Annotated in this window: 95 protein-coding genes and 12 pseudogenes (2 of these 107 cut by a window edge); 60 read left to right on the forward strand and 47 right to left on the reverse strand. The window is 63.5% G+C overall.

Annotation, left to right across the window (positions count from 1 at the left end; genetic code table 11):
* Together AC0V8S_RS30475 and AC0V8S_RS30480 are read right to left on the reverse strand one after the other, a co-directional pair.
* Window positions 1-743, reverse strand: the 5' portion of a protein-coding gene (locus tag AC0V8S_RS30475) for an FAD-binding oxidoreductase (protein ID WP_475435170.1). Its footprint begins 688 nt before the window's first position; the window shows 743 of its 1,431 coding nt (coding positions 1-743); it begins with the start codon at window positions 741-743; its stop codon lies beyond the left edge, outside the window.
* A gap of 9 nt (window positions 744-752) precedes the next feature.
* Window positions 753-1,727 (reverse strand): L-threonylcarbamoyladenylate synthase, encoded by a 975-nt coding sequence (locus tag AC0V8S_RS30480; protein WP_475435172.1) that lies wholly within the window; start codon window positions 1,725-1,727, stop codon window positions 753-755.
* A gap of 177 nt (window positions 1,728-1,904) precedes the next feature.
* Between AC0V8S_RS30480 and AC0V8S_RS30485 the strand changes: the two genes are divergently transcribed.
* Window positions 1,905-2,339, forward strand: coding sequence for a hypothetical protein (locus tag AC0V8S_RS30485; protein WP_475435174.1), 435 nt, complete (start codon window positions 1,905-1,907; stop codon window positions 2,337-2,339).
* 179 nt (window positions 2,340-2,518) lie between these two features.
* Window positions 2,519-2,908 (forward strand): hypothetical protein, encoded by a 390-nt coding sequence (locus AC0V8S_RS30490; protein ID WP_475435176.1) that lies wholly within the window; start codon window positions 2,519-2,521, stop codon window positions 2,906-2,908.
* A gap of 82 nt (window positions 2,909-2,990) precedes the next feature.
* Here AC0V8S_RS30490 and AC0V8S_RS30495 read toward each other — a convergent pair whose 3' ends face one another.
* Both AC0V8S_RS30495 and glyS read right to left on the reverse strand, forming a co-directional pair.
* Complete coding sequence (locus AC0V8S_RS30495; RefSeq protein WP_475435178.1) at window positions 2,991-3,317, reverse strand: ATPase; 327 nt, start codon at window positions 3,315-3,317, stop codon at window positions 2,991-2,993.
* Between the two features lie 190 nt (window positions 3,318-3,507).
* Window positions 3,508-5,664: a glycine--tRNA ligase subunit beta gene (gene glyS / locus AC0V8S_RS30500; protein WP_475435180.1), complete on the reverse strand. Its 2,157-nt coding sequence runs from the start codon at window positions 5,662-5,664 to the stop codon at window positions 3,508-3,510.
* A 195-nt stretch (window positions 5,665-5,859) separates the two neighbouring features.
* On the opposite strand from glyS, the gene AC0V8S_RS30505 reads away from it, so the two are divergent.
* Window positions 5,860-6,039 carry a hypothetical protein gene (locus tag AC0V8S_RS30505; protein WP_475435181.1) on the forward strand — a complete coding sequence of 60 codons (180 nt, stop codon included), beginning with the start codon at window positions 5,860-5,862 and terminating at the stop codon, window positions 6,037-6,039.
* Here the strand turns inward: AC0V8S_RS30505 and AC0V8S_RS30510 are convergent.
* Window positions 6,036-6,956, reverse strand: a complete 921-nt coding sequence (locus tag AC0V8S_RS30510) for a glycine--tRNA ligase subunit alpha (RefSeq protein ID WP_183465198.1) — start codon at window positions 6,954-6,956, stop codon at window positions 6,036-6,038. The genes AC0V8S_RS30505 and AC0V8S_RS30510 overlap by 4 nt on opposite strands.
* Before the next feature lie 276 nt (window positions 6,957-7,232).
* Here AC0V8S_RS30510 and AC0V8S_RS30515 point away from each other — a divergent pair, with 276 nt between their 5' ends.
* Window positions 7,233-7,694 (forward strand): N-acetyltransferase family protein, encoded by a 462-nt coding sequence (locus tag AC0V8S_RS30515; protein WP_475435183.1) that lies wholly within the window; start codon window positions 7,233-7,235, stop codon window positions 7,692-7,694.
* Window positions 7,695-7,761: 67 nt separating this feature from the next.
* On the opposite strand, the gene AC0V8S_RS30520 is transcribed toward AC0V8S_RS30515, so the two are convergent.
* The 5 genes from AC0V8S_RS30520 to AC0V8S_RS30540 form a co-directional block, all read right to left on the reverse strand.
* On the reverse strand, window positions 7,762-9,537 hold the full coding sequence (locus AC0V8S_RS30520; RefSeq protein ID WP_183457369.1) for a tetratricopeptide repeat protein: 1,776 nt from the start codon (window positions 9,535-9,537) through the stop codon (window positions 7,762-7,764).
* A 177-nt stretch (window positions 9,538-9,714) separates the two neighbouring features.
* Complete coding sequence (locus tag AC0V8S_RS30525; protein WP_183457367.1) at window positions 9,715-10,164, reverse strand: DUF1284 domain-containing protein; 450 nt, start codon at window positions 10,162-10,164, stop codon at window positions 9,715-9,717.
* Window positions 10,161-10,754, reverse strand: a complete 594-nt coding sequence (locus AC0V8S_RS30530) for a biotin transporter BioY (protein WP_183457365.1) — start codon at window positions 10,752-10,754, stop codon at window positions 10,161-10,163. Before AC0V8S_RS30530 ends, AC0V8S_RS30525 begins: the two co-directional genes overlap by 4 nt.
* A 192-nt stretch (window positions 10,755-10,946) precedes the next feature.
* Entirely contained in the window at window positions 10,947-11,615 is a 669-nt protein-coding gene (locus AC0V8S_RS30535) for a GntR family transcriptional regulator (RefSeq protein ID WP_475435186.1), read from the reverse strand.
* 84 nt (window positions 11,616-11,699) lie between these two features.
* Window positions 11,700-12,305 carry a TetR/AcrR family transcriptional regulator gene (locus AC0V8S_RS30540; protein WP_475435188.1) on the reverse strand — a complete coding sequence of 202 codons (606 nt, stop codon included), beginning with the start codon at window positions 12,303-12,305 and terminating at the stop codon, window positions 11,700-11,702.
* Between the two features lie 103 nt (window positions 12,306-12,408).
* On the opposite strand from AC0V8S_RS30540, the gene AC0V8S_RS30545 reads away from it, so the two are divergent.
* Window positions 12,409-13,845 carry an MFS transporter gene (locus AC0V8S_RS30545; RefSeq protein WP_475435190.1) on the forward strand — a complete coding sequence of 479 codons (1,437 nt, stop codon included), beginning with the start codon at window positions 12,409-12,411 and terminating at the stop codon, window positions 13,843-13,845.
* Between the two features lie 21 nt (window positions 13,846-13,866).
* Here the strand turns inward: AC0V8S_RS30545 and AC0V8S_RS30550 are convergent, their stop codons facing one another.
* The gene (locus AC0V8S_RS30550; RefSeq protein WP_019856937.1) at window positions 13,867-14,883 is read right to left on the reverse strand and encodes a polyprenyl synthetase family protein; all 1,017 of its coding nucleotides are present in this window, start codon (window positions 14,881-14,883) and stop codon (window positions 13,867-13,869) included.
* Window positions 14,884-15,086: 203 nt separating this feature from the next.
* On the opposite strand from AC0V8S_RS30550, the gene AC0V8S_RS30555 reads away from it, so the two are divergent.
* The 6 genes from AC0V8S_RS30555 (at window position 15,087) to moaB (ending at window position 18,838) form a co-directional block, all read left to right on the forward strand.
* Window positions 15,087-15,311, forward strand: a complete 225-nt coding sequence (locus AC0V8S_RS30555) for a putative signal transducing protein (RefSeq protein WP_027041409.1) — start codon at window positions 15,087-15,089, stop codon at window positions 15,309-15,311.
* Window positions 15,311-16,111 carry a tRNA1(Val) (adenine(37)-N6)-methyltransferase gene (locus tag AC0V8S_RS30560; RefSeq protein ID WP_475435192.1) on the forward strand — a complete coding sequence of 267 codons (801 nt, stop codon included), beginning with the start codon at window positions 15,311-15,313 and terminating at the stop codon, window positions 16,109-16,111. Before AC0V8S_RS30555 ends, AC0V8S_RS30560 begins: the two co-directional genes overlap by 1 nt.
* Window positions 16,112-16,190: 79 nt before the next feature.
* Window positions 16,191-17,051 (forward strand): S49 family peptidase, encoded by an 861-nt coding sequence (locus AC0V8S_RS30565; protein ID WP_475435194.1) that lies wholly within the window; start codon window positions 16,191-16,193, stop codon window positions 17,049-17,051.
* 140 nt (window positions 17,052-17,191) lie between these two features.
* Window positions 17,192-17,377 carry a membrane protein gene (locus AC0V8S_RS30570; protein WP_013896713.1) on the forward strand — a complete coding sequence of 62 codons (186 nt, stop codon included), beginning with the start codon at window positions 17,192-17,194 and terminating at the stop codon, window positions 17,375-17,377.
* Window positions 17,378-17,403: 26 nt separating this feature from the next.
* Window positions 17,404-18,291, forward strand: coding sequence for a 4-(cytidine 5'-diphospho)-2-C-methyl-D-erythritol kinase (locus AC0V8S_RS30575; RefSeq protein WP_475435196.1), 888 nt, complete (start codon window positions 17,404-17,406; stop codon window positions 18,289-18,291).
* Window position 18,292: 1 nt separating this feature from the next.
* The gene (gene moaB, locus AC0V8S_RS30580; protein WP_183457353.1) at window positions 18,293-18,838 is read left to right on the forward strand and encodes a molybdenum cofactor biosynthesis protein B; all 546 of its coding nucleotides are present in this window, start codon (window positions 18,293-18,295) and stop codon (window positions 18,836-18,838) included.
* Between the two features lie 31 nt (window positions 18,839-18,869).
* Here moaB and AC0V8S_RS30585 read toward each other — a convergent pair whose 3' ends face one another.
* Together AC0V8S_RS30585 and AC0V8S_RS30590 are read right to left on the reverse strand one after the other, a co-directional pair.
* Window positions 18,870-19,844, reverse strand: coding sequence for a hypothetical protein (locus AC0V8S_RS30585; protein WP_475435198.1), 975 nt, complete (start codon window positions 19,842-19,844; stop codon window positions 18,870-18,872).
* 146 nt (window positions 19,845-19,990) lie between these two features.
* Window positions 19,991-20,517: pseudogene (locus AC0V8S_RS30590) on the reverse strand (glycosyltransferase).
* 150 nt (window positions 20,518-20,667) lie between these two features.
* Between AC0V8S_RS30590 and AC0V8S_RS30595 the strand changes: the two are divergent.
* A pseudogene (locus AC0V8S_RS30595) lies at window positions 20,668-21,821 on the forward strand (PA0069 family radical SAM protein).
* Window positions 21,822-21,972: 151 nt separating this feature from the next.
* Entirely contained in the window at window positions 21,973-22,668 is a 696-nt protein-coding gene (locus tag AC0V8S_RS30600) for a ribonuclease HII (protein WP_475435199.1), read from the forward strand.
* 326 nt (window positions 22,669-22,994) lie between these two features.
* Here the strand turns inward: AC0V8S_RS30600 and AC0V8S_RS30605 are convergent, their stop codons facing one another.
* The 6 genes from AC0V8S_RS30605 to AC0V8S_RS30630 form a co-directional block, all read right to left on the reverse strand.
* Window positions 22,995-23,486, reverse strand: coding sequence for a F0F1 ATP synthase subunit B (locus AC0V8S_RS30605; protein WP_475435201.1), 492 nt, complete (start codon window positions 23,484-23,486; stop codon window positions 22,995-22,997).
* A gap of 10 nt (window positions 23,487-23,496) precedes the next feature.
* Window positions 23,497-24,078 (reverse strand): F0F1 ATP synthase subunit B, encoded by a 582-nt coding sequence (locus tag AC0V8S_RS30610; RefSeq protein ID WP_475435203.1) that lies wholly within the window; start codon window positions 24,076-24,078, stop codon window positions 23,497-23,499.
* 62 nt (window positions 24,079-24,140) lie between these two features.
* Window positions 24,141-24,365 (reverse strand): F0F1 ATP synthase subunit C, encoded by a 225-nt coding sequence (locus AC0V8S_RS30615; RefSeq protein WP_010914827.1) that lies wholly within the window; start codon window positions 24,363-24,365, stop codon window positions 24,141-24,143.
* A 64-nt stretch (window positions 24,366-24,429) separates the two neighbouring features.
* A complete protein-coding gene (locus AC0V8S_RS30620; protein WP_096455849.1) occupies window positions 24,430-25,188 on the reverse strand; it encodes a F0F1 ATP synthase subunit A in 759 nt (252 codons plus the stop codon).
* Window positions 25,189-25,277: 89 nt separating this feature from the next.
* The gene (locus AC0V8S_RS30625; RefSeq protein ID WP_183457343.1) at window positions 25,278-25,685 is read right to left on the reverse strand and encodes an AtpZ/AtpI family protein; all 408 of its coding nucleotides are present in this window, start codon (window positions 25,683-25,685) and stop codon (window positions 25,278-25,280) included.
* A gap of 256 nt (window positions 25,686-25,941) precedes the next feature.
* Window positions 25,942-27,126, reverse strand: a complete 1,185-nt coding sequence (locus tag AC0V8S_RS30630; protein WP_475435206.1) for a cell wall hydrolase — start codon at window positions 27,124-27,126, stop codon at window positions 25,942-25,944.
* A 284-nt stretch (window positions 27,127-27,410) separates the two neighbouring features.
* Here AC0V8S_RS30630 and AC0V8S_RS30635 point away from each other — a divergent pair.
* Window positions 27,411-28,615 (forward strand): annotated as a pseudogene (locus tag AC0V8S_RS30635) (acyltransferase family protein).
* Here AC0V8S_RS30635 and AC0V8S_RS30640 read toward each other — a convergent pair.
* Window positions 28,580-29,914, reverse strand: coding sequence for an MFS transporter (locus AC0V8S_RS30640; protein ID WP_475435208.1), 1,335 nt, complete (start codon window positions 29,912-29,914; stop codon window positions 28,580-28,582). The pseudogene AC0V8S_RS30635 and the gene AC0V8S_RS30640 sit on opposite strands and share 36 nt — an antisense overlap.
* Window positions 29,915-30,033: 119 nt before the next feature.
* Between AC0V8S_RS30640 and AC0V8S_RS30645 the strand changes: the two genes are divergently transcribed.
* A complete protein-coding gene (locus tag AC0V8S_RS30645) occupies window positions 30,034-30,951 on the forward strand; it encodes a LysR substrate-binding domain-containing protein (RefSeq protein ID WP_475435210.1) in 918 nt (305 codons plus the stop codon).
* 18 nt (window positions 30,952-30,969) lie between these two features.
* On the opposite strand, the gene der is transcribed toward AC0V8S_RS30645, so the two are convergent.
* Window positions 30,970-32,409: a ribosome biogenesis GTPase Der gene (der, locus tag AC0V8S_RS30650; RefSeq protein ID WP_475435212.1), complete on the reverse strand. Its 1,440-nt coding sequence runs from the start codon at window positions 32,407-32,409 to the stop codon at window positions 30,970-30,972.
* 63 nt (window positions 32,410-32,472) lie between these two features.
* Window positions 32,473-33,138: a tetratricopeptide repeat protein gene (locus AC0V8S_RS30655; RefSeq protein ID WP_475435214.1), complete on the reverse strand. Its 666-nt coding sequence runs from the start codon at window positions 33,136-33,138 to the stop codon at window positions 32,473-32,475.
* A 214-nt stretch (window positions 33,139-33,352) separates the two neighbouring features.
* Here AC0V8S_RS30655 and AC0V8S_RS30660 point away from each other — a divergent pair.
* Window positions 33,353-34,353 (forward strand): annotated as a pseudogene (locus AC0V8S_RS30660) (polysaccharide deacetylase family protein).
* Between the two features lie 30 nt (window positions 34,354-34,383).
* Here AC0V8S_RS30660 and sbmA read toward each other — a convergent pair.
* The 3 genes from sbmA to AC0V8S_RS30675 form a co-directional block, all read right to left on the reverse strand.
* Entirely contained in the window at window positions 34,384-35,643 is a 1,260-nt protein-coding gene (sbmA, locus tag AC0V8S_RS30665; protein WP_095199138.1) for a peptide antibiotic transporter SbmA, read from the reverse strand.
* A gap of 114 nt (window positions 35,644-35,757) precedes the next feature.
* Window positions 35,758-36,915 carry a YbfB/YjiJ family MFS transporter gene (locus tag AC0V8S_RS30670; protein ID WP_183457325.1) on the reverse strand — a complete coding sequence of 386 codons (1,158 nt, stop codon included), beginning with the start codon at window positions 36,913-36,915 and terminating at the stop codon, window positions 35,758-35,760.
* Window positions 36,916-37,031: 116 nt separating this feature from the next.
* Entirely contained in the window at window positions 37,032-37,256 is a 225-nt protein-coding gene (locus AC0V8S_RS30675; RefSeq protein ID WP_095198747.1) for a hypothetical protein, read from the reverse strand.
* Between the two features lie 95 nt (window positions 37,257-37,351).
* Between AC0V8S_RS30675 and AC0V8S_RS30680 the strand changes: the two genes are divergently transcribed.
* From AC0V8S_RS30680 to AC0V8S_RS30690, 3 genes are all read left to right on the forward strand, one after another.
* Complete coding sequence (locus AC0V8S_RS30680; RefSeq protein ID WP_475435217.1) at window positions 37,352-38,266, forward strand: LysR substrate-binding domain-containing protein; 915 nt, start codon at window positions 37,352-37,354, stop codon at window positions 38,264-38,266.
* A gap of 183 nt (window positions 38,267-38,449) precedes the next feature.
* Entirely contained in the window at window positions 38,450-39,706 is a 1,257-nt protein-coding gene (locus tag AC0V8S_RS30685) for an aminopeptidase (RefSeq protein ID WP_475435219.1), read from the forward strand.
* A 30-nt stretch (window positions 39,707-39,736) separates the two neighbouring features.
* The gene (locus tag AC0V8S_RS30690; RefSeq protein WP_475435221.1) at window positions 39,737-40,111 is read left to right on the forward strand and encodes a DUF488 domain-containing protein; all 375 of its coding nucleotides are present in this window, start codon (window positions 39,737-39,739) and stop codon (window positions 40,109-40,111) included.
* 201 nt (window positions 40,112-40,312) lie between these two features.
* Here the strand turns inward: AC0V8S_RS30690 and AC0V8S_RS30695 are convergent, their stop codons facing one another.
* The 9 genes and pseudogenes from AC0V8S_RS30695 to AC0V8S_RS30735 all read right to left on the reverse strand — a co-directional run bounded on the left by AC0V8S_RS30695 (window position 40,313) and on the right by AC0V8S_RS30735 (window position 48,329).
* Window positions 40,313-40,663: an ArsC family reductase gene (locus AC0V8S_RS30695; RefSeq protein WP_183457317.1), complete on the reverse strand. Its 351-nt coding sequence runs from the start codon at window positions 40,661-40,663 to the stop codon at window positions 40,313-40,315.
* A 258-nt stretch (window positions 40,664-40,921) separates the two neighbouring features.
* On the reverse strand, window positions 40,922-41,275 hold the full coding sequence (locus AC0V8S_RS30700; protein WP_475435223.1) for a SnoaL-like domain-containing protein: 354 nt from the start codon (window positions 41,273-41,275) through the stop codon (window positions 40,922-40,924).
* Window positions 41,276-41,404: 129 nt separating this feature from the next.
* Window positions 41,405-41,782 (reverse strand): 2'-5' RNA ligase family protein, encoded by a 378-nt coding sequence (locus AC0V8S_RS30705; RefSeq protein ID WP_475435225.1) that lies wholly within the window; start codon window positions 41,780-41,782, stop codon window positions 41,405-41,407.
* A gap of 391 nt (window positions 41,783-42,173) precedes the next feature.
* Window positions 42,174-43,601 carry an aldehyde dehydrogenase family protein gene (locus AC0V8S_RS30710; RefSeq protein ID WP_475435227.1) on the reverse strand — a complete coding sequence of 476 codons (1,428 nt, stop codon included), beginning with the start codon at window positions 43,599-43,601 and terminating at the stop codon, window positions 42,174-42,176.
* A 38-nt stretch (window positions 43,602-43,639) separates the two neighbouring features.
* Window positions 43,640-44,725 carry an ABC transporter ATP-binding protein gene (locus AC0V8S_RS30715; RefSeq protein WP_475435229.1) on the reverse strand — a complete coding sequence of 362 codons (1,086 nt, stop codon included), beginning with the start codon at window positions 44,723-44,725 and terminating at the stop codon, window positions 43,640-43,642.
* Window positions 44,715-45,323 carry a cupin domain-containing protein gene (locus tag AC0V8S_RS30720; RefSeq protein ID WP_475435231.1) on the reverse strand — a complete coding sequence of 203 codons (609 nt, stop codon included), beginning with the start codon at window positions 45,321-45,323 and terminating at the stop codon, window positions 44,715-44,717. The genes AC0V8S_RS30715 and AC0V8S_RS30720 overlap by 11 nt, the downstream gene beginning before the upstream one ends.
* Before the next feature lie 204 nt (window positions 45,324-45,527).
* Window positions 45,528-46,598 carry an ABC transporter substrate-binding protein gene (locus AC0V8S_RS30725; RefSeq protein ID WP_475435233.1) on the reverse strand — a complete coding sequence of 357 codons (1,071 nt, stop codon included), beginning with the start codon at window positions 46,596-46,598 and terminating at the stop codon, window positions 45,528-45,530.
* A 26-nt stretch (window positions 46,599-46,624) separates the two neighbouring features.
* Window positions 46,625-47,445 (reverse strand): annotated as a pseudogene (locus AC0V8S_RS30730) (ABC transporter permease).
* Entirely contained in the window at window positions 47,442-48,329 is an 888-nt protein-coding gene (locus AC0V8S_RS30735; protein ID WP_475435235.1) for an ABC transporter permease, read from the reverse strand. Before AC0V8S_RS30735 ends, AC0V8S_RS30730 begins: the two are co-directional and overlap by 4 nt.
* A 351-nt stretch (window positions 48,330-48,680) precedes the next feature.
* Here AC0V8S_RS30735 and AC0V8S_RS30740 point away from each other — a divergent pair, with 351 nt between their 5' ends.
* The 7 genes from AC0V8S_RS30740 (at window position 48,681) to AC0V8S_RS30770 (ending at window position 56,731) form a co-directional block, all read left to right on the forward strand.
* On the forward strand, window positions 48,681-49,838 hold the full coding sequence (locus tag AC0V8S_RS30740; RefSeq protein WP_475435237.1) for a fumarylacetoacetate hydrolase family protein: 1,158 nt from the start codon (window positions 48,681-48,683) through the stop codon (window positions 49,836-49,838).
* Between the two features lie 103 nt (window positions 49,839-49,941).
* Complete coding sequence (locus tag AC0V8S_RS30745; RefSeq protein WP_475435239.1) at window positions 49,942-51,474, forward strand: sugar ABC transporter ATP-binding protein; 1,533 nt, start codon at window positions 49,942-49,944, stop codon at window positions 51,472-51,474.
* Window positions 51,471-52,505, forward strand: a complete 1,035-nt coding sequence (locus tag AC0V8S_RS30750) for an ABC transporter permease (RefSeq protein WP_475435240.1) — start codon at window positions 51,471-51,473, stop codon at window positions 52,503-52,505. The genes AC0V8S_RS30745 and AC0V8S_RS30750 overlap by 4 nt, the downstream gene beginning before the upstream one ends.
* Window positions 52,506-52,733: 228 nt before the next feature.
* Window positions 52,734-53,669 (forward strand): substrate-binding domain-containing protein, encoded by a 936-nt coding sequence (locus AC0V8S_RS30755; protein WP_032929324.1) that lies wholly within the window; start codon window positions 52,734-52,736, stop codon window positions 53,667-53,669.
* Between the two features lie 120 nt (window positions 53,670-53,789).
* Window positions 53,790-54,776: an ABC transporter permease gene (locus tag AC0V8S_RS30760; RefSeq protein ID WP_095198765.1), complete on the forward strand. Its 987-nt coding sequence runs from the start codon at window positions 53,790-53,792 to the stop codon at window positions 54,774-54,776.
* A gap of 3 nt (window positions 54,777-54,779) precedes the next feature.
* Complete coding sequence (locus AC0V8S_RS30765) at window positions 54,780-55,571, forward strand: ATP-binding cassette domain-containing protein (RefSeq protein ID WP_095198766.1); 792 nt, start codon at window positions 54,780-54,782, stop codon at window positions 55,569-55,571.
* 137 nt (window positions 55,572-55,708) lie between these two features.
* A complete protein-coding gene (locus AC0V8S_RS30770) occupies window positions 55,709-56,731 on the forward strand; it encodes a LacI family DNA-binding transcriptional regulator (RefSeq protein WP_475435243.1) in 1,023 nt (340 codons plus the stop codon).
* 333 nt (window positions 56,732-57,064) lie between these two features.
* Here the strand turns inward: AC0V8S_RS30770 and AC0V8S_RS30775 are convergent, their stop codons facing one another.
* Both AC0V8S_RS30775 and AC0V8S_RS30780 read right to left on the reverse strand, forming a co-directional pair.
* Entirely contained in the window at window positions 57,065-57,655 is a 591-nt protein-coding gene (locus AC0V8S_RS30775) for a TetR/AcrR family transcriptional regulator (RefSeq protein ID WP_475435245.1), read from the reverse strand.
* 76 nt (window positions 57,656-57,731) lie between these two features.
* Window positions 57,732-58,055 carry a hypothetical protein gene (locus AC0V8S_RS30780; RefSeq protein ID WP_475435247.1) on the reverse strand — a complete coding sequence of 108 codons (324 nt, stop codon included), beginning with the start codon at window positions 58,053-58,055 and terminating at the stop codon, window positions 57,732-57,734.
* An 88-nt stretch (window positions 58,056-58,143) separates the two neighbouring features.
* Here AC0V8S_RS30780 and AC0V8S_RS30785 point away from each other — a divergent pair.
* Window positions 58,144-61,321 (forward strand): annotated as a pseudogene (locus tag AC0V8S_RS30785) (efflux RND transporter permease subunit).
* A gap of 15 nt (window positions 61,322-61,336) precedes the next feature.
* Window positions 61,337-62,488 carry an efflux RND transporter periplasmic adaptor subunit gene (locus AC0V8S_RS30790; RefSeq protein ID WP_475435249.1) on the forward strand — a complete coding sequence of 384 codons (1,152 nt, stop codon included), beginning with the start codon at window positions 61,337-61,339 and terminating at the stop codon, window positions 62,486-62,488.
* 64 nt (window positions 62,489-62,552) lie between these two features.
* Here the strand turns inward: AC0V8S_RS30790 and AC0V8S_RS30795 are convergent, their stop codons facing one another.
* On the reverse strand, window positions 62,553-63,461 hold the full coding sequence (locus AC0V8S_RS30795) for a LysR substrate-binding domain-containing protein (protein ID WP_475435250.1): 909 nt from the start codon (window positions 63,459-63,461) through the stop codon (window positions 62,553-62,555).
* 101 nt (window positions 63,462-63,562) lie between these two features.
* Between AC0V8S_RS30795 and AC0V8S_RS30800 the strand changes: the two genes are divergently transcribed.
* From AC0V8S_RS30800 to AC0V8S_RS30840, 9 genes and pseudogenes are all read left to right on the forward strand, one after another.
* Window positions 63,563-64,351, forward strand: coding sequence for a HalD/BesD family halogenase (locus tag AC0V8S_RS30800; protein ID WP_475435252.1), 789 nt, complete (start codon window positions 63,563-63,565; stop codon window positions 64,349-64,351).
* Window positions 64,352-64,471: 120 nt separating this feature from the next.
* Complete coding sequence (locus tag AC0V8S_RS30805; RefSeq protein WP_095198773.1) at window positions 64,472-65,164, forward strand: GntR family transcriptional regulator; 693 nt, start codon at window positions 64,472-64,474, stop codon at window positions 65,162-65,164.
* Between the two features lie 35 nt (window positions 65,165-65,199).
* Window positions 65,200-66,302, forward strand: a pseudogene (locus AC0V8S_RS30810) (mandelate racemase/muconate lactonizing enzyme family protein).
* A 1-nt stretch (window position 66,303) separates the two neighbouring features.
* Complete coding sequence (locus tag AC0V8S_RS30815; RefSeq protein WP_475435254.1) at window positions 66,304-67,488, forward strand: mandelate racemase/muconate lactonizing enzyme family protein; 1,185 nt, start codon at window positions 66,304-66,306, stop codon at window positions 67,486-67,488.
* A 261-nt stretch (window positions 67,489-67,749) separates the two neighbouring features.
* Window positions 67,750-69,414: an ABC transporter substrate-binding protein gene (locus AC0V8S_RS30820; RefSeq protein ID WP_475435256.1), complete on the forward strand. Its 1,665-nt coding sequence runs from the start codon at window positions 67,750-67,752 to the stop codon at window positions 69,412-69,414.
* Window positions 69,415-69,549: 135 nt separating this feature from the next.
* Window positions 69,550-71,909: pseudogene (locus AC0V8S_RS30825) on the forward strand (molybdopterin guanine dinucleotide-containing S/N-oxide reductase).
* A 65-nt stretch (window positions 71,910-71,974) separates the two neighbouring features.
* On the forward strand, window positions 71,975-72,865 hold the full coding sequence (locus AC0V8S_RS30830) for an ABC transporter permease (protein ID WP_475438728.1): 891 nt from the start codon (window positions 71,975-71,977) through the stop codon (window positions 72,863-72,865).
* On the forward strand, window positions 72,862-73,740 hold the full coding sequence (locus tag AC0V8S_RS30835; RefSeq protein WP_475435258.1) for an ABC transporter permease: 879 nt from the start codon (window positions 72,862-72,864) through the stop codon (window positions 73,738-73,740). The genes AC0V8S_RS30830 and AC0V8S_RS30835 overlap by 4 nt, the downstream gene beginning before the upstream one ends.
* Entirely contained in the window at window positions 73,733-75,790 is a 2,058-nt protein-coding gene (locus AC0V8S_RS30840; RefSeq protein ID WP_475435259.1) for an ABC transporter ATP-binding protein, read from the forward strand. The genes AC0V8S_RS30835 and AC0V8S_RS30840 overlap by 8 nt, the downstream gene beginning before the upstream one ends.
* A gap of 18 nt (window positions 75,791-75,808) precedes the next feature.
* Here the strand turns inward: AC0V8S_RS30840 and AC0V8S_RS30845 are convergent, their stop codons facing one another.
* Complete coding sequence (locus tag AC0V8S_RS30845; RefSeq protein ID WP_475435261.1) at window positions 75,809-76,711, reverse strand: LysR family transcriptional regulator; 903 nt, start codon at window positions 76,709-76,711, stop codon at window positions 75,809-75,811.
* 116 nt (window positions 76,712-76,827) lie between these two features.
* On the opposite strand from AC0V8S_RS30845, the gene AC0V8S_RS30850 reads away from it, so the two are divergent.
* From AC0V8S_RS30850 to AC0V8S_RS30875, 6 genes are all read left to right on the forward strand, one after another.
* Complete coding sequence (locus AC0V8S_RS30850) at window positions 76,828-78,474, forward strand: ABC transporter substrate-binding protein (RefSeq protein ID WP_475435263.1); 1,647 nt, start codon at window positions 76,828-76,830, stop codon at window positions 78,472-78,474.
* A gap of 246 nt (window positions 78,475-78,720) precedes the next feature.
* Complete coding sequence (locus tag AC0V8S_RS30855) at window positions 78,721-79,518, forward strand: DUF427 domain-containing protein (RefSeq protein ID WP_475435265.1); 798 nt, start codon at window positions 78,721-78,723, stop codon at window positions 79,516-79,518.
* 91 nt (window positions 79,519-79,609) lie between these two features.
* On the forward strand, window positions 79,610-80,374 hold the full coding sequence (locus tag AC0V8S_RS30860) for an SDR family oxidoreductase (RefSeq protein WP_475435267.1): 765 nt from the start codon (window positions 79,610-79,612) through the stop codon (window positions 80,372-80,374).
* Window positions 80,375-80,795: 421 nt separating this feature from the next.
* Complete coding sequence (locus tag AC0V8S_RS30865; RefSeq protein WP_475435268.1) at window positions 80,796-81,770, forward strand: ABC transporter substrate-binding protein; 975 nt, start codon at window positions 80,796-80,798, stop codon at window positions 81,768-81,770.
* A gap of 77 nt (window positions 81,771-81,847) precedes the next feature.
* Complete coding sequence (locus AC0V8S_RS30870) at window positions 81,848-82,921, forward strand: quaternary amine ABC transporter ATP-binding protein (protein ID WP_183457256.1); 1,074 nt, start codon at window positions 81,848-81,850, stop codon at window positions 82,919-82,921.
* Entirely contained in the window at window positions 82,918-84,897 is a 1,980-nt protein-coding gene (locus AC0V8S_RS30875; RefSeq protein WP_475435270.1) for an ABC transporter permease, read from the forward strand. The genes AC0V8S_RS30870 and AC0V8S_RS30875 overlap by 4 nt, the downstream gene beginning before the upstream one ends.
* Before the next feature lie 19 nt (window positions 84,898-84,916).
* Here AC0V8S_RS30875 and AC0V8S_RS30880 read toward each other — a convergent pair whose 3' ends face one another.
* Window positions 84,917-86,275, reverse strand: a complete 1,359-nt coding sequence (locus AC0V8S_RS30880; protein WP_475435272.1) for an NAD(P)-binding domain-containing protein — start codon at window positions 86,273-86,275, stop codon at window positions 84,917-84,919.
* A gap of 262 nt (window positions 86,276-86,537) precedes the next feature.
* Between AC0V8S_RS30880 and AC0V8S_RS30885 the strand changes: the two genes are divergently transcribed.
* The gene (locus tag AC0V8S_RS30885; protein WP_475435273.1) at window positions 86,538-87,251 is read left to right on the forward strand and encodes a helix-turn-helix domain-containing protein; all 714 of its coding nucleotides are present in this window, start codon (window positions 86,538-86,540) and stop codon (window positions 87,249-87,251) included.
* A gap of 217 nt (window positions 87,252-87,468) precedes the next feature.
* Here AC0V8S_RS30885 and AC0V8S_RS30890 read toward each other — a convergent pair whose 3' ends face one another.
* The 4 genes and pseudogenes from AC0V8S_RS30890 to AC0V8S_RS30905 all read right to left on the reverse strand — a co-directional run bounded on the left by AC0V8S_RS30890 (window position 87,469) and on the right by AC0V8S_RS30905 (window position 91,311).
* Window positions 87,469-88,509: a heme-dependent oxidative N-demethylase family protein gene (locus tag AC0V8S_RS30890; RefSeq protein WP_475435275.1), complete on the reverse strand. Its 1,041-nt coding sequence runs from the start codon at window positions 88,507-88,509 to the stop codon at window positions 87,469-87,471.
* 9 nt (window positions 88,510-88,518) lie between these two features.
* Window positions 88,519-89,484 carry a PDR/VanB family oxidoreductase gene (locus AC0V8S_RS30895; protein ID WP_475435277.1) on the reverse strand — a complete coding sequence of 322 codons (966 nt, stop codon included), beginning with the start codon at window positions 89,482-89,484 and terminating at the stop codon, window positions 88,519-88,521.
* Window positions 89,481-90,077: a dimethylamine monooxygenase subunit DmmA family protein gene (locus AC0V8S_RS30900; RefSeq protein ID WP_475435279.1), complete on the reverse strand. Its 597-nt coding sequence runs from the start codon at window positions 90,075-90,077 to the stop codon at window positions 89,481-89,483. Before AC0V8S_RS30900 ends, AC0V8S_RS30895 begins: the two co-directional genes overlap by 4 nt.
* Before the next feature lie 101 nt (window positions 90,078-90,178).
* Window positions 90,179-91,311, reverse strand: a pseudogene (locus tag AC0V8S_RS30905) (aminomethyl transferase family protein).
* Window positions 91,312-91,598: 287 nt separating this feature from the next.
* Between AC0V8S_RS30905 and AC0V8S_RS30910 the strand changes: the two are divergent.
* The 14 genes and pseudogenes from AC0V8S_RS30910 (at window position 91,599) to AC0V8S_RS30975 (ending at window position 104,603) form a co-directional block, all read left to right on the forward strand.
* Entirely contained in the window at window positions 91,599-91,886 is a 288-nt protein-coding gene (locus AC0V8S_RS30910) for a hypothetical protein (RefSeq protein ID WP_183457243.1), read from the forward strand.
* Between the two features lie 12 nt (window positions 91,887-91,898).
* Window positions 91,899-92,276, forward strand: coding sequence for a hypothetical protein (locus AC0V8S_RS30915; RefSeq protein WP_475435281.1), 378 nt, complete (start codon window positions 91,899-91,901; stop codon window positions 92,274-92,276).
* Window positions 92,277-92,309: 33 nt separating this feature from the next.
* Window positions 92,310-92,471: a hypothetical protein gene (locus AC0V8S_RS30920; RefSeq protein WP_095198794.1), complete on the forward strand. Its 162-nt coding sequence runs from the start codon at window positions 92,310-92,312 to the stop codon at window positions 92,469-92,471.
* A gap of 14 nt (window positions 92,472-92,485) precedes the next feature.
* Window positions 92,486-93,889 (forward strand): APC family permease, encoded by a 1,404-nt coding sequence (locus tag AC0V8S_RS30925; RefSeq protein ID WP_183457242.1) that lies wholly within the window; start codon window positions 92,486-92,488, stop codon window positions 93,887-93,889.
* 47 nt (window positions 93,890-93,936) lie between these two features.
* Window positions 93,937-94,626 (forward strand): hypothetical protein, encoded by a 690-nt coding sequence (locus AC0V8S_RS30930; RefSeq protein ID WP_183465195.1) that lies wholly within the window; start codon window positions 93,937-93,939, stop codon window positions 94,624-94,626.
* Entirely contained in the window at window positions 94,623-94,952 is a 330-nt protein-coding gene (locus AC0V8S_RS30935) for a hypothetical protein (RefSeq protein WP_475435283.1), read from the forward strand. Before AC0V8S_RS30930 ends, AC0V8S_RS30935 begins: the two co-directional genes overlap by 4 nt.
* Before the next feature lie 85 nt (window positions 94,953-95,037).
* Window positions 95,038-95,934 (forward strand): class II glutamine amidotransferase, encoded by an 897-nt coding sequence (locus AC0V8S_RS30940; protein ID WP_475435285.1) that lies wholly within the window; start codon window positions 95,038-95,040, stop codon window positions 95,932-95,934.
* A 4-nt stretch (window positions 95,935-95,938) separates the two neighbouring features.
* Window positions 95,939-96,670 (forward strand): GltB/FmdC/FwdC-like GXGXG domain-containing protein, encoded by a 732-nt coding sequence (locus AC0V8S_RS30945; protein ID WP_475435287.1) that lies wholly within the window; start codon window positions 95,939-95,941, stop codon window positions 96,668-96,670.
* A 6-nt stretch (window positions 96,671-96,676) separates the two neighbouring features.
* Window positions 96,677-98,004 (forward strand): annotated as a pseudogene (locus AC0V8S_RS30950) (FMN-binding glutamate synthase family protein).
* 62 nt (window positions 98,005-98,066) lie between these two features.
* Entirely contained in the window at window positions 98,067-99,374 is a 1,308-nt protein-coding gene (glnT, locus tag AC0V8S_RS30955; protein ID WP_183457237.1) for a type III glutamate--ammonia ligase, read from the forward strand.
* Window positions 99,375-99,466: 92 nt separating this feature from the next.
* The gene (locus tag AC0V8S_RS30960) at window positions 99,467-100,720 is read left to right on the forward strand and encodes a sarcosine oxidase subunit beta family protein (protein WP_183457235.1); all 1,254 of its coding nucleotides are present in this window, start codon (window positions 99,467-99,469) and stop codon (window positions 100,718-100,720) included.
* Window positions 100,721-100,730: 10 nt separating this feature from the next.
* The gene (locus tag AC0V8S_RS30965) at window positions 100,731-101,006 is read left to right on the forward strand and encodes a sarcosine oxidase subunit delta (RefSeq protein WP_183457233.1); all 276 of its coding nucleotides are present in this window, start codon (window positions 100,731-100,733) and stop codon (window positions 101,004-101,006) included.
* On the forward strand, window positions 101,006-103,987 hold the full coding sequence (locus AC0V8S_RS30970; protein WP_475435289.1) for a sarcosine oxidase subunit alpha: 2,982 nt from the start codon (window positions 101,006-101,008) through the stop codon (window positions 103,985-103,987). Before AC0V8S_RS30965 ends, AC0V8S_RS30970 begins: the two co-directional genes overlap by 1 nt.
* Window positions 103,980-104,603: a sarcosine oxidase subunit gamma gene (locus AC0V8S_RS30975; protein ID WP_183457228.1), complete on the forward strand. Its 624-nt coding sequence runs from the start codon at window positions 103,980-103,982 to the stop codon at window positions 104,601-104,603. Before AC0V8S_RS30970 ends, AC0V8S_RS30975 begins: the two co-directional genes overlap by 8 nt.
* Before the next feature lie 166 nt (window positions 104,604-104,769).
* On the opposite strand, the pseudogene AC0V8S_RS30980 reads toward AC0V8S_RS30975, so the two are convergent.
* Window positions 104,770-105,725 (reverse strand): annotated as a pseudogene (locus tag AC0V8S_RS30980) (IS5 family transposase).
* 301 nt (window positions 105,726-106,026) lie between these two features.
* On the opposite strand from AC0V8S_RS30980, the gene AC0V8S_RS30985 reads away from it, so the two are divergent.
* Entirely contained in the window at window positions 106,027-108,396 is a 2,370-nt protein-coding gene (locus AC0V8S_RS30985; RefSeq protein ID WP_475435292.1) for a DUF1989 domain-containing protein, read from the forward strand.
* Between the two features lie 238 nt (window positions 108,397-108,634).
* The gene (locus AC0V8S_RS30990) at window positions 108,635-110,344 is read left to right on the forward strand and encodes an APC family permease (protein ID WP_183457224.1); all 1,710 of its coding nucleotides are present in this window, start codon (window positions 108,635-108,637) and stop codon (window positions 110,342-110,344) included.
* Between the two features lie 73 nt (window positions 110,345-110,417).
* Here AC0V8S_RS30990 and AC0V8S_RS30995 read toward each other — a convergent pair whose 3' ends face one another.
* The 3 genes and pseudogenes from AC0V8S_RS30995 to AC0V8S_RS31005 all read right to left on the reverse strand — a co-directional run.
* On the reverse strand, window positions 110,418-111,773 hold the full coding sequence (locus AC0V8S_RS30995) for an LLM class flavin-dependent oxidoreductase (protein ID WP_475435294.1): 1,356 nt from the start codon (window positions 111,771-111,773) through the stop codon (window positions 110,418-110,420).
* 188 nt (window positions 111,774-111,961) lie between these two features.
* Window positions 111,962-115,101 (reverse strand): annotated as a pseudogene (locus tag AC0V8S_RS31000) (efflux RND transporter permease subunit).
* A 240-nt stretch (window positions 115,102-115,341) separates the two neighbouring features.
* Window positions 115,342-115,343 carry a 2-nt sliver of an efflux RND transporter periplasmic adaptor subunit gene (locus AC0V8S_RS31005; RefSeq protein WP_183457218.1) on the reverse strand. 1,141 nt of this gene lie beyond the right edge of the window, so just 2 of its 1,143 coding nucleotides fall inside the window; its start codon lies off the right edge, out of view — the gene reads right to left on this strand; the stop codon is cut by the window's right edge — 2 of its three bases fall inside, at window positions 115,342-115,343.

Below are 115,343 nucleotides of genomic sequence, written 5' to 3' on the forward strand. Positions count from 1 at the left end.
GCCAAGGTAAAGAGCGACAGCGCCGCCTTGGGCGACGACATGCCGGCAAAGGCGACCTCCCTGCCCTTCGGCCTCGGGAAAAGCTTCAAGACAGCGGCGGTGATGATGCCGAGCGTGCCTTCGGCGCCGACGAACAGGTTCTTCAGATCGTAGCCGGTGTTGTCCTTCTTCAGCTTGCGCAGATCGTCGAACACCTCGCCCGTCGGCAGCACCACTTCTACGCCGAGGCAGAGTTCGCGGGCGTTGCCATAGGCCAGCACGCCGGTGCCGCCGGCATTGGAGGAGAGGTTGCCGCCGATCTGGCAGGAGCCTTGCGCGGCGAGCGACAGCGGAAACAGCCGGTCGGCGGCATCGGCCGCCTCCTGCAGCGTCTGCAGGATGACCCCGGCCTCGACCGTCACCGTATTCGACAGGACATCGATCTCGCGGATGCGGTTCAGCCGCGACAGCGACAGGATGATCTCGCGGCCGGATTTGTCCGGCACCTGGGCGCCGACCAGACCGGTGTTGCCGCTTTGCGGCACGATCGGCGTTCCCGTCTCGGTCGCCAGGCGCATGATGCGGCTGACCTCGTCAACGCTGCCCGGCCGCAGCACCAGCGATGTCACGCCATGCCAGAGCCCGCGCCGCTCGATGAGGTAGGGCGCGATGTCCTGTTCGTCGCGCAGCGCGTATTTGTCGCCGACAATCGCCGCGAAGCGATCGATGAGAGCGGGGTCAAGTTTTGCTGAAATTTCGGTCATGCGGGAAAACTACGGTGTGGGCTCAGCGTTGTCACGGGGTGCGGCGGCGCGCGCGAGCCGGTCGTTGATGGCCTCGCCGAGACCGTCGAAAGGAATATTCTCCACCGCGATGGTGCGCGCACCACTGCGGTCGAGTTCCTGCATATAGGCGAAAAGATTGCTCGCCGCTTCGCGCAGATCGCCTGATACGGACAAATTGAGGAAGGCTGCTGCATGACGCCAGCCTTCAGCCCGCTGGCCGCCAAAGCCAAGCAGGGCTTCGTCCTTGCCAACCGCTCCGGCATTCAGGCGCATCGCGGCACCTGGTGCATAGTGCGAGGCAAGCATGCCGGGCGCCTCGATGCCCGCCCCTCCGCCACGCAACAGTTCCATGCCGATGGCCGCCTCGATCTCTCCGGCGGCGATGCCGCCAGGCCGGAGCAGGCGCAACCTTCCCCCTTCGGCCTTGACGATGGTCGATTCCAGCCCGACGGGCGTCGCGCCGCCATCGACCACCAGCTTGATGCGCGCGCCGAGATCGGCCGCCACCGCTTGCGCCGTCGTCGCGCTGATCTTGCCGGAGGAATTGGCGCTGGGTGCGGCAAGCGGCCGGCCGAGTTTTGCGATGAGGTCGCCGCCAAAGCCCCTCGGCATGCGCAAGGCGATCGTGTCGAGCCCGGCCGTGACCAGCGGATGGATGCCGTTGCCAGGCCGCTGCGGCAGCACCAGCGTCAGCGGACCAGGCCAGAACGCCTGTGCCAGTTTCCTTGACAGCGGATCGAACACAGCGATGCGCTCGGCCATCGCCATGTCGGCGACATGCGCGATCAGCGGATTGAAGCGCGGCCGACCCTTGGCTTCGAAGATGCGCGCCACGCCGATGCCGTTGGTGGCGTCGCCGGCAAGCCCATAGACAGTCTCCGTCGGGATGGCGACGACATCGCCGCTTTCGAGCAGCGCCAGTGCCCGCTCCAACGCCTCGCCGGCGGCAAGTATCTCAGCCACTCTCGTCACCTCGCAGATGCCGGCTGCGTAGTACGATGGCGGCTGTTGGGCAAGCCGGCTGTTCGGCAACCGAGCGCCTTGGCGATTTATCAATCCCTAAAATGCTACGTTTCCGCGAAAGCCGGCATCAATTCCGGTCGACTACCATTCGGGCTTGGGCGAAGGGGAGTGGTCATCGTGTCTGTGCGTATCCTGCTGGGTATCATCACCCTGGCGGCGTTGAGCGGCGAAGCTCAGGCCTCGTCCCTGGTCTTTCCCGGGGCGCCGGCCACGACGCCCTCCATCCTGACCCTGAAGGCGGGCGACACGAAGGCAAGCGATGTGGTGTCCGTCGTTGCGCTCGGCGAGCCCGATGTCACCTATGAGAAGGTGGCGGCGATCCCCAACGCGCCCGAGGCACGGCACGGTTTCATGCCAGGCCCGATGATCATTCGCGGCGGCGTCGTCGGCGGCGACTTCTCGACACCGGTGCAAGGCAAGGCACCAGCCGCGGCCACCACCCCTGCCCCCACTCCAGCCAAGGCGACCGCCTCGGCCGCTCCGGCATCGAACACGCAGAAGAAACCGGCCGCATCGACCATGCCCGCTTCCGGGGTCGGCAAGGTCAAGTAGCGGCCGGCAAACGGCCGGACCGGCCAGATTGTTGACAGCTTGACGGCGCTCGGCGCACCATTGCCGCGCGGGGTCGTGCGGCACATCTCGCTGGACGCCGCCGCCTGAATTTGGCCAAGTGATTCAGGCAAAGGGGCGGCTCTGGCAGACGAGCTTCGTCGTTTCAAAGGGGGTTGATCATGAGACTATCCAAGACCGTTACCGTGGCCGGGCTTCTGCTGGCATCGCTGCTGGGCGCCAGTGCGGCGCAAGCCGATGACATGCTGGGATCCTATGTCGCGCGCATTTCCGATAGGGATCATCAGGCGAGCGACGGCTATGCGCTGGACAGCGCCGCGCAGATGGTGCGGCAGGACCGCGCCAACTGGCACAAATTCCATCGCCGCGACAGAGACGACCAGGGCGATGAGTGGTTCACGACCAACGACGCGCGCGCCGACCTGCAGCGCATGCTTGAGCGTCCCGGCGCGATGAGTTCCTCGACCAAGCGCGCCATCGTCAATGGCGAACCGCTGATCCAGGTCGATGTCTACGAAAACAGCGTGCGCGTCAGCATCCTGGAGGACTGACAAAGTCAGCATCCGGGACGATGGACAAAAAGGGCGGCGCTGATGCGCCGCCCCTTCTTCTCGACAGAACCGGATTGAAATCTCAGGCCGCTTCTTCCTTGTCGTCGTCTTCTTCGGACTCGCCGTCTTCGGATTCTTCTTCGCCTTCGGCATCGTCGCCCTCGGCCTTCACGGCGTCATCTTCGTCCTCATCTTCGTCGTCACCCGAGGCCGTGGCGGCTTCGGCGTCTTCGTCAGACTCTTCGCCGTCTTCGTCGTCGCCTTCTTCTTCGTCGCCGTCCTCGTCGTCAGAGTGATCGGCGGCTTCGACCGCGGCAGCGGCGTCGTGATCGGTTTCGGAAGCGGTTTCAAGCGCCTCGGCGGCGGCCGAGGTTTCTTCAGTCACTTCGATTTCGTGATCGGAATTCATGGAAGCCTCCGTTGGGTTGGGGAACATGTCCCTTTTGCCACGGAGAGATCATCGTCATATGACTGTAAGCCGGCTCGAATGGTCGGCTCGCAGATATTTTTCCTGGGCCTTTGCCCTGCCCTATTCGAGCGTGATCTGGCTCGAAAAACCGGCGCCTGTTTTTCACCGATAGGGTCTTCAGCCGGCCTTCTTAACCGGCGATTTTCGAGAAATCCGCGACCTGACCTGTGGCCGCGCGAATGCGCGTGAGAAGCGCCAGACGGTTGGCTCGCACCGCCAGGTCTTCATCATTCACGAGAACACCTTCAAAGAATGAATCAACGGGTTCGCGCAATGCGCTAAGCGCCAGCATGGCGGCGGAAAAGTCTTCGTTTTGAATCGCTTCGCCGGCTTGCTTCTCGGCCTGATTCACCGCCACAAACAGCGCCTTCTCGGCATTCTCCTTGAACAAAGCCGGCTCAACGGTTTCGGCGACCGCCGTTTTCTTCTTCTCTTCCGCAGCCAGGATGTTGGCCGCACGCTTGGTGCCGGCAAGCAGGTTCCTGCCGTCCTCGGTATCGAGGAAGGAGCCCAGCGCTTCGACGCGGCGGACGATCTGCAGGAGGTCGTCGGACTGCGGCGTGATGACGGCGTCGATGAGATCGTGACGGGCGCCCTGGTCACGGAGATAGACTTTGAGGCGATCGTGGAAGAAGGCAAGGAGGTCTCGTATCTGGTCCGCACCACTGCCTGCATAACGCGCGCCGGCGCTCGCGAAGAGCGAAGACAGCTGCAATTGAATTCGGTCTTCAACCAGGATTCTCACCACACCCAGCGCTGCGCGACGCAACGCATACGGGTCCTTTGATCCCGTCGGCTTTTCATCGATGGCCCAGAAGCCGACCAGCGTATCCAGCTTGTCGGCGAGCGCGACGGCGACCGAAACGGGATCGCTCGGCACATAATCGGACGGGCCTTGCGGCTTATAATGCTCCTCGATGGCCGCGGCCACCGATGGGTGTTCGCCCTGCAGCAGCGCGTATTTGCGGCCCATGGCGCCCTGCAATTCCGGAAACTCGCCAACCACTTCGGTCTGCAGATCGGCCTTGGCGAGAACAGCGGCGCGGCGCGCCAGCGTAGGATCGGCGCCGACGATCGGCGCCAATTCCTCCGCCAGTCGCTGAATCCGCTCCACCCGCTCGCCTTGTGTGCCGAGCTTGGCATGGAACGTCACATTGAGATGGTCGAGCCGGGCCATGCGCTGGTCGAGCGGCTTTTTCAGATCGAGGCCGAACTTCTCAGCCGATGCTTCGAGCTGGTCGAGATCAGGCAGATCGCCCTGGTCGGTCGTCCAGAAATAGAGCGCGTCGGAGAGGCGCGCGCGCACCACCTTGCCGTTGCCGTGCGCGATCTCCTTGCCGCCGTCCTTGGCTTCGATGTTGGCGGTGAGGATGAAGCGGTTTGACAGCGCCTCGCTTTCGCCTTGCGGGCGCGTGACAAAGCACTTCTGGTTGGCGCGGATGGTCAGCCGGATCACTTCGGCCGGAATGGCGAGGAAATCCTGCTCGAACTCGCCCATCAGCACGACGGGCCATTCGACCAGCCCGGACACTTCCTCCAGCAAGCCTTCGTCCTCGACGAGGTCGAGCCCGTTGGCAAAGGCGAGGTTGCGCGCGTCGGCAAGGATGATCTCCTTGCGCCGGTCGGCGTCGAGCACGACCTTGGCAGCCTCCAGCTTGCTCACATAATCGTCGAAGCGGCGCACGCTGATTTCGCCGGGCGCGAGGAAACGGTGGCCGTAGGTGATGTTGCCGGAGCGGATGCCGTCGATCTCGAAATCGACCACGACAGGCTCCTCGGTCTCCGGGCCGAAGGTGCACAGGATGGATTGCAGCGGCCGCACCCAGCGCAGCGAGCCCGGCTTGGCCGAGGCCGGCCCCCAGCGCATCGATTTCGGCCAGGGGAAATTGCGGATGATATCAGGCACCAGTCCAGCGATGATCTCTTCGGCCGCCCTGCCCGGCTTCGAAATATGGGCGACATAGAAGTCGCCCTTCTTCGGGTCGGAATGGACATGCGCCTCGGCGACCGAAGACAGGCCTGCCTTGCGAAGGAAACCCTGGACTGCCTGCTCGGGGGCTGATGTCGACGGCCCCTTGATCTCTTCACGGATATCCTTCGAGCGTGCGGTCAGCCCCCTGATGTCGAGTGTCAGGCGCCGCGGCGTCCAGTACTCGCGCGCCGCCTCATAGGTCAGACCCGCCTCGACCAGACCGTCGGTCAGCATCTTCTTGAGATCGCCCGCCGCCTTGCGCTGCATGCGCGCGGGGATTTCCTCGGAGCGAAGTTCTAGAAGCAAGTCAGGCATTGGGGTCAGCTCGTGCGGGAGAGTGGTCCGGGCGGGGCATAGCAACTCGGCTGGCCGCTGTCACCCTTTCCAGAAATTTTGGCCGCTCTGTCGGGTCGAGACGATCCGGCCCGTCCTTGGATCAGAGATTTCCATGAACCAAACGCAGCGCTGAAGCGACCCACGCTCAGGCAGGGAACACTTGGCTGAACGACCATGAAAACGGCATCCAGACTTCTTCAGATCCTCGCGCTCAGCGCCTGTTTCACCGCGCAGGTCCACGGCGCCTTCTCGATGCCGGGCGTACGGCAGGCAATGCGGACTATCGACGGTGCCAGCGGTCAGAGCGCGCCGCCGGTCAGCACAGTCACCACACTCGCGAAAACAGTTGGCTAGGCCGCCAATCCGCCAGCCTGTGTCTTCAAAAACGCCTCGCCGCAGGCCTTCGCCAGATTACGCACCCGCAGGATATAGCTTTGCCGCTCGGTGACCGAGATCACGCCGCGGGCGTCGAGCAGGTTGAAGACATGGCTGGCCTTGATGCACTGATCATAGGCCGGGAAGACCATCTTGTGCATCGGCAGATTGTCGTTCGATGCCGGCGCGCCGGCATCGAGCAGCGCCTTGCACTCGGCCTCGGCATCCTCGAAATGCCTGAGCAGCATCGCCGTGTTGGCGTATTCGAAATTGTGGCGCGAATATTCCTGCTCGGCCTGCAGGAAGACGTCGCCATAGGTCACCTTGTCAGCGCCCTCACGGCCGTTGAAGTTGAGGTCGTAGACATTGTCAACGCCCTGCACATACATGGCCAGCCGCTCCAGCCCATAGGTCAACTCACCCGCCACCGGCGCGCATTCGATGCCGCAGACCTGCTGGAAATAGGTGAACTGCGACACTTCCATGCCGTCGCACCAGCATTCCCAGCCAAGCCCCCAGGCGCCGAGCGTCGGGCTTTCCCAATCGTCCTCGACAAAGCGGATATCGTGCAGTAGCGGGTCGACGCCGATCGCCGCCAGCGAGCCGAGATAAAGCTCCTGCAGGTTCGGCGGGTTCGGCTTCAGGATCACCTGGTACTGGTAATAATGCTGCAGCCGGTTCGGGTTCTCGCCATAGCGGCCATCCTTGGGGCGGCGCGAGGGCTGGACATAGGCGGCGTCCCAGCGCCGAGGCCCGAGCGCGCGCAGCGTCGTTGCCGGATGAAACGTGCCGGCGCCGACCTCCATGTCGTAAGGTTGGAGGATGACGCAGCCATAGGCCGCCCAGTAATTGTGCAAGGTCAGGATCAGCCCCTGGAACGAGCGGCTGGGGTGCATATGGGCGGGGATTTCAATCGTCACGGGTGGCCTCGACAGCAAAGGCTAGAGCCTGTCCTCGAGCATGATCTTTTCCGAAAACCGGTACCCACTTTTCGGGATCATGCTCTTGCCGGCACGTCCTAGAGACACGGCGGCGAAGCGTCAAGCAAGGCGCACGGTTCGCTGCCATCGTGCTGATCCATGTGGAGTGCTTTGCAAGTGCCTGGCCCATTGCTTGCCGCCCGAGCCTGCGATCAGTTCGATGCATCATCCCTGGCAACGATAGGTTCCGCCATGCCCAGCCCGATCGCCATCCGTCCCGTCTCCCGGCAGGATTACGAGCAATGGCTGCCGCTGTGGGACGGCTACAACGCGTTCTACGGCCGCTCGGGCGAGACGGCGCTGGCGAGCGAGATCACCGCGATGACGTGGTCGCGCTTCTTCGATGCCTATGAGCCGGTCCATGCCCTGGTGGCCGAAAGCGAGGGACAGCTCCTCGGCCTCGTGCACTATCTCTTTCACCGCAGCACGACGGCGATCGCGCCGAACTGTTACTTGCAGGACCTGTTCACCACGCAGGCCTCGCGCGGCAATGGCATCGGCCGGGCACTGATCGAAGGCGTCTACGAGCGCGCCCAGGCAGCCGGTTCCGGCCGGGTGTACTGGCTGACGCACGAAACCAACCAAACCGCGATGAAGCTCTATGACAAGATCGGCGAACGCTCCGGCTTCGTCGTCTATCGGAAGCTTTTCTGAAACTTCGCGCCGCTCCAAACGAAAACGGGGCTCCGAAGGAGCCCCATTCGCATTCAAAAAGCCTACTTCACCCCTTCGGGGCGGGCACCGGCTCGGGCTTGACCTTGGGGGTCTCCTGCGCCGTGTTGGACTCAATCGGCGGCAGGCCCTTCATCAGCTTCTGCTGCAAGGTGGCCAGCACATCGGGATCGGGCTTCAGGTCGCGGGCCTGATTCCACTGGAAGGTGGCTTCCAGCTTGCGGCCGACGCGCCAGTAGGCATCGCCGAGATGGTCGTTGAGAACCGGATCTTCCGGCTTCAGCGATACGGCGCGTTCCATCTCGCGCACCGCGTCGTCGAACCTGCCAAGGCGGAAATAGGCCCAACCCAGCGAATCGACGATGTAACCGTCGCTCGGCCTGAGATCGACGGCCTTCTGGATCATCGCCAGGCCTTCCTTCAGGTTGGTGTTCATGTCGACCCAGGAATAGCCGAGATAGTTCAGCACCTGCGGTTGGTCGGGCTGCAGTTCCAGCGCCCTGCGGAAATTCGGCTCGGCCTTCGGCCATTCCTTCAGCCGCTCATAGGCGATGCCGCGCTGGTAGAAGATGTTCCAATTGGCCGCGGTCGGCGTCTTCAGCACCTCCACGGCCTTGTCGTAGAGATTGGCGGCCGAGCGGAAATCATCCTTCGAGGAATAGACCCCGCCAAGCGCCAGATAGGCGCGCATGTCGTTGGGATGCGCGTCGACGAAGGCCTTCAGATGGGTGATCGCCTCGTCATGGCGGTCGAGATCGGCAAGGTTGAGGCCAAGCTGCAGGTCCGAAAGCTCCTTCAGCGGCGACGAATCGGGGATCCGCCGATAGAGCGCGATGGCCCCCTCGCCGTCCTTCAACTGTTCGGCGACGGCGGCGAGCTGCACGAGGGCCGCGTCGCTGTCAGGCCTCAGGGCGAGCGCATATTGCAGGTAAAGGCGGACAAACGGCTCGCCGCCGCCACGGTTGAGCGCGGTGGCGAGATCGAGCAGGATTTCGGAAGCGCCGTCGGACGGGCCGGAAACGAAGGGCGCGATCTTGTCGCCCTTGGCAATCCTGTCGCGCAAGGCGACGATTTCCAGCTTGCCCGGCGAAAACGCCTCGGCCTGGTCGAGCACCGAGATCGCCTTGGCCTTGTCGCCCTTGCGGGACAGGAACGAGGCATAGGCCTGTGCATTGCGCATCCAGGTTTCGGGCGCGGCGCCGCCGGCGGTCGTGTCCTGCAGCGTTGCGGCGTAGATCGCCTCGGCCTTTTCGGGCATGCCGGATGCATCGGCGATCAGGGCGCGGTGGAAGGCTTTGAACAGGCCGAACCAGTCCGGCCCCTGCAGCTTGTCGATGGAAGCCATCGCATCCGTGGCTTCACCGGCACCTTGCTGCGCCCAACCGGACATGACGCCGGAGATCAACCGGTCGAGATCGGATTCCAGCGACAGCTTGAGCCAGTATTGCGCCTTGGTGAAATCCTTCTTGTGGAAGGAATCGACGGCCAGCGCCAGGCGTGAGAAGCGCTCGACATCGGGCACCTCCTTGAGCTTGTCGGCATAGACCAGGGATTCGTCAAAGCGGCCTTGCGCGATCAGCGACAGCATCAGGCTCTGCTGCAGCCCGGTGTCACCCGGATCGAAGGCCAGGGCCTGCTTGTAGTAGGCGATGGCGCTGTCGAGGTCGTTGTCGCCTTCGGCGATCCGGGCGGCCAGATAGGCGCCCGAGAACGACGAAATTTTGACCGGTTCGGTGGATTGCTTGGCATAGGCCGGCAAAGCCGAAATCGCCATGCCCGTCACAATTGCCAGCCTTGTCAGCCAGCGCGCACGTCCTTGCTGCATCGTATCCCTTTCAGCCAGGCGCCATCTCCGCGTCAGCGGGATCGACGTAGACTCGATCTTTCCGGGCAAAGCATGGCCTTTTTGGGGTCGCGCTTCAATCCGCCTGAAATTCACAATCGGGTCAGCCGATTAACAAACCATGGCTGAAGGGGATTTTCGACTGCGGAAAGGCCCGCGTCAAGGTCCACGCTCTCCCGGCGCGACGGATCGCTGCACCTTCGTATCGGCGAAGCCGCCAGACGCTATCGCGCTGCACAGCTCGTTCCATTCGCAGCCGTCGCAAGCCTTGCGCACGCCACCGGCAGAAAACACCTGTCGCATCCGCGCCAGGATTGCCGCGTCGAGATCGAGGCGCACACCCGCCTGGATTGGCCGGGCCAGCAGATCCCCGACATCGCGTGCGGCAAGCCGGTCCCGTTCGATGACGCTCTCGTTGAGACAATGCGGTTCCGGCTCATCGAGCAAAGGCGCGCAGATGTCGTCCGGGCCGGAAACGAGGAGGATGTCCTCGCCCCGCCTCAGGCGCTCCGCGACCGCGTCGTAATTGGCGGTGAAAGCGGGGCTGTATCCCTTGCCCACATAGGTGAGCAGGCAAAGGAGGTGGTGGGCGCGCAGCCTGATCGTCACGAATTGGCCGGCTTCGCCTTGCCGCCGCGAAGCGCCATCAGCGTCGCGGCTCCAAGCGCCGACTTGAGCAATCCGCCGACGATGAACGGCAGGAAGCCGAAGGTGATGGCCTTCTCAGTGCCGATCATGACGGCAAGCCACGCCGTGCCGAGCACCAGACAGGCTAGATTGCCGAGCAGCATGGCGGCGAAGGCAAGCAGCACCCTGTTGCCGTTCCAGCCGCGTTCGGCCAGCCAGCCGACCAGCGCGCCGGTGACCGGGAAGGCGAAGAGATAGCCGCCGGTCGGGCCGACGAAATGCGCCACGCCGGCAGCGCCGCCGGCCAACACCGGAAAGCCGGCAGCACCTTCGACAAGCCACGCCGCGATGGTGACCGCGCCAAGCCGCCAGCCATAGAGCGCGCCAATGAGCGTCACGGCGAAGGTCTGCATGGTCACGGGGACAGGCACCATCGGCACTTCAATGTAGGACGACAGCGCCAGGAACAGCGTGCCGAGCACGACGGCTCCGACCTGCCAGGCGAGCGAGCGATCCTGGAGCCGGAGCGGGCTGAAGGACGGCTTACTGGACGTGAATGCGATGTCTGTCATGAGGATTCCTTCGCTCGATTTGAAATTATAGATAATTTTGGTTTTCGATCTATTATCGAATCCACATTTTCGCTGTGATAGCAAGCCTTCCCACGACAAAGACCGTCTGACCTGCGTCGCGACGCGCTTCCGATCATTACTTTATGCATGTCGTTCTCCCAAAACCGGTGGGCCACTTTTGGGCGACGTGCATCAACCCACGATCGCGAAGGCTTCGCGCGTCGTTCCGGAAGCCGTCCGGACTGGCTTGCGGCCAATCCATTGGACATGCCGGCCCAGCGTCGCGGCGGCCGATTCGGTGTTTCCTTGTCGCAAGGCGGTCAGGATCGCCCGGTGGTCCTGGTCGGTGCGTATCTCCCACTCCGAGCGCCATGCCGCGAACAGGAAGCGGGCGCTGGCCGCATGCAGATCGTCGATGGTGGCGAGCAGGCGCGGCATGGCGCATGGCGCCAGGATCAGCCGGTGAAACGCGCGGTTGGCTTCCTCCCAAGACCTGACGTCGCGGGACTTGTCGCCGGCCTTGGTGGCTTCCTCGGCAAGATCAAGAATGGCTGACGTCAGATGCGGCGCGGCGTGACGCAGCGCCAGCACTTCGAGGGCTGCCCGCATTTCAGCCACTTCCTTGACTTCGCCGAGATCGAAAGCCGCGACGCGCACGCCGCGGCGCGGCTCGCTGACGGCAAGGCCTTGCGCTTCCAGCCGGCGGAACGCCTCGCGCACCGGAACGTGGCTGGTGTGGAACTCCTCGGCGACATGATCCTGGCGCAACCGGGCGCCAGGCTCGATCGCGCCCGAGATGATGCGGTCCGCCAGCACCTTGCTGATGCGCACCGCGATGGTGTCGTCCGTGCCCTTTGCCATGTTTTATAGATAATTTGCGGAAGGGCCGCTTGTCGAGACGGCGAGACCGGCTTCCACAACTGCCTGGCGAAACGATGCCGGCATTCAGAGGCGCCCTGCCAACCTTGAGTCCAACGCCTGCATGGCAACAGTGACGAGATCGTGCAGGCGCTTGTTTGGTACGCCGTCACGCGCCTGTACCGAAAGTCCGTGCATGAGCGTGGCGTAGTAATCGCCCAGCGCCTCGGCATCCGTACCCGGTTTCAGTTCGCCGTCCCGAACAGCCTCGTTCAGCCGCTCGACGATCGATACGGTGCGCGCCCGGCGGTGCTGTGCCAGCCACTCCTGCACACGGTCATTCTCGACGGCGCAGTTGGTGGCGGCCGATACCACCATGCAGCCCTGCGGCCGTCCCGGCTTTGTGTAGGTTTCGACGGCCTCACGCAGCATTCGCTCGATGGCACGCCGGGCGGTCGGCTCTTCCGCCAGCGCCCGCGCGGCAAATCCGCCTTCATGGGCCTCATAGAGGCCGACCGCTTCCCGAAACAGATCCTCCTTCGACCCAAAGGCCGCGTAGATGCGCGCCGAGGCGATGCCGAGTACCGAGACGAGGTCGGCCATCGAGGTGCCTTCGTAACCGCGTGTCCAGAAGGCATCCTGCGCCTTCTCAAGCGCCTCATCACGATCGAACTCCCTCGGCCTGCCCGCCATCGCCAACTCCATTTTTTATCGATCAACAAATAATCCGCTTGACTCCGGATTGCAAATTCCAATTCTTTGTCAATCGATAAAGAATCGTAGACCGGAGACTGACATGAGTTCACTCAATCAAGACGCGGCGCTCGATGTCGCGCCGACTCAAGCGGCGGCCGGCAGCGGGCGCGGCGCCACGCTGGCGTTGCTCGCCTTCGCCCAGCTCATCATCGCGCTCGACCTCAACATCGTCTTCGTGGCGCTGCCGGAAATCGGCTCGGGCCTCGGCTTTTCCGGCCAGACATTGCAATGGGTGGTGAGCGCCTACACCGTCTTCACCGGCGGCTTCCTGCTTTTTGGCGGCCGCGCCGCCGATCTTGTCGGCCAGCGCCGCGTCTTCATCTTCGCGCTCTGGCTCTATGCGCTCTCATCGCTGCTTGGCGGCCTCGCCTGGTCGCCCGGAGTCATCATCGCGGCGCGCGCCGTGCAAGGCATTGGCGCTGCCTTCCTGTTTCCGGCGACATTGTCGCTGATCAATCGCCTGTTCGCCGAAGGGCCGGAGCGCAACCGGGCGCTCGCGGTCTGGGGTGGCGCCGGGGCAAGCGGCCTGACCCTCGGCTCCCTGGCGGGAGGGTTTTTGACCAGCGCCTTTGGTTGGCCGGCCGTGTTCTATGTCAATGTGGTGCTGGCCGGCGTCGCCATCGCCGCCGCCTTTGCCATCATCCCGCGTGATCCGAAGCGGCAGGCGCATCGCAATTTCGACCTGCCCGGCGCGCTCACCGTCACTGCGGGCGCCACGCTGCTGGTCTTCACGCTGGTTCAGGGACCGGACTATGGCTGGACGTCGCCGACAATCCTCGCCAGCGCCCTGCTTGCGGCGTTGTTCCTAGTCGTCTTCACCGTGATCGAGGCACGGAGCGCCGACCCGCTGATGCCGCTGCGCCTGTTCCACAACCGCAGCCTGGTCGCCGGCATGACGATCACCTTCCTCTACATGGGGACGTTCGGGGCCTTGCCCTATTTCCTCACCGTGCTGTTGCAGACCGTGCATGGTTTCACTGCCCTGCAGACTGGCCTGGCGTTCCTGGTGCCATCGATCGCCATCGCCACCGGCACGCAGCTCGGCGAACGTCTGGCGACACGCTTTTCGACACGCTCGACCCTGGTCGGCGGCATGTTGATCGGAGCGGCCGGCACGGCCTTGATGGTCCTTGGCGCGTCGGCCGAGAGCAGCTATGCCGCCCTCGTTCCCGGCCTGATCATCTCGGGTGTCGGCCAGGGCATCGTCTGGACCGCGATGTGGATCGCGGCCGCTTCGGGCGTCGCTCATGACGAACAGGGCGTTGCGTCGGGCATGGCCTGCACGACGCTCAACATCGGCAACGCGATAGGGATGGCGACTTTGATCGCGGTCGCCAACAGCCATATCGCGGGGCTGACGGGCGATGCGCTGAAGAGCGCGATCGCCGACGGCATTGAGCTTGCCTTCTGGCTCGCGGCGGCAGGTATCCTGATCAGTCTGCTGGCCGCGATGGTCCTGCCGGGGAAAGCAAAGTAGCCGACGCCGAAGTGACGCCGTTCAGTTCACCCGGCTGATGCAGAAATCGATGACGTCGATCAGCGCCGATTTCTGCGGCGTCTCCTCCAGCGGCGCCAGCGCGTCGCGGGCGATCTCGCCGAAATGCCGGGCGCGGCCGATCGTATCGGCGATGGCGCCGTGGCGGGTCATCAGGCCGATCGCCTTTTCCAGGCCGGCGTCGTCGACGACATTGTCCTCGATGGCGCGCTTCCAGAAGGTGCGCTCGGCCTTGGTGCCGCGCCGATAGGCGAGGATGACAGGTAAGGTCACCTTGCCCTCACGGAAATCGTCGCCGACATTCTTGCCGAGGTCCTTGCTGGTGCCGCCATAGTCCAGCGCATCGTCGATGAGCTGGAAGGCAAGGCCGAGATTCATGCCGTAGGAGCGTAGTGCCGCGCGATCATTGCGGGTCGCCTGGGCAATGACCGGGCCGACTTCGGCAGCAGCCGAAAAAAGTGCTGCGGTCTTGGCCTTGATGACGGCGAAGTGCTCGTCCTCGGTGGTTTCGAGGTTCTTGGCGGCAGCAAGCTGCATCACCTCGCCCTCGGCGATGATCGAGGCCGCACTCGACAGGATGTCGAGCGCTTCGAGCGAGCCGACATCGACCATCATGCGGAAGGCCTGGCCGAGCAGGAAATCGCCGACCAGCACGCTCGCCTGGTTGCCCCAGATCATGCGGGCGGTCTTCTTGCCGCGCCGCATGCCGCTCTCGTCGACGACGTCGTCATGGAGAAGCGTCGCCGTGTGCATGAACTCGACCGAGGTGGCGAGCTTGACGTGGCCTTCGCCGGCATAGCCGAACATCTGCGCGGCGGCCAACGTCAGCATCGGCCGCAGCCTTTTGCCGCCCGACGAGATCAGATGGTTGGCGACCTCCGGGATCATCTCGACGTCGGAGCCGGCCTTGGACAGGATCAACTCGTTGACGCGCCCCATATCGGCCGCCGTCAGATCGATCAGATCCTTGATGGAGGCGGGTTCCCGCTTCCCGTTTTCGATGTTGAGAACGACACCCACGACAATCACTCCCGTCTTGGTATAACGCGTGCGACGGCACCCTTAGTCCCGATACGGACTCTAGGGCGGCGGACACGGCCACGGCAAGTGGCGAATTGGCGCGGCGTCGGTGACAGCTTGTTAACGATCCGGCAGGGAGCGTGGCGCTGCCACGGAATCCCCTGCCCGTTTACATCAATAGCGCAAACTGCGAGTTTCATACGATGATAGAGCTTGTCCGCACCAACGATGCCGTCATCATCTCCTTCGTCGAATCGCTGATGCGCGACGCCGGCATCGCCTGCTTCGTCGCCGATCAGAATATGAGCATTCTCGAAGGGTCGATCGGTCTTTTGCAGAAGCGCGTCATGGTCGACGCTGACCAGGCCGATGCAGCAAGGCGCATCCTCAGGGATGCCGGCATCGCCAACGAGATCCGTACAAAATAATGTCGGCCGCGCCAGCCACCCTCGCCCCGGAGACGCCGGCCCATACGGTCGATGCCTTCCATCGCGGCCGCTTCTGGCTGGTGCAGCCCAAGCATGGCGGACACCGCGCCGGCATGGATGCGATGATGCTGGCGGCATCCGTGCCATCCTCGTTCGACGGGCGCCTGGCCGATTTCGGCGCCGGCGCCGGTGCTGCCGGCCTGGCGGTGCTGTCGCGCTGTCCGGCAGCTCATGCCGTGCTCGTCGAACGCGCACCGGAAATGGCGGCCTTCGCTTCGGCCACTCTTGCTCATCCCGGCAATGCACATCTCAGCAATCGTGCCTCCGTGCTCGTGGCCGATGTCACGATGTCGGGCCAAGCCAGGGCCGCCGCCGGCCTCGCCGACAATGACTTCGACTACGTCATCATGAACCCGCCCTTCAACGCCGCCCGGGACCGCGCCACGCCTGACAGGCTGCGGAAGGAAGCCCATGTCATGGAGGACGGGCTGTTCGAAAGCTGGATCCGCAGTGCGGCGGCGGTGGTCAGGCCGCGCGGCGGGCTTGCCGTCATCGCGCGGTCCGAACAGCTCGGCGCCATTCTCGACGCGATATCAGGCCGTTTCGGCGATGCCGAGATGCTTGCCGTGCACCCTCGCCCCGACGCAGCGGCGATCCGCATCATTGTGCGGGCAGTGCTCGGCGCGCGCGGAAAGCTCGCCATCCGCCCGCCTTTGATGCTTCACGCACAATCGGGCAACGGCCCCGATGAGCGCAGCGAAATGATCGCCAACGGTCTCGCCTCGTTGTTTGGAGATTGAGCTATTCCTGGCCTCCGCATTGCCGTTGGCCGGGAAATCCCTACATGCCTGCAACCCATCGACCGGAGACCACGCCCTCGTGAAACGCCTTTTCAACCGACTGCTGCCGAAATCCTGGCGCTCCACCGTCGTCACCATTCCGGTCATCCGGCTGCACGGCACCATCATGGCCGGCGGCCAGTTCCGGCAGAATCTGTCGCTGGCTTCCACAGCCGGCCTCATCGAAAAGGCGTTTTCCTTCGACGCGCCGGCCGTTGCCGTCTCGATCAATTCGCCCGGCGGCTCGCCGGTGCAGTCGAGGCTGATCTTCAAGCGCATCCGCGATCTGGCAGTTGAAAAGAACAAGAAGGTGCTGGTCTTCGTCGAGGACGTCGCCGCCTCAGGCGGTTACATGATCGCGGTTGCCGGCGATGAGATTTTTGCCGATCCCTCCTCCATCGTCGGTTCCATCGGTGTGGTCTCGGCCTCGTTCGGCTTTCCCGAACTGATGAAGAAGATCGGCGTCGAGCGCCGTGTCCACACCGCCGGACAGAACAAGGCGGTGCTCGATCCGTTCAAGCCCGAGAAGAAGGAAGACGTCGAGCGGCTGAAGGCGCTGCAGCTCGAGGTGCACGATACCTTCATCGATCTGGTCAAGGAGCGGCGCGGCACGAAGCTGAAGGACGATCCGGACTTGTTCACCGGCCTGTTCTGGACCGGCAAAAGGGGTCTGGAGCTCGGCCTCGTCGATGCACTCGGCGACATGCGCACGGTGCTGAAGACCCGGTTCGGGGCGAAAACCCAGCTGAGATTGGTCACGGCGCCACGCGGTTTCCTCAGCCGTTTCGGCCTGTTCGGCTCGAGCAAGGGCTTTTCAGCGCCCGATATCGCCGCAGCTGCCGCCAGCGGCGTCCTCGATGCGGCGGAAGAGCGCGCATTGTGGGCTCGCTTCGGGCTTTGAAAAGCCGGCAAAACCGTCTAGCATGAAGGCTTGAAGTCCTATGCATGTCGTTTTCCCAAAACCGAACACAGTTTTGGGCGACATGCATTAACCGACCCGACCGGCCGCCTTCGCCGGCCCAGCGTGGTAGGAGTTGTGACATGCCGCAGATCATTTTCTTCACCGTCGTTGGCGTCGCCGCCTATTTCGGCTACCGCACCTTCGTGCGCGAAGCCGAGCGCGTGACCGCCAAGGTGCGGCGCACCGAAAAGCAGGCGGCCAATGGCGCGATGGGAACGCTGGTCAAGGATCCGAAGACCGGCGAATACCGGCTGGCCAAGGACTGAGCATCATCCCCCATACGACTGACGCCGTGGACACCGAGATCGGTTCGCGTACCTGGCACGCGTTTGCCAAGATCAATCTGGCGCTGCATGTCACCGGCAGGCGTCCTGACGGTTATCACCTGATCGACAGCCTTGCGGTGTTCACGCGTTTTGGCGACCGGGTCGAGATCGCGCTCGCCGACAGTGACGATTTTACTGTGTCCGGCCGCTATGCGCCGGCAGTTCCCCTCGACGCCAGCAATCTTGCGCTCAAGGCGCGCGATGCCTTGCGACGGGAGGCCGGCCCCGAGCGCACTCCGCCCGTCGCCATAAAGCTGGAAAAGAACCTGCCGGTTGCCTCCGGCGTCGGCGGCGGTTCGAGCGACGCGGCGGCCGTGCTGCGCGGGCTGGCGGAAACATGGCGCCTGGACATCGATGGCGCCGAACTGGCGCGGATCGGTCTCTCGCTCGGCGCCGATGTGCCGATGTGCCTGGCGGGAAAGCCGCTGGTGGCGCGCGGCATTGGTGAAGAGCTGTCGATGGTGCCGGACTTCTCGGCGCTGGGACTGGTGCTGGTCAATCCCGGCACGCCGGTCTCTACGGCCGACGTGTTCGCGGCACTTTCCCGCCGCGACAACGAGCCTCTGCCGCCGCTGCCGCGCAGCATCGATTTTCACAGCCTGCGCAACTGGCTGGAGATCACCCGCAATGATCTCGAACCGGCGGCGCTGGCGCTGCAGCCCGCCATAGGCCGGGCGCTGTCGTGGCTTGATAAGGCCGGATCGGGCTTTTCACGCATGTCCGGATCGGGCGCGACCTGTTTCGGCCTGTTCGAGACCGGCAATGTCGCCAAGCGCGCGGCGGCCGAGATCCGCGGTCGCCAGCCCGACTGGTTCGTCGCGGCGACGCGCAGCATGTCATCGGAGGTTGAGTGAAATGGCTGGGATCAACGAGAGCCGTTCGTTCATTCCGGTGCGCATCGCGGTGCTGACGGTTTCCGACACGCGCAGCCTCGCCGACGACAAATCCGGCCAGACGCTGGCCGACCGCATCACTGAGGCAGGCCACATCCTAGCCGCCCGCGATATCGTCACCGATGACCGCGAAAAGATCCGCGACACGGTGCTGGCGTGGTCGCGGGACAAGACCATCGATGTCGTCATCACCACCGGCGGCACCGGCTTCACCGGGCGCGACGTGACGCCGGACGCGCTGGAGCCGATCTTCGAAAAGCGCATGGACGGCTTTTCCGAAGTGTTCCACCGCATCTCGTACGATAAGATCGGCACGTCGACGATTCAGAGTCGGGCAACCGGCGGTGTCGTCAACGCCACCTTCGTCTTCGTGCTGCCGGGTTCACCCGGCGCCTGCAAGGACGCTTGGGACGGTATCCTCAAGGCGCAGCTCGATTACCGCCACATGCCCTGCAACTTCGTCGAGATCATGCCGCGCCTAGACGAACATCTGCGGCGCGGGAAGTAACACGCAGAATTGCGCTTCCTACAGTCCGCCGTCAGCGGATGACCGGCTCGCCATGAAAGCGCCGGCGCGAGGGGCGCGAAACGCCGAAGCCGACTTCCATCATCAGCCGCGGCGTGCGCGCCGGCACCGTGCCCATGTGGAAACCGAAGGGATCCTCGACGAAGCCGAGGCCGGCTTCTCCGGTCAGCGTCACCGGGCTCTGCTCGCCATAGACGTCCAGCACTTCCTGGGCGGGATGGCCGACCAGCAGGGTGAGCTGATGCTTGATGGCGCGACGCTTGTGGCTGCCCCGGACATAGACATGCGGACCGGTGTCGGCATCGACAGGCTTGAGGTAGAAGAAGAATTTCAGCATGCGCCAGTCGTCGAGGTCGAAATGATACTTACCGAGCGAGGCAAGGTTCTTGTCGGCGTCCGAGGCCTTGCCGGTCGGAAAGCTCCACCAGACACGCGTCGTGATCAGTTTCGCCTGGGCACCGAGATAATGCGCGGCAATGTCGAGAAGCATCGGATCGCGTTGGATGGCGAGTGCCGCAGGGCAATCAAGGATGCGCTCGAAATAATGCCCGCTGAGCAGCGAGCGGCCGAAGCTTTTCTCAGCCTGCGCATGCTCGCCCGGCATGAATTCGAGACGGCGGTCGAAATTGCCGAAGCAAGGCGTGCGCCCCGCGAAATCCGCGATCTCCTCATGGATCTCCGATGGCAGGACCAGGCCTGAAAACAGGCCGTCGGAACGCAGCGCATCGACCACCGCCGCCCGCTCGACACCGGAAAACATCGTATCCGCAACATTGTCGGCAGGGCGGGCGCGTTTTGCACCCAGCCAATGCATGCGGCGCCCAGGCATGGTGCGCGCCAGCATGAACATCGGCAGCCAGGCAGGGTTTTCGCGAAGGTCCGTTAGATAGGTCGGAATGCGCACGGCAATGCGCCGCAGCAGGCTGCCATTGCGTGCAATGGCCTCGAGACTGGCGGCGCCGGATTTGTCTGATGTTGAAAGGCTCATCGGGTCCTCTTCTATGAGGGTGACACCCGATGCCGCATCGGTGCTCACCACTCGCCTGACCCAAACCCAATTCACCCGCCTCAGGGGAAGGCTAACCCCGCGTCAGGTTTTGTGCAATGCACAATGGACAGAGCAGATGCAAAAAATCACTTTGGGGCGCGGTGCTGCTGCTTCGGCGGCGCCACCCAGATCTCGGCGTCGAGCTTCTTGTCGCCAGGCCGCGCGCCAGAGCCTCGGCGCTGCTGGCGCTCTTCGACAAGGAAGCGGCCTGCCGCTTGCTGATCACCAGCCCGTCGGCGAGCGCGCGATTTCCCGAAAAAACCCGAGCGAGGAACGGCGTGCGGCTACCGCGCGCGCGTGAGAATCGCGCCGCCATGGTTTGCTTCGCCGTGTGCACGACGACCGCGTCGATCCAGCCCTCCACCAGCCGCGCGCCCGGTTCCAGCAGCAGCAGCCAGTCTCCCTTGGCCTGCCGGATCCCGGCGGCGATGCCGCCGCTCGCCATATAGTGGCAGCCAGCATGCTCGGCGACATGATGCGTCTGGTCGGTGGAGCCGGTGTCGCAAATGACAACCTCCCGCACCACGCCCTCGACCGCGCCGCCAATCAGCGAGGCGAGCGTGCGGGCGAGAGCCTCCTCGTCATTGCGCGTTTCGATGAGAACACTGAGCATATTTAGCCGAATAGCGGAAAGCCGCGCACAGCGCCAGTTTTTGCGGCGCAGCATAAAAAGTTCTTGCTTTGTTCTCATCGGCAAAATAGGAATAATTTCATGAGCAGAGCGATTCGAAACAACATGGACAGTCCCTGGGAGCGGGCCAAGATGGAACCGATCGTGCGTGCCGACATTGCAGCCTTCGGGCAGGACGCGCCGAAATGGCCAATGCGATGATCGAGCAGAGTGGCATGCGTATCCGCCCGGACCGCAACCGCGGCCGGTCGGCGGGCATCAATCCGTCCGGCCGCTTCGAACCCGTCAGCCGGCATGTCTTCGACGATGGCTGGAGTTCGCTGGAGGAACTGCCGCCGTTCAAGACCGAGGTGCAGGTGGAAAAGCCGCGCACCATCATCACCCGCAATGAATCGCCCGACATCTCCTTCGACCGCTCGATCAACCCCTATCGCGGCTGCGAACATGGCTGCGTCTATTGCTTCGCGCGGCCGACGCACGCCTTCATGGGCCTGTCGCCGGGGCTGGATTTCGAATCCAAGCTGTTCGCCAAGCCGGATGCGGCGCGGCTGCTCGACAAGGAGCTGTCGAAGGACGGCTACCAGCCGCGCACCATCGCCATCGGCACCAACACCGATCCCTACCAGCCGATCGAGAAGCAGTACCGGATCATGCGCGAGATCCTCGAAGTGCTGGAGGCACGCGGCCATCCGGTCGGCATCGTCACCAAATCCGCGCTGGTGGCGCGCGACATCGACATATTGTCGCGTATGGCCGAACGCGGGCTGGCCAAGGTGGCGCTGTCGGTGACGACGATGGACCGCATGCTGGCCAGGACGATGGAACCTCGCGCGTCGACGCCGACCAAGCGGCTGGAAGCGATCCGGCAACTTTCGGATGCCGGCATTCCGACTTCGGTCATGGTCGCGCCGATCATCCCCGGCCTCACCGACCAGGAGATGGAGCGGATCCTCGATTCGGCACGCGCCGCTGGCGCGCGCGAGGCAGGTTATGTCGTGCTGCGCCTGCCGCTGGAGGTCAGCCCGATCTTCAAGGACTGGCTGCTGCGCCACTATCCCGACCGCTACCGCCACGTGATGTCGCTGATCCGCTCGATGCGCGATGGCAAGGACTACGATTCGGAATGGGGCAAGCGCATGAAGGGCGCCGGACCCTACGCCTGGCAGATCGGCCGGCGCTTCGAGATCACCGCCAAGCGGCTCGGGCTCAACGCCGAACGGCGCACGCTGCGCACCGACCAGTTCGTCGCGGCTGGAAAAGACCAGGAACAGCTGATGCTGCTCTGAGAATGCAATTTGCCGCGGCGGTTTGACCCGCCACGGCAAGAAATCCCGTCCGGCCTGCCCCGGCCTGCAGACGGTGCCCTCCCGGTCCGGCGCCCCACCCGACCCGGAGGGACTTGCGGAGAATCGGAGCCGATGCGAACCTCGCCGCAACATGGCTCGCGCGCGTTCCGATTCTCCGCTTCTCTTCGAAATCGTCGAGAAACCCGATTTCTCCTTCGAGACGAAGGCGATGGCCGATGGGCTGTGGCCGGTCGCGGGGATGGACGAGGCCGGCCGCGGTCCGCTCGCCGGGCCTGTGGTCGCGGCGGCGGTGGTGCTCGATCCTGCCAACATCCCCGAAGGCCTCGACGATTCCAAACGGCTCAGCCATTTGCAGCGCGAGGCGCTGTTCCTGCGCATTCTAGGCTCCGCGCAGGCAGTTTCGATGGCCTCGATCAGCGCCGAAGGCATTGACGGCAGCAATATCCTGAAGGCCAGCCTCGAGGCGATGCGCCGCGCTCTGGTCGGGCTTTCGGTTCGGCCGAAGCTTGCGCTGGCCGACGGACGCGACGTGCCGCCGGGGCTCCCTTGCGACGGCCGTGCGCTGATCAAGGGCGACCAGCGCTCGCAGTCGATCGCCGCCGCCTCGATCGTCGCCAAGGTGATGCGCGACCGCATGATGTGCGGCTGCGGCAGCCACCACGACCGCTACGGCTTCGAGGTGCATATGGGTTACGCCACCGCACGCCACCGCACGGCGATCGAGGCGCATGGCCCGGTCGCGCGGTTGCACCGTGTATCGTTCGCGCCATTCAGGCTGGGCGGAGCCGAGGTCGTTGAAGAAGAGAGTCTCGCCGGGCTGGATTGAGCCGACGGCGATGACAGCTGATCTCCCCCACGTGGGGAGATGTCGGGGGGGCGCTGTCCCGCCGCCATATCCAGCCGGTTGCGCCCAGGCTCCTCGGATAACTCGCATCCGACGCAGCGCATAAATGTCAAACGCTGGCGTTCCGTCACGCCCCCCTCTGTCCTGCCGGGCGATCGTCGCTCGGAAAGCCAAGCAGTTGGCTTTCCGTCCGCTGCGCGGACCGCTCCTCAACCCCCACAAGGGGGGAGATTGGCCGCTTTGACGCATCGCCAAGAAAAAGCCGCCAGGTTGCCCGGGCGGCTTTTTGATTTCCAAATGCTATCAGCTCAGTTCAGCTTGGCCTTCACATCCGCGAGCGAAGCCTTGAACAGGTCAGCTCCGGCCTTGACGTCGACCTTGGCGGCGAGCAGCGCGCGGGCGGCTTCGACGGCGATGTCGACGGCGCTGGCGCGCACCTCGGCGACCGCGTCACGCTCGGCCTGACCGATCTTCTGCTCGGCAAGCGCGGTGCGCCGGGCGACATAGTCTTCGGTCTTCTTGTGCGCTTCGGTGGCGAGCATTTCGGCTTCGCGCTTGGCGGCCGCGACGATGTCGGCAGCCTCCTGCTCGGCTTCCTTGCGCTTCTTCTTGTACTGGCCGAGCAATTGCTGGGCTTCGTCGCGCAGCTTGCGGGCCTCATCGAGCTCGCTGCTGATTCTGGCGGCGCGGGCATCGAGCGCCTTGGCGATCAGGCCAGGCACCTTGATGTAGATAGCAATGCCTAGGAAGATGATCAGGGCAATCGTGGCCCAGAGCGTTGCGAGAGATGTAGCGTCCATGATGCGCTCCTCACCGAGCCACGGATTTGACCGCGGCCGCGATCTCGGCCTTGCTGGCCTTGCCGCCAACCAGGGCCTCGACGATCGCCGAAGCGGTATCCTCGGCGATGCTGCCGACTTCCTTCATGGCGTTGGCCTTGATGGAAGAAATGCGGGCCTCGGCCTCGCCAAGCTTCTCGTCGAGCGCGGCCTCGATCTTCTTGCGCGCGGTCTCGGCTTCCGCCTTGGCCGTATCGGCGGCCTGCTGGCCGATCGAACTGGCGTTCTTCTTGGCCTCCGCCAGTTCCTGCTCGTAAGCAGCAACTGCGGCATCGGCCTCGCCCTTCAACTTGCTCGCCTGATCGAGATCCTTGCTGATGCGATCGTTGCGGACATCGATGATGCCGCCAACGCGCGGCATCGCTACCTTCTTCAAGAAGAGGTAGAACAGCCCGAAAGTGATCGCCAGCCACAGAAGCTGCGACGGAAACGTCGCCGGATCGAATGGCGGGAACGTGCCGTGCGCTTCGGCAGGCACGCCGGTGCCGGAATGCGTGTCGCCTTCCGTCACGGCGGGCGCGGTCTCTTCCGCAAAGGCAGATGTCACGAACATCTCATTCCCCTGTCCATAAGGTAAGGTCGCACCATGCGCCCCCCTTCGTCAGCCTGTGTTTCTTACTTGAACACCAGGAGGAGCGCGATCAGGAGCGAGAAGATGCCCAGAGCTTCGGTCACGGCGAAGCCGAAAATCAGGCGGCCGAACTGGCCATCGGCAGCCGACGGATTGCGCAGCGCGCCCGAGAGATAGCTGCCGAAGATGTTGCCCAGGCCGATGCCCGCGCCACCCATGCCCAGGCAAGCGATGCCGGCGCCGATCGCAGCTGCTGCATTTACTTCCATGTCAAACTCCTTGTGGTTCCGTTGTCGTTGCAGATTGTAATTGGCGTCACGCGCCGGGTGAAATTTAGTGGCTGGGGTGCAGGGCGTCGTTGAGGTACATGCAGGTCAACACCGCAAAGACGTAAGCCTGCAGGAAGGCGACGAGCAGTTCCAGCGCCGTCAGCGCCACCGCCATGGCCAGCGGCAGGATCGAGCCCGCCACGCCGACCGCGCCCAGCGCGGAGAGGCTGACGACGAAGCCCGAAAACACCTTCAGCGTGATATGGCCGGCCAACATGTTGGCGAACAGACGAACCGAGAGGCTGATCGGGCGCGAGACGAAGGAAATCACCTCGATCGGGACGACAAGCACCATCATCACGAGGGGCACGCCTTTCGGCACGAACAGCTTGAGGAAGCCAAGGCCATGCTTCATGAAGCCGTAGACGATGACGGTGCCGATCACCAGGATGGCGAGGCCGAAGGTGACGATGATGTGGCTGGTGATGGTGAAGAAATAGGGGAACAGGCCGAGCAGATTGGCGACCAGCACGAACATGAACAGCGAAAACACCAGCGGGAAGAACTTCATGCCCTGGGTGCCGGCGGCATCGCGCAACATGTTGCCGACGAATTCGTAGGCCATTTCCGAGATCGACTGAAGCCGGCCGGGAACCAGGCTGCGGCTGGATGTGGTGAGATAGAGGAAGGCCGCCGCGACGATCACGGTCGCGACCATGAACAATGCCGAATTTGTGAAGGACAGGTCGTAGCCGCCGATGTTAATCGGAATCAGCTTGATGATATGGAACTGGTGGATCGGATCGACCTTGTCAGCTGCCACGTTCTAACCCCGTCAATGCCGCATACTTACGGCCAGATTACCATTGCCGCATGGAGGGCGGCTATTTCCAAATGCCGCCTGAGGGGCGGTCATTTGCTGTCGTCCCGGCCAGAGCGCGATTTATCGCCCTGTCCGAATTCTGCCACAACGCCCGCGGAACGCATGACATTGAGTATACCGGCGCCAAAACCAAGCAGCAGGAAAACGATCAGACCCCATGGCGATGTCCCCGCCATACGGTCGATGATCCAGCCGATGCCGGCGCCCACCACCACGCCAGCGATAAATTCGCTGGAGAGTTTGACCGCCTGGCCATAACCGGCCGCACTGCCCGCTTTCGCGTCGTCTTTCCCCTCGAGCCGGTTCGGCAGCCTTGTCGCAAGCGATGCTTCAAGTTCACGCCGACGTCGCTCAAGATCCTCGTCGCGGATGCCGGTTTCATGCTGATTGCCGCGGCCGGTTTCTCCGGTTCCGTCTGGCCTGCTTTTATCGGCCATCGCAACCCCCCTGCCCGGTCAGACCGTCACCGTCCGTCCGCTTCTAAAGTCGCCGGCAACATAGTTAGAGGGTTTGCGCCCGTCAAGCCACGGGCGGAAGATCATTGCCATGTATTTTAGGCAATAAAATCAACGAATTAGAGAGGTGCGACATCGTGCCCGTCGCGATGATGGGGATGCGCTGCACGAATCCCCCCGGCAATGGCAGGCTGATCAAGCCTGTGGCCGGTGAAAAAGACCAGCAGCAGACAGGCCCTCAGCTCCAGCCGCCGCCATAGGTGCGGTAGAAGATATGCAGGCCGATCTTGGTCATCTTCTGCATCGTACGGGCCCAGCCCGGATGGACATATTGCGCGTAGTAATGGGTCGATGATCCGACCTCCGGGATGAAGATCTTGCCGGCGGTGACGGCCATGGCGATGTCCTGCGCGGTCTTGTAGGCGACAGGATCGTCGATACGCTTCTTCCTGCCATCGCAAGCGAAGGAGAACTGGCAGCGGTTGAACCAGCTGTCGTTCTGGTAGACGACGCCGCAGATCGAATTGGGATAGGCGGGATTGCGGACGCGGTTGAGGATGACCTGGGCAACGGCAGCCTGACCGCGCACGGATTCGCTCCTCGCCTCGAAATAGATGCCGTTGGCCAGGCACTTTTGCTCGGGCTTGGAGAAGACGCTGGCCGGAAGCGGGTTCTGGATCCACGAATGGTCGCCCTTGGCCATCGGCGGAATGAAGCGGCCGTTGTTGGGCTGCTCGTCCTGCAGCAGGGCTTCGAAGGGCGAGGCCTTGGCATAGTCCGGCTCGGATTGCGCATAGGCCGTCGCCAGAATATCGGGATGGTCGTTGTTGACCAGGGCGGCAAGCATGGCCGGCACGCCGGGATCCGGCTTCTTGTCTTCACGCGCATGGAATTCCGCGGCGATCTGGATTTCCTTGCCTTTGATCTGCGGCTTGGCGAAGGCCATTTTCAAGCCGCCATCCATGCTCGGCCGCATCAAGGAGGAGGTCCGCTGGAAGATCGAACCGGCGTTGAAGTTCTTCGGCGGCGCGACGGGAGACACCTGGACGATGCGGCCCTTCTTGTCGGCGCGCACGACGCGATCCTCGTCGGGCGAGCCGCTGACCTTGCCGCCCTTGCCGCGAAACGACACGTTGCCGACGCCAGCCAGGTGAATCCCCGATCCGGAGATCGAGCCGGTGACGTCGGAATCGACGAAGGGCATCTCGGCGGCATGCACCGAACCGGCGACGGATCTCTCGACATAGGAATTCCAGCGCGCGGTCGGCGATTCAAGGCCGGAAACGAGGCTGGTCATGTCCTGGTAGGCGGCGACGGTCGGGAAGCCGATCCAGATGCCGAGACCGATGATGAACGGAGATACGAAGCTGCGTTTCTTCTCACCGGCGGCGGCAACAAGCCGCTTCAACACACGTCGATGCACGGAACACTCTCCAGGAACGCCACTGACCCCACTGGAGAGCAAAATGATGCATTAACCTTGATGGGACGTTAACGGGATCGATCAGGTTTTCTCAGTCGGCTCAAGGCCATGGTTTCGAAGTCGGGCGGTTTTACGGCCGACCAGGGTACGCCGCGCCGGACGACCAGACGTTGGCAGGGCAAGAGAGCTGCGGGGCTGCTCCAGGGGAGGAGCTTAACGGGATATCCATATTCCAACCGCCATATGGCAGTTGGTTCCAAACAGCGGTTCAGCACAGCGGACAGATGACAACGATCGCGGGAAATATTGCCGTGGATGACGCCCAATTGGCGGAAGCAACACCACGCCCAACGCTTCTCAATCTGACCGCGCTGCGCGCCTTCGCAGCTCTGTCGATATTCATCTACCATCTGACGGAATTGGGAATCGATGCATCCCGATCCATTCGGGACATGTATCTCGGCTGTGCTGTTTCGTTCTTCTTTGTCCTGTCAGGGTTCGTGCTGGCGTACAGTTTCTCGGGGCGTTTCCTTGGCTGGCGCGACATAAGAAACTTCATCTTGCAGAGATTTTCCGGCTGTGGCCCGTCCACATGCTATGTTTCTTCCTTGCCCTTGTGGCGCGTCGTCCTCCGACCAGTCTCTTCACCGCATACTTGGCAACCACACTGCAGAGTTCCTGGTTTCCAACCTACGGTACGGCTTACGCGTATAACGGCGTTTCGTGGTCGATATCGGTCGAACTGTTTTTCTATCTCGCCTTGCCGTTCATTCTGATCTTGCGGCCAAATCAGATCATGCTGGTGGTCTGCGGCTGGACAGTTGTCGTCCTTGGGCTGATCGCTCTCACAGCGACTTTACCCGGGCCTGTATTTCCACCCCCTTCCGAAAAGCCCTGGCTGGACCTCTACGTCACGGATGCGTCGCTGGTTCACCTCTTCCCGCCCGTGCGCATGGTGGAATTCCTGTCCGGGATAGCCGTCTATCAGCTGTTCAGGGGCCGGCGCATTTCCGATGCCTGGGTGACGTTCTGCCAGGTTGCGGCAGTGGTGTGCCTGGTGCTTTGGGCATGCGTACATGCCGAGATCACGCTATTTTTTGCGGATCATGCATCGCTCATGGCGTCCGTCGCCTATCGCGAATTTGGGCTGTATCCACTCTTCGCTGCCATCGTCTACGTCTTCGCACATCAGTCAGGCTCATTGACGCGCATCCTGTCTTGCCGTGTGCTGGTTTTCTGTGGAGAGATCAGCTTCGCATTCTACATGATCCATCAGGTCGTCATCCACGTCCTGGCTTACAATTTCGAGATCAGGCAGCATTGTGGTCCGACAGTCGCCGCGATCTCGGCAGGCATACTAAGCCTCGGTTTTTCAATCGTTCTCCATCGAACGGTTGAAACACCCGGCATGGACTGGGCCAGGCAAAAGTTCCCGATGACAAGGCGGGCACCTTTATCGGCGCATGTTACTGTCGGCGCCCTCGCCTGACGTTGTATCCGCCCGCCGCAGGAAGATCGGCCAGGCGATCAGCGCGCAGATGGCGGCCGACAGCCAGACGCCGGACCAGGACCAGAGGTGCAACAGCCCGGGAATGGCCACCGGCACCAGGAAGAAGCCGACGAAAACGAAGGTGTTGGCCAGGCTGAGCGCGGTTCCGACATGGCCGGCGCCGGCAAGGGTGGCAAGTTCGGTATAGGCAACGCCGTGCCAGGCGGAAACCGAGATGCCTGCGACAATCAGCACCAGGGGAAGAACAGCGATCAGGAATGGCTGGCCGCCAGGCATGGCGGCGCCGGCTAGAACCAGCAGCCAAAGCGCCGCGAAGGCCAACGCGCTGAGCGCACTCAATAAGCGCAGAAACTGGCGCCGATTGCCGTGGCGGTCGGTGAAGCGGCCGCTCCAGACGCGCATGACCATGGCACCGACCTGCACGGCGGCGAGGCTGGCGCTGATCGCCGCTGTTCCCAGCCCGGCGAAGTCGTGCAGGAACACCGACGCGAAGGTCAGCACCGCCACTTGTGGGAAGCAAAGCAGGCCGATGGCGGTGGCGATGCGCCAGACTTCGATGTTGCGCAGCGGCGCCGGTCCGGCTGCGGCCGACGCAACGACATGACCCGCCGTCGGCGGCTCGTGCAGCCAACGCCAGGCGAACAGAGCGGAGAGAGCAGATGCGCCAGCCAAGAGCCCGAACACCGCGGAAAAGCCGAAAGCGAGCGCAAGCGACGGCAGGACGAGCGCGCCGAGGCCACCGCCAAGCGGCACCGCCGTCTGCCTGATGCTCATGGCAAAGCCGCGCTCGTTTTCCCGGAACCACCCCATGATGGCGCGGCCGCTGGAGCCGTTGACGCTGCCGCCGAGCAATCCGGTGAGGAGCAGGCTTGCCGACAGCAGCATGACATCGGGAACGCCTGACCTTGTCGGCACGACGAGCATGGCCATGGCAAGAAGCCACGCCGCCGTCGCGCCAAGCCCGATCAGCAGCACGCGGCGATCGCCCCAGCGATCGGTGAGCAAGCCCCAAGGCAATTCGCTGAGCGCAACGCCCAGGCCAAGAAGGCCGAGCGCCAAGCCAAGTTCGGCATTGCCCAGATGATAGCCCTGACGAAGCACGACCGCCGTTGCCGGTATGCCGGAGAAGGTGGCCGAGAAGCTGGCGTTTGCGGCGACACCAATGCCCAGGACCTTCCAGCGGTGGCCAGGGCTGAACACCCTTCCGGCGGGGCCGGCAGCACTGCCTCCCAGGAGTTTCTGCGTGTCTTGGTCGGTGCAGTCGACAATGGCGGACATGGTTTCATTCCCGTGATGGTCCAGTCGCCTGGACCTTGACGGCATCTCTGTAGCGCCATAAGTTCATCCTTAAAATCAGGAAGTTTTTGACTATCAATCCTGAAAACCAGGACATTTCCATGCAACGCGTGACCTTCGACCTCGACGTTCTCCGCAGTTTCGTCACCGGCATGGAGCTCGGCAGCTTTGCCAAGGCCGCCGACCGGCTTGGCCGGTCGACCTCGGCGGTCAGCGCGCAATTGAAGAAACTGGAAGAGCAGGCGGCGACGCCGATCTTCCGCAAAGCGGGGCGCGGCCTCGCCTTGACGGAGGCCGGCGAGACCATGCTCGGCTATGCGCGCCGGCTGCTCGACCTCAATGACGAGGCGGCAGCGGCGATCCATGATGTCGAACTGGAAGGCTGGGTGCGGCTTGGCCTGCAGGAGGATTTCGGCGAGGCGGTGCTGCCGGACGTGCTCGGCCGCTTCGCCCGCGCCCACCCCAAGGTCAAGATCGAGGCCAGGATCGCGCGCAGCCATGACCTTGCCGAAAGGGTGGTATCGGGCAGCCTCGACATCGCGCTCGCCTGGCACAGCGGCCAGACGCTGCCCTACAGCGAGCATGTCGCCGATGTTCCCATGCGTTGGATCGGCCCGGCAAAGCGCATCGAGACCAGCCTGCGCGACGGCGAGCCACTGCCGCTGGTGGCGCTCGAGGCACCATGCCTGCTGCGCACGGTAGCGACGGAAACGCTCGACCGCGCCGGGCTGTCCTGGCGCATGGCCTTCTCCAGCCCGAGCCTTGGCGGCATCTGGGCGGCCGTTGCCGCGGGGCTGGGACTGACGATCCGCACCGACATCGGCCTGCCGGCCAGCGTCAGCGCGATGACGCCGGAGATCGCCGGTCTGCCGCCACTGCCCAATATGGCGCTGTTCCTGCATCGCCGGGATGCCGAACCCGAGCCGGTGGCGGCCCGCCTCGGAGACATATTGCTGGAGGCGGCACGGCAGGCCTTGCCGGGCAATTCGCGGGGTGCCGGCTTGCGTGCCGTGGCCTGATCAGACGAGCGTTGGAACTCAGTTGCGCTTCTTGGCCCGGCCGGCGAACGGATTGTCGGAGGTGCGCAGCGCGATGCGGATCGGCACGCCCGGCATGTCGAAGGCTTCGCGCAGGCTGTTGGAGAGATAGCGCACATAGGATTGCGGCATCGCATCCGGACGCGAGCACTGGACAACAAAACCCGGCGGCCGCGTCTTGGCCTGGGTGACGTATTTGACCTTCAGCCGGCGCCCGGCAACGGCGGGCGGCGGGTGGTGCGCCAGTATGGCTTCGAGCCAGCGGTTGAGCTTGCCGGTCGAGACGCGGCTGTTCCACACCTTGTGGGTCCTCAGCACCGCATCCATCAGCTTGTCGAGGCCGCGCCCGGTCTCGGCCGAGACCGGCACAGCCTGGATGCCGCGCACCTGCGGCAACAGCCGCTCGGTCTTCTCGCGCAGTTCCGCCAGCAACTCCTGCGGATGATCGATCAAATCCCATTTGTTGAAGGCGATCACCGGGGCCCTGCCCTCGCGGATAATCAGGTCGGCGATCTGCAGATCCTGCTTCTCGAAGGGAATGGTGGCGTCGAGCATGATGACGACGATCTCGGCGAAACGGATGGCACGCAAGCCATCCTGCACCGACATCACTTCCAGCTTCTCGTGAATCCTGGCCTTGCGGCGCATGCCGGCCGTGTCGAACAGCTTCAGCCGGCGGCCATGCCAGTCCCAGTCGACCGAGATCGAATCGCGGGTGATGCCGGCTTCCGGTCCGGTCAGCAGCCGCTCCTCGCCGATCAGCGCGTTGATCAGCGTCGACTTGCCGGCGTTCGGCCGGCCGACGACGGCGATGCGCATCGGCTTGGTGTCGTCATACGAATGCACATCCTCGGCGTCAGGGTCCGCAATGTCCTCGCCGATCAGCACCTCGGTGGCGGCGATCTCGTCGTCTTCGCCCTCTTCCTCCTCACCAAAGGCACGCGCCTCGCCGAGCGCGCCAATCACCGCATCGCGCAGATCGGGCATGCCCTGGCCATGTTCGGCCGAAACCGGGATCGGCTCACCAAGGCCGAGTTCCCAGGCTTCCAGCATGCCGCCCTGCGCGCCCTTGGCCTCGGCCTTGTTGGCGACCAGCACGACCGGCTTGCCGGATTTGCGCACGATCTCGGCGAAGGTCCTGTCGTCGGGCAGCAGGCCGGACTTGGCATCGATGGTGAAGAAGATCAGGTCGGCTTCGCGGATGGCGATCTCGGTCTGCGCGCGCATGCGGCCGGGCAAGGTCGAGGCGCCGGCATCCTCGAAGCCGGCGGTATCGATGACATCGAAATGCAGGTCGTAGAGCTTGGCGGCATGGACGCGACGGTCGCGGGTGACACCCGGCGTGTCGTCGACAAGCGCCAGCTTCCTTCCCACCAGCCGATTGAAAAGAGTCGATTTGCCGACGTTAGGTCTGCCGATAATGGCGACTTTGAAGGTCATACGGTCCTACAATCATGCATGTCGTTGTCCCAAAACCGCTGCACACTTTTGGGCGACATGCATTTACGAGGCATTGCCAGAGCCGCGGATCAGCTCGGACATCAGCGTTGCCCGCTCGCGGGTGTTGCGCGGGGCGCCGTCATCGGCGGCGATCTGGTCGAACAGCTTCAGCGCGTCCTGGGTCTTGCCTTCCTTCCAGGCGGCAAGGCCGAGCGCCTCGCGCGCGGTGTGGCGCAGCGTGTTGGTGTCCGATGTCAGCGCCTCGACGCGGCTGGACACGTCGGCGAAGGAGCCGTGATCGACGAGCAGGAGCGCCGCCCTGAGCCGCGCCATGTCGCGAATGCCCTGGGGGATGGCGGTGTCGGCGGCGACTTCGTCGAAATCCTTGACGGCGGCATCGGTGTCACCCTTGCTCGCTTTGACGGTGGCGGCGCGCATGCGGGCGAGCAGCGGATAGGCGCCGTAGCCATCCTTCTCCAACTGATCGAGCGCGGCCAGCGCATCGTCGTTCTTGCCGTCATTGGCAAGCTTCAGCGCCTGCGAGAAGGCATCGCCGGAGCGGTTGGCGAGCGTCTCGTCCCAATAGCGGTAGCCGACGAAGGCGGCGGTGCCGAGCACCACGAGAATCGCGATGACAAGCAAGGCCGGGCCGAAACGGTCCCACAGCTTCTGCGCTTGGTCGCGGCGCATCTCGTCGTTGACTTCACGGATAAAACTGTCGTCGGACATCAATCAAAACCACTTTTGCCCCGGGCCGGGGCGGTTCATGAGCCCGCGTTTTAGCGAAATTTTGTCGGCATGGAAGGGGTTCACGCCGAAAATCGCCTAATCCCCGGGCAAACGGATGTTTGCCCCGGGCAAACCGGCAGAAAGCCCAATCGCACCCACGCCACATTTCGGGGATAGCCGGCTTGCTGACCGCCAGGAGCCTGTAAGTTTGCCGATGCCTTGTTTGTCTCGCGTTGTTGCGTTTGCGCTTGCCTCGCTGGCCACTGCCGGCGCGGTTCAGGCCGATCCTCCCGCGCCACCAATGCCGGTAAAGCCGAAGCAGGTGGTCATCATCTCGTTCGACAGCGCCCGCGACATCTCGCAGTGGAAGCGCAGCCGCGCGCTGGCACAGCGCACCGGCGCGCATTTCACCTATTTTCTCTCTTGCGTCTTCCTGCTGTCGCCTGAGACACGCAAGGAATACATCGCGCCCGGGAAGACATCAGGCAAATCGAACATCGGCTTTGCCGCCTCGAAGCAGGAAGTCGCCGATCGGCTCGAACAGATCGGCCTTGCCGCGCATGAGGGCCACGATATCGCCAGCCACGCCTGTGGCCATTTCGACGGCAAGGATTGGAGCAAGGCCGACTGGCTGAAAGAGTTCGCCTCGTTCGAGCACATTTTAGAGAACGCCTATGCGATCAACGGCGTTGCGCCGGAGCCTGAAGGCTGGCGCGATTTCGCGCGGCATGCGGTGGTCGGTTTCCGCGCGCCATACCTGTCGGCAGGCAAGGCGCTTTACGAGGCCTTACCCGCCGCCGGCTACCGGTTCGACGCCAGCGGCGTTTCACAAGGCCCTGCCCTGCCGCCGACCGTCGGCGGCATCACCCGTTTTTCACTGCCGCAGATCCCGGAAGGTCCGATTCCAGGCCGGTGATCGCCATGGACTACAATCTCTATGTCAGGCATTCCGGCGGCTTCGAGCGGCCGAGCAAGGCGGGCGAGTTCGCCGATCGGACCTATCAGGCGTTTCGCGCCGCCTTCGACACTCAGTATCAGGGCAAGCGCATTCCGCTGGAACTCGGCCTCCACTTCACGCTGATGAATGACGGCGCCTACTGGAACGCGCTGGAGCGCTTCGCCGGCGAGGTCTGCGTCAAAGCCGATGTCGAATGCATCAGTTTTCGCGACTACATTTCGCGGCAGGATGCCAAGCAGGCTTCGGTTGGCGGCTAAGCCGCCAACCCGGTTCGCATCAAGTTTTTCTTAGGCCGGATCTTCGGCACCCTGCCTTGCCAGGTAGCGCTGGTCGATATCAGGCAACGGCTCGCCTTGCAGCGTCGCTTCGAAGGCGCGCAGGCGCTTGTGGACCGACTGCAGCTCGACGATGGTCGACCAGGAGGTGAGCAGGAACTGCAGCGAACCTGTCACCTTGCCGAATGCGTTCGAGATCTGGTTCAGCGCGCCGAAGGTTATCTTGTGTGCAACCAGCGACGGACCCAGGATCAGCAGCGAGAAAATGTTGTCTGCCTGAAGGTAGGTGTACCGGACAACGTTGAAATAGATGTAGTGGAAATAGAGCCTGAAATAATTGTGCCGGACATTGGCGAACAGCTCGGCAGTGGTCGCGGGTTGCGCCCTATCCGCATGGTCTTCGCCGTAAACCAGCTCCTTCCTGTAAGCGGCTTCGACGCGCTGGTTACGGAACTGCAGCCCCGGAAGCTTCAGCCCGGCAATCATCACTGAGATCGTGCCGAACAGACACCAGGCAAGTGCCGCGACCACCAGGGGCTGCGGGACAGCGCCGATGATCGGCAATTCGCTGATATGGGCCTGCAACTGAATCATGACCGGCAGGAAAGCGATCAGGGTCATGATCGACTGGACGAAGCTGGAGCCGAGATCCTCCATGATCTGCGAGAACCGCATCGTATCTTCCTGGATACGCTGCGAAGCGCCCTCGATATGGCGCAGCCTGCCCCAGTTCTCGATGAAATAATTGTTCATCGCCGTGCGCCAGCGGAAGATCCAGTGGCTGACGATGAAGGCGTTGACCACCTGCACATTCATGCCGACCAGCGCGAGCCAGGAAAAATCGGCCAGTCCGGTGTAGAATTCACCGTTGGTCGATTTTCCGGTCCCAGACATCAGGCCTTGCACATAGTCGAAGAAGGGTCCGTACCAGGCGTTGACGGCGACGCTGACCTGCACATTGAAATAGATGAAGAACAGGATGACCGCCGTCATCAGGATCGACCAGCGCTGCCAAGGATGCGGCGAATACCAGCTCCAGAACGCGTAGAAGACGAGCACGCAAAACGCGAAGTAGAGATAGAACCACAGAAACGGCTTCGATAAGAGGATGGCGATGCCGATGATCGGTGGCGCGTCGGCGGCGGCTGGCGGCATCCCGAAAACGGCGCCCAGTTGCTCTCCGCCGAAAAACCAGAACAGGATTGCCGCAAGGCTCCAGATAGCGGCCGAACTGAAAAACAGCTTCGGCTGCGGGAAGAAGGATACGAACACTGTGGTGAATTCCTTGCTTGATGGGCAAATCAGCTGACTTCGGCGGGCATAAAGTCACACATTAGGGGGAAAGAAAATGCCTGCCCGACACCCGGTGCAGAGCAAGACCACAAATCATGGCGATTTTGGCGCGGCCGACCATGTGATGGCGCCGGAGACCACCAGCATGGCCGCAGCGACGATCGAAGCGAGGAAGAAATCGCCTGACATTTGCGCCAAAAGGCCGGCGGCGATCGGCCCGATGATCTGGCCTAGGCCGAACGACGCCGTCATCAAGGCAAAGATGCGCCGGGGCGCCTTTGGCGCCTGCTGCCGCGCGGCCTGCAAGCCAAGTGCCGTGATGGCGATGAAAGTGCCGCCGAGCAACAGACCGCCCAGCAGTGGCCCTAAATATCCGCCAAGCGCCACGCTGGCGGTAACGCCGATCACTTCGATGAAACATGCCAGCGCATAGGCGGCGTAGAGCCCGATCCGTCCGGCAATCTTCTGCCACAGCCAGGTCGAGGGAAAACCGGCAAGGCCGGCGACCAGCCACACCATGGCCTCGAAGACGCGGCTGCCGCCACCTTGGCGGACGATGGCGACCAGGAATGTTGCCGTCACCACATAACCAAACCCGAACAGACCATAGGCGACGATGACCTTCATCAGCGACCGGCCTTTCGGCAGCGCCGGCTCACGTATGGCTTCACCGTTGGCGAGCGGGCCTTCGTTGGCCAGCAGCGCCACGACGACGAAGCCACACGCCGAAATCGCCGCCGACCACAGCCAGCCCGCCGCCCAGCCGGCGTGCTCGGTGACCAGCACCGCCATCATCGCCGCCGAGATCGCGATGCCGAGGCCAACGCCGCCAAAATGCCAGGCCTGCAGATCGCCACGACCGGCAGCATTGATATGGCTGAAAACGATGCTGGCCATGAAGACCATGACGAAGGCGCTGGCCAGACCGGCCAGAAAGCGGATGACGAGAAAGGCGACCATCGCGTCGGTCAGCCCCATCAGCGCGGCCAGGACGGTGCTGGCACCGAGACCAGCCAGCATCAGCAGATGCTCGCGCCCATGCGCCCAACCGCCCGCCGCAGCAAACGCGCCGACGAGGTAGCCGAGATAATTGGCGGAAGCGATCCATCCGGCATTGGCCGGCGACAGATGCAGCTCTTCCATCATGCCGGGCAGGATCGGCGTGTAGACGAAGCGGCCGATGCCCATGGCGACCGCCATGGCGATCATGCCGGCGAGGGTGAAACGCAGCGCTGTTGAGGCCGATGTCATTGCAGCGCACAATAAATGCAGGGATCGCTGAAACAATCAGCCATCTGTTGGGCCAGCGCCACAAGGCGACCCGCTCGCCTCGACTTTTTCCTTAAGCCCGAAAGCGTGAAGTGCGTTCAGCAGCGCCCACCGAAACCGGCATGCAAGGAAGCGGTCTCGTGCACCGTCCGGCGCGCCGTCAGCCTGAACGGCACGTCGCCAAGTTCGCGCTCCGACATGGTGTTCAGCACGGGATGCGACAGCGGATCGGTCAGCCACGTCTGCGTATCGCCCTGCGAGCGCGACCCCGACGGCGTGCCCACGGCGAACAGAACCTTCAGCGATGACAACAGCCTTAACATTCTGGCTCCACGGGTCTGGCTCCCATCGACAAAATCTGCCGTTTCGGCGCGTCTTTCAATTGAGATTTCGGCTGGAGCAGTTTAGAAAATCTCAAATGGCCATGCTCAACCGCGTCCATCTCAACGGCCTTCGCGCCGTCGAAACCGTTGCCCGTCTCGGCTCGCTTGCAGCGGCCGCCGGCGAGCTCAACGTTTCCGTCAGCGCCGTCAGCCAGCAGATCAGCCGCACTGAAAAGCAGCTTGGCCAGGCGCTGTTCGAGCGCACCGCGAGCGGTCTGGTGCTGACCGAATTCGGCGCCGTCTTCGCGGCCCGCCTTGGTGCTGGATTTCGCGAGCTTGCCCAGGCCGTGGCGCTGGCCGACGAGGCGACCCAATGCACATTGGTCGTCTCGGCGGCACCGGCCTTCGCTTCGAAATGGCTGCTGCCACGATTGTCGCGTCACTTCGACCGGCATCCCAATGTGCTGCTGCGCATCGATGCGTCGGTGCGGCTGGCCAATCTCGACCATTCCGACATCGACATCGCCATCCGGCTTGGCGACGGCAAATGGCCGGGCGGGCAAGCGGAACTGCTTCTGGCGCAGGAAGTCTTCCCGGTGTGCGCCCCGGTCATCGCCAGGAAACTGCAATCGATCGAGGACCTCGCCCAGACCTGCGCCATCACCGACGAGCGGGCGATGATCAACTGGGAAAGCTGGTTCGCCGGCGCCGGTGTTGCGCCCATCACCTTCCAGAAAGGCGCGCGCTTCACCGACCCGATGCTGTGCCTGGAATCGGCGATTGCCGGCCATGGGGTGATGCTAGGCTGGCAATTGCTGGCGGCCGATGCGCTGGCCGACGGGCGGCTGGTGGCACCGTTCGGAATCCGCGCCCAGAGTGGGCTCGGCTATTGGCTGGTGACCTCGTCGGCCAAGACCGAGAGCGGCAAGGTTCGGGACTTCAAGGCCTGGATCAAGGAAGAGATCGCGGCAACGATGGCGCAGTTCGGGTCTCTGGAAAGCGCGGCCTAGAGCCTGTTCCATCCCGATAGAATCGGGATGGGGCTCTGTCTCTTTGGTTGACCATGATCTTTTCCGAAAGCCGGTCTCCACTTCTCGGGATCATGGCCTGAACTGGCCCAGCGCAATCGCGGTGGAAAGGATGCTGGCTGCGGTCTATGTAAGACCAGATCAAACATCACGGCAGGCAGGATCATGACCACACATTCGCGCAGCGTTTCCGCAACGATCGACCCGGTGAAGCTCGACAGGCTGGCGGAAGTCGCCATCAAGGTCGGCCTGCAATTGCAGCCTGGACAGGATCTGGTGCTGACCTCGTCGATCGCGGCCCTGCCGCTGACCAGGCGCATCGTCGAACATGCCTACAAAGCCGGCGCCGGCCTGGTGACACCGATCTTCAACGATGACGAGATGACGCTGGCGCGCTACCGCTTCGGCGCAGACGCCGGTTTCGACCACGCCGCCGGCTGGCTCTATGAAGGCATGGCGAAGGCTTTCTCCAACAATGCGGCCAGGCTTGCCGTGCGCGGCGAGGATCCCTCGCTGTTGTCGGCGCAGGACCCGGCGAAAGTGGCGCGCGCCAACAAGGCGAATTCGATGGCCTACCAGCCGGCGCTGGAAAAGATCACCGGCTTCGACATCAACTGGAACATCGTCGCCTATCCGGACCTTGCCTGGGCCAAGCAGGTGTTTCCCGAGGACGCCGACGATGTCGCGGTCGCGAAGCTCGCCGATGCCATCTTCGCCGCCTCGCGGGTCGACGTGGAAGACCCGATCGGCAACTGGAAGGCGCATAATGCTGCGCTGCGCGGCCGCACCGAGTGGCTGAACGGCCATAATTTCCACGCCCTGCATTTCACCGGACCGGGCACCGACCTGACGGTCGGACTGGCGGATGGCCATGAATGGATGGGCGGCGCCTCGACCGCCAAGAACGGCATCACCTGCAACCCCAACATCCCGACCGAGGAGGTCTTCACCACGCCGCATGCCAGGCGCGTCGAGGGTCATGTTTCCTCGACCAAGCCGTTGTCCTACCAGGGCACGCTGATCGGCGAGATTTCGGTGCGGTTCGAAGAAGGCAGGATCGTCGAGGCGAAGGCTTCGAAGGGCGAGGATGTTCTGAAGAAAGTGCTCGACACCGATGAGGGGTCGCGGCGTCTGGGCGAAGTGGCGCTGGTGCCGCATTCCTCGCCGATCTCGGCCAGCGGCCTTTTGTTCTTCAACACGCTGTTCGACGAAAACGCCGCCTGCCACATCGCGCTCGGCCAGTGCTATTCGAAGTGTTTCGTCGATGGCGCCTCGCTCAGCCAGGACGAGATCGCCGCGCGCGGCGGCAACAAGAGCTTTATCCACATCGACTGGATGATCGGCTCGGACAAGATCGACATCGACGGCGTCCACAAGGACGGCAGCCGCGTGCCGGTGATGCGCAAGGGCGAGTGGGCCTGAGGGCCTGAGGGCAGAGTTGCGGAGGGTCCGGTGGCTTTCGACATCGCGGTTAAGCGAGTCTACGAAACACCCGCTGCCGAGGATGGGCAGCGCGTATTGGTCGATCGCATCTGGCCACGTGGCGTCAGCAAGGAGCACGCCGCGCTGGCGTTGTGGCTGAAGGAGATCGCGCCGAGCGACGAGCTGCGAAAATGGTTCGGACATGAGCCGAAGCGCTGGGCGGAGTTTCAGAAGCGGTACGGCGCTGAGCTGGACGGGAATGAAGAGGCGGTGACGCAACTGCGCGGCCTGCTCGGCCACGGCAAGGTGACGCTGCTCTACGGTGCGCACGATGAGGTGCACAACAATGCGGTGGCGCTGGCGGGGTATCTGCGCGGGCGAGCTGAGGCGGCCGGAACTTCCTGAGGCCGGCGGGACAGCGCCCCCCTCTGGCCTGCCGGCCATCTCCCCCACGAGGGGGGAGATCAGCAGTTTCGGCGCTTTGCCCAATCCTGCAACGTCGGCGATTGGCGAAATCGGCGACGATATCCATCTCCCCCCTCGTGGGGGAGATGTCCGGCAGGACAGAGGGGGGCGCGAAGGAACGCGACGGGGCGAAGGTTTGCTCTACTTCCCCACCACCTGCTCATAATCCTCCGACTTGAACCCAACCAGAACACTGTCACCCACCTCAAGCACCGGCCGCTTGACCATTGTCGGCTTGGCCAGCATCAGCGCCTTGGCCTTCTTCTCATCGAGCGATTGCTTGTCTGCATCCGCCAATTCGCGGAACGTCGTGCTGCCCTTGTTGAGCAGCTTTTCCCAGCCGACCTTGCCGACCCAGCCATCGAGCCGCTTCGCGTCCAGCCCCTCCGCACGGAAATCGTGGAAGCGATAGGGCGCGCCGTGGCTCTCTAGCCAGACGCGCGCCTTCTTGACCGTGTCGCAGGTGGTGATGCCATAAATGGTGATCGTCAAAGCGCGCTTTCCTTGGGCTGACAGCCGAATCCGTCGCACAGCCTAAAACCGCCCTCCCCGCTTTGCCAGCGCGCAGGCCCGCAACCGCGGAATTTTCAGGCTAGAAATGGGCTTCGATGACTGGGGCACGGTGGCCGACCAGCTGCCTAGCATGTGAAGACGATTTGAGCGCCACATGGCGACCAGGAGATTGCCCTGGCCGCCATGCTCATTTTTCAACCTTGCAGCGAAGAGAGCACTCCGAAGGTATTTCCGGCCTCAGTAGTAAAAGCGCTCTTCGGCGATCTTGCCGTTCTTGACCGTGTACAGGCCGACCTCATCCATGGTGACACGCTGGCCGGTGGCCTTGGGCGTTATGTCGAAGGTGAAGCGCACCGCGAACTGGTGGCCATTGACATAGGGCCCTTCGACCGAACCGCCATGCACTTCGTGGTTCTCTTGCCACCACTGGCCCTTCTGTTCGAGGGCCTCCTTGCCATGGCTGACGGCCATCGGCCCCTCCATGGCTTCATAACTGGCAATGTCGTCGGCATTGTACTTTTCGGCGGCACCGGCATGGTCTCCCTGCTTGAGGAGCTCGGTGAAATCCTTGGCAATTTCCGCTATGGTCATTTTGCATTCCTCCTGTTCAGACGCACTCGAAGTAGGGGATCGCTGGCCGGCCCGCCACCCTCGCCCGCACGACAGCTGACAAGCCGTGTCAGGACGATCAATATAGCGCGGCTGTGTGACGACGAGTTCTCACATGCCGGCCAGGGAATCGTCCTGGCCGGTCAATTGCCAGATCGCTGGACATTCGTGTTCGCCCTGATAGCTGCGGATCAGCGCAAAGCTGCGCACCGTCCAGGACATCGGCTCAACAATCTGTTCCCGCACTTTCGGCACGCCTCGTCTGTCACGAAGCAGCGTAACATGTGGCTCCAACGAGCTCGTGACGAACGGCTGCAGCGGGCTGTCGTCGATTACAGCAGAGAGCTTGCGCCAGAAGGCTTGCAGGGCCGGCGAATGGTTGCTGCCGCGAAACACCAGCGCCCCGCCACCGAAAGCCGACAGGCGATCGAAGCAAACGTCGAATGGCGCGGCCTGTATCAGCAAGCCGACATGGCGCGCGATCTCCACCACACGCTCCTGTTTGCCGCCGCCAAGGCCCATCAGGGTTATGTGTATTTGATTGGTTGGCGTCAGCCACCCTCGCAACCCCAGTTCCTGATTGTAGTGCTCGGCCCTGCGCCGCAGCATCCCGTTAACCGGGGCTTCGACCAGGAATGCGTAGAACAGATGCGGCTCCCGGACCGGACTCGGTTCCTTAAATGGAAAAGAGGACTGGCCGTTCTTTGCGAATGCAGGTTGCCTACTCATGACGGAACTCGTTCGGCAAATTGAATCCAGTCGAGAACAATAGAACAAAAAGTGAACAAATCAAGTGAAAACGAAACAGGCGCTGATGCTCTCCGCATCAGCGCCTGCAACATCAAGAGTGAGGGAGCCCGCCGAGCAGGGCTCTCGAAGCCTACGCCCCGTAGCCGATGATGCCCTTGACCTCCAGGAAATCGTGGATGGCCCAATCCGCATATTCGCGGCCGTTGCCGGACTGTTTGTAGCCACCGAAGGGCGCGAACGTGTCCCATTCCGGATAGTTGATCGAAACCTGCCCGGCGCGCAGCTGCGCGGCCACCTTGCGGGCGCGCTCTATGTCCTGCGACTGCACGTAGGCAGCGAGGCCGTACACCGTGTCATTGGCGATCTTCACGGCGTCTTCGTCGTCATGATAGGAAATGACCGACAGCACCGGCCCGAAGATCTCTTCCTTCTCGATGGTCATGCCCGGTGTGACATGGCCGAACACGGTCGGGCGGACATAGTAACCACGGTTGAGATGTTCGGGCCGGCCGGGGCCGCCGGTGACCAGCGTCGCGCCCTCCTTGATGCCCGCTTCGATCAGGCGCTGGATCTTGTCGTACTGGATGTTGGAGACGACCGGGCCGAGCTTGGTGTCCTCCGAGCGGGGATCGCCGACATTGTGGGCTTCGGCGGCCTTCTTGGCGATGGCCAGCGCCTCGTCATGGCGGGCGGCCGGCACCAGCATGCGGGTCGGCGCGTCGCAGGACTGGCCGCTGTTGCCGAAGCAGCCCTCGACACCCTTGCGCACCGCCGTTTCGAAATCGGCATCGGGCAGCACAATGTTGGCCGACTTTCCACCGAGTTCCTGCGCCACGCGCTTGACCGTCTGCGCCGCCGTCTGTGCGACGATGATGCCGGCGCGGGTCGAACCGGTGAAGGACACCATGTCGACGTCCGCGTGGCCAGCCATGATCTGGCCGACATCCGGGCCGTTGCCGTTGATCATGTTGTAGACGCCCTTCGGCGTGCCGGCGGCTTCCATAACCTCGGAAAACACGATGCCGCTGATCGGCGCGATTTCCGAAGGCTTCAGCACCACGGTGCAACCGGCGGCGATCGCCGGCGCCACCTTGCAGACGATCTGGTTGAGCGGCCAGTTCCACGGCGTGATCAGCGCGCACACACCAATCGGCTCCTTGACCACCATGGTACCGCCGCGCTTCTCCTGGAATTCATAATCCTCCAGCGCCTTGATGGTGGCCTCCATGTGCGCCCGGCCCGCCCAGGCCTGAGCCTCGCGCGCCCAGGTGATCGGTGCGCCCATCTCCTGGCTGACCGCCTGGGCGATGTCCTCGTAGCGCTCATTGTAGACTTCGAGGATGCGCTTCAAAAGCTTCAGGCGCTCCGCCTTGCTGGTTTGCGAGAACGACGGAAAGGCCGCCTTGGCGGCGGCGACTGCCTTGTCGACATCGGCCTTCGAGCCTACGGAAATTTTCGTGTAGGCCTCTTCGGTGGATGGGTCGATGACATCAAGCGTCGCCGGCACCACCGGCGCCACCCATTTGCCATCGATGAAGAAGTTGAGATGATTGCTCAAAGGGAAATGCTCCAATTTTCTGGGAAATGGACAGTTGGTTATGCGGGCAGCATAGGGCAGTTGGCGCCACGGCGCAGACTGATATGCGCCACGTCACCGACGCTGAATTGAAAACCCTCGGCCTGGCGCGGCGCGTCGATCACCACAGGCAACCCCTGCCCCAGTTCAGCATGCAGCCGCAAGGTACGGCCGTGGAAGACGATGCTGTTCACCCGCGCCGGCGCGGTTCCTTCGGTCGCCTCGGTGGCCGCCAGCAAATCCTCCGGACGCACGCCGATGGTGCGCATTTCGCCTTCGCCGGGTGACTGGCCGGTTTCAGAAATAGCCTCCAGCGGCAAGGTGCCCGCGGTGAAGCGAAGGCGCTCGCCATCGCGGCCGAGAAAACGCGACTGCAGCAGATTCATGGTGCCGATGAAGCTCGCCACGAACTTCGTGGCGGGCCGATCATAGAGTGTCGCCGGCGGCGCGATCTGCTCGACGCGCCCCTTGTTCATGACGACGATGCGGTCGGAGATCGACAGCGCCTCGGTCTGATCGTGGGTGACCATGACGAAGGTGGTGCCGAGCCGCGACTGCAGCCGCTTCAACTCGACCTGCATCTGTTCGCGCAGATGCGCGTCCAGCGCCGACAGCGGCTCGTCGAGCAAAAGCACGCGCGGCTCGCAGACGATGGCGCGGGCGAGCGCGACACGCTGGCGCTGGCCGCCCGACAGTTCGGAGACGCGGGCGGCAAGCTTGTCGGCGAGACCAACCATGTCGAGCGCTTCGCCGACCCGCTTTGCCTGCTCGGCGCCGGACAGTTTTCGCAGGGACAGGCCGAAGCCGACATTTTCGGCGACGTTCATGTGTGGAAACAGCGCGTAGTCCTGGAACACGGTGTTGACCGGCCGGTCGAAGGGCCGAAGCGCCGTGATGTCGCGGCCGTCGAGCAAGACCTTGCCGGTCGACGGGCTTTCGAAGCCGGCGATGACGCGCAGGCTGGTGGTCTTGCCGCAGCCCGATGGCCCAAGCAGCGTGATGAACTCGCCGCTGATAATATCGAGATCGACGGCATCGAGCCCGACGATGCCGCCGGGAAAAACCTTCGAGACCGTCTGCAGCCGGACGAGTGGATCAGGCGCCATCGCGAACCTCGGAGGGTTTCGTGGTGTTGACCCAGAGTATCTGGCACTGCTCGGCGCCGGGATTGCGGAAGGCGTGCAAAAGCGTGCTCTTGAAGGCAAAACTGTCGCCGGTCTTCAGCCCGTATTTTGTCGAATCCACCACCAGCTCGACCTCGCCCGCAAGCACATAGCCGAATTCATGGCCGGCATGGGCGTAGGCTTCCGCGGTGCCGCCACCGGCTTCCACCGTCACCAGCATGCCGGTCAGCGTCGCGCCCGGCGGCGACAGCAGCGCCTTGGCGATACCTTCCGACTTCACGGGAATAGCGCGGCGGCTGTTGGCACGCACGCAATAGAGATCGTTGACGGCATCATTGCCGTCGGCGATCAGCGCCGACGGCTCGATGTCGAGGGCGGCGGCGAGCGGCCAGATCACCTTGACGCGCAACGAGGACATGCCGCGCTCGATCTGGCTCAGTGCACCGATCGACACGCCTGCCTTTGCCGCAAGATCGGCCAGCGACAAGCGGCGCTCCAGCCGCAGCGCCCGCACACGCCGGCCGACGCGAACGTCGGCATCGTCCTTGGGTTTTTCAGATGCCTCGTCAAGCATGTCCATGCATTTCTTCCTCGTCTCATGTCGGCGCGGCGCAACGCCGCCAGGCTCCCCCTTCTCCCCTTGTGGGAGAAGGTGTCGCCGAAGGCGACGGATGAGGGGTGCTCCAGCTTGGCAAAGATGGCGATCCGTCACGCACCCCTCATCCGTCTCGGCGCTGCGCGCCGATCCACCTTCTCCCACAAGGGGAGAAGGAAGGCCGCAGCCTCACCCGCCAGCCTTTACCTTCTCGAACATCTTCGCCACATCGTCATTCTGCTTCATCGGTCCGGTGAAGATCGTGCTCTTCAGCATCACTTCCGGATCGGACGGCAGTTGTAGCTTCTCCAGTTCATCCTTCGCCACGCCGGCGAAAGCGGTGCTCAGCGAACTGCCATAGCCGTAGGACTGAATGAGAAACTTGCCCGAATCGGCGTCGAGCCGGCTGTTGATGAAGTCATAGGCGAGATCGACATTCTTGGCGTCCTTGAGCATGACGAAGCCGCAGGCCCAGGTCAGCATGCCTTCCTTAGGCTTCATGAATTCGACCGGCACGCCCTGCTTCTTCAGCGAGGTGGCCGATGCGTTCCAGGTCATGGCGGCGACCAGCTGGCCGCTGGCCAGCGCCTGTTCGACCGAGGTCATGTCGGTGGTGTAGCTCGACAGCAGCGGGCGCTGTTCGCGCAGTTTTGCCGCGACCTTGTCCATCTCAGCGGGCGTCATGTCGAAGGGGTTCACGCCGGCGAGAAGCGCGGCGACGATCGGCGTGTCATGGACGGCGTCGATGGTCGCCATGCGGCCGGCATATTGCTTGTCCCAAAGCAGGTTCCAGCTCGCCTCGGGGTTCTTCACCAGATCGGTGCGGTAGAGGATCGAGGTGTTGCCCCAGTCCCACGGCACCATCCAGACCTTGCCGTCGCCGGCCTGCAAATCGGGCAGGTTCTTGAACACCGGGAAGATCGAATCCCAGTTCTTGATGCGCTTGGTGTCGATCGGCTGCAGCAGGCCTTCCTTGTTCCAGCGCGCCACCTTGTCGTAGCAGGGATGGGCGATGTCAGGACGGAAGCCGGCCTTGACCTTGGTGAAGGCATCGTCGTCGTCGCCGAAGATCGAGGCCTCGACGCCATCGGGGTGTGCGGCCAGGAAGCTCTTGTTGAAATCGGGCAGTTCGTATCCCGACCAGGTGAAATATTGCAGCTTCTCGGCGGCCAGCGCCACGGTCGACGACAGTGCGAGCGCCAGCGCGGCGAGACCAGCGCGAGCTCTGTGTCCGCTTATCGATTTCAGGTGGAAGGTCATTTTCGTTCTCCTCTTCTTTGTTGTGGTCAGGCTGGATTGCGGCGCGCGGCGCCGAGCCCGCGATGGCGCAAGATCTCGGCGGTGCCGGCGATGATGAAAGACACGGCCAGGATCGCCGTCCCCAGCGCCATGACGGTCGGCAGCGAGCGGGGGAAGCGCAGCTGGCTCCAGATGTAGAGCGGCAGGGTCGGCTCGGTGCCGGCGAGAAGAAGACGACGATGAACTCGTCGAAGGAGATCAGGAAGGCGAGCATGAAGGCCGACAGCACGGCGGGCAGGCTGAGCGGCAGCATGACGCGCCGAAACGTCGTCCAGTCGGAGGCGCCGAGGTCGAGCGCCGCCTCGCGAACGGTCCTGGGGATGGCGGCGAAACGGCTGCGCATGATCACCACGGTGGTCGGCAGCGCCACCAGTATATGCCCGAGCACGATAGCGACACGCGATGGCCCGAGGCCGATGAGGTTGACCAGGATCAACAGCGATATGCCGACGATGACGCCGGGGATGAGGATCGGCAGCCGGGCGATGGCGCTGATGGTGGCGGCAAGCGGCGAGCGGCCATAGAGGTCCATATAGGACACGGTGATGCCGCACAGCGTGGCACCGGAAGCGGCGACGGCGGCGATGACGAGGCTGTTCAGGAGCGCGCCCGACAGCGCCGGATTGCCGTACAGCGTCTGGTACCATTGCAGCGTGAAGCCCTGCAGCGGAAACGCCGCCTGGATGGAATCGTTGAAGGAAAACAGCGGGATCAGCAGGACCGGCAGGTAGAGGAAGACCAGATAGGCAAGCACGTAGAGGCCGAGCCAGCTTCCATCGCGTTTCGTGTCGGCGCGTTCTACCTTCATGTGCGGCTGCCAAATCTGCGGTCGGCGCCGCGCGCGACAAGCACCACGACAAGGATGACCAGCATGACGCAGACCGAGAGGGCCGCACCGAACGGCCAGTCATTGGCCTTGCCGAACTGCGACTGGATCAGCGTGCCGATCATGGTGCTGGCCGGACCGCCGACCATGGCCGGCGTGACATAGTCGCCGACCGTCGGCACGAAGACGACGAGCGCAGCGGCCAGCACACCGGGCATCGAATTCGGCAGCACGACGCGGCGGAACGCGGTGAACGGCCGCGCGCCAAGGTCGGAAGCAGCCTCAAGCAGCGATTTCGGGATGGTGTCCAACGCCACATAGATCGGCAGGATGGCGAAGGGCGCATAGGCGTGGGCGAGCGTCACGACCACTGCCGCCGGCGTGTTAAGAAAGGCCAATGTCGGCTCCGACCAGATGCCGCTTTCGATCAGCGCCGAGTTCAAGACGCCGTTATAGGCGAGCACGATCTTCCAGGCGAAGACGCGCAGGAGATAGCTGGTCCAGAACGGCAGCGTCACCAGGAAGAGCAGCAGGCCGCGCCGCCGCCCGGCATGGAACGCGAGATAGTAGGCGACGGGATAGGCGGTGACGACGGTTGCCAGCGTCACCAGGCCGGCAATGACCAGCGAGCGCAGCGTCACCGTCCAGTAGAGCGGATCGGTGGCCACGGTCACGAAGTTTTCGACGGTCAGCCCAACGCCGAGCAGCGAGCCGTCATTGCCGCGGAAGGCGAGGAACAGCACCAGGCCAAGCGCGAACAGGATCAGCAGGAACGTGACCAGCGCGCCCGGCAGCAGCATGGCGAACCGGAAGCCCGATGAAGATCGGGCCTCGGGCGCCTCTGCTGCAGCAATCAGGGTCGACATCGACCTGCTCATCGAGAATTTGAAATTAGCCAAGACTTTTTCATAATCATGAAACTGTCAAGCGAAATCCCGTCGAAGGGAATGGTTGTGATCAACGTCTCGATCCATCGAGGCCACAGCGATATGGATTTGGATGTGCCGCATGAAAATCCGTCGAAGGTTTCATGGTTTTGAAAATCCCCTGGTTTCCACCGCGTCTAACGCTGGCCCCACCGTCAGCAAGCCGGAACTTCACAGCCAGAACACAGCAGCTCGGATCGCTATCGATGGGATAGACCTTTGAGCGGAATCCGGTGAAAGTGCCGCGCCGATCCGGCAAGCCGCATTGTCAATAATCAGAGGACCGCACGCATGACGAACCCGACGCATCTGCCCACTGAGGGCCTCTTTGTCGGTCGCGCCAGGAGCGGCGATGCCTCCCATCCCCTGATCGTCACGGTGCGTGACGGCACCGTCTTCGACATCACCTCAAGCGCGGCGCCGACCGTGCGCGACATCTGCGAGTTGGGCGATCCGGCGGGGCATGTGCGCTCGGCCAAGGGCAAGCCGATCGGCTCGCTCGACGCCATCGCGGCCAACAGTTTCGAAGCCGGACGCGATCCGGCAAAGCCGTATCTGCTCTCCCCGGTTGACCTGCAGGCGATCAAGGCGTCGGGCGTGACCTTCGTCGTCAGCCTGCTCGAGCGGGTGATCGAGGAACAGGCGCGCGGCTCGGCGGAAAAGGCCGACGCCATACGCGCCGACATTGCCGGGCTGATCGGCCATGATTTGTCGAAGCTCAAGCCCGGTTCGCCGGAAGCCATGGAGATCAAGGCCAAGCTGATTGCGCGCGGCGCCTGGTCGCAATATCTGGAAGTGGGCATCGGCCCCGACGCCGAGATCTTCACCAAGTGCCAGCCAATGGCCTCGGTCGGCTTCGGCGCCGATGTCGGCCTGCACCCGGTCTCGACCTGGAACAATCCGGAGCCGGAGATCGCCATGATCGCCGCCTCAAGCGGCCGGATCGTCGGCGCCACCATCGGCAACGACGTCAATTTGCGCGACGTCGAAGGGCGTTCCGCGCTGCTGCTCGGCAAGGCCAAGGACAATAATGCTTCGGCGTCGCTTGGCCCCTTCATCCGTCTGTTCGACGAGACGTTCTCGATCAAGGATGTGAAGCAGGCTGTCGTGCGCCTCAAGGTCGAGGGCGAGGATGGGTTCTCGCTGGAGGGCGCAAGCTCGATGGCCGAGATCAGCCGTTCGCCGGAAGAGCTGGTTGCCGCCGCGATGGGCCCGCATCACCAGTATCCGGACGGGCTGGCGCTCTATCTCGGCACCATGTTCGTGCCGTCGAAGGACCGCGGCGAAAAGGGCAAGGGTTTTACCCACAAGGTCGGCGACATCGTCACCATCTCGTCGGAAAAATTCGGCGCGCTGGTCAACCGGGTTCGGCTGTCGCCCGATTGCCCGCACTGGACCTACGGCGCCAGCCATTTAATGCGCGATCTGGCGAAGGCCGATTTTATCTAGAACCTGTCCAAAACGGTCGAAATCAACACAATTTTATGCGGAATCCCAGTGACGGCGGACGCAAAGCGTTTCAAGATCGCGGTGCGGTCGGGGGGCCGTTCCGATGTCCGATTCGCCGATTCTGTTCGTGCGCACCGTCGCCAGGCGCTTTGGCGGCACGGTTGTGCTCGATGACATGAACCTTGTGGTCGAGCGCGGCTCGATCCACGCGCTGGTCGGCGAAAGCGGCGCCGGCAAATCGACGCTGGCAAAGGTGCTGGCGGGCATTGTCCGGCCAGACCGCGGCGTCATCGAATTTGACGGCAAGGTCGCGACGATCGACAGCCCCAACGCGGCGCGCAAACTGGGTATCGGCGTGGTCCTGCAACAGCCGGGGCTGTTTCCCGAGCGCCGGGTGCTGGCCAATCTGTTCGTCAACCGCGAGCCGGTCCACAACGGGCTGATCTCGCAGCGCGAAATGGAGGCACGCAGCCGCGAGTTGCTTCGCCAGCTTGGTCTCGATGTCGATGTCCATGCCCCGCTCGGCGATCTCGGGCCCGGTGAACGACAACTCGTCGCGATCGCCCGCGCGCTTCTGGAAAACCCGAGGCTGCTGATCCTTGACGACCCGAATTCGGAGCTCGACCAGCGCCGGGGCGAGCGGCTGTTCGCGGTGCTGCGGGGGCTGAAAGCCAGGGGCATGAGCATGCTCTACGTGTCGAACCGGCTGGGGGACGCGCTTGCCATCGCCGACCAGCTGACGGTGATCCGCAACGGCCGCGACGTGCTGTCAAAGGCGCGGCAGGAGCTGACGGCTTCTGAGGAAGCGATGATCGGCCAGTTGCGCCAGTCGCTGTTCCCGCTGCCGCTCAGAGCCCTGCCGACGCTCGCCGGCACGCTGCGGCCGCAGATCACCATTGACGGGCTCGGCGGTGGTGTTCTCTCCGCTGTCAGCCTCACGGCCCGCGCCGGCGAGATTGTCGGGCTTGCCGGCTCCGGAGCGCGGGACCTGCTTGCCCTGCTGTTCGGGCTGCGCAAACCGCGCCAGGGCAAGGTGCGTTTTCCCGATGGCGACGGCTTGCCGAGGACGCAGATGGAGGCGGCGCGTCGCAACATCTGCATGATCTCAGGCGAGCGCGGCAATGGGCTGATGCCCGACAAGTCGATCGCCTTCAATATGGCGAACGTCGTCGTCGGTGCGCGCAACTGGGGATCGCGCTGGTATTCGCCCCAAGCGGCGCTCGGCCGCGCCGCGCGGCAGATCGAGGCGCTGCACATCAGGAGCGCGCCGGAGATGCCGGCAGGCTCGCTTTCGGCCGGTGGCCAGCAGAAGGTGATCATCGCCAAATGGCTGGAGATCGGCCCGCAAGTGGTGCTGCTCGACGATCCCGCCCGCGGCATCGACATCGGCAGCAAGCAGGAAATCTACGCCCTGATCCGCCAGATGGCGGCCAGCGGGTGCATCGTGCTCCTGCATTCCAGCGAACTGTCCGAACTGACCGGGCTCAGCGATCGCATCCTTGCTTTCCATCAGGGCAGGCTGGCCGGCGAAATCGCCGGCGACGAAATGGACGTGGCAAGGCTTCTGACGCTGATCACGTCGGGCAAGCCCGTGGACGAAAACCGTCGGAGCAATCGGGAGAGTAGTGCGGCATGACCAGGACCGAGACCGCGCCGCCGCTTGCCGGGTCAGCGACCCATCAAACCAGACGCAGCATCCGGCTGCCGGCCGAGACTGGTGCTGTCGTTGCGCTCGCCGTCTTGCTCGCACTGCTTGGCTGGCTGAACCCCTCTTTTCTCGAACCGGCCAATCTGCTCTCGGTGCTGGGCCAGGCCGCCCTGCCCGGCCTGCTGGCGATCGGCATGGTGTTCGTGCTCGCCACGCGCGAAATTGATCTTTCGGCCGGTGCGGTGTTCCATCTTGCGGCGACCTTCACCGCCTTGCTGATGGTTGCCGGAGTGGCCCCCTGGCTTGCCGCGCTGGCGGGTGTCGCGGCTGGCGCCGGCCTTGGCCTGATCAACGGCCTGCTGGTGATCGCGCTGCGTCTGCCGGCTCTGCTGGTGACGCTCGGCACATGGTGGATGATCCAGGGCCTGTCGCTCGTCGCCGGCAAGGGACAGACAATTGCACCGCCGGGCTCAGGCAGCGGCTTCTTCACTACTCTTTCCGGCAAGGCCTTCACTGTGGTGCCGGCGGCAGGCATCGTCTTTGTCGTGTTGGCGCTGGCGATGCATGTCGTGCTTCACCGCACCCGCTTCGGTTACCGGGTCCAGGCCGTGGGCAGCAATCCGCAAGCTGCCGCCTATGCCGGCATTCCAACAGGCAAGGTCAGGGTGCTGACGCTAGTGCTGATGGGCGCGGTGGCCGGGCTTGCCGGCGTGATCCACCTCGGCGCCCAGGGCGCTATTGCTCCCGGTGACGGCGGCACGTTTGCACTGCTGGCGATTGCGGCGGCCATCATTGGCGGCACACCGCTTTCAGGCGGCAACGGCAGCGTCATCGGTGCCGCGATCGGCATGCTGGTCCTGCAGGTGATCCTCAGCGCGATGACCTTGCTTGGCGTGGATCCCATCTGGGCCGCTTTCACCACCGGCGCCCTGGTCATGCTTGCCTTGGCGATCGACCGGCTGATCCGGCTGTGGCGCCACTGGCACGCCGGACACAGCGGGGACAATCCGCTCGGCTGAGCCTCGCCGCCAATCATCCGACTGCCCTCAAAAAAGTCACCGCAACTGATGCAATCTGATGGGGTTCGTTGATGGCGCCACGTCAGGCGCCAACTACATCTGCAGATGGAGGCTTGCCATCCGTCGAAAAAGGGAATGCTCTGAGGCATCCGAGCGGCGCTGGCAAAAGACGCAATCCGGCTGGAGCCGGAACAAGGGACGGATCATCTTCAACCGGGAGGAAATCAAATGCTGACAAGACTGAGACTTGTGCTCTACGGCCTGCTGGTCGCGCTGACGGTCATTCCGGCAGCGGCGCAGGCCAAGACCTTCTACTGGATTTCGCATGGCGGCCCGGCCGATCCGGTCTGGACCTACTTCCTGGCCGGCGCCAAGCAATGGGCCAAGGACACCGGCAACACCGTCAACACCTCGTTCCACAATGGCGACGTCGCCTCCCAGCAGGAAGCGGTTCGTGCTGCGCTCTCGGCCAAGGCCGACGGCATCGTCACCACCAGCCCCGATCCGGGCAGCCTTGTCGAGATCGTCAAGGAAGCCCGTGCGGCCAACATCCCGATCATCAACTTCAACACGCCCGACCCAAAGGCCAATTTCAATGCCTATGTCGGCGGCGACAACGTCACCTTCGGCAAGCATTGGGCGCAATATCTGGTCGACAAGGGCCTGGTGAAGAAGGGTGACTTCGTCTGGATGCCGGTCGAGGTCCCCGGCGCCACCTATGGCGTCCAGGAAGAGGAAGGCATCAAGAGCGTCTTCGGACCGCTCGGCATCACCTATGAAGTGACCGAGGCGACGCTCGACCAGGCCGAGGTGATCAACCGCATGGTCGACTACCTCACCGCCCACAAGGGCAAGGTCAACGCCATCATCGGGCTGGGCGACCTCGTCACCGGCTCGATCAAGCGGGTGTTCGACCAGGTCGGCGTCAAGCCGGGCGAAATCCCGGTCGTCGGCTGGGGCAACTCGCTCGACACCACGCAGGAAGTGCTGAACGGCTATGTCAATGCCGGCCAGTGGCAGGACCCGCAGGCGACCAGCTATGTCGCGCTGTCGCTCGCCAACATGGCCGCGTCAGGCATTCCTCCGGGCTTCAACGTCATCACCGGCGCGCTCTATGAGAAGGACACCGCCGGGGTCTACGACAAGATCCTGTCCGGCAAATAAACCGCCATCCCTGGCGCCGCGCCCCATCTGGCTCGCGGCGCCAGCTTTCTTCTTGCGCCGCGACCTGTCCATCCGAGGTGGGGAGATCGTGGCCCGTTCCAACCGTGTCGCGGGTTCCCAGTGGAAAATCATTCGCTTGTCCAACGCCTGATCGCGCGGCCTGAATTCGGCCCCTTCGTGCTGCTCGTCATCGAGATCGGCGTTTTCTGGGGCTTCAACCACGACTTCCTGTCGCCGCAGAACATCTCCAACACGCTGGCCTTCACCGTCGAGCTCGGCCTGATCGCGCTGGCGATGACCTTGCTGATGACCTCAGGTGAATTCGACCTGTCCGTCGGATCCCTGTTCGGTTTCTCGCCGGTGCTGATGTGGACGCTGTTCAATGGCGGTGTCACCTCGCTGGAAATGGGCTTCGTCGTCGCGCTGCTGGTCGCCGCCTTGATCGGCCTGATCAATGGCTGGTTCGTCACGCAGCTCAAGATCCCGTCCTTCCTGGTGACGCTCGGCATGCTGCTGGTGGTGCGCGGCAGTGCGCTTTTCATCACCGATGGTTTTCCGCAGCGCACCTGGAGCGCCGAAGGCAGCTGGCTGGCGGAAGCGCTGGTCGGCGATTTCTTCATCGGGCCGTTCCGCATCTACATGTCGCTGTTCTGGTTCATCGCCGCTGCGATCGCGCTCGGCTATGTGCTGACGCAGAGCCGGACCGGCAACTGGATCCAGGCGGCGGGCGGCAACCCCAACGCGGCGCGGGCGCGCGGCGTCAACGTCAATCGCGTCAAGATCGGCCTGTTCGTGCTGTCGTCGCTCATGGCTTCGCTGGCCGGCGTCATCTCCTCGCTGCGCACCTCCGCCGCCAACCCCAACAGCGGCACCGGCTACGAGCTCGAAGTCATCGCCATGGTGGTGATCGGCGGCACGGCGCTGACCGGTGGGCGCGGCACGATTATCGGCACGGTGCTCGGCATCCTGATCCTGCGCGTGATGCGCAATGGCATCGTGCTGATCGGCGTGCCCGGACTTGCCTACAACATCTTCATCGGCGCGATCATCCTTGGCATGATGGCGCTCCACTCATGGCTGGAACGCCGGCATCAGGCAGGGACTTGAACCATGGCCGAGCCATTGATCCGCATGCAGAACATCCGCAAGTCCTACGGCCGCGTGCAGGCGCTCGAGGATGCCAATTTCCATGTCAATGAACGCGAGATCGTCGGCCTGCTCGGTGACAACGGCGCCGGCAAGTCGACGCTGATCAAGGTTTTGTCGGGTGCCGTGCCACTGACCAGCGGTGACATCTTCATCCGCGGCAAGAAGGTCACCTTGCGCAGCACCAGCGACGCCATCGCGCAGGGCATCGAGACGATCTACCAGGATTCCGCGCTGGTCACCCAACTGTCGATCGCCCGCAATCTTTTCCTCGGGCGCGAGCCGATCAAGCCGCCGCGCTTTCTCAACCGCATGGACCAGGAGGCGATGAACACTGTCGCTCGCGACCTGCTCAAACAGGTCGGCATCTCGAAGAACATTCCGCCGACGACGCCGATCGGCTCGCTCTCGGGCGGCGAGCGCCAGGCGGTGGCGATCGCGCGCGCCATGCATTTCGACAGCGACCTCATCATCCTTGACGAACCGACCAACAATCTCGGCGTCGCCGAAACGCAAGGCGTGCTGAGCTTCGTGCGCAGCGCCCGCGATTCCGGCCATTCCTGCATCTTCATCGCGCACAACATCCACCATGTCTTCCAGGTGGTCGACCGCATCGTCGTCATGCGCCGGGGCAAGGTGGTCGCCGACGACATCGACCCGAAGAAAACAACCGTGACGGAAGTCGAGCGGATCATCACCGGCATGTCGGACAAGGAAATCCGCGACGCCATCGCCGACGGCAAGCCGCCGCACTGAGGATGGGCTGAAGCCGTCTTGTCGAAACAGGCGAATGCGCATCGCGGTGATGGGTGTCGATCAGGCGTCCCTCAGATCACATCGCCTGACACATCACCCGTCTGGCGCGCCATCGCATCGGCGCATAGGGTTGCGGCATGAAGGCCACCGTCTCCGACATCGCCAGGAATTGCGGGCTCTCGACCGCGACGGTCGACAGGGTGCTCAACAACAGGCCCGGCGCCAGTGCGGCCAACCGGCAGCGTGTCATGGAGGCCGCCAAGCAGCTTGGCTATCTGCCGGTAGCCGACCAGGTGACGCTTCCCTCGAAGCCCGCCAACCTCGAATTCTTCCTGCCGATCGGCAGCAACGCCTTCATGCAGGATCTGGCAAGACACATCGAGGACTATGCATCGCGCCTGCCGCTGGTCGCTTCGTGCCGGATCCACAACCTCGCCGGCATCTCGCCAAACGCGCTGCAGAGCGCCGTCGAAAACCTGTCGCTGAGAGCCAATGGCGTCGGTGTCATCGCCGTCGACCATCCACGAACCCGCAACATCCTGCGCGACATTGTCGAGGCCGGCATCCGCCTGGTGACGCTGGTGTCCGACATTCCGGCCGCGCCTCGTTCGGCCTATGTCGGCATCGACAACCGGGTGGCGGGGCGAACGGCTGCGCTTCTCATGGGACGTTTCCTCGGCGGCCGCGAGGGTCATCTGGCAATGGTCGTCGGTTCGCGCTCCTATCGCGGCCATGAGGAGCGTGAAATGGGTTTCCGCTCCGTGCTTGGCGAGGAATTCCCCAACCTCACCGTGACCAGCGCCGTCGAGATCAATGACGAGCCGGATGCCAGCTACGCCGAGACCATGAAGGCGCTGCACAATGAACCGGAACTGCTCGGCATCTATTGCGTCGGCGCCGGACGCTCCGGCGTTGCGAAAGCCATCCGCGAAGCCAGGCCCAATCGCAAGCCGGTGTTCATCTGCCACGACCTGACGAGGGAAACGCGCGGCTATCTCGTCGACGATCTCGCCGACGTCGTCATCGACCAGAACGCGAGGCTGATCGCCGAACAGTCGGTCATCCGCCTGCTCGGCTCCATCGCCTCATCGGCGCCCTATCTGACGCGAAAATTCATCGAGCCGCGCCTGATCTTCAGGGAAAACGTGCCGGTGCAATGAGGCAGGGCGGCTTGGGTAAAGCCGGTTTCCCGGATTTGTAGGATAATTGACACGGCAAATCTGCACAGCAGCTATGCACAATTCATTGTTGCCGAATCATTGGGCAACTCGTAGGTTCTGGTTGTCGGCCATCTACTCCTCCCAGATGCGATGCCGACGCTGAATGGGGTGCACCTCCTCCCGCGCCACATTCGAAATCGAGCCCGCTGCCACCTCCTCCCGGCAGCGGGCTTTTTTCGTTCAAACGGGGGAAATAGCCGTTTTGCCGACGCCAAAACGCGCCACGCACCGCGCTTGACCGCACGATGGAAGGCGCGTCAGCGGCGGTTCAATTCAACCGGCGGCAGTGCCCCGGAAGGAGACGATCAGCCCTTCAGCCATGCGCACGAACTGCGTGCTCGGCCCTTCGGTACCCACCGTCTGCACGCTGACACGCGCGCCCTCAAACAGCAGTGACAGCGTATCGGCAAGCAGTTCGGCCTGGCCAATGCCCGCATCCCGGCACAACGCCACGAGGCGCTCGCGCTGGGCCTCCTTGAGTTCCTTGATCACCAGCCTGGCCGGATGGTCCGGCTCGGTCAGTTCAGCGGCGGCATTGGCCATGTCGCAGCCACGGCCGTCAGCCTTGAGCATGACGGCGGCCTTGCGAACCCAGGCATGGAGTTGCGCGAGCTTGTCACCGGGAAACTCGGCTTCGAACCCTTCCCACATGGCACCAGCCTTGGCCGCATTGGCGCGCAGGCACTCGACGATCAGTTCGTCCTTGGATTCGAAGTGACGATAGAGCGTCATCTTGTTCGTGCCGGCAGCCTCGGTGATGGCGTCGACGCCGACGCCCTTGATGCCGTGCTTGTGGAACATGTCACGCGCCGTCTCCAGGATTCGATCCCTGGGACGCGGGCGCTCCACGACGCCGTCTGTCATCATGATCTCCTTTCGTTTCCTAAAAACCACGGCCACCTCTTGACTAGGGTGTTACCGGTCTGTAACTATGCAGATGTTACTTACTGGTAACACCTATGTTGCCTTCCGTCAATAACAAGGCCGTGAACTGGTCCTGCCAGATCGGAATGGGCGAAAAACTGCGGTTCATGCGGCTCCGGCCGGTGAAGAGATGAAAAACGGTTCGCGAGCATGGGCTGCGAATCGACAGACAAGGAGCCGGCCAATGCCACAGCGCCGCGATCTTACCATAGATGAGGCCGTCCGGGATCCGATGATCCGGCTGGTCATGAAGGCAGATGGGGTCGACCCCCGCGCCTTCGAGAAATGCTTCGCTCGCTTGCCGATGGGCAGCGCCGCGAGGTGCCGTTGCTGCGTTCACGGGAAGCCTCCCGTGACGGGCACGGCCAATTGTCCAGGCTTGCCAGCGCCTTCGGGCGGGCAACAGCAGCCGGCGAGGCATGTGTGTCGTGGTAAACTTTTTCATCCACCGTCCGATCTTCGCCTCGGCGATCGCCATCATCATGGTGCTCGCCGGGACGATTTGTTATTTCCTGCTACCGGTTTCGCAGTTCCCAGACATCACGCCGCCCCAGGTGGTGGTGAGCGCTCACTATCCGGGCGCCAGCGCGCAGGTCGTGGCCGACACGGTGACGACGCCGCTTGAGCAGCAGATCAACGGCGTGCAAGGCATGACCTACATGTCGTCGACGAGCTCCAATGACGGCTCCTCGACCATCACCATCACCTTCGATGTCGGCTATTCCCTGAGCACCGCCGCCGTCGACGTCCAGAACCGCGTCTCGCAGGCGGCGTCGTCGCTGCCGGCGATCGTCAACCAGGGCGGCGTGACGATCAAGAAGCAGAACCCGAATTTTGTGCTGATCGTCAACCTCACCTCGCCCGACAAGTCCGTCGATCCGGTGGCGCTGTCGAACCTTGCCTATCTGCAGGTCGTCGATCCGCTGAAGCGGCTGCAGGGCGTCGGCGACGTGCAGATCTTCGGCGAACGGCGCTATTCGATGCGCGTCTGGCTCGACCCGGACAAGCTCGCCAATCTCGGCATCACCGCCGTCGATGTGCAAAATGCCATCGCCGAGCAGAACGTCCAGGTGGCGGCCGGCAAGATCGGTCAGTCGCCTGCGCCGGCCGGCACGGCTTTCGAGATGCAGGTCAACGCCGTCGGGCGCTTGAGCGACCCGAAGGAATTCGGCGACATCGTGGTGCGCGCCAACACCGACACCGGTTCACTGGTGCGGTTGCGCGACGTCGCGCGCATCGAGCTCGGCGCGCTGCAATATTCGTCCTCGGCCTTCTTCGGCAAGGACCCGACCGTCGTGCTCGCCGTCTACCAGATGCCTGGTTCCAACGCGCTCGACCTTCAGCAGCGCGTCAAGGACAAGATGCAGGAGCTGTCGGCCCGTTTCCCGAAGGGCGTCTCCTACGCCATGCACTACGACACGACGCGCTTCGTCTCGGCGTCGATGCATGACGTGCTGATCACGCTCGGCGAAGCGCTGGTGCTCGTCGTTGCCGTGGTGTTCGTCTTCCTGCAGAGCTGGCGCACGACCATCATCCCGACCATCGCCATTCCGGTGTCGCTGGTGGCGACGCTGGTCGTGATGGAGATGATGGGCTTCTCGCTCAACATGCTCTCCTTGCTCGGCATGGTGCTGGCGATCGGCCTTGTCGTCGACGATGCCATCGTGGTGGTCGAGAATGTCGAACGACAGCTCGAGGCCGGGTTGAAACCATTGGCGGCGACCAAGGCTGCCATGGCCGAAGTCACCGGGCCGATCATCGCCACCACCGCCGTGCTAATGGCGGTGTTCGTGCCGGTCGCCTTCATTCCCGGTGTTTCCGGCAAGCTCTACAACCAGTTCGCGCTGACGGTGGCGATTTCGGTCGGCATTTCCGCCTTCAATTCGCTGACGCTCAGCCCCGCACTCAGCGCAGCCTTCCTGCGCCATCGCGGCGAGACGCAGTTCGTGCTGTTCCGCTGGTTCAATACAGGCTTCGACAAACTGTCGCATGCCTACGCCCATGGCGTGCGCATCCTTATCCGCTTGCGCTGGATCATGCTCGGCCTGTTCGCGGCCGGCCTGGTTGCCACCTATTTCGTCTGGCAGAAACTGCCCTCGACCTTCCTTCCGGTCGAGGATCAGGGCTATTTCTTCGTCGTCATCCAGTTGCCCGACGGCGCCTCGCTTGAGCGCACCGACGCGGTGGCCCAGAAGGCGCGCGACATCCTGCAGGCGACGCCCGGCGTCGACATTGTCGGCTCGATCAGCGGCCTGAACTTCCTGACCAGTGCCGCGCAGTCGAACTCGGCGGTCGAGTTTGCCATCCTGAAGCCCTGGGAGGAGCGTACTCCCGACCAGAGCGCATCGAAGCTGGTTGCCGATGTGCGTGGCAAGCTGTTGCAGATACCGGAAGCCTTTGCGCTGAGCTTCGATCCGCCCTCCATCCCTGGTATCGGCACCACGGGCGGCTTCGAATTCGTCGTCGAGGATCTCACCGGTCGCGGCAGCACGGCCCTCAACGACGCGACGCAAGCCGTCATCGCCGAGGCGCGCAAGCAGCCGGAAATCAATCCGCAGCAGCTGTTTTCGCCGTTCTCGACCTCGACGCCGCAATTCAACTACGACCTCGATCGCAGCAAGGCCAAACTGCTCGGCCTGAACCTGCCCGACGTCTTCAACACGCTGCAGATCTATCTCGGCTCGCTCTACGTGAACGACTTCAACCTGTTCGGCCGCACTTTCCGGGTGACCATCCAGGCCGACAAGGATGCACGTGCGGGCGCGGCCGACATTTCGCGGCTCTATGTGCGCAATGCGTCGGGTGGCATGGTGCCGCTCAGCACGCTGGGCAAACTGGTGCCGTTCGTCGGGCCGGAGACCGTGCCGCACTACAACAACAACGCCTCGGCCTCGATCAATGGCGGTGCCGCACCGGGCTTCTCCTCGGGCCAGGCGGTCGCAGCCATGGAACGGGCCGCGGCCACCGCATTGCCCAGGGATTTCGGTTTCGAATGGACCGGCATCACCTTCCAGGAACTCAAGGCAGGATCGATCGCGTCCGTCGTCTTCGGCCTCGCCATCGTCTTCGTCTTCCTGATCCTGGCGGCGCAGTATGAGAGCTGGGCGATGCCGTTCATGGTGCTGCTCGCCGTGCCGCTCGCACTGTTCGGCGCGTTCGCGGCGCTGTGGGTGCGCGGCATGCAGATCGACGTCTACTCGCAGATCGGCTTCGTCATGCTGATCGGCCTGGCGGCGAAGAACGCCATCCTGATCGTCGAGTTCGCCAGGCGGCGGCGCGAGGAGGGCCTCAGCATCGTCGAGGCGGCGATGGAAGCCGCGCGGCTGAGACTCCGGCCGATCCTGATGACGGCGTTCGCCTTCATCCTCGGCGTGCTGCCGCTGATGTTCGCGACCGGCGCCGGCGCGGCAAGCCGCCAGTCGATCGGCACCACGGTGTTTGGCGGCATGGTCGCCGCGACCATCCTGTCGCTGGTGTTCGTGCCGGTCTTCTACGCGGTCATCGAACAGTTGCGGGAGCGCCGCGAAAGCGGCGAGCCCGCCTCCAAGCAGTACTGAACCAACTGCCGAACCCGCCTTCCCTCCCCTGGCGGAAGCGGCCGAATAAGATTGGAGAAATATTATGCGTAAATGGAAAATTGCGTTGGGAACGGCTGTCGCGCTGGGTGCCATCTCGGTGGCGAGCGTCCACCTGCTCGACATGGGCAATCTCAGGCTGAGCGCCAGCACGGCTGGGGCTGCGCCCGCTCCTGCGGCATTCGTGATGCCGGTGCCGGTGGCAAACGTCGTCAAGAAGACGATCCCGATCTATCTCGACTATGCCGCCCGCATCGAGCCGATCCGCAGCATCACGCTGCAGGCGCGCGTGCCCGGCTATTTGCAGGAACAGACGGCACAGGACGGCGCCGATGTCCGGCAAGGCGACATTCTCTACAAGATCTCGCCTGACGACTTCCAGGCTGCGCTCGACCAGGCGAAAGCCCAGGTCCAGCGCGATACGGCAACGCTCGACTATGCGCGGTCCAATCTCGGCCGCGGCACCGAGCTCGCCAAGAGCGGTTATCTGGACAAGGACAGCTTCGACCAGCGCACCAGCACCTTGCGCGAAGCGCAGGCGTCGCTGGCGCTCAACCAGGCGGCCGTGCGCACGGCGGAACTCAATCTGAGCTACGCCGAGATCCATGCTCCGTTCACCGGGCGCCTTGGCCGCAACCAGGCTTCGGTCGGCACGCTGGTCAGCGTCGCCGGCACGGTGCTCAACACGCTGGTTCAGCTCGACCCGATCTATGTCACCTTCAATCCGAGCGAGACGGATCTGGCTGAGATCGAGCAGGCCCGCGCGGCCGGCCCGATCGACGTCGAGGTTCTGTTGCCAGGTGAGACTGAGTCCACCCAGAAGGGCGAACTCACCTTTATAGACAACACGGTCGACCATTCGACCGGCACGATCACCGCACGCGCCACCATCGGCAACGCCAAGTTCATGCTGATGCCTGGCCAATATGTTCGCGTGCGGCTGCATATCAAGGAGCAGCCCGATGCGCTGATGGTGCCACAGACGGCGCTGGGTTCGAGCCAGCTCGGCAAATATCTCTACGTCGTCGGCAAGGGCAACACGGTCGACCAGCGGCTGGTCTCGCTCGGCCCAACCAGCGGTGACCTGGTGGCGATCCTGAGCGGCGTCTCGGAAGGCGACCAGGTGATCACGGGCAATCTGCAGAAGATCGGACCTGGAATGCCGATCTCGCCACTGCCACAGAAACCGGCTACCTGAATCCCCCGCAGGCCCGGTTTTTGCGCGGCGCCCCGGCCTTCCCACAGGTCGGGGCGCCATTTTTTCAAGTCGTGGGCGCCGCTTTCACGAGCAGGCCGACAAGAGCGGCGACATCCGCGCGATCGGCCTTGGCCGGCGGCATGAAGGCGCAATAGGGGTGACCGAGACGCACCGAGACTGACGAGAGCGCAATCAGGCGCCCTGCCTCCAGATCGGCCTGCGCCATCACCCGCTGCCCAAGCGCGATGCCCAGACCCAGCCTCGCCGAAGCGATCGCCAGGCTGGACAGGCCGACACGCCGCCCATGCGACGGGTCGGGCGAGCGGCTGCCGCCACATGCCGCGAACCAGTCGGCCCAGCTCGGGTGCGAAGCATAGTTCGGCCCCCAATTGGTGTGGATGAACAGGCTCTCATGCAAATCCGTGAGCCCCGGATCGCCATTGCCGTGCCGGTGCCAGAACTCCGGCGTGCAGACCGGCAGCACATCGTCATGGACAAGGCGGACCATCCGCAGGCCGGGATAGTGATAGTCGCCATAGGAGATGCGCAGATCGACATTTTGGCGCATCAGGTCGATCGGATCGTCTTCCGCCCGCACATCGATCGCCATATGTGGAAAGGCCTCGAGAAGTGCTGCCAGCCTCGGCGCCAGCCATAACTCGGCCAGCGAAAACGGCACGCTGACGACCAGACGCGTCCTCAAGCCGCCTTCCAGCATGCGCTGGCCGATGGCGGCGATGTCGCCCAGCGCACGCGCGGTCTGCGGATAGATGGCGTGGCCGGCATCTGTCAGCGTGATGCGGTTGCCCGTGCGCACGAACAACTGCTTGCCGAACCAGGTTTCGAGATTGCGGATCTGCTGGCTGACCGCCGCCGAGGACACGCCAAGCTCGCTCGCGGCCAAAGTGAAGCTGCCGGCGCGGGCGGCCACCTCGAAGGCCTTGATCGCGTTCAGCGGCGGCAGTTTCTCCACGCCAGGCTCCACAAGTTTTTCTTGGGCAATCCTAATAATTTTCCCCGTTGAGAGAAAGAATTTTTTGCCATCTTCTGTACCCAACCTATGGAGCACGCGACATGAAAGACATTCTCGATCTCGACCGCTATCCGCTCGACCGTGAAGGCAGCGCCGAATGGAACCGCCTCGTCGAGCAATCCATCGAAGCCCTCAGGGCCGACGGCATGTTCAATCTCGAAGGTTTTCTGCGGCCTGGCGTCGCCGAACAGGCGGTGCGGGAAATCAAGCCGGTGATGGACACGCAGTCCCATGTCCACAAGCGCATGCACAACATCTACTTCAAGCCCGATATCCCCGAACTCGCGGCCGACCATCCCGCTTTGCGCAAGGTCGAAACCATCAGCCACACTGTCTGCGCCGACCAGATTCCCGGCAGCACCGTGCTTGCCATCTACGAGTATGAACCGCTGGTGCGGTTCCTGGCGGCGACGATGGGCAAGGAAAGACTGCATGTCATGCAGGATCCGCTGGCCCGCACCAACGTCATGGCCTATCGCGCCGGCGAGGCGTTGAACTGGCATTTCGACCGTTCGGAATTCACCACGACGCTGCTGCTGCAGCAGTCGCAACGCGGCGGCGACCTCGAATACCGCACTGATCTGAGGTCGGATGACAACCCGAACTATGAGGGTGTAGCCCGGCTGCTCGAAGGGCGCGATCCCGACGCAAAAATCCTGCGCATGAAGCCGGGGACGCTGAACGTCTTCCGCGGCAAGAACACCGCGCACCGCGTCACCACGGTCGAAGGCGAGCGTGAGCGCATTATCACCGTGTTTTCCTACTTTGAGAAGCCCGGTGTGATGTTCAGCGCCGAGGAGCGGGTCGGTTTCTACGGCCGCGCCGCCTGAGCGGCCGCCCAATCGCATCTGGGTCGGCTTTCCGGGCGGCGATGAAAAATCCGAAAATGCCATCTTGTTAGATTGTCGACAATCTGATTGTCTTGTCTTCTGTTTCGCTGGAGTGGCCGGATGGTGAAGACGGATTTCAGCCCGATTGCCGACACGACGCGCCGCGCCGAAATCGTCGCGCTGCTGCGGCGCGCGATCCTGACCGGTCAGCTGGAACCCGGCCAGAAGCTCAACGAGCTCCGGATTTCCGAGCAGATGCGGGTCAGCCGCGCGCCCTTGCGCGAGGCGATGCGCGAGCTGGTGCAGGAAGGTCTCCTCACCAGCATTCCCTATGCCGGCACCTTCGTCATCGATGTCACCGCCAAGGACATCGACGATGCCTATTCGCTCAACCAGGTGCTGGACGAGTTCGCTATCGAGCGCACATGGCCGCTGCGCGACCAGCGTTTCTTCGATGAACTTGACCGTCGCCACGAAGCGGTGAAGCAGGCGACACGCAACCTCGACACCACAAGGCAGATCGAAACAGCGCTGCAGCTGCATGGGCTGATCTATGAATGGGCCGATAATTCCGTGCTGCTGGAAACCTGGCAGCGGCTGACCAGCCGGCTGCAGATGTATTTCGCGCTACACCAGCATGCGCGCAACGAGCCGGTGCCGGCCGAGGACGTCCATGAGACTTACGTGCAACTGATGAAGGGCACCGATATGCGCGCTGCCCAGCGCCACGCCCGCGAGCATATCCACCTCGATTTCGAACAGCTGCTTTCTTACGCACGCGGCCTCGAACAGCGCCCATCGAGGGGCGCCTGATCATTCCCCAGAAATTGTAGCCAACGGACAGACACGTGCGGATCGAAACCATCAAAGCCTACCATGTCGTGCAGCCCTTCGTGGACGGGCCCTACCGGATGTCCAAGGGGCGCGAGGCCGACTGCTTCGACGCGGTGATCGTCGCCATCACCGCCGATAGCGGCGTGACCGGCTGGGGCGAGATGGCGCCGCTCGGCAATTTCTATCGGCCGCCTTCCCGGCCGGCGCCCGCGCCGGCGTGCCGGAAATCGCGCCGCATCTTATCGGCCACGATCCGCGTGGGCTGGCCAGCATCGGCCGGCTGATGGACACGGTGTTCAAGGGCCACCCCTACATCAAATCGGCGCTCGACATGGCCTGCTGGGATCTCGCCGCGCGCGCCGCCGACGTGCCCCTGGTGACCATGCTCGGCGGCCGCGAGAGCGATATGGCGGAGACCTACCGGGTCGTCACCCACGGCACGCTCGATCAGATGGCGGCACTGGCAAAAAGGATCATCGCAGAGGGCTGTCGCCGTCTGCAGGTCAAGGTCGGTGGCAATGTGCACGACGACATCGAGCGGGTCACGACAGTCGCCTCGGCCGTGCCGAAAGGTACGGTGATTTTCTGCGACGCCAATGCCGGCTGGACACCGTATCAGGCACGGCAGTTCGCCGATGCCACGCGTGGCATCGACTACACGTTCGAGCAGCCCTGTACGACGATCGAGGAGAACATGTCGGTGCGCCGCATGCTCGACAAGCCGATGGTGCTCGACGAATCCGTCATCTCGCTCGAGGCAATGCTGGAGATCCACCGCCTGGGCGCCGCCGACGGGTTGACGCTGAAAATCTCGCGGCTCGGCGGCGTGACGAAGACGCGCCAGATCCGCGACGTTGCCGTCGACCTCGGCTTCATGATCACGGTTGAGGACACTGGCGGCGCCGAGATCGACACGGCGGCAATGGCACATCTGTCGCTGTCGACGCCGCAAGAGCGGCGGTTGCATGCCATTGCCTTCCACGAATGGGTGACGGTGCGCACGGCCTTCAACGCCCCGCCGGTCACCGGCAGCCATATGGGCATTCCAGACGGGCCCGGCCTCGGCATCGACGTCGACCCGAGCCTGCTCGGCAAGCCGTTCTTCGAGATTGGCTGAGATGAAAATCCGCAGCATCAAGGCCACGCCGATCAATCTGCGCCTCGAAGCGCCCTATGGCTGGGTGTTCGGCGAACTCGACGGGTTTTCACAGACCATTGTCGAGGTCGAGACCGAGGATGGGCTGATCGGCCTCGGCGAGGCGCCGACGCCGGCGGCGGCCGCGATCATCAATGGTGTTCTGGCCGAGCGCCTGGTTGGCCGTGATGCCTTCGACATAGCCGGCGCCGAGCATGTCTGCCTGCCCTACTGGACTGGCGTGCAGTCGATCAACGACCGCACCCGCATCATGGCCTTCGGCGCCATCGAGATGGCGCTGTGGGATCTGCGCGGCAAGGCGTGGAAGCAGCCGCTCTATCAGCTGCTCGGCGGCGCGGTGCGCAAGGACATCCCCTTCACCGATTATTTTTCGCTGCGCGGCGACGGACCCAAGGTGAAAGGCGAGACGACGCCGGACGAAGTCGCCGATTATTGCGTCGAACTGCACGAGACGCATGGCACGACCTTCTTCGAAGGCAAATTCTCGACCGAAGACCCGAAAGTCTCGCTGAGAATGGTCGAGCTGATCCGCGAAAGACTCGGCAACGAGGCGATGATCCGCATCGATTCCAACCAGGCCTATTCGCTGGCGACGGCCAGGCGGCTGGCGCGGCCGCTGGAGGATCTCGGCGTGCGCAACTGGGAGGATCCGGTGGCCACGATCGAGGAGATGCGGCAGTTGCGGCAGCATTGCTCGATCCCGTTCTCGACCCACAACATCGACATTGCGCGCGCCATGGACCTCAAGGTTCCCGACGCCTTCGTCGGCAATCCGACGACGCATGGCGGCATCGGCCGCATGCTGCGTTTCGTCGGCGCCTGCGAGCACGCCGGTGTCGATTTCTGGTGCTACAGCGGCGACAGCGGCATCGGCAGCGCGGCCTATCTGCATCTGTGCGCGGCGCTCGGCTGGATCCGGGAGCCGAACCAGTCGCTGTTTCGCATGCAGCCCATGGACATCACCGAGGAAGGGCCGTTTTCGCCGAGGAACAATGTCGTGCGCGTGCCGGAAGGACCCGGTCTCGGTGTCACGCTGTCGCGGAAAAACCTCGCGGCCTGCCATCGCGATTTCGTCGAGAACGGCCCGTGCAACAAATATCACGACCCGGCGAAGCCCGGCACATATCGCCGCCTGCCGCTCAATTAGGACCGAGAAGGAAAGGAGACTAGCCAACAACAAGGGTCCGCCGCAGCGATCTGGATCGCCACGGCAGGATCTGACGGGTGGAGGCATCGCCTCAAGAAAATCTGGCCCCTGCGCCGCAAGGATCGGATGGACCAGAAAAGACAGCATGCTACAGTCTCGGTCGACCGACTTCGTTGATGGCCGGGACAGGAGAACTCCTCGGAATTACGTCAACCGGAAGTGCATCTTCAGCCATAAGAAACAGGGGAAAGGGTTAAACCCATGAGCAAGAACTATCGCATTCTCGACCTGATCCGGCGCAATCGCTCGTCGCTCGAAAACCATCTCATCGACGGTCTCGTCGACGGCCGTGTCAGCCGCCGCGACTTCATTCGCCACGGCAGCCTGCTCGGCCTGTCGCTGCCGCTTCTGGGCGGCATCACCACGGCTGCCGGCTTTGGCGGCATGCCGTCGCTGGCGCGCGCCGCGGGCGCAGCCGGCGCCACCATCCGCGTCGCCAGCAGCGTGCCGGCGGCAGCCATCGACCCGGTCACCATCGCCGACGCCGGCGGCCTTTTGGTCATGCAGCAGGTTGCCGAATTCCTCTGCGTCGATGGCCCGGACCTCGTGCTCAAGCCGGCACTGGCCGAGAGCTGGAAGCCGAACGACAACGGCACGGTGTGGACCTTCAAGCTGCGCAAGGGTGTGAAATTCCACTCCGGCGGCGAGATGAAGGCCGACGACGTCGTGGCCAGCATCGACCGCCTCGCCGACCCGGCGAACTCGTCCAATGCCCTGTCGGTGTTCACCGGCATCCTGCAGAAGGGCGCCACCAAGAAGGTCGACGACTACACGGTGGAATTCCATCTCGACGCGCCGAACGGCAACTTCCCCTACATGGTGTCGTCGGACAATTACAACGCCGTCATCATCCCGGCGAGCTACAAGGGCGACTACGAGAAAAGCTTCGACGGCACCGGCCCGTTCAAGATCGAAAAATACACCGCCAAGGTCGGCGCCTCCTTCGTCCGCAACGACGACTATTGGGGCGAGAAGGCCTTGCCGGATCGCACCGAGTTCACCTTCTTCACCGACGTGCAGCCGATGATCCTGGCATTGCAGGGTGGACAGGTGGACATCATCAACCAGATGCCGGTTCTGGCCGGCGTGGCACTGCTCAACGATCCGAGCATCGACATCATCAGCCTGAAGTCTGTCGCGCACCAGCAACTGCATCTGCGCTGCGATTCCGATCCGTTCAAGGACCCGCGCGTGCGCCGCGCTATCGCGCTCAGCCTCGATCGCGACAAGCTGGTCGCCGGCCTGATGAAGGGCCGCGCATCGCCGGGCAATGACAGCCCGTTCGCGCCTGCCTATCCGTCGACCGATACCAGCGTGCCGCAGCGCAAGCAGGACATAGCGCAGGCCAAGCAGCTGATGGAAGCAGCCGGCGCCGGCAAGGGTTTCAAGGTGACCCTGACCACCGAGCGCTATCTGGAAATTCCTGAATACGCCCAGCTCATCCAGAACTGGGTCAAGGAGATCGGCATCGAGCTCGAGCTCAACATCCTCGACCAGGGCGCGTATTACGGCGACGCGGTGTTCGGCAAATCGAACTGGCTGGATTCGGTGATGGGCATCACCGACTACGGTCACCGTGGTGTGCCGAACGTTTTCCTTGCCGCACCGCTGAAGAGCGACGGCACCTGGAACGCCGCGCACTTCAAGAACAAGGACTACGACACGCTGGCGAACAGCTACATCGCCGCGCTCGACCTAGAGGCGCAGAAGGCTGACGCCGGCAAGATCCAGAAGCTGCTGCTCGAGGAAACGCCTGTCATCTTCGGCTATTTCTACGACTACCTGACGGCGACGGCCAAAGGCGTGGCCGGCGTGCAGCCGACCGCCATGTCGCAGCTGTTCCTCGACAAGGCATCGAAGGCCTAAGCGGAGGCAGACAAGCCCATCCCGCAACTACCAGCCCTCTCCGGGGGCTGGTGCTTCCGCTGTCAGGCCGAGGCAAGGCGCTGCGCGCCGGCCTGACGCGGAGCCTCGCGTTGCGGGACGATTGATCATTGTCCCATGGAGTCCGAGACCCTGCTCACCACCATGCATTGGGGGACCTACGAGATCCGTGCCGAGAACGGCAGGCTCGTCGGCGTCGAGCCATGGAGCGGCGACCCCGATCCATCGCCGATCGGCAAGTCCATGCTCGGCACGGTGCAGGGCGACTTGCGTGTCTCCCGTCCCGCCATCCGGCGCGGCTGGCTGGAGGGGGACAGGTCCGGCGGTAAGGGCGGGCGCGGCAGCGAGGCTTTTGTCGAAGTCTCCTGGGAGACGGCGCTGGACATTGTGGCGGCCGAACTCGACCGTGTCCGCGTCGAGCATGGCAACAGCGCCATCTATGCGGGCTCCTATGGCTGGGCGAGCGCGGGGCGATTTCACCATGCGCAAAGCCAGATCCACCGCTTCCTCAACACGATCGGCGGCTATACGAGTTCGGTGCTCAGCTATTCCTACGGCGCGGCCGAGATCATCCTGCCGCATGTGCTTGGCGGGACCGATGGGCTGACGGGCAACCATTCCACCTGGGACGGGATCGAACGGCACAGCGAACTGATCATCGCCTTTGGCGGCCTGCCCTGGCGCAACGCCCAGATACAGGGCGGCGGCGCCGCCCGGCACGAGGCGGCGGCGGCCTTGCAAAAGGCCGTCGGCAACGGCGCCCGGCTGATCAACGTCTCGCCCGTGCGCGATGACGCGCCGCGCGGCGTCGAGACCGAATGGCTGCCGCTGCGGCCGAACAGCGACACCGCCTTGATACTGGCCCTGTGCCATGTCCTCCTCAGCGAGGGTCGTCATGACCAGGCATTCCTGGCGCGCTACTGCACCGGCTTCGAGGTCGTGCGGGCCTACCTCCTGGGAGAAACCGACGGCCAGCCGAAGAGCCCGGCATGGGCTGCCGCCCTGAGCGGCGTGGCGCAGGACAGGATCGTCGCGCTGGCCAGGGAAATGGCCGCCAAGCGCACAATGGTGATGGTCAGTTGGTCGCTGCAGCGCGCCGACCATGGCGAGCAGCCCTACTGGGCGGCGATCACGCTTGCCGCGCTGCTCGGCCAGATCGGATTGCCGGGCGGCGGCCTTGGCTTCGGCTATTCGTCGACCAATGGCGCCGGAAGGCCGGAGATGGGATTCCGGTGGCCATCCGTGCCGCAAGGCAGGAACCAGGTTACGGACTTCATCCCGGTCGCACGGATGGCCGACATGCTGCTCAATCCGGGCGGTTCCTTCGACTTCAACGGCGCCGCGCTGGTCTACCCGACATCAGGCTGGTCTACTGGGCCGGCGGCAATCCGTTTCACCATCACCAAGACCTCAATCGCCTGGTCGAGGCTTGGCGGCGGCCTGAAACGATCATCGTCAACGAGCCCTTCTGGACGGCGACGGCGCGCCATGCCGACATCGTGCTGCCGGTCACCACACCGCTGGAGCGAAACGACCTCGCCTTTTCGAACCGGGAAAACCTCGTCGTCGCCATGAAGCAAGCGATCGATCCGGTCGGAGAGGCACGCGACGATTATCGGATCTTTGCCGACCTGTCGGCGCGGCTCGGCACCGGCGAAGCCTTCACCGAAGGGCGCGACGCCGGCGAATGGATCCGGGCTCTCTACGAGCAGGCCAGGGACAACGCGAAGGCGGCCGGGGTCGAGATGCCGTCCTTCGATCGTTTCTGGCATGACGGCCACGCCGACCTTGCCCGGCAAGTGACGTCGCAGACACTGCTCGGTTCCTTCCGCGGCGATCCAGAGCGCCATCGGCTGGCGACGCCGTCGGGTCGCATAGAGCTGTTCTCGCCGACGATCGATTCCTTCGGTTATGACGACTGTCCAGGCCATGCCGTGTGGCTTGAGCCGCGGGAATGGCTGGGCAGCGAGCTTGTCAGCCGGTTCCCGCTGCATCTTCTGTCCCCGCAACCCGCCGACAAGCTGCACAGCCAATACGATCACGGCTCGGTCAGCAGGGCGGGCAAGGTGTCGGGCCGCGCGCCGCTTTGGATCAACCCTGCGGATGCCGCCGCGCGCGGCATTGTCGACAGAGCCATCGTGCGCGTCTTCAACGATCGCGGAGCGTGCCTGGCGGGCGCCGTGCTGACGGATGGCCTGATCCCCGGCGTCGTCCAGCTGCCCACCGGTGCATGGTTCGACCCCTCCTCGCCGGGACAGTCGCTCAGTCTGGAAAAACATGGCAATCCGAACGTGCTGACGCCTGATCGGGGGACGTCGCGCCTTGCCCAATCGCCGACCTGCAATTCGACGCTGGTCGAGGTGTCGCGATTTGACGGAGCCGTTCCCCCGGTGACAGCGTTCGATCCGCCTGCCACAGTGCGTTTAGCCGACGTACCCGGCCTGCCCGGGTCGCAGCCCCATCACAAGGAGGCTTAGCCATTCTCTCCTTCTTTGCCCGGCGTGTTTCCCTGTCGCTTGTGACGCTGTTCCTGCTGAGCATCATGGTGTTCCTGGGCGGCCAGGTGCTGCCCGGCAATGTCGGGCGTGCGATCCTGGGGCCGTTTGCGGATCAGCGCGCTGTCGACGCGCTCAATCATACGCTCGGCGTCGATCGCCCGCTGCTCACCCAATATGCGACCTGGATCTGGAATTTCGTCCGCGGCGATATGGGCACGTCCTACATCTTCCGCTCGCCGGTGGCGCCGTTCGTCATCGATGCGTTGGGTAATTCGATGAAGCTGGCGGCGGTCGCCTTCGTGCTGGTGGTGCCGATCGGCATTCTCGGCGGCGTGGTGGCAGCCCTCAACCTCAACCGCCCGCTCGACCGCATCATCAGTCTTGGCGGCCTGTCGGTGACGGTGCTGCCGGAGTTCGTTACCGGCATTATCCTGATCCTGATCTTCGGCGTCTGGCTGCGCTGGCTGCCGATCTCGGCGGCATGGCCCAAGGATGCCGGCTTCTTCACGCAGCTCTACTACCTAATCTTGCCGTCGCTGCCGCTGTTCCTGGTGCTGTTCGGCTACATCGCGCGCATGGCGCGTTCCGGCATGATCGAGGCGCTCGATTCCGACTATACGCGAACGGCGGTGCTCAAGGGCCTGCCCTGGCGCATCGTGATCTGGCGCCATGTGCTGCGCAATGCGCTGCTGCCGACCATCACCGTTATCGCCACCCAGACCGGCTACCTCATCGGCGGCCTGGTGGTGATCGAGACGCTGTTTCGCTACCAGGGCATCGGCTCGCTGATCTTCACCGCCGCGCGCGGCAAGGATTTTCCGATGCTGGAATCCGGCATCCTCACCATCGGCATCGTCTATGCCGTGGCGACATTGATCGCCGATTTCCTCTATTCCGTGCTCAATCCGCGTATCCGCCTGGGGTCAGACCAATGAGCGCCGTCCAGACCACCTCTCCGCCCCAGGACGACACGCGCCGGCGCAGCCCGCTGGCGGAAGTCATGTTCTCCCTGCTGCGCTCGCGAACCTTCCTTGTCGGCCTCTTCATCGTGCTGTTCTGGGTCGCCTGCGCGCTGTTCGGTGAGCACTTCGCACCCTATGACCCGCTTGCCGACGATATCATCAACGCGCTGGCGCCACCTTCGTCCGAACATTGGTTCGGCACCGATCAGATTGGCCGCGACGTCTTCTCGCGCGTCATCGTCGGCTCGCGCGATATCCTCACCGTCGCGCCGCTGGCGACCTTGCTGGCGACGATCGCCGGCACGGCACTCGGCCTTCTTACCGGCTATTTCCGCGGCATCGTCGACGATGTCGTCAGCCGTATCCTGGAAGCCTTCATGGCGATCCCCGTGGTCATTGTCGCGCTGCTCGCCATCGTCGCGCTCGGCACCTCCAAGGCCACCGTCATCGTCGTCATTGGTCTCAGCTTCGCGCCGATCATTGCGCGCACGGTGCGCTCGGCGGTGCTGGCCGAGCGCGAACTCGACTATGTCGCCGCCGCCCAGCTGCGGCACGAGAGCGCGCTGCATACGATGTTCGTCGAGATCCTGCCCAACGTCATCCCGCCGATCCTGGTCGAGACCACCGTGCGGCTGGGCTACGCCATCTTCGCGGTCGCGACCCTCTCCTTCATGGGTTTCGGCATCCAGCCGCCCTCACCCGACTGGGGGCTCTCGATCTCCTCGAATTACGGCATGATCGGCGGCGGCTTCTGGTGGACGGTGCTGTTCGACGCGCTCGCCATCGCCTCGCTGGTGATCGGTGTCAACCTTGTGGCCGACGGCGTTCATGGAGCGCTCAATGACTAATTCCGCCCCGACTAAGCCCGCGAAGGCTGAAAACGCCCTCGAACTCAGCGACCTGTCGGTCGCCTACCGCGTGGCTGGGCGCAACCGCGCCGTGCTGCGCAATCTCAGCCTCAACATCAGGCAAGGCGAGGCTTATGGGCTGGTCGGTGAATCCGGCTGCGGCAAATCCACCGTAGCGCTCACCGTCGTGCGCTATTTGCCGAGGAACGGCTCGATATCAGGCGGCGCGATCTCGCTCGACGGCCAGGACGTCATGAAGCTTGATGCCGAGGCCTTGCGGCGGGCGCGCGCCGAAAGCGTCTCCATGGTCTATCAGGATCCCGGCAAGGCGCTGAACCCGTCGATCCGCATCGGCCGGCAACTGACCGAAATCTTCGAGCTTGGCGGCGTCACGGGCAAGGCGGCTGAGGATCGCGCCATCGCCATGCTGAACCGCGTGCGGATCTCCGATCCGCCAAGCGTCATGCAGCGCTATCCGCACCAGCTCTCCGGCGGCATGCAGCAGCGCGTGGCGATCGCCATGGCGCTGGCCAACGATCCGTCGATGCTGATCCTCGACGAACCGACCACCGGCCTCGATGCGACGGTCGAAGCCGAGGTGCTCGACCTCATCGCACAGCTCAGGCAGGAACTCTCGGCCTCGATCCTGTTCATCAGCCACAATCTCGCTGTCGTCTCCAACATGTGCGACCGGGTCGGCGTGCTCTATGCCGGCATGCTGGTGGAGGAAGGGCCGACGGAAGTCGTCTTCAACGATCCGCGTCATCCCTATACCGTAGCGCTCCTGCGCTGCCTGCCACGCGGCGGCCAGCGCAAGGACCAGGGCCGGCTCGACACGATTCCGGGCTTCCTGCCCGGCATTGGCGCCGACATCAAGGGCTGTGCCTTCGCCGATCGCTGTGCGCTCGCCGACGACCGCTGCCGCACCGAATTGCCGCCGCTCTATGATCTGAGCGACGAGCGCGGCAAGCGCCTGTCGCGTTGCTTCCATCACGACAAGGCGCAGGCCCTGCCGCGCGCCACACCGAGCGATGTTGCCACAGCGCCCAAGCCGGCAACCGCACCGGTGCTGCGTGTCGCGGGACTGAACAAGACCTATGCCAGCCATGGCCATCCCTTGCGCGCGGTGAAAGATGTCTCGCTCGATCTCAGGCCCGGCGAGACACTGGGGCTGGTCGGCGAATCCGGCAGCGGCAAGACCACCTTCGCCAGGCTGCTGCTCGGCCTCGTGCCACCCGATGACGGCGGGACCATCGAGCTCGAGGGCAAGGCGCTGGCGCCGAAGCTGGAGAACCGTGGCGACGACCAGGTCAAGGCGATGCAGATCGTCTTCCAGAACCCGGACTCCGCGCTCAACCGCTCGCATTCGATCCGCCACATCCTTGGCCGCGCCTTGAAGCGGCTGGCCGGCCTCTCCGGCAAGGCGCAGGAGGCGCGCCTCGACGACCTCGTCCGCTCGGTGCGCCTCACCGACCGGCATCTGGCCGTCAAGCCGCGCCAGCTGTCAGGCGGGCTGAAGCAGCGCGTCGCCATTGCGCGCGCCTTCGCCGGCGATCCGCGCATTGTCGTCTGCGACGAGCCGACCTCGGCGCTCGACGTCTCCGTGCAGGCGGCGATCCTCAACCTGCTTGCCGATCTTCAGTCCAAGGAGGACGTCAGCTACATCTTCATCTCGCACGACCTTGGCGTGGTGCGTTACCTCTCCGACAAGATCGCCGTGCTCTATCTCGGACGCATCATGGAGATTGGGCCATCGGAGGAAGTCTTCTCCGGGCCGCATCATCCCTATACCGAAGCGCTGCTGTCGGCCGTGCCCAAGCTCGACCAGACCGAGACGGCACGCATCCGGCTCGACGGCGAAATCCCCAGCGCCACCAACCCGCCCCCGGGCTGCGTCTTCAACACACGCTGCCCGCGCAAGATCGGCCCGATCTGCGAACAGCAGGAGCCGCCGCTCGCCGAAGCCCAGCCCGGCCACTCGATCCGCTGCCACATCCCCTATGCCGAGCTAGCAAGGTTGCAGAAGGCAGCCGTGACTGAGCCGGCATAGCAAGGCATCGCCGGCCGGCTACCTCAGGCCGGCCATGCCTAGGGAGCGGTCGCCTTCCGAGAAACCCTGTTCGCTGGTCCAGTTCCTGGCCAGCGAGCGAAGGCCTGTCAGCGCGACGTCGAGCACATCCGACGAGACGGGGTTCGAGGGATAGGCAAGATAGATCGGCCGCTGGAACACCGGGGCGTTGTCGATGCGCCGTATCTCGCCACGTTCGATATGGCCGCTGACGGCGCTGAGCGGCAGATAGGCTGCCGCCTGCTGCGACAGCACATGCTGCAGGCCGATGAAGACCAGCCCCGCCGAAATGGCCGGCTTGACCATACCGGCAAAGGCGCGGTCGTGCTCGATGCGGAATTCGAGCCCCCAATCCATCAGAATGTAGTTTTCGGTCCATGGCTTGGTCTGCGCCGCGTGCTGGACGAGCACGACCTGATCGACAGCCAGCGTCTCATAGACGATGCCGGGATGCGGGCGCGGCAGATAGAGGATGCAGATGTCGAGCAGGCCTTCCGCCAGCTGGTCGATCGCCAGATCCGGAAAACTGCCCTCAAGCCGCAGCGCCACGTTCGGCCGCCTGGCGCGCATCCACTCGACCCATGGCGAGGTGATGCGCTCCCACAGATAGGCGGGAGCGGTCAGCCGCAGCAGGCTCTCATAGCCATCGGGAACGGCGATGTCCTGCCGCGATTGCTCCCAGGTGCGGGTGATGGAGGAGGCGTGCGGCAGGAACTGCCGGCCGGCCGGCGTCAGCGTGACGCCATCGCGGTCGCGCACGAAAAGCCGGCGCCCCAACTGCTCCTCGAGCCCCCTGATCCGCGCACTGACCGTGGATTGCGCAAGGTTGAGCCGGCTGGCCGCGACGGTGAAGCTGCCATGTTCGGCAACCTCCAGGAAACTGCGCAGGTTCTCGGTATCCATGGCCTACACCTTGCATCGAAAATTTCGATGACCCCTATCAAAAAATATCGCTTTCCGGTCGCAGTCAACAATGACCTAAATGGCCGATCCCCCAAGGGCAAGCGAGGAATGCAGCCATGCCAAGGCATTTCATGACGATCGACGCCGCTCGCAAAAACTTGACGGCAATCGAAAATTCCGCTGTTGACGAATTGCTGGCCGGCCGGCTCGACCGCCGCGATTTCCTGCGCCATAGCAGCGTGCTCGGCCTTTCCCTGCCGTTCCTGGGCAGCCTTGTCGCCGCTGCCGGCCTCGGCACGCAAAAGGCCCGCGCCGAAGGCAAGCCGGGCGGCACGGTGCGCGCCGGCGTCGCCACGCCCGGCGGCGCCATCGATCCCGTCACCTACTATGACAGCGGCAGCTACCAGCTGGTTTTCCAGACCGCCGAATTCCTCTGCATCACCCAGCCCGATCTCACCTTGAAGCCGGTGCTGGCGGAAAGCTGGTCGCCGAACGCGGACGGCAGCGTGTGGACCTTCAAGCTGCGCAAGGGCGTGAAATTCCACAATGGCGAGGATTTTAAAGCCGACGACGTGGTGGCGACCTTCGATCGCCTCGCCGACCCGAACGGCGCCTCGAACGCGCTTTCGGTGTTCAAGGGTCTGCTGTCGAAGGGCGGCACGCAGAAGGTCGACGACCACACCGTCGCCTTCCATCTCGATGCACCGAACGGCAGCTTCCCCTATTCGGTGTCGATCGACAATTACAACGCCGTCATCCTGCCGGCGAGCTACAAGGGCGATTACGAAAAGACCTTTGAAGGCACTGGCCCGTTCCGGCTGGAGAGCTACACGCCGAAGGTCGGCGCGACCTTCGTGCGCAATGAGGACTATTGGGGCGAGAAGGCGCTGCCCGACCGCCTCGAGTTCAAGTTCTACAGGCCGCGCATCCTGGCGCTGCAGGCCGGCGAGGTCGACGTCCTCGATGCCGCGCCGCTCGATGTCAGCCAGGTGGTGCTGAACAGTCCCGACATCATGGTGCTGCGCGTCGCCTCGACTGCGCACCGCCAGTTGCACATGCGCTGCGACACCGGTCCCTTCACCGACAAGCGCGTGCGCCAGGCGCTGGCGCTCAGCATCGACCGCTCCAAGCTGGTCGACGGCCTGTGCCGCGGCATGGCGGCGACGGGCAATGACAGCCCGTTCGCTCCGGCCTTCCCCGCCACCGACAAGACGGTGCCGCAACGCGTCCAGGATATCGCCAAGGCCAAGCAACTCATGGAGGCGGCAGGCCTTGGCAGCGGCTTCGACATGACCCTGACAACGCTGCGCTATTCCGACATTCCAGGCTATGCGCAGCTGTTCCAGAATTTTGCCAGGGAGATCGGTGCCCGCATCGCGCTCAACATCGAGGACCAGGACAAATATTACGGCAAGGCGGTGTTCGGCCAGTCGGATTGGCTGGACAGCCCGTTGGGGATCACCGACTACGCCCATCGCAGCGTGCCGAACGTCTTCCTGAAGAGCCCGCTGGTCAGCGACGGCCCGTGGAATGCGGCGCATTTCAAGAACCCTGCCTATGACGGCATGGTCACCTCCTACCTCAAGGCACTCGATATCGGCGCGCAACGCGCGGCCGCCTCCGACATCCAGAAGCTGCTGCTCGACGAGACACCTGTCATTTTCAGCTACTTCCCGGACCTGCTGGTGCCGGTGCGCAAGAATGTCAGCGGCCTGCCGCCGATCGCCGCCGGGCTGCTGCTCGATCGCGTGTCGCTGGGATAGAGGCAGGATTGGACAATTCCGCTTTTCGGGCGGTGGGCTATCCGCTGGCAGGGCTGCGAAGGGCGATGGGGGGCCATCGTTCGAGCCGCTCGAAGCAAGGGCAAACCCGCCGCCCGGAACCCTCTCCGACACCATGGCTCAATCCAGGTTCATCTCGCTGTGCGCCAACGCTCGATGACAAAAGACAAGAAACGGGAGACTACCATTCGCAAGCCTCATTTGCGCGGTCGCGGGCCGCATTTCCCCTTGCTCGACACCATCGTGCAGTACGAGTTCGAGCCGGGCTACGTCGCCTTCACCATGCCGATGCAGAAGCGGCTGCGCGTGCAGGTGGGATCGATGATCGTCGCCGACACCACCAAGGCGCTGGTGCTCTACGAATCCGACCATTTGCCGGTCTATTACTTCCCGATGAGCGATGTGCGCGAGGAGTTCCTGCTGCCCAGCACGACGACGACGGAGAGTCCGTTCAAGGGTGTCGCCACGCATTATTCGCTGAACACCGGCATTACGCTGGTCGAGGATGCGGCCTGGCGCTATGTTGATCCGGTCAAGGGATCGCCTGACCTGTCGGACTACATGTCCTTCTATTGGCCCAAGATGACGCACTGGTATGGGGAGGACGAAGAGATCTTCGTCCACGCCCGCGATCCGTTCCGCCGGGTCGACTGCCTGCCCTCGTCGCGGCGGGTGCAGGTGATCCTCGACGGCGAGCAGGTCGCCGATTCACGCCGCGGCGTCTTCCTCTTCGAGACCGGCCATCCCGTGCGCCATTACCTGCCGATCGCCGACACGCGGCTCGATATGTTCGCGCCCAGCCGCTACATTTCGCGCTGTCCCTACAAGGGCATCTCCAGCTACTATCACGTGACGACACCCAAGAAGCGGCACGAGAACCTGGTCTGGTACTATCCCGAGCCGGTGCACGAGGCCGAACGCATCAAGGGCCTGGTCTGCTTCCACCACGAACTGGTCGACAAGATCCTGGTCGACGGTGTCGAAATTCCGAAGGAATTCACGGCCGCGTCCAGCGGCTATTTCTAGGCATCGCCGCTCCCTTGGTCGGCTCGCGCGCTGAGCGCTTGATCGAAACATGGCTCAGCGCATACCTTCCCTGAAACGGGGAGGGCTATCGATGGATCTTTTCAAGCTGAACGGCGATGTCGCACTGGTCACTGGTGCCGGCAGCGGCATTGGCCAGGCAATCGCGATCGGACTGGCCGAGGCAGGGGCCAACGTCGCCTGTTTCGGTCATGCATCGAAAGGCGGGCTGGAGGAGACCGCGCAACGGATTACTGCACTTGGCCGCAAGGCTTTGGTGCTGACCGGCACGGTCACCTCGGAGAGCGATCTCGCGGCGGCAATCGATCGCGTCGAGGTCGAACTCGGTGCGCTGACTGTCGCCGTCAACAATGCCGGCATCGCCGGTTCGGAGCCGGCCGAAACGATGTCTCTGGGGACATGGCAGAAGGTGCACGAGGTCAATGTCACCGGCGTGTTCCTGTCCTGCCAGGCAGAGGCGCGCAAGATGCTGGCCCGACGCAAGGGCTCGATCATCAACATCGCCTCGATGTCCGGCACCATCGTCAATCGGGGGCTGACACAGGCGCACTACAATTCCTCGAAAGCCGCCGTCATCCACATGTCGAAGAGCCTCGCCATGGAATGGGCCGATCGCGGCTTGCGCGTCAATGTCGTCAGCCCGGGCTACACGCTGACGCCGATGAACAAGCGGCCGGAGGTGGCGGAGGAGATCAAGATCTTCAAGCGCGACACGCCGATAGGACGCATGGCTGCCCCGGAGGAAATGGTCGGGCCGACGGTGTTCCTGGCCAGCGGTGCGTCGAGCTTCGTCACCGGCCTCGACCTGATCGTCGATGGCGGCTACGTCTGCTGGTAGGACCGCATCTCGCAGGACCTCGCCTGCAGTCTGAATTTGTGCATCCGCGAAGCGTTAGTCGTTGCGCGAGATGAACGTTGGTATATATAATTTCATCCTATGAAACGGTTTGGCGAGACGGGGCTTGCCATGCCGACAGCCGAGATCATGGGACCTTGATGGCTTGCACCTTGCAGGGCGCCGCAAGACTGGCAATTGATCCGCGGGTGATCGCTCCCGCAGCGACCCATCGGCAGCCATGAACCCGACAGCCTATTCCACCATCACGAGAATTGAGCACCATCTTGCCTGCGCTGGCCAACGCCAGGGCGACAATTTCGGCGCCGACGGCCTTGCGCAGCGAACCACCTTTCCAACACAATCAAGAAAAGCCGCAAGAAGGGAACGAACGATAACCGTCACAGCTTGAAGGAGAACAAGCATGTCATTTCGCAGTCGAGTTTCGAAACTATCGATGGGCGCCGTCGCGCTCGCAACGCTGAGCCTGCTGACACCTTCCGCCCAAGCCGCCGCACCGGAATCCAACGACCCGATCAAGATCGCGCTGTTCGACTGGACCAGCGTGAACCTCAACGCCAAGATCCTCGGCGGCATCCTGGAAAAGCTCGGCTATACCGTCGAATATCCAACCGCCGATTACCTCTCCAGCCTGACCACCGGCCTCACCAATGGCGACCTCGATGTCGGCCTGGAGTTCTGGGACACCACCGCCGGCGAAGCGATGAAGGCCTCCGACGCGACCGGCCAGACCGAGAGGCTCGGCAAGCTCGGCCCAAAGGCCAAGGAAGAGTGGTGGTTTCCCGAGTACATGAAGGAGAAGTGCCCGACCTTGCCGGACTGGCATGCGCTGCTCGACGCCACATGCGCCGCGTCGTTCTCGACGGCGGAGACGGCGCCGAAAGGGCGCTATCTCGGCGGTCCGGTGACCTGGGAAGGCTTTGACGACGAGCGCGTCGCGGCGCTGAAACTGCCCTTCACCGTGATCCATGCCGGCACCGATGCGGCGATGTTCGCGGAACTCGATTCCGCCTATCAGCGCAAGGCGCCGATCATGCTGTGGATCTATTCGCCGCACTGGGCGCCGGCCAAGTACAAGGGCGAATGGGTGCAATTCCCCGAATACACACCCGAATGCTACAACGACCCGAAATGGGGCACCAACCCCGACGCCAGATATGATTGCGGCAAGCCGCATGGCGAGATCTGGAAATATGCCTGGAACGGCATGAAGGACAAATGGCCGGTCGCCTACAAGGTGGCGAAGGCCTTCACGATCGATACCGACGAGCTGAACAAGATGAGCGGCGAGATCGACCTCAACGGCAAGACGCCGGAAGACGTCGCCGCTGCCTGGATCGCCGCGCACGAGGCCGACTGGAAAGCCTGGGCGCAGTGACCCTTCCGACTGGAAAAGTGAGACCCGGCCGTTGATCGGCCGGGTTTCAAGTCTTGATGCTCCAGAAGGACGATTGGATGACGACTGAACAGGGATCGACGCAACCGGGCACAAACGACCGCCCGGTAAAACTTGCCTGCCGCAATGTGTGGAAGCTGTTCGGGGCGAACGCGGCCAGTTTCATCCGCGAGCGCGACGGCAAGGCCAGCATGGCCGATGTCACGGCTGCCGGACTGGTCGGCGCCGTGCGCGCCGTCGATCTCGAAATCCGCCAGGGCGAGATTTTCATCATCATGGGCCTGTCCGGCTCCGGCAAATCGACACTGGTGCGCTGCATGTCGCGGCTGGTCGAACCGAGCCACGGCAAGGTCGAGTTCGAAGGCAAGGACCTGCTCAAGATTTCCGATGCGGCACTGATCGAACTCAGGCGCCATCGCATGGGCATGGTGTTCCAGAATTTCGCGCTGCTGCCGCATCTCAACGTGCTCGACAACATCGCCTTTCCGCTCAGCATCCAGGGGCAGGACCGGGCAACGCGCGAGGCGCGGGCGCGCGAGGTCATCGAACTCGTCGGCTTAAGTGGCCGCGAGCATTTCTATCCGCGCGAATTGTCCGGCGGCCAGCAGCAGCGTGTCGGTATTGCCCGGAGTCTCGCGACCAAACCGGAAATCTGGTTCCTCGACGAGCCATTCTCCGCCCTCGACCCGCTGATCCGCCGCGAGATGCAGGACGAGTTGATGCGGCTGCAGACCATGCTGCACAAGACCATCGTCTTCATCACCCATGATTTCGACGAAGCCATAAGGCTCGCCGACCGCATCGCCATCATGAAGGACGGCGAGGTCATCCAGATCGGCACGCCGGAAGAACTGGTGGTCAATCCGGCGACCGACTATGTCGCCGAATTCACCCGCGACGTCGACCGCGCCAAGGTGATCTCGGCACGAAGCCTGATGCGCGCCTGCGACGGCACCGAGCATGGCGGGACGGTTTCGCCGGATGCCAAGATCGCCAGTTTCTCGGCAAGCATCGTCTCCGCCGGCAAGCCGTTCGCGGTGGTCAACGGCACCGGCAAGCCGGTCGGCGAAGTCACGCCGCAAGCGGTCATCGATCTGCTGGCCGGCATCGAGCATGCGAGAGCCGGCGCATGACGGTGACGGCAAGCACCAGCGAGCCGAGGCCGGCGCTTCAGCGATGGCTGCTTGTCTGGGCGCTCGCCCTTGCCGCTGTGCTCATGGTGTTCCTGCTCCAAGACAGCGTCCCTTGGGCTGTCGACTATCCGGCGAGCGCCGTCGTGCCGGTCGCCGACTGGGTCAGCGCGCTGATGGGCTGGATCAAGTCGAACCTGTCGTGGTTGACCCGCTCGATCACCGCGGTTCTCGGCGTGCCGCTCGACTTCGCGCTCAATCTCTTGGCCAAGAATTTCAAGATCGGCCACGGCGTCGATACCCTGGTCCTGCCGCGCCTGTCCTGGGTCGGGGTCTGTGCTGTCGCCTTCGTTGCCGGCCATGCCGTGGGTGGTCGCAAACTCAGCCTGCTAGTCGGCGGCTGCTTCCTCTACATCGCGCTGTTCGGCCAATGGACCAGCGCCATGCTGACGCTGGCGCTGATTTCGATCGCCGTGCCGTTCTGCATCGTCACCGGCCTGTTCGCCGGCATCTGGGCGTGGCGCAAGCCATGGGCGGAAAGGCTGATCGTCTCCCCTGCCCTTGACCTGATGCAGACGATCCCGACCTTCGCCTACCTCATCCCGATGCTGCTCCTGTTCGGCAACAGCCCGGTCTCGGCAATGATCGCCACCGCCATTTTCGCCACGCCGCCAATGGTGCGGGCGACGATGCTCGGCTTGACGCGGGTGCCGCTGGAGATCGGTGAATTCAGCGACATGGCTGGCTGCACGGCGCGGCAGAAACTGTGGCGGGTGCTGTTGCCCTCGGCGCGTCCGACGCTGATGGTCGGCGTCAACCAGGTCATCATGTTGGCGCTCAACATGGTGATCATCGCCTCGATGATCGGCGCCGGCGGCCTCGGCTACGACGTGCTTCTGGCGCTGCGCGCGCTGAAGGTCGGCGAAGCCATGGAGGCCGGCCTCGCCATCGTGGCGCTGGCGATCGCGCTCGACCGGCTGAGCCAGGCCATCGCCCACAAGCAGGCGAAGGGCCATGTCCATCAGGCGGTGAGCCCGAGCCTCTGGCGTCGCTACCCCAACCTGACGTTGGCCATCACTATCCTCGCCGTCACCACGCTGCTCGGCCTGTTCGTGCCGGCCTTTGCGGCTGTGCCGAAGGCGATAACCTTCACCACCGCGCCACTGTGGAAGGCGGCGGTGAACTGGGTGACGATCAACTTCTTCGATGCGATCGAAGCCTTTCGCGTGGCGCTGATCCTCAATGTGCTCAACCCGGTGCGGGCCTTCTGCGAAGGCTTTCCGTGGCTCGGCGCGGTGTTCCTGCTCGGTCTTGCCGGCTATCAGCTCTCAGGCCTGCGCCTGGCAGCCCTTGTCGCGGCACTCACCGCTTTCTGCGCCGTCACCGGGCTGTGGGAAAAGACCATGGCGACGGTCTATCTCTGCGGCATCTCGGCCTTCATCGCCTGCCTGATCGGCATCCCGATCGGCCTGATGGCCGCGCGCAGCGACCGTTTCAAGAAGATCGTCACCCCGATCATCGACACGCTGCAGGTGCTGCCGTCCTTCTGCTTCATCATCCCGGTGGTGATGCTGTTCCGCGTCGGCGATGTCACCGCCATGATCGCAACGATCGCCTTCGCCGTGGTGCCGGCGATTCGCTACACCAATCACGGCATCCGCCAGGTGCCGCCGGCGCTGATTGAGGCGGCCAAGGTATCGGGTTGTACGCCGCGCCAGACATTTTTCCGCGTGCAGCTGCCGCTGGCGCTGCCGGAGATCATGCTCGGCGTCAACCAGACGATCCTGATGGCGCTGGCGATGATCATCATCTGCGCCATGGTTGGCACGCGCGACCTTGGCCAGGAGGTGTTCATCGCGCTGTCCAAGGCCGATTCCGGCCGCGGCATCGTCGCGGGCCTGGCCATCGCCTTCATCGGCATCGTCGCCGACCGCCTGTTCAACGCCTGGACGGCGAAGGCGCGGGCAAGGTTGGGATAGGCAGGACGATGCGCCGCGGCTACTCCGCCGCGACGCCCTTCACTTCGAGATAGCTCTCCATGGAATCGTCCAGCGCCTGCAGCCACGGCGTGTGGTGCAGCGGCGCCATGGTGCCGGTCATCAGCGAGCGGTAGGCGTGGTCGCGGAAGCTCATAATGTCTTCCGCCTTGTGGTGTTCCCACTCCATGAAAGTCTGGTTGACCGCCTCGACGTCGAAGCCGGGATAGTCGGTCTGGTCCATCAGTTCCTTGGTGTAGTCGCCCTGGAACCAGATCATCTGCTCGGCGTCTTCCAGCGTCTCCTCGCGGGCACGCCATTTGGTGCTGTGCTCGGCCATCGCTTGGGCTGATGGCAACTTGATGCGGCCCATGATGACGTCGCGGGCGAACCAGGCCTGCGCGTCGAACATATTGAAGGTGTAGAACTGATCCTGCATGCCGATATAGGAGAGTTTCGGGTTCTTCTCCCAGACGACGCCTTCATAGAGGTCGAGCGGCCACATGCGGTTGGCGGTCTTGAGCTTGAGATCGTCGGTGAGGAAGGGGAAGGAATGAAGATAGCCGGTGCACAGGATGATGGCGTCGACATCCTTGGTGGTGCCATCCTTGAAGTGCGCGGTCTTGCCGACGACCTTCTGCAGCAGCGGCACTTCTTTCCAATTCTCCGGCCATTTGAAACCCATCGGCTTCGAACGGTAGCTGGAGGTGATGGATTTGGCGCCGTATTTGTAGCATTGCGAGCCAATGTCCTCGGCGGAATAGGAGCGGCCGACGATCAGGATGTCCTTGCCCTTGAATTCCATCGCGTCACGGAAATCATGGCTGTGCAGGATGCGGCCGTTGAAGGTGGAAAAACCCTCGAAATAGGGGACGTTGGGCACCGAGAAATGCCCGGAGGCGACGACGACGTTGTCGAACTCTTCGGAATAGGTGACGTCGTTGGTGCGGTCATGCGCGGTGACGGTGAATTTCTTAGTCTCGTCCGAGAAGGTCACCATGCGCACCGGGCTGTTGAAGCGCACCCATTTGCGCAGGCCCGATTTCTCGACACGGCCCTTGATGTAATCCCACAGCACGGCGCGCGGCGGATAGGAGCCGATCGGTCGGCCGAAATGCTCCTCGAACGTGTAGTCGGCGAATTCCAGGCATTCCTTCGGTCCGTTCGACCAGAGATAGCGGTACATCGAGCCGTGCACGGGATCGCCATGTTCGTCGAGGCCGGTGCGCCAGGTGTAGTTCCACAGGCCGCCCCAATCCGACTGCTTTTCGAAGCAGACGATTTCGGGAATGTCGGCGCCCTTGTCGGCAGCCGACTTGAAGGCCCTGAGCTGTGCCAGTCCGGACGGTCCGGCGCCGATGACGGCAACGCGAGTTTTCATTTCCAGGGCCTCCTCATTTTTGATTTCCCCAGCGAAACAAATTTCACTGACAGTGACACTAATTGGCCCTTCCGTGCTGTCAACAGACATCTGCGGGCACGGCGTTTGCGTGCAAAGGATTCCCAGCGAAAAACCTTCGCTGGCAGAAATCATGGGATCGTCAGGTGGGACTTAAGACGGCTTGCCGACACCGCCGCGCTGCTGTATCGCCACCTCTGATGTTCACCTTGAGTGAAATAAATCCGCGACGTCCGGGGGCGACATGGCGAAAGACAGTTCCAAGGCCGGGCTTGCCGGCGTCAAGCCGAAGCCCCAACCAAAGGTCTCGGCGGACGGCAAGACCATCCGCGCACCGCTGACGCAGAATCCACACGCCATCCGCGACACACGCGAGAAAGTGCTGGAGGTGGCGATCGGCCGCGAGGTGCGGGCGTTCCGCAAGAAGCTCGGCATCACCGTCGCCGATCTCGCCGTCGCCACCGACATTTCGCTTGGCATGCTGTCGAAGATCGAGAACGGCATCACCTCGCCATCGCTGACCACCTTGCAGGCGCTGTCGCGGGCGCTCGGCGTTCCGGTCACCGCCTTCTTCCGCCGCTTCGAGGAGGAGCGCAGCGCCGTCTTCGTCAAGGCCGGCGAAGGCCTTGACGTCGAGCGCCGCGGCACGCGCGCCGGCCATCAGTACAATCTGCTCGGCCATATCGGCTCCAACACCAGTGGCGTCGTCGTCGAGCCCTATCTGATCACGCTGACCGAGGATTCGGATGTGTTCCCGACCTTCCAGCACGAGGGCATGGAGTTCCTCTATATGCTGGAGGGCGAAGTCGTTTACCGGCACGGCAGCAATCTCTACCCGATGAAGCCCGGCGACAGCCTGTTCTTCGACGCCGACGCACCGCATGGACCGGAGCAACTGACGAAACTGCCGATGCGGTATTTGTCGATTATCTGCTATCCGCAGAACAGCGCTGGGTGAGACGCTTGGGTTCCTCGCCCCCACGAAAGTGGGGGAGAGGTGGCTCGGCGAAGCCGAGACGGAGAGGGGGATGGCGCGGACTGCGGCGTCTTTGGCGCCCCATCCCTCGCGCCGGCGCTGCCCCCTCTCTCCGTCCGCTTCGCGGCCACCTCTCCCCGCTTTGCGGGGGCGAGGAAACCAGGTCCTGAGAGGGCGGTGCAAACAGGCGTAGGAAGATTTAGTCCGGCCCAAACCCGGGGCTCGTCGCGCTCCCATCATCCAGCTTCGACAGCCACTCGACCAGCGTCGGCCGATACCGTGTCAGCCCCTTGTAAGTAGCCAGTTCCTCCGGCAAATCGCGGATCACCCGGTGCAAACGCCGCGCCCATTTCGGCTGCGTCACCAGCTCGTCCATCTTGATCAGGTAGCAGCGGATCGGGAAGACGATGCCGTTGGAGCGCGGCAGGCGCCAGAAGCTTTGCAATTCGACACGCAGATGCACCTTGTCGCCGACATTCTCCGGCGTCACGGTCGTGCGGTCCGGTCCCCATTTGTGGTAATTTTCCGGACTGGTATCCAAGCGCGGATTGATGGTCATCGTCCAGTTGAGGCGCCGCGCCGGCTTGCCCTGCTGGATGTTGGTAAGGAATTTCAGCGCCCTGACGAAAATCCCCTTCTCATGCGCCAGCGGCACCGGCGCGTGCCACTCGAAGAAGTTCATGCCGATGTCGAAATCGAGCGACCAGTCGGCCTGGGTGGTGACCATGCCGGCGTCCATCCACAGATTGCCGTCGCGCTGGTCGAGGATGCAGAAATCGCCCTGGCTCTGCCGGGTGATGTATTCCATCGGCCCGTAAGGCAGCGTCGAGGTGTCACCGAAGGTGAAGGTGTCGTCGATGCCGAGCGGCCGGTTGATCCAGCGCCAGCGGTCGCCGTCGCGGGTCAGCGTGAAATGCTCGGGATAACCCAGCGCCTGCTGCTCCATCAGCAATTCGAGCAGATCCCAGCCGGCGAGCGTCATGTGCGGCAGCGACTGGCAGCGCAGCGGATCCTCGGCCAGCACCAAAGCGCGGTCCTGCATCTCGGCGACATAGTGCTCGTCGACGTCAATCAAGTTCTCCAGCACGCTGCCTTTCGGACCGACGACATGCGGCTCGATATTGACCGCATACATGTAGGCGTCTTCATGGAACGGGAATGGGAAGCGCCTGATGTGCTCCGGGCTGTTCCTGAAGGTGAAATCGTCGCGGAACGTTTCCGTGCGAAAGGTGATGCCCAAGCTCGCCTCCTATCTTTCCAAGACCAGCGATTTGCCCTCGAAACGCGAGACGCATGGCATGATCTTGCAGCCGGAGCGGTGGTCTTCCTCGCTCAGCCAGTGGTCGTTGTGGATGAACTTGCCATCATACGAGATGACGTTGGTTTCGCACTGGCCGCAGACGCCACCGCGGCAGAGATAGGGTGGATCGACGCCGGCCGCCTCGATCGCCTCCAGCAGGCTCTGCTGTTCATCGACGCGGATCGTCTTGCCGGTGACGGCCAGCGTCACGTCGAAAGGTAGGCCGGGCTGGGGTGCGGCGAAATGCTCGAAATGCACGGCCTCCGACGGCCAGCCCAAGGCGGCCGCGCGGTCGCGCACCCAGTTGATCATGCCGGCCGGACCACAGACATAGAGATGCGTGCCGAGCGGCTGTGTCGACAGCAGCCGGTCGAGTTCGATGCGTTCGTCCAGATCGTCGTGATAGAGCCGGATGCGCCTGTTATAGCGCTCCCGCAGCAGGTCGGCATAGGTGCCGAGCGAAGCGGTGCGGCAGGTGTAATGCAGTTCGAAATTGCCGCCCTCCCCCGCCAGTTGCGCGGTCTGCGCCATGAACGGCGTGATGCCGATGCCGCCGGCCAGCATCAGGTGTTTCTTCGCCCTGAGATCGAGCGAGAACAGGTTGACGGGATAGCTGATCACCATCTCCAGGCCCGGCTTGACGGACCTGTGCATGAACAGCGAACCGCCGCGCCCGACATCGTCGCGGCGCACCGAGATCGTGTATTCGCGCGTGTCGAGCGGCGAACCCATCAGCGAATAGGGATTGAGCCTTGTGCGCTCGCCATCGCGCATCTCGACCACGACATGGGCGCCGCCGGAAAAGGTCGGCAGCAGCTCGCCGTCGCGCCGGCGGAAATGGAAGCGGGTGACCAGCTCGTTGACCGGAACGACGTCGCTGACGACGACATCGAGTTTCGTGGTGCCGGTGCTCATGGGAAGGCCTCCTCCATCGGAGGAATCTCGGTGCGATCCTCGGCGTTGATGCACACGCCCTGGAAGGCGGCGAGGCGCCTGGAATAATGATCGCGCACCAAAAGCAGCAGACCGCAATGCGCGCAGGTGGCGGGCTGCGTCGTCACGTTCTCGGTGATGCCTTTGCAGTGCACGCACTGCATGCGCCGCGCCAGCGAGCCGCGATGCTCGGTTTGCATGGAGGTGTGATCGATGCCGGCCTCGAGCGCCACCTGCATAGCCTGGCCGATCAACCCTTCGGTGCCACTGAGATAGAGGCGCAGGCCCATATGGGCGTTGCTCAGCGTCTGCTTCAGGCGCGGCAGCAGGCTGGCGAAGGACGGCGCGAGATGAAACTGCGCCGGCCTCAGCGCTTCGAGGGCGGCGACATGCTTGCCGTCGGGGCCTGGGATGAAGACGATCTCGGCGCCGCCGAAGAAACCGGGCGGAGCCGTCTTTGCCATATCAACGATCGCCAGCGCGCCTTCGGCATCGGCCAGGAAAAGATGGTGCTTGCCGGGCTGCGGAGACAAGGTTCCGTAAATGGGCCGGCTGATGATGGTCTTGGCTGCCATTCTCTCTTAGATCAGTTGGAGCATGATCTTGTCCGAAAACCGGTTCCCACTTTTCGGGATCATGCTCTAGTGTCTTAAAATCCCTCGCTGTTGATGATGCCTCAACCCTTGGCGGTGCGCTTGGTCTTTTTGGGATCGTCGAACGGCAATGGCTGCGCCGTCGCCTTGATCGACCCGCTCTTGTTGCGAATTTCGAGCTTGGTGTCCTTGACGGCGCAGTCGACGTCGAGGCGGGCAATGCCCATCGATTTCTTGACCAGCGGCGAATACATGGCGCAGGTCACCACGCCGACCTTCTTGCCGTCGCGATAGACCGGGGCACCCTCGTCGGCCGGCTCCTTGCCTTCGAGCAGCACGCCATAGATCTTGAAGCGCTCCTTGCCCTTCAGCCGGTAGTGTTCCTCGGCGCCGCGAAAACCGGTCTTGCCGGGGCTGACGGTGAAGTCGAGGCCGAGCTCCCACAGCGTGTCGCCGGGGCCTTCATTCTCGAACGGATATTTTTGCGAATTGTCGTAGGGATAGAACAGCAGATAGCTTTCGACCCGCAGCATATCGAGCGTGGTGAAGCGGCACGGAATGATGCCGGCGCCCTTGCCCTCGTCGAGAATCCGGTCCCAGATCGTGCCGGCATCCTGGCCACGGCAGAAGATCTCGTAGCCGCGCTCGCCAGTGTAGCCGGTGCGCGAGATCATCACCGGGAAACCGAAGAGCTGCGCCTGCATATGGTGGAAATAGTTGAGGTCGCGAATCCCGGCACATGCTTGGCGAGATAGTCGACTGACGTCGGCCCTTGCAGCGACAGGTCGTGCAGGTTGTCGTCGAAGCGCAGCGAGACATCGCGGCCCATCGCGGCGCGCTGCAATTCCTCATGGCCGGTGCCCGAGCCATGCACCACCATCCAGCTGTTCGGGCCGGTGCGGTAGAGGATGCAGTCGTCGGTGAATTTCCCTGCTTCGTTCAGCATGCAGGCATAGGCTGATTTGCCGGGGTAGATCTTTTCCACGTCGCGCGTGGTGGCGAGATCGATGAGATGCGAGGCGTGCGGCCCGGTGATGTGCACCTTCTTCAGACCCGACACATCCATCAACCCGGCCTTGGTGCGGATGGCGATGTACTCTTCGTCGGCGTCCTTGTCGTAGGTCCAGGCGGTGCCCATGCCGCTCCAGTCTTCGAGCTTCGAACCCAGCGCGCGGTGGCGATCCGCCAGGGTCGAAAATCTCCAGGATGCCGTCATCCGCTCGTCCTCCGTTCAAAAATTCCATTGTTCCCTGCTCCTTGGCGCGAGGCCGGAGCTTTGGCCCGAATATTGATCGCAAACGCGGGAGGGCCGCAATCCCCTGAAAGCAAATAATTTCATTGTCAGGCAAAATCGACCGCCCCAAGCAAACGGTTAACTCAGCGTAAATTCGTCTTGACAATTGCGGTAAACGGTCTGAATTTATGAAAAAAATTTCACTCTCTTGAAAGAGAGCGGCGGGCGGTGGATTCGGAACCGGACGTCGGAAAAAAGGGGAAAAACCGATGTCAGACCTGCAGCAGCGCATCGAAGCGCTGTACCGTTCCGATTTGCGCGGATCCGCGCTGCTGATCATCTGCCTGTGGGCGACGATCCTCTTCGTCCTCTTCATGACATGGCCGTACATTCCCGACAGCGGCATCAAGGCCGTCGTCGCGATTGCCGCCGCCGCCGTGCTGATCTTCAACACCGCCGCGATCCTGGCGATGGTCAAGCACTACAAGGAAGACAAGGACTTCATCTACGGCCTCGATATCAAGAACGCCGACGCATCCCGCAACCGTAACTCCTGAAGGGTACAAGAGATGTCGCGCTATACGCCGCCGGAGCAGAGCAAGGCTGGCCAGGTTTTCGATATCGTCGTCGTGGTGGTCGCCATCTTCGTGGCGCTGTGGCTGCCGCTGAAGCTGGGGTTTGCCGGCGCCGCCAAATCCATCGACGCGCTCGACACCAAGACGTGGGAAACGCTTGGCCAGAACCCGACCATGGCCGCGATCTGGGAAAAGCTCGGCTATACGCCTGAGACCGCGCACGACGTCATCCGAAACCACTTCCACTATGTCATCGACTGGCCGACACTGATCATCATGGCGGCGGTGCTGATCGGCTATTTCGTCTTCCTGTTCCGCGCCTCCGACCGCGAATATCGCGACGTCATCAACGAAAAATTCGACGACAAGTAAGAGCTTCGAAGACAAGCAATCGGGGACACGACCATGTGGATTTCACTCTCTTACGCATGCTGGGGCATCTCGGTCGTGCTCGCGCTGTGGATGCTCTACGACTGGTTCAAGGTTGATACGACCTATTCCGAGGACGTTCTGACCTCGTCGCGCGAAGGCGAGCTTGAAGCCGTTTCCGAAAAACACCGGATCTGAGTGGGGATTGAACAATGACGGTCGCGGTTGAAACTGCGGGTTCGGTAACAAATGGCGACAGGGTCTCGCTGCTGCGGGTGCTCGGTCCCGCCCATGTCTGGGCGCTTGGCGTCGGCATCGTTCTGGTCGGTGAATTCACCGGCTGGAATTTTTCGGCCGACAAGGGCGGCGCGCTGGCCGCACTGATCGTCTGCTGGATCGTCGGGCTGCTCTACACCTCGGTCGCCATGATCGATTCCGAGGTGACGTCGACGGTCGCCGCCGCCGGTGGTCAGTATGCGCAGGCCAAGCACATTGTCGGCCCGCTAATGGCCTTCAATGTCGCGCTGTTCCTGGTGTTTGCCTACACGATGCTCGAAGTCTCGGACGCGATCCTGCTCGGCGACACCATCGTCGCCAAGGCCGGCGTCGAAGGGTTGACCCACAATTCCTTCATCGCCGCCACCATCGTGGTGTTGGCCTGGCTCAACTATCGCGGCGTGCTGATGACGCTCAACGTCAACTTCGTCATCACCGCGATCGCCTATGTCTCGATCGTCATCCTGTTCTTCTCGGTCAGCCCGTGGACGCAAGGCGCGGTGCTGAAGCTCAATGAGTTGGTTACTCCCGGCAATGCGCTGCCCTATGGCTGGATCGGCGTCATCGCCGCCTTCCAGTTCGGTATCTGGTATTATCTCGGCATCGAGGGCACCACGCAGGCGGCCGAGGAAGTGCGCTCGCCGGCCCGGTCCCTGCCCTACGGCACCATGGCCGGCATGATCACGCTTCTGATCGCCGCCGCCATGACCTGGTATGTCTGCGCCTCACTGATGCCCTGGGAATATCTCGGCATCACCTATTACCCGCTGTGGGACGCCGGCAAGCTGACTGGCAGTCCGCTGCTGGAGAACCTGTTGTTTATCGCGACACTGCTTGCGGCGCTGGCATCGGCCAATGGTTGTATCAATGATGCTGCCCGCGCGTGGTTCTCGCTTGGCCGCGACCGCTATCTGCCGAGCTGGTTCTCGGCCGTTCACCCGAAGTACCGCACGCCCTATCGCTCGATCCTGTTCCTGCTGCCGATCGCGCTCGCCTTCGCCTTCATCGCCGACCTCAACCAGGCGATCACCTTTTCGATCCTGTCGGGCGTGCTGCAATACACCTTCATGAGCATCAACATCATGATGTTCCGCAAGAAGTGGCCGCTGGGCTCCATCCGCCGTGGCTACACGCACCCGTTCCATCCGCTGCCGGCCATTGTGCTGTTCTGCCTGTGCGTGGTGACGTTCTTCGCCATCTTCCTCGGCTTCGGCTCGCAGCTGATCGCGATGACCATCTTCTATTTCCTGATCTCGCTGTGGTTCCATTTCTACCGCTACAAATTCGTGCGGCGCGGCGACCAGTTCACCATGCCGTGGCCGAAACCGCAGGGCTATTGATGGGAGACGGCCCGCCCCCGATCCTTGGCGGGCCGGACATGACAAAAATGTCCGACGTGACATCAGCACTGCTTGTCGGGGCCATCGTCCTGGCTCTCGCCCTCCATCTTGCGTGGCTGGCGCGGCGCAGCCGCAACAGGGCATTGGCGGCGCTTGCCGCCGACGAGGCCCGCATTCGCACGATCATCGCCGACGCCACTGATGTTTCGGACGGCACCGCCGGCGTCGTCACCTGGGAAGGGTCGTGGAACAGCCAACGCGTTCAGCTGCGCACCATCGTCGATACGCTGGCAACACGAAAACTCCCGGCCCGCTGGCTCAGCGTTTCGATCACCGAAAAGGTGGCGGTGCCGGCGACGTTCGACATGATGATGCGACCCGGCTCGCCGACGACCTTCTCGAATTTCGACCACCTCCAGCATACGCTGCCGAAGGCTCCGGGATTTCCCCTCGAAGCGGTGCTGCGGACAGACCGCCGCGGCACACGGTTCCCGCAAGGCATCATCGCCGACCATCTGGAACCCTTTTCGGAGGGGCGCGCCAAGGAGCTGCTGATCACGCCAAACGGGGTGCGCATCGTCTGGCTGCTGGCCGAGGCCGAGCGGGCGCGTTACGGCGTTTTCCGGCAGGCCGCATTCGGTGAGGCGCAGATCGATCCGGCGCTGATCGAGCGGCTGCTCACCTCTCTCTCGGCGCTGCGCGACGCCATCAACAAAAGCGAACGGCAAGCCGCATGACCAGTTCGAACACAGAGCCGGCGCCGGTGAGCCCTTATCTCGTCCTCGGCGCGGCAATCGTGCTGCCGGCAAGCGGCCACGTCATTCTGGGTGTGCCGGTGCGGGGCTTGCAGTTTCTGTTCTTCATGGTGATCCTGGCCTGGGTGACCGCCAAGATCGCGCCGCCCGACGCCAGCTTCATCGGCCGTCATGCCGGCGGCTTCCTGATCTATGCGCTATCTGTTCTGGACGCCTACAAGCTGGCCCGCATCAGCCATGCGCTATGGGTTCACAATGCCGCGCAGGGCAGTGACAATTCGCAGGGCGGCATCACGCCGCATACGTAACTACAGGAAAATTTTTTTCATGTGATTGAATTCAGGCAACGCATTCGGTACATCATCTCTTAGCTACAAACGCCGGGAGGCTGACATGTGTGGAATTGTCGGACTGTTTTTGAAGGACAAGTCGCTGGAGCCGAAGCTCGGCGCGATGCTGTCGGAGATGCTGGTCTCGCTCAGCGATCGCGGCCCCGACAGCGCAGGCATTGCAATCTATGGCGCGCCTTCCAGGAATGAAGCCAAGATCACCATCCAGTCGGCCAAGCCCGCGCGCGATTTTCGCGACCTCGACACCGAGCTTGCCAAGGCCATCGGCGCGCCGGTGAGCATCGCGGTGAAGTCGACCCATGCCGTCGTCAGGACCACGCCCGCCAAGATCGATGCGGCGCGGGAGGCGATCCAGGCACTGCGTCCCGACATCCGCATCATGGGCGCCGGCGACGTTGTCGAGATCTACAAGGAAGTCGGCTTGCCGGAAGCGGTGGTCGATCGCTTCGACGTCCGCAAGATGACCGGCACGCATGGCATCGGCCACACCCGCATGGCGACGGAATCGGCGGTGACGACGATGGGCGCGCATCCCTTCTCGACCGGCGCCGACCAGTGCCTGGTGCACAATGGCTCGCTGTCGAACCACAACAATGTCCGCCGCGAGCTGATCCGCGAGGGCATGAAATTCGAGACCGAGAACGACACCGAGGTCGCGGCCGCCTATCTCTCGTCGCAGATGGCACATGGCAAGAATCTCGGCGAAGCGCTGGAAGGCACGCTCTCGGACCTCGACGGCTTCTTCACCTTCGTCGTCGGCACTAAGAACGGTTTTGGCGTCGTCCGCGACCCGATCGCCTGCAAGCCCGCCGTTATGGCCGAGACCGACCAGTATGTCGCCTTCGGCTCGGAGTATCGCGCGCTGACCAAACTGCCCGGCATAGACAATGCGAGGGTCTGGGAACCGGAGCCCGCAACCGTCTACTTCTGGGAGCATTGAGTTCATGCCGGCAACCAAACTTTCAAAGGCGGCGGCACACGACCAGGCCTCGCGGATCTTCGATCTCGATGTGTCGTCGCTGCGCGAGCTCAACCAGGCGCTGCACAATCTGACGCCCGGCTCGAACGAAACGGCTTGGGAGGTGCTGCACCCGAAGGGCAGCCATTCGGTCGCCGTCGGCGTGGACCAGCCCGTCAGCATCGATGTGCGCGGCAGCGTCGGCTACTACTGCGGCGGCATGAACTCCGGCAGCACCATCACCGTGCACGGCTCGGCCGGACCCGGCGTCGGCGAGAACATGATGTCGGGTTCGATCACAGTGAAAGGCGACGCCAGCCAGTATGCCGGCGCCACCGGCAAGGGCGGACTTCTGGTCATCGAGGGCAACGCCTCGTCGCGCTGCGGCATTTCGATGAAAGGCATCGACATCGTCGTGCACGGCAATATCGGCCACATGTCGGCCTTCATGGCGCAGTCCGGCAATCTGGTGGTGTTGGGCGATGCCGGCGATGCGCTGGGCGATTCCATCTACGAGGCGCGCCTGTTCGTGCGCGGCAAGGTCGACAGTCTGGGCGCCGACTGCATCGCCAAGGAGATGCGGCCCGAACACCTGGAACTGCTGCAGGGCCTGCTCGACCGTGCCGGCGTTACCGGCGTCAAGCCGTCGGAGTTCAAGCGCTACGGCTCGGCGCGCACGCTCTACAATTTCAATATCGACAACGCCGACGCGTATTGAGGCAGCATGACCTATCGCAACCCGCCGACGACGCCGCGCAAATCCGCGACATTCGACGACTACACGCTTTCCGAAATCCGCCGCGCCGCGGCGACCGGCATCTATGACATCCGGGGCGCCGGCGCCAAGCGCAAGCTGCCGCATTTCGACGACCTGCTGTTCCTCGGCGCCTCGATCTCGCGCTATCCGCTCGAAGGCTATCGTGAGCGTTGCGATACCAGCGTGGTGCTCGGCTCGCGCCACGCCAAGAAGCCGATAGAACTGAAGATCCCGATCACGATTGCCGGCATGAGCTTTGGCTCGCTGTCCGGCCCGGCCAAGGAAGCGCTGGGGCGCGGCGCAACGCTGTCGGGCACCTCGACCACCACGGGCGATGGCGGCATGACCGAGGAAGAGCGGGGCCATTCCAAGCAACTGGTCTATCAATATCTGCCCTCTCGCTACGGCATGAATTTGCGCGACCTGCGCCGCGCCGATGCGATCGAGGTGGTTGTCGGCCAGGGCGCCAAGCCCGGCGGCGGCGGCATGCTGCTTGGCCAGAAGATTTCCGACCGCGTCGCCGAGATGCGCACGCTGCCGAAGGGCATCGACCAGCGCTCGGCCTCGCGTCACCCCGACTGGACCGGGCCGGACGATCTCGAGATCAAGATCCTCGAACTGCGCGAGATCACCGACTGGGAAAAGCCGATCTACGTCAAGGTCGGCGGCGCCCGCCCCTATTACGATACAGCCCTTGCGGTGAAGGCCGGCGCCGATGTCGTCGTCGTCGACGGCATGCAGGGCGGCACGGCGGCGACGCAGGAAGTGTTCATCGAGAATGTCGGCCAACCGACGCTCGCCTGTATCCGGCCGGCGGTTCAGGCGCTGCAGGATCTCGGCATGCACCGCAAGGTGCAGCTGATCGTCTCCGGCGGCATCCGCAACGGCGCCGATGTCGCCAAGGCGCTGGCGCTCGGCGTCGACGCGGTCTCGATCGGCACGGCGGCCCTTGTCGCGCTCGGCGACAACGATCCCGCTGGGAGGCGGAGTACAACGAACTCGGCACAACAGCCGGCGCCTATGATGACTGGCATGAGGGCCGCGACCCTGCCGGCATCACCACGCAGGACCCGGAGTTGATGAAGCGGGTGGACCCGGTGGCCGCCGGGCGAAGGCTGGCGAACTACCTCAAGGTGATGACGCTGGAAGCACAGACCATTGCCCGCGCCTGCGGCAAGAACAGCCTGCACAATCTCGAACCCGAGGACCTCGTCGCGCTCACCATCGAAGCCGCCGCCATGGCCGGCGTGCCGCTGGCCGGCACCAACTGGATACCGGGGAAGAACGGCTTCTAATCAACGAAGGGCCGAAGCCCACATGCTCTGGGGCCAACAATCGACAAAAATGGGGAACTTCCGTGACAGCTGATCTTGCAGAGTTCGCAAGGGCGAAAAACGTCAAATATTTCATGATTTCCTACACCGACTTGTTCGGTGGCCAGCGTGCCAAGCTGGTGCCGGCGCAGGCAATCGCCGACATGCAGAAGGACGGCGCCGGCTTTGCGGGTTTTGCGACCTGGCTCGACCTCACGCCGGCGCATCCCGACATGCTGGCGGTGCCGGATCCGGACTCGGTCATCCAGTTGCCATGGAAAAAGGAAGTGGCTTGGGTCGCCGCCAACTGCGTCATGGACGACAAGGAGGTCGACCAGACGCCGCGCAACACGCTGCGGCGACTGATCGCGGAAGCGGCGGGCGACGGTATGCATGTCAAGACCGGCGTCGAGGCCGAGTTCTTCCTGATCTCGCCGGACGGCAGCGTTATCTCAGACCAATACGACACGGCCTCGAAGCCCTGCTACGACCAGCAGGCGGTGATGCGCCGCTACGATGTCATCGCCGAGATCTGCGATCACATGCTGGCGCTCGGCTGGGGCCCCTACCAGAACGACCATGAAGATGCCAACGGCCAGTTCGAGATGAACTGGGCCTTCGACGACGTGCTGGCCACCGCCGACAAGCACTCCTTCTTCAAGTTCATGGTCAAGTCGGTCGCCGAGAAGCACGGCCTGCGCGCCACCTTCATGCCGAAACCCTTCCAGGGCCTGACCGGCAATGGCTGCCATGCCCATATCTCGGTGTGGGACAAGGCCGGCAAGACCAACGTCTTCGCCGACAATTCGATGGAACTCGGCCTGTCTGCCAAGGGCAAGAATTTCCTCGGCGGCATCATGAAGCATGCCTCCGCGCTTGCCGCGATCACCAACCCGACGGTCAATTCCTACAAGCGCATCAACGCGCCGCGTACGATTTCGGGCGCGACCTGGGCGCCGAACACGGTCACCTGGACCGGCAACAACCGCACCCACATGGTGCGCGTTCCCGGCCCCGGCCGCTTTGAGCTGCGCCTGCCCGATGGTGCCGCCAACCCCTATCTCTTGCAGGCCGTCATCATCGCCGCCGGCCTCGACGGCATCCGCTCCAAGGCCGATCCCGGCAAGCGCTACGACATCGACATGTACCAGCACGGACACACGGTGAAAGGTGCGCCGAAACTGCCGCTGAACCTGCTCGACGCGCTGCGCGAGTTCGACAAGGACAAATCGCTCAAGGCGGCGCTGGGTGAGGAATTCTCGTCGGCTTACCTAAAGCTGAAGCACCAGGAATGGAATTCCTATGCTTCGCACTTCACGCAATGGGAGCGCGACCACACGCTGGATATCTAGAGCATCGGACCGAAAAGTGTGAAACGGTTTTCGGGTGAATCCGATGCGTCAGGGAAAGGTCCAGTTTGGGCGAGCGACCTCGGAATGAACGTATGAAATACTCGATCTTCTCGCTCGCCCGTGCCGCCCTGTCAGGCCACAAGAACTGGCAGCGCACCTGGCGCGACGCCACGCCGAAGGATCGGTACGACGTGGTGATCATCGGCGGCGGCGGCCATGGCCTGGCCACCGCCTGGTTCCTCGCCAGCGAATACGGCATCAGGAATGTCGCCGTGCTGGAAAAGGGCTGGATCGGCTCCGGCAATGCCGGCCGCAACACCACCATCATCCGCTCCAATTACGGCCTACCCGGCAATACCGGCTTCTACGAATTGTCGATGAAGCTGTGGGAGCGGATGGAGCAGGACCTCAACTACAATTCGATGGTCAGCCAGCGCGGCGTCATCAACCTGTACCACTCCGACGCACAGCGCGACGCCTATGCGCGGCGCGGCAACACCATGCGCATCAACGGCATCGATGCCGAGCTGCTCGACCTCGCCGCGGTTAAGAAGATGATGCCGTTCCTGAACTTCGACAATGCGCGCTTTCCTGTGCAAGGCGGACTGCTGCAGCGGCGCGGCGGCACGGCACGTCACGATGCCGTGGTTTGGGGCTATGCCCATGCGGCGAGCGGGCTCGGCGTCGACATCATCCAGAATTGCGAGGTGACTGGTTTCGTCAGGGACGCCAATGGCAAGGTGACCGGTGTCGAGACGTCGCGTGGCAAGATCGGCGCCGGCAAGGTCGGCATGGCCGTCGCCGGCTCTTCGTCGCGCGTCGCTGATATGGCGGGCTTGCGCCTGCCGATCGAAAGCCATGTGCTGCAGGCCTTCGTCTCCGAGGCGATCAAGCCGCTGATCCCCGGCGTCATGACCTTTGGCGCCGGCCATTTCTATGTCAGCCAGTCCGACAAGGGCGGGCTGGTCTTCGGCGGCGACATTGACGGCTACAATTCCTACGCCCAGCGCGGCAACATGCCCGTGATGGAGGATGTCTGCGAGGGCGGCATGGCGCTGATGCCGATGATCGGCCGTGTGCGGCTTTTGCGCCAGTGGGGCGGCATCATGGACATGTCGATGGACGGCTCGCCGATCATCGACAAGACGCCGGTCGACGGTCTCTACCTCAACGCCGGCTGGTGCTATGGCGGCTTCAAGGCGACGCCTGGCTCAGGCTTTGTCTTTGCCCATCTGCTGGCCCGCGACACGCCACATGAGGAGGCTGCACGGTTTCGCCTCGACCGGTTCCGGACCGGCGCCATGATCGACGAAAAGGGCCAGGGCGCCCAACCGAACCTGCACTGAAGGCCCGAGTATGCGCATCACCTGTCCCTTCTGCGGCGAACGCGAACTCGGCGAGTTCACCTATCTCGGCGACGCTAAGCCGGTGCGACCGACGGCTGGCGCTTCGGAAGACGAGGTCTTCGACTACGTCTATCTGCGTGACAACATCGCCGGCGTGATGAGCGAGAACTGGTATCATGGCGGCGGTTGCCGGGCCTGGCTGAAGATCACCCGCAACACGCTGACGCATGAGATTTCGGCCATCGAACCGGCTGCAGGCGCAGGCGCCGCCAAGGTTGGCGCGTGATGGCCGGCGCACAGACAAACCGGCTGGACAGTGGCGGCCTCATCGACCGCTTGACACCGCTGAACTTCCGCTTCGACGGCAAGAGCTTTTCCGGCTTCCAGGGCGACACGCTGGCATCGGCGCTGGTTGCCAATGGCGTCAAGCTGGTCGGCCGCTCGTTCAAATACCATCGCCCGCGCGGCATACTGACCGCGGGCTCGGAAGAGCCCAACGCGCTGGTCGAACTGCGCACAGGTGCCCGGCGCGAGCCGAACACCAAGGCAACGACCGCGGAGCTCTACGAAGGGCTGGAAGCCGCCAGCCAGAACCGTTGGCCGTCGCTGCGCCACGATGTGATGTCGGTCAACCAGCTGTTCGCGCCGATCTTTGTTGCCGGCTTCTACTACAAGACCTTCATGTGGCCGGCGAAATTCTGGGAAGCGATCTACGAGCCGGCGATCCGTCGCGCCGCCGGCCTTGGCCGCGCCGCCGGTGTCGCCGATCCCGACCGTTACGACAAGGCCTGGGCACATTGCGATGTGCTGATCGCCGGCTCCGGTCCGGCCGGTCTGGCAGCGGCACTTGCTGCCGGCCGCTCCGGTGCTCGTGTCATCCTGTGCGAGGAAGATTTCACGCTTGGCGGCCGCCTGCTTTCGGATGGCGGTTCGATCGATGGCCTGCCGGCAGCCGAATGGCTGTCACGGACACTGGCTGAGCTGGCGGCAATGCCCGATGTCCGCATCATGACCCGCACGACGCTGTTCGGCGTCTATGACGGCGGCACCCATGGCGCGCTGGAGCGGGTCAACGACCACCTTCCCTCGCCGCCTGAGCACCAGGTACGCCAGCGGCTGTGGCGGATCGTGGCGAAGCGTTGCGTGGTCGCGGCCGGCGCTCTCGAGCGGCCGATCGTCTTCGCCGGCAACGACACGCCCGGCGTGATGATGGCGTCCGCGATGCGCACCTATGTCGCGCGTTATGCCGCTGTTCCGGCGAAGCGCATTGCACTGTTCACCAACAATGAGGATGGCTGGCGCACGGTCGAGACGGCGCTTGGCGCGGGGCTGCAGATCGCGGCGGTCATCGACGCGCGGCCGGACGTTTCGCCGGCACATCGCTCGCTGGCGTCCAGGAATGGCTTCACTGTGCTGCACGGCGCCGTCAGCGGCGTCGACGGTGGCAAGGATGGAGTGAGGAAAATCGCGGTGTCGCTCACCGGCGGCGCGCGCGCCGAAGTCGAGGCCGACGGGCTCGCCGTTTCGGGCGGCTGGAACCCTGCGGTCGGGCTGACCTCCTATCATCGCGGCCGGCCGAAATGGCGGGACGACATCGCCGCATTCGCGCCGGATGGCGCGCCTCCCGGCATGGTCGCCGCCGGTGCCGCCAACGGCGCCTTTGGCCTTGGCGCCTGCCTGGCCGAAGGGTTCGCCGCAGGTGCAGCGGCGGCGCGTGATGCCGGGCGTGACGGCAAGATCGGCTCTGCGCCACTCGCCGACGACGAGGCGTTCTCGCTCACACCGCTCTGGCACGTCGCCGGCAAGGGCAAGGCCTTCGTCGACTACCAGCACGATGTCACCGCCTCCGACATCGAACTGGCCCAGCGCGAAGGTTTTGAATCGGTCGAGCATCTGAAGCGCTACACGACGCTCGGCATGGCAACCGACCAGGGCAAGACGTCGAATGTCGCCGGGCTCGCCATCATGGCGGCGGTCACCGGCAAGTCCATCCCCGAGACCGGCACCACCATCTACCGGCCGCCTTACGTGCCCGTCGCCATCGGCGCCTTTGCCGGCCATCATCGCGACGAAACGTTCCATGCGACACGGCTGACGCCGTCGCATCACTGGGCCGCCGAACAAGGTGCGATCTTCGTCGACACCGGCCTATGGAAGCGCGCGCAATGGTATCCGCGCGCGGGTGAGAAGGACTGGCTGGAATCGGTGACCCGCGAGGTCAAGGCTGTGCGCGGCGGCGTTGGCTTCTGCGATGTCTCGACGCTTGGCAAGATCGACGTGCACGGCCCGGATGCCGGCGCCTTCCTCGATCGCGTCTACATCAACACCTTCTCCAATCTTGCCGTCGGCAAGGCGCGCTACGGGCTGATGCTGCGCGAGGACGGCATCGTCTATGATGACGGCACGACGTCGCGGCTGGCCGAGGACCACTATTTCCTGACCACCACCACGGCCAAGGCCGGGCTGGTGATGCAGCATCTCGAATTCTGCCGGCAGGTGCTGTTTCCAGAACTCGACGTGCAGTTGACCTCGGTCTCCGACCAGTGGGCGCAGTTTTCCATCGCCGGGCCGAAGACGCGCGATCTGCTGAAGGAAATCGTCGACCCGGCGGAGGACCTGTCCAACGAAGGTTTCCCGTTCATGGGCGCGCGCGAAGTGGCTTTGCGCGGCGGCATCAAGGCAAGGCTGTTCCGCATCTCCTTCTCCGGCGAAATGGCGTTCGAGATTTCAGTGCCGGCACGCTACGGCGAGGCGATGGCGCGCAATCTGATGCTGGCCGGCAAACCGTTCGGCGTCACGCCTTACGGCACCGAGGCGCTCGGCGTGATGCGCATCGAGAAGGGCCATATCGCCGGACCGGAATTGAGCGGCACAACGACGGCGGCCGATCTCGGCCTCGGCAAGATGATGTCGACCAAGAAGGACTTTATCGGCCGGGTCATGGCCGGCCGCGAGGCTCTGGTCGCGCCGGACCGGCAGGTCGTCGTCGGCATCAGGCCGACGGACAGAGCGCGCCGGCTGCGCTCCGGTGCGCACATCATCCCGAAAGGGCAGACACCTGGCCCCGGCAACGACCAAGGCTATATCACCTCGGTCTGCTTCTCGCCGACATCAGACCAGTGGATCGGGCTGGCGCTGGTCGAACGCGGCCGCGAACGCATCGGCGAGATCGTCCACGCGCATGACCCGATACGCGGCGAGGACTATGACGTCGAACTCTGCAATCCCGTCTTCTACGACCCGGATGGAGGGCGCCAGCGTGGCTGAGTTTTCCTGGGACGTCCGCAGCCCACTCGACCGCGCGCTTGTGTCGGGTGCTTATGGCGCGCGGGGTGATGCCGGCGTGTCGCTGACCGAGATCCGCAATTTCGACCTCGTCCAGGTGATGGCGCGGCGCGGCAAGGCGACGGAGCTTGCCAAGGCTGCCCTGGCTCGCTTCGGTGTCGTGGCTTCGGAAACGCCGAAGGCGGTCGGCACGGCGGATGCGACGTTGATCTGGTCGGGACCGGATCAGTTCTTTGTCCTGTCGAAGGGTGGAAAGCATGGGATAGCGGAGCTTGCGCTTTCCCTCGCCGGATCGGCGTCGCTGTCCGACCAGTCGCATGCGCGGGTGCTGATCAGCATCTCCGGCACCAAGGCACGGGCGATGCTGGCCAAGCTGTCGTCGATTGACCTGCACCCCGATGCGTTCGCTGTTGGCGCGGCGGCCGCGACCTCAATGGATCACACCAGCGTCACGCTGTGGCGGGGAAATGATCGAGATGGATTGGCCGTGTTCAACGTTCTGGTGTTTGCGACCTTCGCCGAAAGCCTATGGCACACGATGCTCGACTCGGCTGCGGAGTATGGTGTCGACATTAGCCACTCTGAGGAACTGACGTAGCGTTTGTGCGCCTCTTCCTTCTCCCCTTGTGGGCCTGTTGCGCAGTTACTGGGAGGAACGGCGGGGGAACAGGATCAGCGGGCTATTGCTGGTTCTTAGGGGTTGAGGTCTGGTTTCGATGTTTGAGGTGGCGGTTCGGCCTTGGCTGGCCGGATTGTGGACGCACCTATCCCGTGATGGCGGCCCATCGGCGCATGTTGAAAGCGATGGCCGCCATTGTCACCTGACCAGCAGCCTTGGCCAACCCGATGTAGCGGATCGTGGTCAGCTTCATGCGGTTCTTGAGCGTGGCGAAGGTGGTCTCCACCGCTGCTCGCCGTCTGGCGATCAGGCGATTGTAGTGCTTGAGCCGCGGCGGCAGCGCATGATGCTTGTTGGGGCGCCGTGCAATGCGCACCTTCTTGCCGGCCGCCATGAGCCGAGCACGGCGGGCATGGGTGTCATAGGCTGCGTCTGCCCATACCGTCTTCTCATCACCGCAGATCAAGTGATCAGCCACGACCGTGTCGTTGACGTTGGCCGGTGTCGTGATCACCGTGCGGATCAGGCCAGAGCCTTCATCCACCCCGACATGAGCCTTGTAGCCGAAGGTAAGGCCGCTCTTGCCTTGCGTGCTGTGACGCGGGCGTCCGTATCCTGCGACGGCCGCTCGGGTGTCGGCGGCGTCGAGACCGCATCAATCAGCGTGGCATCCAGCATCGTACCGCGCTTCAGGATCACGCCGGCCTTCTCCAACTGCCGGTCCAGTTCGCCAAACAGCTTCTCCATCAGCCCTTCGCTGACAAGCAGATTGCGAAAACGCGACAGCACCGTGTGGTCGGGGATTGTATCGTCCAGCCCCAGCCCAGCAAAGCGCCGGAACGACAGCCGATCGCCCAGCGCTTCCTCTAACTCGCGATCCGACAGTCCGTAGAGCGATTGCAGCAACAGTGCCTTGAACAACACCAGCGGCGGCCAGGCAGCTCGACCCGGTCCACCATCGCGCAGCGCATTAAGCAGCTTCTCGAACCGGTACCACTTCACCAGACCCGACAGACGGTCGAGTGGCGAAGAACCCCCCGTCAGCTTGTGGCCCAGAAAGGCCTCCGCCAAGCTCAACTGTCCAGTCTGCTTCACCGCCATCGCGATTCCTCCGAGCTCCCTCTCAGAGAATCACAACCAGCGAATTACGCAACAGGCCCACAAGGGGAGAAGGTGGATCGGCGCGTTAGCGCCGAGACGGATGAGGGGTGTTCCAGCGAGGTGAGACGTTGGCGTTCCCTGGAGCACCCCTCATCCGTCGCCTTCGGCGACACCTTCTCCCACAAGGGGAGAAGGGGAGCTTGTGCCACCTTCGCCTTGCCAAACGCAACCGCGCTGCTATTCTTGCTGCTAAAATAATTTCACACACAGGCAAACTTGTTTCTCGAACCGCAAGGCTGAGATGAGCCAGTCGCCCTACCCCACAGTCGCTGCCGGACCGCCCGGGCCGAGCCTCATCCTGAGGCCCGGCCAGATCGCGCTGCCGCCGGGCATGCAGCGTTATACGATCCAGGGCAATGGCGCGGTGCTGATCGAGGTCGAGGCGGGCGATACGATCACGGTGCGCAATGTCGAAGGCGGCCAGGCTTGCGAGTTGCTGGCCTGGGACGCCACAGGTGCCACCGATCCCGCCATCTTCGGCGAAAAATCCAACAGCAATGCCGCCGGCATCAAGGCGTTGCTTGCCGAGGGCGATGACAGTATCGGCGCGTTGCGGCGCGGCATTGCGCGCCGGCAGGTGGTGCTCGATCAGGCCAAGGCGGTGCGCGTGTTCGGCGGCGCCACGCCGGCCGGTACGGAACAAGCATTCACCGTTACGCGAGACGGCTGGATGGTCATCGCCGCGCCCGGCGGGCCGATGCTGGTCGACGGCCATGACACGGCAACGCCGCTCACCGTCATCGTGCGGCGCAAGACGATCCGCCTGAAAACAAAAACGCAGCTGGCCGATCCGCTCGCCGACCCGGTGCTCGACCTGCGCGTCCACTCGGCGACGGCGGAATCCTATTTCGTCAAGGCGGGCGACTATCTGCAGATCATCGACGTCGACGGGCGCCAGTGCACCGACTTCCAGTGCTTTTCGGCGCGCAAGCTCGACAAGGGCCTCGACCATCCGCTCGACGTGACCACGACGCGCACGCTGATGGGATCGAGCTATCCGATGCCGGGCCTGCATTCGAAATATTACGACCAGGACATGGAGCCGCTGGTCGAGGTGGTGCAGGACACATGCGGCCGGCATGACGCCTTCGCGCTCGCCTGTGCTGCCAAATATTACGACGACATCGGCTACCCCGGCCACACCAACTGCTCGGAGAATTTCAACGGTGCGCTGGCCGGCAAGGGCGTCAATCCGCGTGCCGGCTGGATGGCGATCAACTTCTTCTTCAACACGGCGATCGACGCACACGGCGTGATGGTCTCCGACGAGCCGTGGTCACGCGCCGGCGACTATGTGCTGCTCAGGGCGCTGACCGACATCGTCTGCGTCTCCTCCGCCTGCCCCGACGACACGACGCCGGCCAATGGCTGGAACCTGACCGACATCCATGTGCGGACCTATTCCGGCCAGCACAAATTCTCGCGAGCGATCGCCAGACGCATGACGCCCGATTCGGAACCGAAAATGACCCGCGAGACCTCCTTCCATTCGTCCTTCGCCAAGCACACCCGCAACTTCTCGGAGTACAGGGGCTATTGGCTGGCCAATTCCTTCGCCAGGGAAGGCGCCATCGCCGAATACTGGGCCTGCCGGCAGGACGCGGTGATCATGGACCTGTCGCCGCTCAGAAAATTCGAGGTCACCGGTCCGGATTCGGAAGCGCTGCTGCAATACACGCTGACTCGCGACGTGAAGAAACTCAGCGTCGGCCAGGTGGTCTATTCGGCCATGTGCTACGAGCATGGCGGAATGATCGACGACGGCACGCTGCTCAGGCTCGGAAAGGACAATTTCCGCTGGGTCGGCGGCGACGACCTGTCCGGCGAATGGCTGCGCGAGACGGCCAAGAAGCTCGGGCTCAACGTGCTGGTGCGCTCGTCGACCGACCAGATGCACAATGTCGCCGTGCAGGGGCCGAAGAGCCGCGACATCCTGCGAGAAGTGATCTGGACGTCGCCGCTGCAGCCGTCGATCGACGAGCTCGAATGGTTCCGCTTCGCCGTCGCCCGCATCGGCGGCGGCAACGGCATTCCGGTCGTGGTCTCGCGCACCGGCTATACCGGCGAGCTCGGTTACGAGATCTGGTGTCATCCGCGCGACGCCGAAAAGGTGTTCGACGCGATCTGGGACGCCGGCCAGCCGCATGGGCTGAAGCCGATGGGCCTGCAGGCGCTCGACATGGTGCGCATCGAAGCCGGGCTGATCTTCGCGGGCTATGAATTCTCCGACCAGACCGACCCGTTCGAGGCTGGCATCGGCTTCACCGTGCCGCTGAAGAGCAAGACCGACGATTTCATCGGCCGCGAGGCGCTGATCCGGCGCAAGGAGCACCCGCAGCACAAGCTCGTCGGCCTCGACATCGACAGCAATGTCGCGGTCGGCCATGGCGACTGCGTCCATGTCGGCCGTGCGCAGATCGGCGTGGTCACGTCGGGCATGCGTTCGCCAGTGCTCGGCAAGAACATCGCGCTGGCCAGGCTCGACGTCACCCATGCATCCCTCGGCACGGAGGTCGAGATCGGCAAGCTGGACGGGCATGCCAAGCGGCTGCCGGCGCGAGTCGTCGCCTTCGCCCATTACGATCCGCAGAAGACCAGACCGCGCTCCTGAGCGTTGCAACCCCTGCCTTCTCCCCTTGTGGGAGAAGGCAAGAGCATGTGCGCGCAAGCGTGATGTGCACGGCGTCACAAAACGCTTGACGTGAAAGCGCGCCGGATCAATCTTCACTGCTAAGAAAAAAATGCGACTGAGTGGAAACACGTCGGTCGAGATCATTGGCCGGGGAGCAAGCTTCGCAAAGCCGAGGCATCGCCGGCGGGGAACACTTACAAAAGGGGAAGTCACTGACATGAGCACCATAAGCACGGCCCTCGAGCAGCCTGCCGAAAGCAAGCTGCTCAGGCATATCGACTGGCGCGGCGCCTTCTGGGTGGCAAGCGGCGTTCCGGCCCTGGTCCTGTTTTCGATCGGCGGCATCGCCGGTACGACCGGGACGCTGGCCTTCCTGATCTGGACGGTGTCCATGATCATGGGCTTCCTGCAATCCTTCACTTATGCCGAAATCGCCGGCCTGTTTCCAAACAAGTCGGGCGGCGCCTCGATCTACGGCGCCACAGCCTGGCTGCGCTATTCCAAGTTCATCGCGCCGCTGTCGGTGTGGTGCAACTGGTTCGCCTGGTCGCCGGTGCTGTCGCTCGGCTGCTCGATCGCCGCCGCCTATATCCTCAACGCGCTGGCGCCGGTGCCGCTGTTCACCGAGACCTCGGCGGAAGTCGTCGCCTATATCGCGGCGCATGCCGGGACGGCGCCCACCGACGCGATTGCCGCCGTGACGACCGCCGCGACACCGGCCATCCGCAACTGGACGCTGTACAGCCACACGCTGGGTCCGGTCTCCTTCACGCTCAACGCGACCTTCTTCATCGGCGCGGTGCTGATGCTGATCATCTTCTCGATCCAGCATCGCGGCATCCTCGGCACGGCCAATGTGCAGAAATACATCGGCCTGCTGGTCATCATCCCGATGCTGATCGTCGGCGTCGTGCCGATCGTCACCGGGCAGATCAACTGGGCCAATTTCTCACCGCTGGTGCCGCTGGCCGCCGCCTATGCGCCCGAGCCGGGCGCCTGGAACATCGCCGGCTGGACGCTGGTGCTCGGCGGCATGTTCATTGCCGCCTGGTCGACCTACGGCTTTGAAACGGCCGTCTGCTACACATCCGAGTTCAAGAACCCGGGCACCGACACGTTCAAGGCCATCTTCTATTCCGGCCTGCTCTGCATGCTTCTGTTCATCCTGGTGCCCTTCACCTTTCAGGGCGTTCTCGGCCTGAACGGCATGCTGGCGACACCGATCGTCGACGGCTCCGGCGTTGCCGACGCTCTGGCAGGCATGGTCGGTGGGGGCGCACTGATCCACAGCCTGCTGGTGATGCTGATGATCCTGGCACTGGTGCTGTGCATCATGACGGCGATGGCCGGTTCCTCACGCACGCTCTATCAGGGTTCCGTGGATGGCTGGCTGCCGCGCTATCTCAGCCACGTCAACGAGCATGGCGCACCGACGCGGGCGATGTGGACCGATCTCGTCTTCAACCTGATCGTGCTGGCCATCGCTTCGGCCGACGCGACGAGCTTCTTCTTCATCCTCGCCGTGTCGAACTGCGGCTACATCATCTTCAACTTCCTCAACCTCAACGCCGGCTGGATCCACCGCATCGACAACGGCCACATCGCGCGGCCATGGAAGGCGCCGAGCTGGCTCTTGGGGATCGGGGCGATCTTCGCCTATGTCAACGCCATCTTCATGGGCGCCGGCGCCAAGGTGTGGAACCCGATGGCACTGTGGGCCGGGTTGATCACCGCGGCGCTGATCATCCCGGTGTTCTGCTTCCGCCACTACATCCAGGACAAGGGCAAGTTCCCCGACCACATGCTGGCCGATCTCGGCATGACGGGAGCGGACCTCTCGGTGAAGAAAGCGGGCATTCTGCCTTACCTGACGCTGGTTGCCGGCGTGGTGGTGATGCTGCTCGCCAACTGGCTGTTCGTCATCTGACGTAGCGACTTAAAAATGATCGGGCGCGCTTCGGCGCGCCCGACGTTTTTTGACCACCAGCCGGAGCCTCGCGTCAACCAGCCTTTCGGACCACTGCCTTCGGGTGTTCGAAGAACCGGTTGGGCGGCCGCTTCAGGCCGAGATTCTCGCGCAGCGTCGAGCCCTCATATTGCCGCCTGAAGATGCCGCGCCGCTGCAGCTCGGGCACCACCTTCTCGACGAAATCGTCGAGCCCGGCGGGCAGATAGGGAAACATGATGTTGAAGCCGTCCGATCCCTCGGTGACCAGCCATTCCTCCATCTCGTCGGCGATGGTTTGCGGCGTGCCGACGAAGGCGAGGCCGGAATAGCCGCCGAGCCTCTGGGCAAGCTGGCGGACCGTCAGGTTTTCGTTCCGGGCGAGCTCAATGACGCGCTCGCGGCTGCTCTTCGAGGCATTGGTCTCCGGTATTTCGGGCAAAGCGGCGTCGGGATCGAAGGCCGACGCGTCATGCCCAAGCGCGATCGACAGCGAGGCAATGCCGCTCTCGTAATAGACCAGGCTGTCGAGCTTCGCCCGCTTGGCCCGCGCCTCCTCGACGCTGTCGCCGACGATGACGAAGGCGCCAGGCAGGATCTTGATGTCTTCGCGCGAGCGGCCGAGTTTCTGGGCCCGACCCTTGACGTCGGCAAAGAAGCGTTGGCCAGCGGCGAGATCACCATGGGCGGCGAAAATCACCTCCGCCGTCTCGGCGGCCAGCTGCCGTCCTGCTTCCGACGCGCCGGCCTGGACGATCACCGGCCAGCCCTGCACCGGGCGGGCTATGTTGAGCGGACCCCGCACGGAGAGATGCTCGCCCTTGTGATCCAGCACATGCAGTTTGGCGGGATCGAAATAAAGTCCGCTTTCGGCGTCGCGGATGAAGGCGTCGTCGGCAAAACTATCCCACAGGCCAGTGACGACATCGTAGAATTCCCGCGCCCGGTGATAGCGCTCGTCATGCTCGACATGTTCGTCCAGTCCGAAATTGAGCGCTGCATCGGGATTGGACGTGGTGACGATGTTCCAACCGGCGCGACCGCCGCTGATATGGTCGAGCGAGGCGAAGCGGCGGGCGATGTGATAGGGCGCGTCGAAGGTCGTCGACGCTGTGGCGACCAGCCCGATGTGATCGGTGACGGCGGCCAGCGCCGACAGCAGCGTGAACGGCTCGAACGAGGTCACCGTGTGGCTGCGCCGCAGCGCCTCGATCGGCATGTTGAGCACCGCTAGGTGATCGGCCATGAAGAAAGCGTCGAACTTCGCCGCCTCCAGCGTCTGCGCGAAGCGTTTCAGATGCGCAAAGTTGAAGTTGGCGTCGGGATAGGCGCCTGGATAGCGCCAGGCGCCGGTGTGCAAGCTGACCGGGCGCATGAAGGCGCCGAGCCGCAATTGCTTTTTTTCTGCCATGGGAAGACACCCTGATGAGGACGAGCGTTGCCGCTCCATATAGCGCAGGATGGGACCGCTTTGCGGTCCTGGGAAGGAATTCTGTTTTGCAAAACCGGCACTGCGGAGCATTTTCATCGGCGTGACGGCTGGCCTGTCACGCCGCATCATCCGCCATCGCCGGCGGCGGATGATGCGATGTAACCGCTCTATTCCGCGGCCAGGGCCAGTTGCGGCCGCTCGGCGGCCAGTTCCGGTTCGGGCGCCTGCTCGCTGTTCACCACCTTCTTCGGCTCGCGGCCGAAGAACAGGGCGTAGCCGGCCGGCAGCACCAGGATGGTCAGCACGGTGGCGACCACGATGCCGCCCATCATCGCATAGGCGAGCGGCCCCCAGAACACAGCGCGCGAGATCGGGATCAGTGCCAGCACCGCCGTCATCGCCGTCAGCACGATCGGCCGGAAACGGCGCACGGCCGAGCCGATGATGGCCTCCGAGCGATCCATGCCTCTGGCGATGTCCTGGTCGATCTGGTCGACCAGGATGATCGAGTTGCGCATGATGATGCCGAGCAACGCGATGACGCCGAGAATGGCGACGAAGCCGAACGGTGCGCCGCTGATCAAAAGGGCGGCCGCAGCACCGATGATGCCGAGCGGACCGGTTGCCAGCACCAGCATCGCCTTGCCGAAGTTCTGCAGCTGGATCATCAACAGCACGACGATGATGGCCAGCATGATCGGCGCCTTGGCGGCGATGGACGCCTGGCTTTCGGCCGAATCCTCCGCACCGCCCTGGATCTCGATCTTGTAGCCGGGCGCCAGGCCATCGCGCAGGCCCTGGATGTCCTTGTACATCTTGGTGACGACGTCGTTGGACTGCACGCCATCAGGCAACGTTGCCCGCACGCTGATGGTCGGCAGGCGGTCGCGGCGCCACTCGATGCCTTGCTCCAGCACCGGCACCACCTTGGCCACCTGCGACAGCGGCACGAAGCCGCCGAAATCGGTCGGGATGTAGACCGAGTCGACCGAGGACAGCAGGCTGCGGCTGGCATCCGGCTCGCGGGCAACGATCGACACCGTCTCTTCGCCGTCGCGGAAGTTGTCGAGCGGCGCGCCGGACATGGTTGCCTGCAGCATCTGGCGGATACGCTGCGAGGTGACGCCGAGCGCACGGGCACGATCCTGGTCGATCACCAGCTTCATTGCCGGCACGGGTTCGAGCCAGTCGTCATGCACGGCGCCCAGCAGCGGATTCTGCTGGAACTTCGCCTTCACCTGGTCGGCGATGCGGCGTACTTCCTGGCGATCGGGACCCATGACGCGCATCTGCACCGGCCAGCCGGTCGGCGGCCCGAGGAACAGGCGATCGACCTTGGCGCGGATCGAGGGAAAGTCCTCGGCCAGAACCGTGCGCAGCTTGACGATCAGCCGTTCGCGCGCCGGTTCGTCATTGGCCATCACCAGCATCTGGGCAAAGTTCGGATTGGTGAGCTGCTGGTCGAGCGGCAAGAAGAAGCGAGGCGCGCCTTCGCCGATATAGGTGGCGATGAAGCGCTTGTCCTTGTCGTCCATCATCTTGGTTTCAAGCGCCTTGGCCTGCGTCTCGACCTCCTTGATGCTGGTGCCTTCCGGCAGCCACAGGTCGACCAGGATTTCCGGCCGCGACGATTGCGGGAAGAAGTTCTGCGGGATGAACTGGAATGCCCACAGGCTGGCGCCGAAAGTCACCAGAGTCATCACTAGCACGATGATGCGATGGCGCACCGCCCAGCCGACGGTCGAGCGCAGCCGACGATAGAAGCGCGTGTCGAAGGCATCGTGATGGGTGCCGGCATGCTTGCGCTGCTTGAGGATCATATGCCCAAGCCACGGCGTGAAATAGACCGCGACGAACCACGACACGATCAGCGCGATGCCGACGACATAGAACAGCGTGCGCACATATTCGCCGGCGGTGGAGGCTGCGAAGCCGACAGGGATGAAGCCGGCGGTGGTGATCAGCGTACCGGTCAGCATCGGGAAAGCGGTCGATGTGTAGGCGAAGCTTGCGGCCTCGATCTTGACCAGCCCCTCCTCCAGCTTGCGCTCCATCATCTCGACGACGATCATGGCGTCGTCGACGAGCAGGCCGAGCGCGATGATCAGGGCGCCTAGCGAAATGCGCTGCAGGTCGATGCCAAGCTCGTACATGATGGCGAAGGTCGCGGCCAGAACCAGCGGAATGGCGATGGCAATGACCAGGCCCGAACGCCAGCCGATCGACAGGAACGACACAACAAGCACGATCAGCAGCGCTTCACCGAGCGCATGCATGAATTCGGCCACTGCATCCGTAACGACGCCCGGCTGATCGGAAATCTGGTCGACCGACACGCCATAGGGCAGCGCCTCCTCGAAGCGCTTGTAGGTCGCCTCGACATCCTTGCCGACATCGGTGACCTTGAAACCCTTGGCCATGACGACGCCAAGCTGCACGCTGTCATGACCGTTGAAACGGTATTTGCGCTGGAAGGGATCTTCGAGCCCCGAGGTCACCGTGGCGATGTCGCCGAGACGGGTGACCTGGCCGCCGGCACGCAGGCGCAATTCCCTGATATCGGCGGCCTTGGTGACGTCGCCTTCGACCGAGATGCGCACCGAATTGACGCCGGTGTCGACGGAGCCGGCCGGATCGACATTGTTCTGGCCCTTGATGGCGTTCTGCAGGTCGGTCAGCGTCAGGCCGCGTTCGGCCAGCGCCTTGGACGAGACGTCGATATAGAGCTTTTCCGGCTGGTCGCCGATGATGACCGCCTTCTCCACGCCGGACGTGGTCAACAGCATGTCGCGCGCCTGGATGGCGAACTTCTTCAGCTCGGGATAGGAGAAGCCGTCACCGCTGATCGAATGCAGCGTGATGAAAGTGTCGCCGAATTCGTCGTTGAAATAGGGGCCGAGCAGGCCTTGCGGCAGGTCGCCGGAGATGTCCCGACCTTCTTGCGCACCTGATAGAAGGCGTCGGTCACTTCGGCTGCGTTGGTGTCGCCCTTGATCTGGACGGTGATGATGGCGCTGCCGGCGCGGGTGAACGAGCGCACGAAGTCGAGATGCGGTGTTTCCTGCAGCTTGCGCTCGATCTTGTTGACGACCTGGTCTTCCATCTCCTGGATCGAGGAGCCCGGCCAGATCGCCTGCACGACCATGACCCGGAAGGTGAAGTCGGGGTCTTCCTTCTGGCCCATGCGCATCAGGCCGAGCGCACCGGCGATGATGATGAGCCCGAACAGGAAGCGCGCGATGGAGGGATGGCCGATCGCCCAGCGTGATAGGTTGAAGGGCCGCTTTTCTTCAGTGGAGGTCGTCATCGGTGCTGGTCCACTTTGCTTGGTTGCCGGCGCCTGGTGCTTGGGAAAAGCGCGGCGCGCGAAACGAAATCATCTTTGATCTGGCTTCCGGGCGGCGAGGCCTTCCAAGTGGAGAGACACTCATCGCGGTGGGACGCTAGGATCGATGCGGGGTACATCGGGCCCTTGACGTCTCGACCTTCGGGGCGCTCGCCGCCCGGAAACCTGCGGCCGCGGGAACGCGCGGCCGACTATCTGTCGTC

The organism is Mesorhizobium oxytropidicola, from assembly GCF_056174625.1.

Excerpts from the sequence above, each read along its gene's own strand:
- AC0V8S_RS30490 (WP_475435176.1), top strand. The coding sequence starts at position 2,519 with ATGAGACTATCCAAGACCGTTACCGTGGCCGGGCTTCTGCTGGCATCG.
- AC0V8S_RS30495 (WP_475435178.1), bottom strand. The coding sequence starts at position 3,317 with ATGAATTCCGATCACGAAATCGAAGTGACTGAAGAAACCTCGGCCGCC.
- glyS (WP_475435180.1), bottom strand. The coding sequence starts at position 5,664 with ATGCCTGACTTGCTTCTAGAACTTCGCTCCGAGGAAATCCCCGCGCGC.
- AC0V8S_RS30505 (WP_475435181.1), top strand. The coding sequence starts at position 5,860 with ATGAAAACGGCATCCAGACTTCTTCAGATCCTCGCGCTCAGCGCCTGT.
- AC0V8S_RS30510 (WP_183465198.1), bottom strand. The coding sequence starts at position 6,956 with ATGCACCCCAGCCGCTCGTTCCAGGGGCTGATCCTGACCTTGCACAAT.
- AC0V8S_RS30515 (WP_475435183.1), top strand. The coding sequence starts at position 7,233 with ATGCCCAGCCCGATCGCCATCCGTCCCGTCTCCCGGCAGGATTACGAG.
- AC0V8S_RS30520 (WP_183457369.1), bottom strand. The coding sequence starts at position 9,537 with ATGCAGCAAGGACGTGCGCGCTGGCTGACAAGGCTGGCAATTGTGACG.
- AC0V8S_RS30530 (WP_183457365.1), bottom strand. The coding sequence starts at position 10,754 with ATGACAGACATCGCATTCACGTCCAGTAAGCCGTCCTTCAGCCCGCTC.
- AC0V8S_RS30535 (WP_475435186.1), bottom strand. The coding sequence starts at position 11,615 with ATGGCAAAGGGCACGGACGACACCATCGCGGTGCGCATCAGCAAGGTG.
- AC0V8S_RS30540 (WP_475435188.1), bottom strand. The coding sequence starts at position 12,305 with ATGGCGGGCAGGCCGAGGGAGTTCGATCGTGATGAGGCGCTTGAGAAG.
- AC0V8S_RS30545 (WP_475435190.1), top strand. The coding sequence starts at position 12,409 with ATGAGTTCACTCAATCAAGACGCGGCGCTCGATGTCGCGCCGACTCAA.
- AC0V8S_RS30555 (WP_027041409.1), top strand. The coding sequence starts at position 15,087 with ATGATAGAGCTTGTCCGCACCAACGATGCCGTCATCATCTCCTTCGTC.
- AC0V8S_RS30560 (WP_475435192.1), top strand. The coding sequence starts at position 15,311 with ATGTCGGCCGCGCCAGCCACCCTCGCCCCGGAGACGCCGGCCCATACG.
- AC0V8S_RS30570 (WP_013896713.1), top strand. The coding sequence starts at position 17,192 with ATGCCGCAGATCATTTTCTTCACCGTCGTTGGCGTCGCCGCCTATTTC.
- moaB (WP_183457353.1), top strand. The coding sequence starts at position 18,293 with ATGGCTGGGATCAACGAGAGCCGTTCGTTCATTCCGGTGCGCATCGCG.
- AC0V8S_RS30585 (WP_475435198.1), bottom strand. The coding sequence starts at position 19,844 with ATGAGCCTTTCAACATCAGACAAATCCGGCGCCGCCAGTCTCGAGGCC.
- AC0V8S_RS30600 (WP_475435199.1), top strand. The coding sequence starts at position 21,973 with ATGGCTCGCGCGCGTTCCGATTCTCCGCTTCTCTTCGAAATCGTCGAG.
- AC0V8S_RS30605 (WP_475435201.1), bottom strand. The coding sequence starts at position 23,486 with ATGGACGCTACATCTCTCGCAACGCTCTGGGCCACGATTGCCCTGATC.
- AC0V8S_RS30610 (WP_475435203.1), bottom strand. The coding sequence starts at position 24,078 with ATGTTCGTGACATCTGCCTTTGCGGAAGAGACCGCGCCCGCCGTGACG.
- AC0V8S_RS30615 (WP_010914827.1), bottom strand. The coding sequence starts at position 24,365 with ATGGAAGTAAATGCAGCAGCTGCGATCGGCGCCGGCATCGCTTGCCTG.
- AC0V8S_RS30625 (WP_183457343.1), bottom strand. The coding sequence starts at position 25,685 with ATGGCCGATAAAAGCAGGCCAGACGGAACCGGAGAAACCGGCCGCGGC.
- AC0V8S_RS30640 (WP_475435208.1), bottom strand. The coding sequence starts at position 29,914 with ATGTCCGCCATTGTCGACTGCACCGACCAAGACACGCAGAAACTCCTG.
- AC0V8S_RS30645 (WP_475435210.1), top strand. The coding sequence starts at position 30,034 with ATGCAACGCGTGACCTTCGACCTCGACGTTCTCCGCAGTTTCGTCACC.
- der (WP_475435212.1), bottom strand. The coding sequence starts at position 32,409 with ATGACCTTCAAAGTCGCCATTATCGGCAGACCTAACGTCGGCAAATCG.
- AC0V8S_RS30655 (WP_475435214.1), bottom strand. The coding sequence starts at position 33,138 with ATGTCCGACGACAGTTTTATCCGTGAAGTCAACGACGAGATGCGCCGC.
- AC0V8S_RS30670 (WP_183457325.1), bottom strand. The coding sequence starts at position 36,915 with ATGACATCGGCCTCAACAGCGCTGCGTTTCACCCTCGCCGGCATGATC.
- AC0V8S_RS30675 (WP_095198747.1), bottom strand. The coding sequence starts at position 37,256 with ATGTTAAGGCTGTTGTCATCGCTGAAGGTTCTGTTCGCCGTGGGCACG.
- AC0V8S_RS30680 (WP_475435217.1), top strand. The coding sequence starts at position 37,352 with ATGGCCATGCTCAACCGCGTCCATCTCAACGGCCTTCGCGCCGTCGAA.
- AC0V8S_RS30685 (WP_475435219.1), top strand. The coding sequence starts at position 38,450 with ATGACCACACATTCGCGCAGCGTTTCCGCAACGATCGACCCGGTGAAG.
- AC0V8S_RS30700 (WP_475435223.1), bottom strand. The coding sequence starts at position 41,275 with ATGACCATAGCGGAAATTGCCAAGGATTTCACCGAGCTCCTCAAGCAG.
- AC0V8S_RS30715 (WP_475435229.1), bottom strand. The coding sequence starts at position 44,725 with ATGGCGCCTGATCCACTCGTCCGGCTGCAGACGGTCTCGAAGGTTTTT.
- AC0V8S_RS30720 (WP_475435231.1), bottom strand. The coding sequence starts at position 45,323 with ATGGACATGCTTGACGAGGCATCTGAAAAACCCAAGGACGATGCCGAC.
- AC0V8S_RS30725 (WP_475435233.1), bottom strand. The coding sequence starts at position 46,598 with ATGACCTTCCACCTGAAATCGATAAGCGGACACAGAGCTCGCGCTGGT.
- AC0V8S_RS30735 (WP_475435235.1), bottom strand. The coding sequence starts at position 48,329 with ATGTCGACCCTGATTGCTGCAGCAGAGGCGCCCGAGGCCCGATCTTCA.
- AC0V8S_RS30740 (WP_475435237.1), top strand. The coding sequence starts at position 48,681 with ATGACGAACCCGACGCATCTGCCCACTGAGGGCCTCTTTGTCGGTCGC.
- AC0V8S_RS30745 (WP_475435239.1), top strand. The coding sequence starts at position 49,942 with ATGTCCGATTCGCCGATTCTGTTCGTGCGCACCGTCGCCAGGCGCTTT.
- AC0V8S_RS30750 (WP_475435240.1), top strand. The coding sequence starts at position 51,471 with ATGACCAGGACCGAGACCGCGCCGCCGCTTGCCGGGTCAGCGACCCAT.
- AC0V8S_RS30755 (WP_032929324.1), top strand. The coding sequence starts at position 52,734 with ATGCTGACAAGACTGAGACTTGTGCTCTACGGCCTGCTGGTCGCGCTG.
- AC0V8S_RS30765 (WP_095198766.1), top strand. The coding sequence starts at position 54,780 with ATGGCCGAGCCATTGATCCGCATGCAGAACATCCGCAAGTCCTACGGC.
- AC0V8S_RS30770 (WP_475435243.1), top strand. The coding sequence starts at position 55,709 with ATGAAGGCCACCGTCTCCGACATCGCCAGGAATTGCGGGCTCTCGACC.
- AC0V8S_RS30775 (WP_475435245.1), bottom strand. The coding sequence starts at position 57,655 with ATGACAGACGGCGTCGTGGAGCGCCCGCGTCCCAGGGATCGAATCCTG.
- AC0V8S_RS30790 (WP_475435249.1), top strand. The coding sequence starts at position 61,337 with ATGCGTAAATGGAAAATTGCGTTGGGAACGGCTGTCGCGCTGGGTGCC.
- AC0V8S_RS30800 (WP_475435252.1), top strand. The coding sequence starts at position 63,563 with ATGAAAGACATTCTCGATCTCGACCGCTATCCGCTCGACCGTGAAGGC.
- AC0V8S_RS30805 (WP_095198773.1), top strand. The coding sequence starts at position 64,472 with ATGGTGAAGACGGATTTCAGCCCGATTGCCGACACGACGCGCCGCGCC.
- AC0V8S_RS30815 (WP_475435254.1), top strand. The coding sequence starts at position 66,304 with ATGAAAATCCGCAGCATCAAGGCCACGCCGATCAATCTGCGCCTCGAA.
- AC0V8S_RS30820 (WP_475435256.1), top strand. The coding sequence starts at position 67,750 with ATGAGCAAGAACTATCGCATTCTCGACCTGATCCGGCGCAATCGCTCG.
- AC0V8S_RS30830 (WP_475438728.1), top strand. The coding sequence starts at position 71,975 with ATGGTGTTCCTGGGCGGCCAGGTGCTGCCCGGCAATGTCGGGCGTGCG.
- AC0V8S_RS30835 (WP_475435258.1), top strand. The coding sequence starts at position 72,862 with ATGAGCGCCGTCCAGACCACCTCTCCGCCCCAGGACGACACGCGCCGG.
- AC0V8S_RS30840 (WP_475435259.1), top strand. The coding sequence starts at position 73,733 with ATGACTAATTCCGCCCCGACTAAGCCCGCGAAGGCTGAAAACGCCCTC.
- AC0V8S_RS30845 (WP_475435261.1), bottom strand. The coding sequence starts at position 76,711 with ATGGATACCGAGAACCTGCGCAGTTTCCTGGAGGTTGCCGAACATGGC.
- AC0V8S_RS30850 (WP_475435263.1), top strand. The coding sequence starts at position 76,828 with ATGCCAAGGCATTTCATGACGATCGACGCCGCTCGCAAAAACTTGACG.
- AC0V8S_RS30860 (WP_475435267.1), top strand. The coding sequence starts at position 79,610 with ATGGATCTTTTCAAGCTGAACGGCGATGTCGCACTGGTCACTGGTGCC.
- AC0V8S_RS30865 (WP_475435268.1), top strand. The coding sequence starts at position 80,796 with ATGTCATTTCGCAGTCGAGTTTCGAAACTATCGATGGGCGCCGTCGCG.
- AC0V8S_RS30870 (WP_183457256.1), top strand. The coding sequence starts at position 81,848 with ATGACGACTGAACAGGGATCGACGCAACCGGGCACAAACGACCGCCCG.
- AC0V8S_RS30875 (WP_475435270.1), top strand. The coding sequence starts at position 82,918 with ATGACGGTGACGGCAAGCACCAGCGAGCCGAGGCCGGCGCTTCAGCGA.
- AC0V8S_RS30880 (WP_475435272.1), bottom strand. The coding sequence starts at position 86,275 with ATGAAAACTCGCGTTGCCGTCATCGGCGCCGGACCGTCCGGACTGGCA.
- AC0V8S_RS30885 (WP_475435273.1), top strand. The coding sequence starts at position 86,538 with ATGGCGAAAGACAGTTCCAAGGCCGGGCTTGCCGGCGTCAAGCCGAAG.
- AC0V8S_RS30895 (WP_475435277.1), bottom strand. The coding sequence starts at position 89,484 with ATGAGCACCGGCACCACGAAACTCGATGTCGTCGTCAGCGACGTCGTT.
- AC0V8S_RS30900 (WP_475435279.1), bottom strand. The coding sequence starts at position 90,077 with ATGGCAGCCAAGACCATCATCAGCCGGCCCATTTACGGAACCTTGTCT.
- AC0V8S_RS30910 (WP_183457243.1), top strand. The coding sequence starts at position 91,599 with ATGTCAGACCTGCAGCAGCGCATCGAAGCGCTGTACCGTTCCGATTTG.
- AC0V8S_RS30915 (WP_475435281.1), top strand. The coding sequence starts at position 91,899 with ATGTCGCGCTATACGCCGCCGGAGCAGAGCAAGGCTGGCCAGGTTTTC.
- AC0V8S_RS30920 (WP_095198794.1), top strand. The coding sequence starts at position 92,310 with ATGTGGATTTCACTCTCTTACGCATGCTGGGGCATCTCGGTCGTGCTC.
- AC0V8S_RS30925 (WP_183457242.1), top strand. The coding sequence starts at position 92,486 with ATGACGGTCGCGGTTGAAACTGCGGGTTCGGTAACAAATGGCGACAGG.
- AC0V8S_RS30930 (WP_183465195.1), top strand. The coding sequence starts at position 93,937 with ATGTCCGACGTGACATCAGCACTGCTTGTCGGGGCCATCGTCCTGGCT.
- AC0V8S_RS30935 (WP_475435283.1), top strand. The coding sequence starts at position 94,623 with ATGACCAGTTCGAACACAGAGCCGGCGCCGGTGAGCCCTTATCTCGTC.
- AC0V8S_RS30940 (WP_475435285.1), top strand. The coding sequence starts at position 95,038 with ATGTGTGGAATTGTCGGACTGTTTTTGAAGGACAAGTCGCTGGAGCCG.
- AC0V8S_RS30945 (WP_475435287.1), top strand. The coding sequence starts at position 95,939 with ATGCCGGCAACCAAACTTTCAAAGGCGGCGGCACACGACCAGGCCTCG.
- AC0V8S_RS30960 (WP_183457235.1), top strand. The coding sequence starts at position 99,467 with ATGAAATACTCGATCTTCTCGCTCGCCCGTGCCGCCCTGTCAGGCCAC.
- AC0V8S_RS30965 (WP_183457233.1), top strand. The coding sequence starts at position 100,731 with ATGCGCATCACCTGTCCCTTCTGCGGCGAACGCGAACTCGGCGAGTTC.
- AC0V8S_RS30970 (WP_475435289.1), top strand. The coding sequence starts at position 101,006 with ATGGCCGGCGCACAGACAAACCGGCTGGACAGTGGCGGCCTCATCGAC.
- AC0V8S_RS30985 (WP_475435292.1), top strand. The coding sequence starts at position 106,027 with ATGAGCCAGTCGCCCTACCCCACAGTCGCTGCCGGACCGCCCGGGCCG.
- AC0V8S_RS30990 (WP_183457224.1), top strand. The coding sequence starts at position 108,635 with ATGAGCACCATAAGCACGGCCCTCGAGCAGCCTGCCGAAAGCAAGCTG.
- AC0V8S_RS30995 (WP_475435294.1), bottom strand. The coding sequence starts at position 111,773 with ATGGCAGAAAAAAAGCAATTGCGGCTCGGCGCCTTCATGCGCCCGGTC.